The organism is Chloroherpetonaceae bacterium (assembly GCA_025056565.1).
GTDB lineage: Bacteria > Bacteroidota > Chlorobiia > Chlorobiales > Thermochlorobacteraceae > Thermochlorobacter.
Map to the genome: position 1 here is coordinate 1 of JANWWA010000013.1, position 90,285 is coordinate 90,285.

Annotated in this window: 77 protein-coding genes; 26 read left to right on the plus strand and 51 right to left on the minus strand. The window is 50.4% G+C overall.

The annotated features are described in order from the left end of the window. Positions 1–565: 565 nt before the first annotated feature. A complete protein-coding gene (trpC, locus tag NZM05_09985; protein ID MCS7013942.1) occupies positions 566–1,342 on the minus strand; it encodes an indole-3-glycerol phosphate synthase TrpC in 777 nt (258 codons plus the stop codon). A 180-nt stretch (positions 1,343–1,522) separates the two neighbouring features. On the opposite strand from trpC, the gene NZM05_09990 reads away from it, so the two are divergent. Further along, positions 1,523–1,810 (plus strand): hypothetical protein, encoded by a 288-nt coding sequence (locus NZM05_09990; protein MCS7013943.1) that lies wholly within the window; start codon positions 1,523–1,525, stop codon positions 1,808–1,810. Here NZM05_09990 and NZM05_09995 read toward each other — a convergent pair. After that, positions 1,800–3,011: a glycosyltransferase family 2 protein gene (locus tag NZM05_09995; GenBank protein ID MCS7013944.1), complete on the minus strand. Its 1,212-nt coding sequence runs from the start codon at positions 3,009–3,011 to the stop codon at positions 1,800–1,802. The two genes, NZM05_09990 and NZM05_09995, sit on opposite strands and share 11 nt — an antisense overlap. Positions 3,012–3,168: 157 nt before the next feature. On the opposite strand from NZM05_09995, the gene NZM05_10000 reads away from it, so the two are divergent. Continuing rightward, the gene (locus tag NZM05_10000; protein ID MCS7013945.1) at positions 3,169–5,001 is read left to right on the plus strand and encodes a cation:proton antiporter; all 1,833 of its coding nucleotides are present in this window, start codon (positions 3,169–3,171) and stop codon (positions 4,999–5,001) included. 45 nt (positions 5,002–5,046) lie between these two features. Here the strand turns inward: NZM05_10000 and NZM05_10005 are convergent, their stop codons facing one another. After that, complete coding sequence (locus NZM05_10005; GenBank protein ID MCS7013946.1) at positions 5,047–6,231, minus strand: anhydro-N-acetylmuramic acid kinase; 1,185 nt, start codon at positions 6,229–6,231, stop codon at positions 5,047–5,049. Then, entirely contained in the window at positions 6,228–7,931 is a 1,704-nt protein-coding gene (locus NZM05_10010) for an amidohydrolase (protein MCS7013947.1), read from the minus strand. Before NZM05_10010 ends, NZM05_10005 begins: the two co-directional genes overlap by 4 nt. 249 nt (positions 7,932–8,180) lie before the next feature. On the opposite strand from NZM05_10010, the gene atpA reads away from it, so the two are divergent. The 4 genes from atpA (at position 8,181) to NZM05_10030 (ending at position 11,766) form a co-directional block, all read left to right on the plus strand. Continuing rightward, positions 8,181–9,800 carry a F0F1 ATP synthase subunit alpha gene (atpA, locus tag NZM05_10015; GenBank protein ID MCS7013948.1) on the plus strand — a complete coding sequence of 540 codons (1,620 nt, stop codon included), beginning with the start codon at positions 8,181–8,183 and terminating at the stop codon, positions 9,798–9,800. A 6-nt stretch (positions 9,801–9,806) separates the two neighbouring features. Further along, positions 9,807–10,685 (plus strand): ATP synthase F1 subunit gamma, encoded by an 879-nt coding sequence (gene atpG / locus NZM05_10020; GenBank protein MCS7013949.1) that lies wholly within the window; start codon positions 9,807–9,809, stop codon positions 10,683–10,685. A gap of 130 nt (positions 10,686–10,815) precedes the next feature. Then, on the plus strand, positions 10,816–11,295 hold the full coding sequence (locus NZM05_10025; GenBank protein MCS7013950.1) for an SRPBCC family protein: 480 nt from the start codon (positions 10,816–10,818) through the stop codon (positions 11,293–11,295). A gap of 102 nt (positions 11,296–11,397) precedes the next feature. Further along, positions 11,398–11,766, plus strand: coding sequence for a hypothetical protein (locus NZM05_10030; protein MCS7013951.1), 369 nt, complete (start codon positions 11,398–11,400; stop codon positions 11,764–11,766). 6 nt (positions 11,767–11,772) lie between these two features. Here the strand turns inward: NZM05_10030 and NZM05_10035 are convergent, their stop codons facing one another. The 4 genes from NZM05_10035 to NZM05_10050 all read right to left on the minus strand — a co-directional run bounded on the left by NZM05_10035 (position 11,773) and on the right by NZM05_10050 (position 15,920). After that, on the minus strand, positions 11,773–13,044 hold the full coding sequence (locus NZM05_10035) for a heterodisulfide reductase-related iron-sulfur binding cluster (GenBank protein ID MCS7013952.1): 1,272 nt from the start codon (positions 13,042–13,044) through the stop codon (positions 11,773–11,775). A 50-nt stretch (positions 13,045–13,094) separates the two neighbouring features. Beyond that, positions 13,095–14,687, minus strand: coding sequence for an L-aspartate oxidase (gene nadB / locus NZM05_10040; protein ID MCS7013953.1), 1,593 nt, complete (start codon positions 14,685–14,687; stop codon positions 13,095–13,097). Positions 14,688–14,748: 61 nt separating this feature from the next. Beyond that, positions 14,749–15,390, minus strand: coding sequence for a VTT domain-containing protein (locus NZM05_10045; protein ID MCS7013954.1), 642 nt, complete (start codon positions 15,388–15,390; stop codon positions 14,749–14,751). A gap of 62 nt (positions 15,391–15,452) precedes the next feature. Further along, complete coding sequence (locus NZM05_10050) at positions 15,453–15,920, minus strand: DUF427 domain-containing protein (protein MCS7013955.1); 468 nt, start codon at positions 15,918–15,920, stop codon at positions 15,453–15,455. Positions 15,921–16,235: 315 nt separating this feature from the next. Here NZM05_10050 and NZM05_10055 point away from each other — a divergent pair, with 315 nt between their 5' ends. Beyond that, positions 16,236–17,474, plus strand: a complete 1,239-nt coding sequence (locus NZM05_10055; protein MCS7013956.1) for a hypothetical protein — start codon at positions 16,236–16,238, stop codon at positions 17,472–17,474. A 52-nt stretch (positions 17,475–17,526) separates the two neighbouring features. On the opposite strand, the gene NZM05_10060 is transcribed toward NZM05_10055, so the two are convergent. The 8 genes from NZM05_10060 to obgE all read right to left on the minus strand — a co-directional run bounded on the left by NZM05_10060 (position 17,527) and on the right by obgE (position 25,204). Continuing rightward, positions 17,527–18,237: a phosphatidate cytidylyltransferase gene (locus tag NZM05_10060; protein ID MCS7013957.1), complete on the minus strand. Its 711-nt coding sequence runs from the start codon at positions 18,235–18,237 to the stop codon at positions 17,527–17,529. Positions 18,238–18,318: 81 nt separating this feature from the next. Then, positions 18,319–19,329: a UbiA family prenyltransferase gene (locus NZM05_10065; GenBank protein MCS7013958.1), complete on the minus strand. Its 1,011-nt coding sequence runs from the start codon at positions 19,327–19,329 to the stop codon at positions 18,319–18,321. Positions 19,330–19,635: 306 nt separating this feature from the next. Then, positions 19,636–20,457 (minus strand): helix-turn-helix domain-containing protein, encoded by an 822-nt coding sequence (locus NZM05_10070; protein MCS7013959.1) that lies wholly within the window; start codon positions 20,455–20,457, stop codon positions 19,636–19,638. Positions 20,458–20,701: 244 nt separating this feature from the next. Beyond that, positions 20,702–22,093 (minus strand): hypothetical protein, encoded by a 1,392-nt coding sequence (locus tag NZM05_10075; GenBank protein ID MCS7013960.1) that lies wholly within the window; start codon positions 22,091–22,093, stop codon positions 20,702–20,704. Positions 22,094–22,248: 155 nt separating this feature from the next. Beyond that, positions 22,249–22,620, minus strand: a complete 372-nt coding sequence (locus NZM05_10080; GenBank protein ID MCS7013961.1) for a hypothetical protein — start codon at positions 22,618–22,620, stop codon at positions 22,249–22,251. Between the two features lie 150 nt (positions 22,621–22,770). Further along, entirely contained in the window at positions 22,771–23,952 is a 1,182-nt protein-coding gene (locus NZM05_10085; protein ID MCS7013962.1) for a glycosyltransferase, read from the minus strand. Beyond that, a complete protein-coding gene (locus NZM05_10090) occupies positions 23,949–24,215 on the minus strand; it encodes an HPr family phosphocarrier protein (GenBank protein ID MCS7013963.1) in 267 nt (88 codons plus the stop codon). The genes NZM05_10085 and NZM05_10090 overlap by 4 nt, the downstream gene beginning before the upstream one ends. Continuing rightward, positions 24,212–25,204 carry a GTPase ObgE gene (gene obgE / locus NZM05_10095; protein ID MCS7013964.1) on the minus strand — a complete coding sequence of 331 codons (993 nt, stop codon included), beginning with the start codon at positions 25,202–25,204 and terminating at the stop codon, positions 24,212–24,214. Before obgE ends, NZM05_10090 begins: the two co-directional genes overlap by 4 nt. A gap of 184 nt (positions 25,205–25,388) precedes the next feature. Between obgE and NZM05_10100 the strand changes: the two genes are divergently transcribed. Next, positions 25,389–25,748, plus strand: coding sequence for a hypothetical protein (locus NZM05_10100; protein MCS7013965.1), 360 nt, complete (start codon positions 25,389–25,391; stop codon positions 25,746–25,748). Positions 25,749–25,812: 64 nt separating this feature from the next. On the opposite strand, the gene NZM05_10105 is transcribed toward NZM05_10100, so the two are convergent. Then, positions 25,813–26,763, minus strand: a complete 951-nt coding sequence (locus NZM05_10105) for a hypothetical protein (protein MCS7013966.1) — start codon at positions 26,761–26,763, stop codon at positions 25,813–25,815. Between the two features lie 218 nt (positions 26,764–26,981). Between NZM05_10105 and NZM05_10110 the strand changes: the two genes are divergently transcribed. Further along, complete coding sequence (locus NZM05_10110) at positions 26,982–29,351, plus strand: endonuclease MutS2 (protein MCS7013967.1); 2,370 nt, start codon at positions 26,982–26,984, stop codon at positions 29,349–29,351. Positions 29,352–29,363: 12 nt separating this feature from the next. On the opposite strand, the gene NZM05_10115 is transcribed toward NZM05_10110, so the two are convergent. From NZM05_10115 to rpsF, 5 genes are all read right to left on the minus strand, one after another. Then, positions 29,364–29,798 (minus strand): hypothetical protein, encoded by a 435-nt coding sequence (locus NZM05_10115; GenBank protein ID MCS7013968.1) that lies wholly within the window; start codon positions 29,796–29,798, stop codon positions 29,364–29,366. Between the two features lie 132 nt (positions 29,799–29,930). After that, complete coding sequence (rplI, locus tag NZM05_10120; protein ID MCS7013969.1) at positions 29,931–30,383, minus strand: 50S ribosomal protein L9; 453 nt, start codon at positions 30,381–30,383, stop codon at positions 29,931–29,933. A gap of 12 nt (positions 30,384–30,395) precedes the next feature. After that, complete coding sequence (gene rpsR, locus NZM05_10125; protein MCS7013970.1) at positions 30,396–30,665, minus strand: 30S ribosomal protein S18; 270 nt, start codon at positions 30,663–30,665, stop codon at positions 30,396–30,398. A gap of 17 nt (positions 30,666–30,682) precedes the next feature. Beyond that, complete coding sequence (locus tag NZM05_10130; protein MCS7013971.1) at positions 30,683–31,156, minus strand: single-stranded DNA-binding protein; 474 nt, start codon at positions 31,154–31,156, stop codon at positions 30,683–30,685. Positions 31,157–31,222: 66 nt separating this feature from the next. Then, positions 31,223–31,606, minus strand: a complete 384-nt coding sequence (rpsF, locus tag NZM05_10135) for a 30S ribosomal protein S6 (protein MCS7013972.1) — start codon at positions 31,604–31,606, stop codon at positions 31,223–31,225. A gap of 263 nt (positions 31,607–31,869) precedes the next feature. Here rpsF and NZM05_10140 point away from each other — a divergent pair, with 263 nt between their 5' ends. Further along, a complete protein-coding gene (locus NZM05_10140) occupies positions 31,870–32,265 on the plus strand; it encodes a gamma-glutamylcyclotransferase (protein MCS7013973.1) in 396 nt (131 codons plus the stop codon). Here NZM05_10140 and ribE read toward each other — a convergent pair. The 4 genes from ribE to NZM05_10160 are packed head-to-tail and all read right to left on the minus strand — an operon-like array spanning position 32,256 to position 35,376. After that, positions 32,256–32,723, minus strand: a complete 468-nt coding sequence (gene ribE / locus NZM05_10145) for a 6,7-dimethyl-8-ribityllumazine synthase (protein ID MCS7013974.1) — start codon at positions 32,721–32,723, stop codon at positions 32,256–32,258. The genes NZM05_10140 and ribE overlap by 10 nt on opposite strands. Further along, positions 32,720–33,346 (minus strand): D-sedoheptulose 7-phosphate isomerase, encoded by a 627-nt coding sequence (gene gmhA, locus NZM05_10150; protein ID MCS7013975.1) that lies wholly within the window; start codon positions 33,344–33,346, stop codon positions 32,720–32,722. The genes ribE and gmhA overlap by 4 nt, the downstream gene beginning before the upstream one ends. A 29-nt stretch (positions 33,347–33,375) precedes the next feature. Then, a complete protein-coding gene (locus NZM05_10155; protein ID MCS7013976.1) occupies positions 33,376–34,572 on the minus strand; it encodes an aminotransferase class I/II-fold pyridoxal phosphate-dependent enzyme in 1,197 nt (398 codons plus the stop codon). 57 nt (positions 34,573–34,629) lie between these two features. Continuing rightward, on the minus strand, positions 34,630–35,376 hold the full coding sequence (locus NZM05_10160) for a polyprenol monophosphomannose synthase (protein ID MCS7013977.1): 747 nt from the start codon (positions 35,374–35,376) through the stop codon (positions 34,630–34,632). Between the two features lie 346 nt (positions 35,377–35,722). On the opposite strand from NZM05_10160, the gene NZM05_10165 reads away from it, so the two are divergent. The 3 genes from NZM05_10165 to NZM05_10175 are packed head-to-tail and all read left to right on the plus strand — an operon-like array spanning position 35,723 to position 38,718. Continuing rightward, positions 35,723–36,823, plus strand: a complete 1,101-nt coding sequence (locus NZM05_10165) for a TRAP transporter substrate-binding protein (GenBank protein ID MCS7013978.1) — start codon at positions 35,723–35,725, stop codon at positions 36,821–36,823. 51 nt (positions 36,824–36,874) lie between these two features. Then, complete coding sequence (locus NZM05_10170) at positions 36,875–37,387, plus strand: TRAP transporter small permease subunit (GenBank protein ID MCS7013979.1); 513 nt, start codon at positions 36,875–36,877, stop codon at positions 37,385–37,387. After that, positions 37,387–38,718, plus strand: a complete 1,332-nt coding sequence (locus NZM05_10175) for a TRAP transporter large permease subunit (protein ID MCS7013980.1) — start codon at positions 37,387–37,389, stop codon at positions 38,716–38,718. The genes NZM05_10170 and NZM05_10175 overlap by 1 nt, the downstream gene beginning before the upstream one ends. Positions 38,719–38,721: 3 nt before the next feature. Here NZM05_10175 and rnc read toward each other — a convergent pair whose 3' ends face one another. The 8 genes from rnc to NZM05_10215 all read right to left on the minus strand — a co-directional run bounded on the left by rnc (position 38,722) and on the right by NZM05_10215 (position 45,098). Further along, positions 38,722–39,534 (minus strand): ribonuclease III, encoded by an 813-nt coding sequence (rnc, locus tag NZM05_10180; GenBank protein ID MCS7013981.1) that lies wholly within the window; start codon positions 39,532–39,534, stop codon positions 38,722–38,724. Between the two features lie 98 nt (positions 39,535–39,632). Then, the gene (fabF, locus tag NZM05_10185) at positions 39,633–40,886 is read right to left on the minus strand and encodes a beta-ketoacyl-ACP synthase II (GenBank protein ID MCS7013982.1); all 1,254 of its coding nucleotides are present in this window, start codon (positions 40,884–40,886) and stop codon (positions 39,633–39,635) included. 101 nt (positions 40,887–40,987) lie between these two features. Then, positions 40,988–41,230, minus strand: coding sequence for an acyl carrier protein (locus NZM05_10190; GenBank protein MCS7013983.1), 243 nt, complete (start codon positions 41,228–41,230; stop codon positions 40,988–40,990). A gap of 115 nt (positions 41,231–41,345) precedes the next feature. After that, positions 41,346–42,095, minus strand: a complete 750-nt coding sequence (gene fabG / locus NZM05_10195; protein MCS7013984.1) for a 3-oxoacyl-[acyl-carrier-protein] reductase — start codon at positions 42,093–42,095, stop codon at positions 41,346–41,348. 11 nt (positions 42,096–42,106) lie between these two features. Then, entirely contained in the window at positions 42,107–43,042 is a 936-nt protein-coding gene (gene fabD / locus NZM05_10200; GenBank protein MCS7013985.1) for an ACP S-malonyltransferase, read from the minus strand. Between the two features lie 276 nt (positions 43,043–43,318). Next, complete coding sequence (locus tag NZM05_10205; GenBank protein MCS7013986.1) at positions 43,319–44,308, minus strand: ketoacyl-ACP synthase III; 990 nt, start codon at positions 44,306–44,308, stop codon at positions 43,319–43,321. A 24-nt stretch (positions 44,309–44,332) separates the two neighbouring features. Further along, on the minus strand, positions 44,333–44,530 hold the full coding sequence (gene rpmF, locus NZM05_10210) for a 50S ribosomal protein L32 (protein MCS7013987.1): 198 nt from the start codon (positions 44,528–44,530) through the stop codon (positions 44,333–44,335). 37 nt (positions 44,531–44,567) lie between these two features. Continuing rightward, on the minus strand, positions 44,568–45,098 hold the full coding sequence (locus NZM05_10215; GenBank protein ID MCS7013988.1) for a DUF177 domain-containing protein: 531 nt from the start codon (positions 45,096–45,098) through the stop codon (positions 44,568–44,570). 225 nt (positions 45,099–45,323) lie between these two features. On the opposite strand from NZM05_10215, the gene NZM05_10220 reads away from it, so the two are divergent. The 5 genes from NZM05_10220 (at position 45,324) to NZM05_10240 (ending at position 53,475) form a co-directional block, all read left to right on the plus strand. Next, complete coding sequence (locus tag NZM05_10220) at positions 45,324–46,973, plus strand: diguanylate cyclase (protein MCS7013989.1); 1,650 nt, start codon at positions 45,324–45,326, stop codon at positions 46,971–46,973. Between the two features lie 143 nt (positions 46,974–47,116). After that, a complete protein-coding gene (locus NZM05_10225) occupies positions 47,117–48,016 on the plus strand; it encodes a sigma-70 family RNA polymerase sigma factor (protein MCS7013990.1) in 900 nt (299 codons plus the stop codon). A 179-nt stretch (positions 48,017–48,195) separates the two neighbouring features. Then, positions 48,196–49,680, plus strand: a complete 1,485-nt coding sequence (gene gatA, locus NZM05_10230; GenBank protein MCS7013991.1) for an Asp-tRNA(Asn)/Glu-tRNA(Gln) amidotransferase subunit GatA — start codon at positions 48,196–48,198, stop codon at positions 49,678–49,680. Positions 49,681–49,721: 41 nt separating this feature from the next. Further along, on the plus strand, positions 49,722–50,636 hold the full coding sequence (gene sucD / locus NZM05_10235) for a succinate--CoA ligase subunit alpha (protein MCS7013992.1): 915 nt from the start codon (positions 49,722–49,724) through the stop codon (positions 50,634–50,636). Between the two features lie 262 nt (positions 50,637–50,898). Then, positions 50,899–53,475 carry an FtsX-like permease family protein gene (locus tag NZM05_10240; GenBank protein ID MCS7013993.1) on the plus strand — a complete coding sequence of 859 codons (2,577 nt, stop codon included), beginning with the start codon at positions 50,899–50,901 and terminating at the stop codon, positions 53,473–53,475. Here the strand turns inward: NZM05_10240 and NZM05_10245 are convergent. Beyond that, positions 53,430–54,038 (minus strand): Uma2 family endonuclease, encoded by a 609-nt coding sequence (locus tag NZM05_10245; GenBank protein ID MCS7013994.1) that lies wholly within the window; start codon positions 54,036–54,038, stop codon positions 53,430–53,432. The two genes, NZM05_10240 and NZM05_10245, sit on opposite strands and share 46 nt — an antisense overlap. A 78-nt stretch (positions 54,039–54,116) precedes the next feature. Between NZM05_10245 and bchZ the strand changes: the two genes are divergently transcribed. Beyond that, positions 54,117–55,526: a chlorophyllide a reductase subunit Z gene (gene bchZ, locus NZM05_10250; GenBank protein ID MCS7013995.1), complete on the plus strand. Its 1,410-nt coding sequence runs from the start codon at positions 54,117–54,119 to the stop codon at positions 55,524–55,526. A 153-nt stretch (positions 55,527–55,679) separates the two neighbouring features. Further along, complete coding sequence (locus tag NZM05_10255; GenBank protein MCS7013996.1) at positions 55,680–56,855, plus strand: RtcB family protein; 1,176 nt, start codon at positions 55,680–55,682, stop codon at positions 56,853–56,855. A 91-nt stretch (positions 56,856–56,946) separates the two neighbouring features. Here the strand turns inward: NZM05_10255 and NZM05_10260 are convergent, their stop codons facing one another. From NZM05_10260 to folB, 3 genes are all read right to left on the minus strand, one after another. Then, complete coding sequence (locus NZM05_10260; protein MCS7013997.1) at positions 56,947–57,960, minus strand: MoxR family ATPase; 1,014 nt, start codon at positions 57,958–57,960, stop codon at positions 56,947–56,949. Between the two features lie 163 nt (positions 57,961–58,123). Beyond that, the gene (locus NZM05_10265; protein MCS7013998.1) at positions 58,124–61,405 is read right to left on the minus strand and encodes a carboxypeptidase regulatory-like domain-containing protein; all 3,282 of its coding nucleotides are present in this window, start codon (positions 61,403–61,405) and stop codon (positions 58,124–58,126) included. 180 nt (positions 61,406–61,585) lie between these two features. Further along, complete coding sequence (gene folB / locus NZM05_10270) at positions 61,586–61,981, minus strand: dihydroneopterin aldolase (protein ID MCS7013999.1); 396 nt, start codon at positions 61,979–61,981, stop codon at positions 61,586–61,588. 208 nt (positions 61,982–62,189) lie between these two features. Between folB and NZM05_10275 the strand changes: the two genes are divergently transcribed. Together NZM05_10275 and sprA are read left to right on the plus strand one after the other, a co-directional pair. Beyond that, entirely contained in the window at positions 62,190–62,924 is a 735-nt protein-coding gene (locus NZM05_10275) for a tetratricopeptide repeat protein (GenBank protein ID MCS7014000.1), read from the plus strand. Positions 62,925–63,212: 288 nt separating this feature from the next. Next, on the plus strand, positions 63,213–70,451 hold the full coding sequence (gene sprA / locus NZM05_10280; protein MCS7014001.1) for a cell surface protein SprA: 7,239 nt from the start codon (positions 63,213–63,215) through the stop codon (positions 70,449–70,451). A 126-nt stretch (positions 70,452–70,577) separates the two neighbouring features. On the opposite strand, the gene NZM05_10285 is transcribed toward sprA, so the two are convergent. Then, positions 70,578–71,744, minus strand: a complete 1,167-nt coding sequence (locus NZM05_10285; GenBank protein MCS7014002.1) for a hypothetical protein — start codon at positions 71,742–71,744, stop codon at positions 70,578–70,580. A gap of 1 nt (position 71,745) precedes the next feature. Then, entirely contained in the window at positions 71,746–72,678 is a 933-nt protein-coding gene (gene xerD, locus NZM05_10290; protein ID MCS7014003.1) for a site-specific tyrosine recombinase XerD, read from the minus strand. A 126-nt stretch (positions 72,679–72,804) separates the two neighbouring features. Here xerD and NZM05_10295 point away from each other — a divergent pair, with 126 nt between their 5' ends. The 3 genes from NZM05_10295 to NZM05_10305 all read left to right on the plus strand — a co-directional run bounded on the left by NZM05_10295 (position 72,805) and on the right by NZM05_10305 (position 75,645). Next, positions 72,805–73,176 (plus strand): 2Fe-2S iron-sulfur cluster-binding protein, encoded by a 372-nt coding sequence (locus tag NZM05_10295; protein ID MCS7014004.1) that lies wholly within the window; start codon positions 72,805–72,807, stop codon positions 73,174–73,176. Positions 73,177–73,196: 20 nt separating this feature from the next. Next, positions 73,197–74,549, plus strand: a complete 1,353-nt coding sequence (locus tag NZM05_10300) for an MFS transporter (GenBank protein ID MCS7014005.1) — start codon at positions 73,197–73,199, stop codon at positions 74,547–74,549. A 133-nt stretch (positions 74,550–74,682) separates the two neighbouring features. Then, positions 74,683–75,645 (plus strand): 4-hydroxy-3-methylbut-2-enyl diphosphate reductase, encoded by a 963-nt coding sequence (locus NZM05_10305; GenBank protein ID MCS7014006.1) that lies wholly within the window; start codon positions 74,683–74,685, stop codon positions 75,643–75,645. Between the two features lie 204 nt (positions 75,646–75,849). Here the strand turns inward: NZM05_10305 and NZM05_10310 are convergent, their stop codons facing one another. From NZM05_10310 to NZM05_10360, 11 genes are all read right to left on the minus strand, one after another. Then, entirely contained in the window at positions 75,850–77,613 is a 1,764-nt protein-coding gene (locus NZM05_10310) for a 2Fe-2S iron-sulfur cluster-binding protein (GenBank protein MCS7014007.1), read from the minus strand. Positions 77,614–77,662: 49 nt separating this feature from the next. Next, complete coding sequence (locus tag NZM05_10315; protein MCS7014008.1) at positions 77,663–77,971, minus strand: hypothetical protein; 309 nt, start codon at positions 77,969–77,971, stop codon at positions 77,663–77,665. 8 nt (positions 77,972–77,979) lie between these two features. Beyond that, the gene (locus tag NZM05_10320; GenBank protein ID MCS7014009.1) at positions 77,980–78,297 is read right to left on the minus strand and encodes a hypothetical protein; all 318 of its coding nucleotides are present in this window, start codon (positions 78,295–78,297) and stop codon (positions 77,980–77,982) included. A 32-nt stretch (positions 78,298–78,329) separates the two neighbouring features. Next, the gene (locus NZM05_10325; GenBank protein MCS7014010.1) at positions 78,330–78,671 is read right to left on the minus strand and encodes a hypothetical protein; all 342 of its coding nucleotides are present in this window, start codon (positions 78,669–78,671) and stop codon (positions 78,330–78,332) included. Next, entirely contained in the window at positions 78,668–79,123 is a 456-nt protein-coding gene (locus tag NZM05_10330; GenBank protein MCS7014011.1) for a hypothetical protein, read from the minus strand. Before NZM05_10330 ends, NZM05_10325 begins: the two co-directional genes overlap by 4 nt. A gap of 12 nt (positions 79,124–79,135) precedes the next feature. Then, a complete protein-coding gene (gene nuoF / locus NZM05_10335; protein MCS7014012.1) occupies positions 79,136–80,449 on the minus strand; it encodes an NADH-quinone oxidoreductase subunit NuoF in 1,314 nt (437 codons plus the stop codon). A gap of 366 nt (positions 80,450–80,815) precedes the next feature. Then, a complete protein-coding gene (locus NZM05_10340; GenBank protein ID MCS7014013.1) occupies positions 80,816–81,253 on the minus strand; it encodes a DUF29 domain-containing protein in 438 nt (145 codons plus the stop codon). After that, on the minus strand, positions 81,250–81,705 hold the full coding sequence (locus tag NZM05_10345) for a DUF29 domain-containing protein (GenBank protein MCS7014014.1): 456 nt from the start codon (positions 81,703–81,705) through the stop codon (positions 81,250–81,252). Before NZM05_10345 ends, NZM05_10340 begins: the two co-directional genes overlap by 4 nt. Further along, positions 81,698–82,138, minus strand: a complete 441-nt coding sequence (locus NZM05_10350; protein ID MCS7014015.1) for a DUF29 domain-containing protein — start codon at positions 82,136–82,138, stop codon at positions 81,698–81,700. The genes NZM05_10345 and NZM05_10350 overlap by 8 nt, the downstream gene beginning before the upstream one ends. Positions 82,139–82,266: 128 nt before the next feature. Next, on the minus strand, positions 82,267–85,863 hold the full coding sequence (nifJ, locus tag NZM05_10355) for a pyruvate:ferredoxin (flavodoxin) oxidoreductase (protein ID MCS7014016.1): 3,597 nt from the start codon (positions 85,861–85,863) through the stop codon (positions 82,267–82,269). Positions 85,864–86,101: 238 nt separating this feature from the next. After that, a complete protein-coding gene (locus NZM05_10360) occupies positions 86,102–88,873 on the minus strand; it encodes a valine--tRNA ligase (GenBank protein ID MCS7014017.1) in 2,772 nt (923 codons plus the stop codon). 73 nt (positions 88,874–88,946) lie between these two features. Here NZM05_10360 and NZM05_10365 point away from each other — a divergent pair. Continuing rightward, on the plus strand, positions 88,947–90,285 hold a 1,339-nt coding region (locus NZM05_10365; protein ID MCS7014018.1), incomplete at its 3' end, for a type I restriction enzyme HsdR N-terminal domain-containing protein.

The window sequence follows — 90,285 nt, forward strand, 5'->3', positions numbered from 1 at the left end:
AACTTTCTTTTCAGTTCTTCGCCGAGCGCCGTGTAACCTTCAGGCTGCGCGTTAGCGCGCGCTCTGAGGTAGTCGTCAAGATTGCTGATTTCTCTAATGCCTACGATTGGGCTGCTTTGAGACGCAGCAGCGGCTGTTTGCGGTGAAGAGGGCGTAGTCAGGTCTGATGCGTCGGGCGTGGTAGGCGCGTTGTCGTTACACCCTGCCGCTGCCAGAAGCGCGGCAAAGAGCGCAACATAGATTATATTATAGACGATTTGCGATTTGCGTGTTCATAGTTGCAATAGTTTAAGTTAGCAAGACTAAAAAAAGAAACAGGGCAGCAGGAGCGAAAAGTCATCACAGCGGGCGATTCAGGCAAGCTAAGGAGACCTCTTGCGCCCAAAGATCCCCGATTTTGCAGGGATTAGTAAAAATTTAATAACGGCTTAACACTTACAGCACAGAAGGCAGCCCGGAGAACATTGCCGAGTAGAAACTGTGGAGAGAGCCTTTGCTCAATCTAAGCAAAGGCATTCATAGACACTTACCGCTCCCTGCTCATTCCTGCGTCTAAAGAATCAAACTACTGCCACTGGTAGTTAAAGTTTTCCTTTTGCAGCAAGCCTTCACCGATGAGCACTGCGTCGAAGCCTGCTTCTTCGATGCGCCGCAGGTCGTCGGTCGTGCGCATTCCGCTTTCTGACACGGTAACCACATTCGGCGGAATTGCTGGCCTCAGGCGTAGCGAAGTTTGAATATCTACCGTGAAGTCCGCTAAGTTGCGGTTGTTAATGCCAATGATTTTGGCACCGCAGTCAAGGGCAAGTTGCAGTTCCGCTTCGGTGTGCACTTCTACCAGTGTTTCCATTGAAAGCGAATGCGCCAGAAACATTAGCTCCTGCAAGCGCAGGCGAGAGAGCGCTGCGACAATCAGCAGAATCGCATCTGCCCCTATCAAGCGCGATTCATACACTTGCGCTTCATCAATAATGAAATCTTTGCGCAACACCGGTCGGTCAAAGGCCTGACGCACGCTACTTAGGTAATCTATGCTGCCTTGAAAAAATTGTTGGTCTGTCAGCACGGAAAAGGCTTTTGCACCCAAAGCATAATAGGTTTGCGCTAAATCCATTGGGTTGAAATTTTCAACCATTACACCACGCGAGGGCGAGGCTTTTTTCAGCTCCGCAATCAGCCGCAATGGCGAGGCAGGTGCACGACGCAGCGCCGCATAGAAACGACGCGTTGCAGGCAACTCTGATGATAGTGCCTTGTAGCGCGCTTCAATGTTTGCAGCTTTCAGCAGTGCGACCTCTGTGCGCTTAACTTCCAGGATTTTATGCAAAATGTTTTCGGCCATACTGGCTCTTTGCAGCACTGTGCGATAGCTCCTTTGGCTTGAAATCTTCCCCTTCTTTCAAGGGGTCGCTGTCCTTACTAGTGCATCTTTTGCGAAAATTCAAAGATTCATAAATTTTGCCACTCCGCCAAAAGACAGCCGTAAGTTTTGTGAGGCACAACCTGACAATCGTTAGGCACTATGAGTCATCACACTGTTCCCAAAGAGTACATTGAGAAAGTTTTTTTGCAATACTACGCAGACGGGCGGAAGGGCGAGTTTTTCCTTGCTGACAACTACAACAACCTCAAAGGCTTTCGCCCGATGATCGAGACTAACACAAAGAAAATCAAAGATGTAGCGGTCAGTTTGGTGCGTGCAGGTTTTCTAACTGGTAAAATCAACCGCGACGACCGCGAAATTACCGTTACCATCTCAGGCATCACGCCAGAGGGACTTAAATACCTCCGCTCGATTTCTAACTACTAACACGTTCCATCGTTTTCTTGGGTTGTGCTGCTTTCTGAAGCATCGCAACTGGGTAGAATGTGCCTCGCCACTCTACCCCACCTTGCAGTGTGATTTTGACAGCGGAGCGAATGAGTGCGTAAAGAAACAACAAGGCTGCAATTGGGTGCAGCAGCGTAATGCGTGCGGCTTTTTGCCAACTTCTGCCAAGCGTCCAGTAGATTAGAAAAATCATCAGCACGGAGCCTAGTGCGCAGGCTTTGATCCACCTGCTTTCTGAGAAAAAAAGCCAATACGGCGCCACAAGACCAAATAGCGTCCCGATAACGCCCAGTCCTACCCAAAGCCAAGAAAAGTTGATGCCCGGAAATGCACTGCGTTCTACGCCACGCAGATTATCCCAAAGCCCTTCGCGCCAGCGCACGCTAATTAAGCGATTCGCTCGCACCACATGCGTGCACTCGCCCAGCTGCTTGACCCAGTAGCCGAGTTTTACATCGTCATCAACCGTTGCTTTTAGCACATCGTGTGTGCCAATTTTTTCATACAGCGCACGCTCAATAAAGTTGAACGCACCTACCCCAATGTAGGCTTTGCGATTCTTCGGGTTGCGTGCACCGCTTGGACTGAATTTCCAAGTAAAGAGAAAGCCAAAGAGTGCTATGAAGGCTTCTTCCATTGCATGTTCCGTCTCCATTTTGGGATAGGCGACAATGTGCTTTGCCCCTGTGCTACGAGCATACTGCACCGTGCGCGCAATCATCTCAGGATGAAAGAAAATGTCGGCATCGGTGAACAGCAGATACTCGCCCGATGCTTGCTCATAGCCCAGCTTGTTAGCATAATTTTTGCCTAGCCAACCCTCAGGTAAGTGCGACACCTGAACGAACTTCAGGTGTGGATGCTGCGCCGCCAGCTCACGCAGAATATCGCCTGTTGCATCACTGGAGCGATCATCTATTGCAATGATTTCTAAGTGTGGATAGGTCTGCCTTAGCAAAGTTTGCATAGCTGCGCGCAGCCTTTTTGCTTCGTTGCGTGCTGGCACAATCACGCTTACCATCGGCAAGTCAGTGCGTGCTTCACAAGGCGGCAAGGCGTGGAGGTCGGGCATATCGCGGCGCATTTTTAGAGCACGAACCCAAAAGCCTACCCACGCAAGAAAAATAGTGAGCGAGAATACTTCCCAGAAGTGAAGCGGCAAAGCAGCGCTGAGGTTCATTTGTGCGTCGCTCTCAAAATTTACTTGCGCACCTACTAACGCCTATTCTGCCTACCAAATTTCCAGCGCAAGAATGACTTGAAAACGATTAGCCAAAGTCGTAGGTTTCCCTCAGTGAGCGCTTCCCAGAGGCTTTGAGAACGGAGCTAAGCACTCTATGCATGACTTTGAGTTTCTACGCGAGTTGGTCATTATCAGCGCCGCTGCCTTAGTGATTGTGCTCATTTTCCAGCGCCTCAAAATTCCTTCGGTTATTGGGCTGATTGTAACTGGTATTTTGTTAGGGCAGTCAGGTTTGAAGGTGATAGAAGATGTCTCGCTGATTAGCACGCTTGCAGAACTTGGCGTGATACTTCTGCTTTTTGCAATTGGCTTAGAATTTTCCATTGAAGAGCTGAGGCGACTCTCCCGCATTGTCGTCTTTGGCGGACTTTTCCAAGTGCTGCTTACAGGCGTCATTGTCGGTAGCTTGGCATATTGGCTCCTATCCACGATTGGCGTTCAGATGAGTTGGCAAGCCGCTGCGCTCATTGGTATGTCGCTGGCGGTGAGCAGCACGGCTATCTGTCTGAAGCTGCTTTCTGACCGCAATGAGCTTTTTCTGCCACACGGCAAAATTGCTTTGGGCATTCTCATCTTTCAGGATATTGCGATTGTGCCGATGATGATTGGCGTGAGCTTTCTTTCTCCTTACAGCGAGCAATCATTTGAGAAGATTTTGCGAGAGTTAGGCTTGCTTGTGCTTTTCTCGCTTGGCATTGTGGGGGCTTTTCGCTTAGTTATGCCACGCCTGACACGGCTACTGGCTTCTATCAATGCCAAAGAGGTTTTGGTGCTCGGTGCACTTTTGCTTTGCTTTGGCTCAGCCTACCTCACTTCGCTTGCTGGGCTATCGCTAGCGCTAGGCGCGTTTATCGCTGGCGTGATTATTTCCAGCACCGACGAAAGCCATGCGATTGCTGAAGCGATTGAACCTATGCGCGATGCGCTGACCAGTCTTTTTTTCGTCTCGGTTGGCTTGCTGCTCAATGTGGAACTAAGTGAGCTGCCGCTTTATCTGCTTTTAGCTGCAGCTGTTCTGATTGTCAATGCTACACTGGCGACGTTGGTTGGGCTGGCTCTAGGTTACTCGCTCCAAGTCAGTATGATGGCTGGCATGGTGCTTGCGCAGGTCGGCGAGTTTTCCTTCGTTCTTGCCAAAATCGGGAAAGTGGAAGGCATCATTAGCAATGAAGTCTATCAAGGAATGTTGGCGGTAATTGTTGTGACGATGATTGTCACGCCTGCCTTGATTGCTTTGGCGCCACGTGTGGCGGAGCGACTTGCACCGTCGCTGGAGTTTATTCCACTGCATGCCGACGGCACTCACCCTGAAGCCGACCGCTTGCTTCAAGCGCAACCTCAGAGCGAAACGGAGGTCTTGAATCCACATGTGGTCATCATTGGTTACGGTGAAAATGGTCGGAATATCGCCAGCGTGCTCCAAGCCACAAATGTGCGACACACCATTCTGGACAACGACAAAGACAATGTCGAGCGTGCAAAGCAAGCGGGTTTAAACAACATCTTCTACGGCGAGGCGACTTCACGGCAAGCGCTCACGCGTGCTGGCGTTCGTGTCGCACAAGCTGTCGTTATCGGCATCTCAGATTACAGCGATGTTGGAAAGGTTATCAAAACTGTGCGAGAGCTTAATCCCAAAGCTTTCGTTATTGTGCGCACCCGCAGCCTTGCTAATGTGCCTAAGCTCTACGCAGCTGGCGCTAGTGAGGTGGTAACGGAGAAATTTGAAACGTCCATTCAGATTTTCACGCTGCTTTTGCGTCAGTTCGACCTGCCGAGCGAGGTCATCATGGAGCAGCAAGAAATCATTCGTCGTGAGTGTTGCAAGATTTTCACAGAACAGCAGACTGCTGAGAGCCGAAAAAAGTCGCCCGAAACACCTGCTACGCTACAAACCGAGCTGCATACTTCTCGCCTTCAATCCTAAGTAAATGCGCCCTATGCAGTGTCCTAAATGCTTTGCTTCTCCTCTTTAGCTTAGAGGGAAGCCCGCTGGCAGCGTGAGCTTTCCCAAAATAGCGGGGGTCGTGAGCGCTGCACTTTGGCACGAAAGGAAGGCATCACCCAAGACAGCAAACAGTACGGCTTCCTTTGCTTTAGCTGGGATTGAACTTACCGCATTGCTTTTCTTCAGCGTAGCGATTTCAGGCAACGCTTCTCTGAGAAAGCGCATCAAAGTTGGATTTTCTGCTCCACCCCCCGACACCAGCATTTCATCTACTGCACAGCGTGACAAGACAAATGCTCGCACTTGCTTTGCAACGCTTTCAGCTGTTAGTGCGGTCAGCGTAGCCAAGATATCGTAGTTGCTTAAACCGTTACGCTGGCACAGTGATAGAATGCGTTCCAGATAGGCTTCGCTGAAGTATTCGCGTCCAGTTGATTTCGGTGGTGCTTTGCGGTAGTAAGGGTCTTGCAGAAGTTCGGTTAGCACTTTTCGAGCAGGGGTGCCTTGCGCGGCAAGGTTTCCTCCTTTATCGAAGGGCTTTCCAAAAAGCCGCTGCGAGGCAGCGTCCAGAAACACATTGCCTGGACCGCAGTCAAAGAAAATGAGGTCTTGTTTGTCGGCGAAGGGCTTGAGTGCAGTCAAGTTTGCGATACCGCCAATGTTTAGCAGCACACGGCCGATAGGCTGTTTGCCGTAGAGCAACCAGTCTAAGTATGGGGCAAGCGGCGCCCCTTCACCGCCCATTGCGACATCGGCGACACGAAAGTCGGAAATAACAGGCACGCCGACGCGATTGGCAATGACCGCCGCTTCGCCCAACTGCAAAGTTGAGCGCACCTTATGCTTCCCAATGCGCTGCTGCTCAGGTTGATGCCAGAAAGTTTGCCCATGCGATGCCACAAAATCCAGCTTCTCTACTTTGAAAGCCGTCTTGAACGTCAAAATTGCTTCTGCAAAAAGCTCACCGATGAGAAAATTTAACTGAGACAGTTCTGGCAAGCGTGCGGCGTCAGGTGAAAAGTTCTTTATGATGCGCTGGCGCAAGGCAGGTGCAATTGGATATGTCTCAAAGCTTAGCAACTCTATTTTCAGCGACCCTGAGCGGCGTACAAGGTGCACATAACCGACATCAATGCCATCCACTGATGTGCCTGATAAGACGCCTATCCCGAATCGCTCTTTTTGGCGAAGCAGCGACAAAAGGCTCATTGCAGCCCGTTCTCATAGACGACTTTGCCGCCCACGATAGTGCAAAGCACTTTTGTAGAGAGGATTTCCTCATCAGGAATCGTGAGCAGGTTTTTGGAGAGCACCACCACATCAGCCAGCTTGCCCACCTTCAGTGAGCCTTTTAAGTGCTCCTCAAAGGCGGCGTAAGCTGGAGCGAGGGTATAGGAGCGCAAGGCTTCCAAGCGCGTCATTGCTTGGTCGCCGAAGAACACGCTGCCATCTTTCAATTTGCGCGTTACAGCTGCGTAAAAGCATGCAATTGGGTTAATGTCCTCAACAGGTGCATCTGTGCCGTTGGAGACGACCGCACCTGTTTGCAGAAGCTTTTTCCAAACATATGCACCCGCTTGCGCCCGCAGTTCAGAGAGCCGCTTTAGCACAAACGGTGCATCGGAGGTTGCATGCACGGCTTGCATTGATGCAATCACGCCCAGCTTGGCAAAGCGTGGAATGTCGGCTTCATCGAGATGTTGTGCGTGTTCAATGCGCCAGCGTAAGTTCTGACCGTTTTGACCGAAGGTCTGCTCGTAGATGTTGAGTACCTCTCGATTTGCGCGATCTCCGATTGCATGCGTGCATAGCTGAAAGCCATTTTTCAAGGCAAGTGCTGCAGTTGCACGAATCTCCTCAATAGAACGCACTGCCTGACCTGTGCTGCTTGGCAAATCGCTGTAGGGCTGCAATAGCCATGCACCATGCGAGCCTAATGCTCCGTCCATATACTCTTTGATAGCGCGCACCGTCAAATGATGCTTGGCGTAGCCAATCAGGCGATACTGCGGCAAGCGTTCAGCCAGCTTCGTTTCACGAGCACTCACCATTACCCAAAGTCGAATTGGCAGCTCGCCCTTGTCAGCCATATCTTTCAGGCGGTCAATCGTCTCAAACGAAGAGCCTGCGTCTTGAAAGCTGGTTACACCTTTGGAGAGTGCTTCAGCAATTGCAAGGCGAATTGCTTGGCGCTCAGCAGAATCAATTTCTGCAGGGGTGCGGCGTGCAAGGTCGGCTTGATAGGCCTGCTCAATTAGACTCTGTGCAGTTTCCTGAAAAATGCCAATTGCGTTGCCGTTTCGGTCGCGCCAGATAGTTCCGCCTACGGGGCTTGGCGTCTCTTTGCTGATGCGTGCCAGCTCCATGGCTTTTTTATTCGCAAAGAGCAAATGACCACTGGCGTGGCGCAAGAGCACAGGGTGATTAGGCGAGACAGCACTAATTAGGTCATGCGTAGGGTAGCCATCCACATTTGGCTCTGGCATGCGTTCAAACTTTTCTTGATGCCAACCCCGCCCTATAATCCAAGTGCCTGCTGGCAGTTTCTCTGCTGCGGCTTTCACCATCTCTGCCACCTCTTGCCAATCTTTGACTCGACTTAGCTTCAGAATAGTCTGTGCTTGCCCCAGTCCCACCAGATGTGCATGCCCCTCGATGAAGCCGGGCATTGCAAACTTGCCTTGCAGGTCTATTACTCGAGTGCGCGCCCCGATAAACTTTCGAATCTCATCATTTTTTCCCAACGCCAGAATTGTGTCACCTGCGGCGGCTAAAGCCTCTACCTCTGGCTGAGTTTCTTCCAGCGTAATGATTTTGCCATTTAGCAAGACTAACTCTGCTGATGGTGGAGATGCGTGACAAGCAGCCAGCAGCAGCACTGTCATGTAAGCAAGCAGCGAAGGCTTCATTTGCTTCAAAAGGTTTGATAGGTTAAGAGTTGCCACACCAGTGACTATGCAGAGAACGCAAAAGTGCTCCTTTACCCTACTTTTAGTAGCGCTTTGCGTTAGCGACAAGATTTATTTAACTTTGTGCTTTGTTGCGCATAAAGAGACGCTCTCAGCCTCACGAACAGAGCTTTTAGAGCGACACAAAACGCGTAGGCGAAATTTGCATCATTTTTCAACTCAAATCAACGCCTTTAACTCTAAACGACAATGACCACTACAGCAGTCCGACCCGATGAGGTCTCCGCAATTCTTCGCCGGCAGCTCTCTGGCTTCGAATCCGAAGCCGATCTATACGAAGTCGGCACCGTCTTGCAAGTTGGCGACGGTATTGCGCGCATCTATGGGCTTTCTAAAGTGATGGCTGGCGAACTGGTAGAGTTTCCCAACAATGTGATGGGAATGGTGCTTAATCTCGAGGAAGACAATGTCGGTGCCGTTTTGTTTGGCGATTCGGAGCTGGTGCGAGAGGGAGACATTGTCAAGCGCACACGCATTTTGGCATCGATTCCGGTTGGCGAGGCAATGTTGGGTCGTGTGATTAACCCACTGGGTCAGCCTATTGATGGCAAAGGTCCGATTGAAACCAAACTGCGCCTTCCTTTGGAGCGTCGTGCGCCGGGCGTTATCTACCGCGAACCTGTAAAAGAGCCTTTGCAAACCGGCATTAAGGCGATCGACTCAATGATTCCAATTGGGCGTGGGCAGCGCGAGCTAATTATCGGCGACCGTCAAACTGGTAAAACTGCCGTTGCAATTGATACCATCATCAATCAAGCGCGCATCAATCGCAGCCTGCCCCCTGAACGCAAAAATGAAACTATGCACTGCATTTATGTAGCGGTCGGTCAGAAAGGTTCATCCGTCGCTCAAGTGGTTGGCACGCTCGAGAAGTATGGCGCAATGGAATACACGACGGTAATTTCAGCGACCGCCTCTGACCCTGCACCAATGCAGTTCATCGCTCCATTTGCTGGCGCAGCGCTAGGCGAGTATTTTCGAGATACTGGTCGGCACGCCTTAGTGATTTACGATGACCTCTCTAAACAAGCCGTTGCCTACCGTCAAGTTTCTTTGCTTCTGCGCCGTCCTCCAGGGCGCGAAGCCTATCCGGGTGATGTTTTCTACCTGCACTCGCGGCTCTTGGAACGCGCCGCTAAAATTCACCGTGATGACAAAATTGCTCAAGCGATGAACGACCTGCCTGAAGCGATTCGCCCCTTTGTCAAAGGTGGCGGTTCGCTCACAGCGTTGCCCATCATTGAAACTCAAGCAGGCGATGTCTCAGCATATATCCCGACAAATGTGATCTCTATCACCGATGGGCAAATCTATCTGGAATCCAATCTCTTCAACGCAGGCGTTCGTCCTGCTATCAACGTTGGCATCTCGGTCTCGCGCGTGGGTGGCAATGCGCAAATCAAAGCAATGAAAAAAGTCGCAGGCACTTTGCGCTTGGATTTGGCACAGTATCGCTCGCTGGAAGCTTTTGCAAAATTTGGTTCTGACCTCGATAAGGCGACGCAAGCGCAATTGACACGCGGCGCTCGTTTGGTTGAAATCTTAAAGCAGGGGCAGTATTCACCTGTGCCTGTTGAGGAGCAAGTCGTCTCCATTTTCGTTGGCACCAGTGGCTTTCTGGACAGCCTACCCCTCAATCTGGTGCGGCGCTTTGAGGCAGAGTTTCTGCAAAATGTGCGCGACACGCACCCTGAAATTTTGCAGACTATTGTGGAAAAGAAGGAACTAACCGATGATATTGCTAAGCAAATTAAGGACCTCGCAAAGAGTTACGTGGAAGTCTTCAAAACAAAGTATCAAGTCAAGTAGTCTGATATGGCCACGCTTAGAGAACTTCGCACGCGCATTAAGGGCATTCGCAACACGCAGCAGGTAACTAAGGCAATGCGAATGGTTGCCGCTGCTAAGCTCCGTCGCTCGCAAGACCGGGCGATTGCTGCCCGCCCATATGCCAACGCCCTAAAGAAAATGTTGGCTTCAATTGTCGCAAAAATCGATGTCTCCGAATTCTCGCTGCTCACCCCGCGTCCAGTTACCAAACGCATTCTGGCAGTTGTCGTCGCAGCCGATAGAGGGCTATGCGGCGCCTTTAATGCCAACTTGCTCAAAATGGCTCGGGAGACCTTTCAAGGTGAGTATCAAGAATGGGCGGCTAAGAACAACTTGCTGGTTATGCCCGTTGGACGCCGAAGTGTGGATTTCTTTGCCAAGCAACCGTATCCAGTCGTTGAGCGTTTTTCGGGTGTTTTCCAGAAGCTGGAGTTTGAGACAGCCAAAGCGATTGCTGACAAAGCAACTGCGCTCTACGCCAGTGGGGAGGTCGATCGCGTGGTGCTTTTCTACAATGAGTTCAAAACCGTGCTTGCACCACAGTTGCGAAAGGAGGTCTTTTTGCCGATTGAACCGCCTAAGACCCAGCCCACTTTATCGGGTGATTATATCTTTGAACCAGACCCAACAGAAATTATCGGACAACTTTTGCCGCTCTATCTTGCCAATCAAATTTGGCGGATGCTGCTTGAATCCAACGCTGCTGAACAAGCCGCACGGATGACTGCAATGGATGCTGCCTCTAACAATGCTAAAGAGCTACTGCGCATCTTAGGCATTACTTACAACCGCGTGCGTCAAGCCTCTATCACCAAAGAAATCATTGAAATCATCAGCGGCGCTGATGCCTTGCAGAACAAATAGCGACCTTGCCGCAAAGAAGGGCAGCGGTCTCTGCCCTTCTTCTCCCTCTCTCATTTGCACCAAGCCGAAACGGTTTAAGCAAGTCTAAGTGTTGCAGCGTTTAGACATTCATTAACCCAAGTGATAGGTTATGCACACATATCAACGCTCTATCGTTATTGATGCGCCGATTGAGGTGGTCTTTCACTTTCACGACGACCCAGCCAATCTTCTTAAAATCACGCCGAAAGATGTCAAGGTTGAGCTTTTAGGTGCAACACCTGCAGGTAAGGGACAGCGTGTGAGTATTATGGTAGTGCAGTTTGGGTTTTTCAAGAGTCGCTGGGATGTGGAAATTACGGAGTATGAACCACCCTATCGAATGGTAGATGTGGCTCACCACAGTCCTTTTCGAAAGTGGCGGCAAGAGCGGCGCTTTGAGAAACTAGGTGACCGCAAAACCAAAATGACCGACTACATTGAGTATGAGCTTCCCGTAGAAGCCCTTGCAAATATTTTTGCAGGCAAGCTAATTGAGCACGAAGTCGACAAAATGTTCCGATTCCGACAAGCCCGCACCAAAGCCCTCATCGAAGAAAGTATGCAAGCTCGCACCGCTATTGCGATTTAAGTGAAACGATTTCTTAACGCTCAGGACTTGAAAACTAATCAGGACTTGAAAACTAACCCCAAGAAGCGTTAAATTTTGGCACAACTTACCTCGCAAAGGACTATGTCTGACACACAGGAAAGAGGTGGCCTCACGCCACAAGAGTGGAAAGACTTGCAGATTCAAATTGCGGAACTCTTTGACATCACGCTTAAATACTCTGAAATTGTAGCCAAAGAAAGCGACAAAGTTTGGGACAAAGACCGACCCAAATTTGTCAAGCGAAAAGACGTCTCGGTCGACGAAGCACTGGCTGAATACCAGCGCAAGCTCAAGCAATTTGAAGATGAACGCCAGCAAGCCTACGCCAAAAACTATAGCCGCGTCAAAGCCGATAGCTTCGACCGTGTCGTGAAGATTGAAAAATATGTAGAGCGGCTGGCAGCAGCGGTTGGCGTAAATTTCTCCGTTGACCCCGAGCGCAAAAAGTAAGTTTCCTCAGAGCCGCAGTGCTGAGGCAAGGTGCATTGCTCTAACTTTGCTGCTGATTTGCCGTAGCCCGTATTGCAACTGTAGAAGGCAGCCTGGGTTTGCCGTTACCACAATTTCAGCACCTGTGCGTGCAATTGCTCGTAGCTTTTCTTCCAAAAGTTGCTCAGATAGTTTCGGCTGCAGCAGGTTGTAGATACCTGCACTACCACAGCATTGTGGCGAGTTCAGTTCAACAATGCGTCCAAATTTTCGCTGCAATAGCTCGCGCGGTTCACGGCGGATTTTCTGCCCATGCTCCAAGTGGCAAGCATCTTGATAGGTAATGCTCGCTCTAACCTGCTTTGGCTCAAAATTTCGCGCCAGCAACACTTCTGACATGTCGCGCACGCGGCGTGCGAGGGCAGTTGCCTTGGCATATTCTGGCTCATCTGGTGAAAAAAGCTGAGCATAATGCTTCATCATTGCGCCGCAGCCTGCAGAATTCACCACAATTAGTTCCTCGCCCGCAAATGCGTGCAGATTTGCTCTTGCCATCGCTTTTGCTTCCTCGAGAAAGCCATTGTGCGCATTTAGTGCTCCACAGCACACTTGCGACTTTGGTACAATCACGCTAAGCCCCACACTCTGCAGCAGCGCTACGGTGTCCCAATGCACATCGGCAAACGCTGTGTTCATAATGCAGCCCGAAAGAAAGAGCACGCGCTCGCCCTTCGCTGGCTCTGGATTTCGGTAGCTTTCATCGAAAAACTGCAGCGAGAAAGTGGGTGCAAGTCGGTAGAGCCGTCGCAAGTTTTTGGGCAGGAGTTTTTCTACTGGCCAGCGTTGTGTCAGCGCTATCAAACGCGAGATGCGCTTGAAGCGAGTAGGGTATGGGAAAAGCCACTTCATTGCCAGCGCAAGCAAGCGCACTTCGAGCATGGGTCGCTTCATTTGCGTCTTCAGCACCAGCGTCTTTGCGGACTCAAAAATTTTCTCATACTCTACGCCTGCTGGGCACGCTGTCTGACAAGCCAGACACCCTAAGCAGGTATTAATGGCTTCGGCAATATCGGCTATCGATTCACTTGGCAAAAGCTGACCCTCAAAGAGTGCACGCGTTAGCTGAATGCGACCACGTGGCGAATAACGCTCAAGTTCAGTCAGGCTGTATGTAGGACAGTGTGGCAGACAAAAGCCACATTGCATACAGTTTAAGAGCATTTCATCGGTAACCAGTGGCAAGGTAGGCAAGGCGATTCTTGCTCCGCTATCATTCGTGTCGTCATCTGTCTCTGGCATATTCATTGCGAAGCATTTAACAGAGTGATTTGATGCACTTTCGGTATACCCTAAAATGAGCGAAGCACCGTGTTGCGTAGGTAGTGCTTGTCGTCTCGGTAAGGATAGTCAGTGGTATAATGCAAGCCTCTTGATTCACGGCGTTTGATTGCGCTTTCAATGATGAGTTTTGCTACTTTGATAATGTTACGCAGTTCCAATAAGCCTTCAGAGACTTTGGTGCGCTTGTAGTAGGCTTCGGTTTCTTCTTTGAGAAATTCAATCCGTCGGCGTGCCCGCTCCAAGCGCAAGTCGCTGCGCACAATCCCTACATAATCATTCATTACTTGCTGCACTTCTTTTCGGTTATGTGAAATGAGCACCCATTCTTCAGGTGATTCTGTACCACTTTCGTCCCAGTCGGGAAAATCGCTACGAATTGAGACAGACTTGAAATTCTGGCATAAGTCTAAGTACGCACGATGTGAAAACACCAGTGCTTCCAGCAGCGAATTGCTTGCAAGCCGATTTGCGCCATGCACGCCTGTGCATGCTGCTTCTCCAGAGGCATAGAGGCGGTTGAGTGTGGTGCGAGCAAACAGGTCAGTTGCCACGCCACCGCACGAATAATGCATTGCCGGTACGACGGGAATAAGCTCCTGCGTGATGTCAATGCCATACATCAAGCAGCGCTCATAAATGTTTGGGAAGTGCTCCTTGATAGCGCTGGCGGGCTTGTGTGTGATGTCCAAATAGACGCATTCATCGCCCAGCTTTTTCATTTCGCTGTCAATTGCACGAGCAACGATATCGCGTGGTGCCAATTCCTTACGCGCATCATACCGCGCCATAAAGGCTTCGCCTTTGGAGTTGCGTAAAATGCCGCCAAATCCGCGCACGGCTTCGCTAATCAAAAATGACTTGGCTTTTGGGTGATAGAGCGAGGTAGGGTGAAATTGAATGAACTCCATATTGTGAATCTCTGCACCTGCTCGATACGCCATGGCGATGCCGTCGCCTGTTGCAATCTCTGGATTGGTCGTATGCTGATAGACTTGCCCGCACCCGCCTGTTGCCAGCATTGTAAAGCGCGAGAGAATTTTCTTGAACCGCCCTGTCTTAGTATCCAGCGCATATGCACCATAGCAAGTGATGTCGTTGGTTTTCCTGCGCAGGTGATGCTCTGTAATCAGCTCAATTGCGATATGGTGTTCCCAGAGTGTAATATTGGGGGTCTCAGCGACCTTCGCCAGTAGAGCACGCTCAATTTCACGTCCAGTTAAGTCGGCTGCATGCAGAATTCTATTCTTGGAATGCCCACCTTCCCGCACAAGGTGAGGCTCACCATCTTTCATTGTAAATTGCACGCCCATCGCAATCAGTTCTCTGACATGCTCCGGTCCTTCCTTGACGAGCACTTCCACGGCTTCACGATTGCACAGCCCCGCTCCTGCTTCAAGCGTATCTGCAATGTGCAGTTCATATCGATCATCTGGTGCTAGAACTGCTGCAATGCCTCCTTGCGCCCAATTCGTATTGGAATCGGATTGCTCTTTCTTGGTGATTATCAGCACGCTACCAAGCCTTGCAGCACGGAGTGCAAAGAATAGACCTGCAATGCCACTACCAATAACCAGCGTGTCAACCTTGACTTCTTCTGTCATTGCAAGCTATCAGAGAGTGGGTATTTGCAAGTGTGTGCGCCACCGTATTGTGCCTTTGCTCCTATTCTGCTGGTGTTTCAGCTGGAGCTGGCGCCATGTAGCGCTCTCTAATCAGGTGCCAGACTACAGGCAAGAGTGAGATAGCCACTACGACAATGATGACTTTGTCGATATCCTTTGCGATGGTTGGGAAACTCTTGCCTAAGAAGTAGCCCGTGAGTGTCATACTCATTACCCAGAAAATACCCCCGAAGATGTTGTAAGCCGCAAACTTTGGATAGTGCATCTTTGCCACACCTGCCATAGTGGGTGCAAAGGTGCGCACGATTGGCACAAAGCGCGCAAGGATAATTGTTTTGCCGCCGTGCTTGTCGTAAAAGGCTTGAGTTTGCTCCACATACTTGCGTTTGAAGAAGCGGGAGTCTGGTCGGTCAAATAGTGCTGCGCCCGCTCGCCGACCAATGAAATAGCCAGTTGCATCACCCACGATGGCACAGAGTGTCAGCAATCCATTCAGCCACAGGAGGTCAAGGTCGCCACGTGCTGCAAAAATGCCTGCTGTAACCAGAAGCGAGTCGCCGGGTAGAAAGAAACCTGCAAGTAAGCCAGTTTCGGCAAAAATCACGAGCGCCATAATTGCGTAGCCAGCGCTCACAATTGTCTCTGGGGCAATCCAGTGACGCAGCGTAGTTAGAACATCCATTGCTTGAAGCGTTGGTTTAGCGAAACGCAAGATACACAAAACTTTGGATTGCGTGGTGTCTGCTACCACCCCCATGTATCTCTGCCGCCTTTGAAAGGCCCGATGAGGTCACTTGTAATCCATCCACCGTAAAAATCACCAGCTTGAGGGATTACTCTTTCATCATCCACATAACATTCATCTACACGGCTAGCGTAGAATGCAATGTGATTTTTTAGGTCGGCGTAGCGCGGCGTCGGATTTGGATAACTCCACGCTGCATTAGGAGAACTTCTCTTGCCAACCTGCACTGTCCAGTATGCTGCCTCACCTTTAAACTCGCAAAATGACCAATGCGTCGAAGGCTGAAGGTATTGCATCTTAATATCTTCAACCGGAATGTAGTAAGTAGGCGGGTGGCTGGTCTCTAACACTCTAAGGGCACGAGTAGTATCAGCTATTTTCTCGCCTGCAAAGAAGACACGCAGTCTTCGTGCCGTTGGCTCTAAGCGTGGCGGGCGTGGATAGTTCCAAACGCTTTCTTTTTTCACAGTGTCCGTTAATTTTGTGCTCACGACGCATTAGAAAACCAGCAAAGTATGCGGAACGTTTTTTTGAGCTTGATGTGCCTGCTGCTATGCCTGAGCACCACCTCACGCACTTTCGCCCACTGCTGCTCCGCTTTTCCTTTAAGTCTAACATCCTGCCCTATAGCCGTCGCTGACTCACTTCGCAAAAGCAAATTAGCAAAAGATTTCGCCCCATTCTACGCCGAAATAGACCGCATCTACGCTGACGCCCTGACACGCTGGCAGCAGTTCGAGAAACCTTTGCTTGAAAGAACAGCATGCTTAACAGAGCCTGCAATGAAGCGATACATCTATCGCCGTACGGCTGAGGCGAAATCCACACTGGATTCGCTGGTGCGAGCTTTCAAGAAACAGCAACTGGCGCACTTGGATTCCTTGCTGCACACCCTCTCAATGCTGCCGCCACCTATTCAGGAAAAGCAGCTGATTATCCAGAAAGCAGCGGAATTCGAGCGCTTAGAACAATTCCGCGCTCAGTTAGACGCAGAACTGGACACGCTAACTCGCACACTGGCTAGCCATCTTGAAAACCTTATGGCAGTTGAGTTAGCGTTGCAGTCAGCAGCTTTTGGTGCTACTCCGAAGAGCAGTGCTGCCTTACGCACATCTGCGACCGCTGCTTCTGCTGAAGATTCACTTCTTAGCAGTGCCCCTTTGTCGCCACCTACCACTCCTTTGGGCTTCAATTTCAATGTTTCGTTTAGTAGCCAATCTGTATGGTATGGCATTCAGCAAAATGTCATCGCACAAGGTGAAGCAGATGCCATCAGTGGCAGCATCGCAAGCATTTCAGGCACATACACACATCCGACAGGGCTTTGGGGCAGCATAGAGGTAACAGGGCTGTTCGGACAATCTCCATTTGTAGACCAGCTGACGCTCTCAGTTGGTGCAGAACGCACTTTCTTTGAATTCCTCACCGTGGGAGTGCTTTACTCACGCTACTTTTACTCTGCAAACAGTGTGCAGTTTAGCGCTGCCATCTCGGATAATTTAGGGCTGTATTTGACGCTCACTAATCCCATTGTAACGCCCAGCGTGAACTTCAATTACGGCTTTGCACAAGGACCAGATATGACTTTTCTCACCCTAAGCGGTTCGCACACCTTCGTGCTGGAACAATTTTTCGGCGGCCTGCTCTTCATTTCGCCCAGCGCGTATGTTGATTTTGGCTCGCTAGCGCAATACACCATTCAACTGGAACGTCAGAATCGCCCCTTGCCACGCTCCACCTTGCGTAACCAACGGCTTCCTGAATTAACTGCACGGCACTCCGTGAGCTATGCTTTTATGCCACTTAGTGCAACCCTTTCCCTCTCGCTCAGCTATGCGCTCGGCAGTTTTAGCTTTACGCCTGCTATTTCCTATACGCTGCCACTTAATACACCAACCTATACGCTCGAGTTTGTCTTTCCTGCACCGTCTTTCCCGATACGCCCTCCTGCAATTGACTTTCTGAGCGAGCCGCGCACACCACTTTTCTACTTTTCACTTGCCGCTAGCGTCACGCTGTAAGCCACTGGCAGCGAAAGCGGGGTGTTTTCCCACGCGACCTTTAATCGCAGGCTCATACCGCATAGCTGAATCCGATAACTCCGATGGGAATAAGGAAGTTGTCTATTTCCTTCGGGCTAACTGCTTCGACCAGCGTCGCTATCGCACCCAGTGCCATTAAACGCGCAAAGTTCAATTCCTGTGGAATGACCACCCAGACAAAAAAAGCAGCGCCAATGATACCTGCCACAAGCATCGTCAGACTTCCTTCTATGCTCTTCTGACTGAGCAGATGATACTTCAGTTTCCCCATTCGCGTGCCAATTACTGGTGCCAGTCCATCGCCAAAAGTTAGGAAACCCATTGCCGCCACCCCCGCAAAGGTTTTGTAGAACACAGTAGCGCAGATGATTGAAACGATGACGAAGTAAAACGGTCCTTTTAGTAACTCAGTGCGGTCACCTGTGCGGGTCATAATCTTTACCGCTTCATCGTTTTCATCTGCAAAAAAGCCCTTCTGAATTAAGAGGAAGAACCAAATCACTAAAATTGTAATGTTGAGATACTTCGACCAATGTGAATCATCAAGCAGGGCTAAGAATAGCACAAGGCAACCTGCGCCAATGTGCGTGATTTTTCGGCTCAAATCAGGTGCCAGCCCCAGCCGCACTACGCAAAAATTTAACAGCGCAACTAAACTGAACACATACACAACCATTATGGCGGAAATGAGCACGTTGTTCCAAAATGGGGAGAGTCCGAAAAGCGCCAGAAGTGCTGTCATTCTCATTGTCTGTTTCGTTGCAGTTGATAGAAATGTTCTAAGCACGCCGTCAGAGGTGTGCCTACGTGCGTTTGCATCTTGCTATCCGACCGGCTTTTGTGCAATCAGCAGTGATGCAATTACCACATTCAAGACATAGAGACCGTTGTTCACAACGAGGTAACGCAGGTATGCACGGTGGGCTTTAGTGTCGCTTTGCCCCACTACGTTTTTCAAGCCAGTTTGTTGAATTGCCACATCTAAGGCATGCGCACCGTCCTCAGGGTCAAGGTAGAGCAAGACCTGCATCGCCATAATGATTAGGAGCGAGACCAGCGAGAAATAAAACATCACCTCGAAGCCCCAGCTATGCATCAGATACACAAACCATATTAGCGGCACATCAATGATAAGGAATGAAACAAGGTAGGTATTGCGCACGCCAATCATTACTGGCAAAGACTTCAGCCCCTTAGCTTTGTCACCCTCTATCGACTTGAAGTCGTTAAGAAAGATCAGCCCGATTGCTACGAGCGCATTGATAATACCCATTGCCAGCACCTCTGGGCGCAAGTCTGCATAGACGATATTGCCTGCAATCCATGTTACCAAGCTGTAGCTAATACCGACTGCCGGTGCAGAGAGCAGCACATTTGATTTAAGTTTAATAGGCGGCGCCGAATAGATGTAGCCTAAAATCAAGCCAAAGGCGGTCAGCCCTAACAGAATGAGTGCCCGCTCTTGCTCTAAAGTGCTGCTAAGCAAGACACTGACTCCGATAGCTAGCAGCCCTACCAAAATCCAGTTCCAACGTGCTTCTTGCGGACTGAGTCGTCCAGATGGAATCGGGCGTGTGGGTTCATTGATGCGGTCAAGTTCACGGTCGAAGTAATCGTTCACCGATTGTGAATAGCCTGTTCCTAAGGGGCCAAAGAGTAAGGTTAGCAATCCAAACTTGCCGAGGCTTTCTAGACTCCACGTCAATCCACCTGATGCAATCGCTCCGCACACAATCCCCTGCAACACACCCAGCCACGTAATTGGGTCAAGTAGCTCAATGTGTGCCTTGAGTTTCTCTAAGAGCGGAATGTTTGCTGGTCGAGCCTCGGTCATTGTTCGAGCAAGCGGAATAGTTTTCTTTCTTCTCCGCTTAATGTGCGGTTTTGCGCAAAGTTACGCAATCTGCTATGCAATCAAAATTGCTTTCTCGAGAAAGAAAACTTCCCGTTTGTCTCGATTGGGTCAGACCTACCTTCGCGTCAGTGCGGCGCCAGATTATGTTACATGTGATAACAACAGTGCACCAATGAACACTGCATGCCTGCTCGAGTCCCTCATCCTGACTCTGACACAGTCGAGCCACTCTTCTCTCTCTGCAAGGGAAGAAGCATCGGGGAGAGATAAAAATGCAGGTATCGCTCAATGCGATATCACATCACTCAAGGAAAAGCGCAGGTTTGAGACTACTCCTGAACGTTTCGGCAGCTCAATTGACTTTCCGTTCAGCCAGACCTCTGCTACCTCAGCCTTGCCTAACGTAAGTTTCACAAGGCTGTCAGCCTCAAACTGTGAGCTCTCGTTTGCACGCAGGTAAGCTTCTTGCATCTTACGCTCGTCCGCCACTACACCGACCCAACAATCGGATTTGGCGCGCACAACCAGCGTGAGCTTTCGCGGACTTGCAGTTGACAATCCCGACGCCTGCGTTGCAGGTAAAGAGACTGCATCTACTGTTGGGAGTGGCAGCGTCGGCTTAGACTTAGGTGAATTCGTTATCGCCTCAACCTTGCTGACAGATGATACCCACCCTTTGACTGTGCGTACCACTTTCGCTTCTTCTGGCGATGTACAAGTATAGATGCCTATTCCAAGACTCATCAATACCAGCGTGCCACTAGCTACCATCAGTCGCGAAGGTGACAGGAAGCGAGCAAGCCACTCAAGACGCGTCGTAGAGGGAGGCGCGGGCGTCTGCTCTGCCGCAGCTGCTTGCCTTGCCGCATAATGCGCTTCAAGCGCTGCCAAATAAAGATTCACTGTATCTACCGACAGCCCTAAACACTCTGCATACTTGCGAACAATTTGGCGCACATAGAACGAGGGCAGAAAGTCGTAGCAACCACTTTCCAGCTTTTGAAGATGCTCTACCTGAATTTTGGTGCGCTGGCTAATGTCGTGGAGGGAGAGTTGTTGTTCAGTGCGTGCGTCTGCCAGTTCTCTGGCAAGGTTAAGGTGCTCCATATCTTGACTTTATCCCCCTTCCGCGGTGTTGTGTTGTTGCTTGGTGATTTGGCATGAAGATGCTTCACGGCGTTGCCGAAGGTAAGCAGAAAAAAGGTATCAGTCAAGAGTTTAATAAAAATTTAACATTAGGAAAATCTTAGTCGCATTTTCAAGATACAACTCGTTGCGCGGTTTGCACCATAGATTGTAGCGACGCTATGCAAAGTAAGAATCATTTCTGCATAACTATCCTGTAATAGACTCAGAATTGCAGACGGAGTAATACACGTGGCTCAATGCGCTGTACAGGCTCATATCGCACAATAGCATTGTTACTACTGCGCACTGGAAGAAACGTCCATTGATAGACGAGCGACAGCAAGAGATAGGGATAGGGCGAGTAGCCGAACTCTACTTGCGCTAGACTGCGTTCATCGAGCGTAAAGAGGTCAGTTTCTGCACCAATGTCGCGCTTAAAGTAGTCTGCACGCAGCACAATAGCAGGAATGAGGTCTTCCAACCGTGCTGAAAGTTGCAGAATACCACCACGAGGCGTGCGATACAGGCGTTGATAAGATCCAAAGAACTGGAACTTACCTAAAATTGCTCCTCCTAACTCACCATAGATGCCTGCACCTCCCGACACCGTATTTCGCAGTTGATTCGCTCGCGAGATAATACGCTCTCCTTGCTCACGGTAACGCTCTTGTTCGTAGAGTGCATCAAAGTAGGCAAATTGAAAGCGGTCAGTCAGAAAACGCTGCTCCAGCTTGGCTGAGAGCACTACTAACCCCAGCAAATTTTTGAGTGAGCCTGATACCCCTAATGCCAGTCCGGCTCCGTAGCCAATAATCCCCGCTGCATCAAGATACGCATCGGCATTGAGCAGAGGAAGGCGCGCCAGTGGTAGACTTGCATCTATGCCCAACGCAATGAGTGCACCACCTCGTGCTGCAATGCGTTCAGTCCTTCCACTCAAATGGGTCGTGTCTTCCAGCTGGACATTTGCATTTTCGTTCACATCACCAACTACTGTTGCTCCAAGTTCTAAGCCTGAAAGTAGCGGCAGCCCTAATTCACGCAGCGGTCTCCAAAAAGGTCTCACGCCTATCACATTGAAGGTGCTCACGTCGCTGACCATTGACTCAAACCCATAATTGCCAAAGTCCATATCCCACTCCACGCCAATACGACGAGCATCATAGCTGGCATTATTTCGGTATAGAAAGAGGATTGTTCCGTGCCCCAGACGCGCTGCATCCAGTTGACCTATTCGGAAGTATAGGCTGTCACGCTTAACACCATACCGAACATACCGTACTAGTCGCAAGTAGCTTGACACCCCATCTTCCCAATCCTCTCGGCGGAGCTGCCCTTGCTGTGAGATGCGCAGGTTGACATCTAAGCCGACTCCCCAATTTCCCAGCGCCAACTCGGGAGCAAGGCTAATTGTGTAGAACACTTGGTTACCAAATACGCTAATGCCAATTCCACCTCCAAAGAAACTGCCAGACTCGCGATGGAAAAAGATTGAATACGCATCGTAGCTACTTGGCGGCAGGATAGGTTGTGTAGAAGCTTGCGCAAACACTGCGGAGGCAGAAGCCAGTTGAAAGCAAAGAGCAAAAACAGTCTGCCGCAACCACTTCATCATTTTCTGATTTGGTGATGCGCAAAGTTACGGAATTTCTGCTGCCTCAATGACAGACCATCACCCCGGCTTGCTGCATAATATGCTTCTCTGGGCTGATGTAGACTGGTAGGTATTTACTCCGTCCTCACTTGATATGTCTGCAGCGCACTTTTCACTCACTTTACAAATCGCTTGAAGTATTCCACTTCATATGCTGCAATCAGTGCCTCCAGCTCCGCCCGCCGCTCTGGTGTCTGTTGCGCTAAGAATGCCTGCCACTCTTCTTCGAGGTGAATGGGACAGTCGTTAATAAAGTCGCAGATGCGGCAGTAACGGCGGTTATACATCTGCTCCATCCAGCAACCTGTCTCACTCTTTTTTACTTCATCCACATAATTGGGGTTCTCTTCAATGAGACGGTCACCAGTTTCAATTAAATCTTTGAGATAGCCATGCTGCTTTTCCTCCTCTATCATTTTCATCAGCTCGTTGTGCTCTTCGGAGTAACGGTCCAGCAGGCTTTGAATCATCTGGCGCAGGATAGACATAGTTATTCTCCTTTCAAATGTTTTATGCCCATTATGGAGACTCTCCACTTGGCAATATTTCTGTCTGAAAGTTACACAATTGCGTTGGCAAATGCCAACCAGCACGCCTGAGCGGTCTAGACTTATCATACCGCTAAGCAGCAAGAGAGCCTAAGGCACTTTTGTCTGCAACTTTTCCACAAGCTGCTCGAGGCTCTTTGCGAAGTGCTCCCAAGAGTATCGCATTTTCTCGTAGCGAATGTAGTGCGCAAAGTCTGTCTGTTTCTGGAAAAAGGCACGAATGCCCTCGGCAATTGCTTGTGATGTGGCGGCTGTCAGCACGATGCCAGTTTGACCATCTTTTACTGCTTCAGCTAGCCCACCTACGTTTGTAACCACTACAGGGCGTTCAAAGTGGTAGGCAATCGGCACTATGCCCGATTGCGTCGCTGAGCGATACGGCAATACAACACAATCTGCTGCGCAGAAATACTTTGCCACTTGGTCAATAGGAATATAGTGGGTGGCAAGCAAAAGGTGCTTGCGAATTCCTAACGACTCAATGCGCGCTTGATACTCTGACTCCTCACCATAGAACTCGCCCGCAATAATTAGCACTATGTCTGGGAAAGTTTTGATTAGTTCAGGCATTGCATTGAGCAGCAGGTCAAGTCCTTTGTATCGGCGAATGTAACCGAAGAACAGCATCACCTTTTGCGTCTCTGATAGTCCTAACAACGCACGGGCTTGTGCTTTCGGTATGGCTGCCCCGAACAAGTCATACACAGGGTGTGGCACCACCTCAGCAAGCGCACGAGGCTGGAGCTGCAGCAAATCTGCCTTCACTTTTTCAGATAGTGCAAGGTAGCCATCTGGATGACGTGTCAGCAGCCGTAGCAGCCACCCATCACCAGCGTGCGCTTCGTGCGGCAAAAAGTTATGCAGCAGTGCCACTATTTTTGCCGATGAATGGCGCTTGAGCCAGCCCATCATCGCGGCGTAACATGGCACAAAAAAAGTTAGCCAATGCGTAAAAATGACTGCATCAGGCTGCCACCGATGGATGCGCTGCGCTGCCTTGTACCACGAGAGTGGGTTTAGCGAATCTATTAGCGGCTCAGCATAGATAGCATATGCGGTGGTATCTGCTGCACTCTCTTCTTGCGATTTTCCCGGAAAAAACAGCTTGGGATAGAGGCGCGAGAACGAAACCGCATAAACATTATGACCACGTGCTTGCAATGCACGTGCTAGCGAAGCGCCAAAATGAGCAATTCCTCCACGCAGAGGGTAAAACGGACCAACGATTGCGATATTCACAGAATTGGAAAATCGAGTAGACAGCGACTTCACACTTCGCCAAACCCATCCTCAAAGAGCTTCACCAACGCTGCCGCTGCATCTTGTTCATCTATACCTCTGAATTTCAGCTTCAGCTTTGCACCTTTCGGTGCAGCCAGCGTCATCACGCTAATGATCGATTTGGCGTTAATTTCAATACCGTCTTTTTCAATGAAGAAATCGGATTTGAACTTTGCGGCAGTCTTGACAATTGCTGCAGCAGGGCGCGTGTGAATCCCTGCTTTGTTTTTGACAACAACCTCTTTTTCAATCATTTTGCGTCGTAGTGGGCATTGATTGGGTGAATTGCGTTCCAAAGCTCATCTTTTAGGCCTTCAAGGTTCTGCCTTGCAACGGCTGAAACCTTCACTGTTTTCACGCCACGAAATACAGGCGCTCTAAACCCTTCAGGCGCTAAATCCATCTTTGAAATCACCACCACTTTTGGTTTTTGCGCTAGCTCAGGACTAAACTTTTTTAGCTCATGCATCAAGATTTCATACTCCTTTTTCATATCAGGCGAGGTGCACGGAATTAAAATTGCTAGCACCTTGGTGCGTTCAATGTGTTTCAGGAAGCGTATACCTAAGCCTTTCCCCTCGGATGCTCCTTCAATAATGCCCGGAATATCGGCCATCACAAATGATTGATAATCTCGATAGGGAACGATGCCCAAGTTTGGCTCTAGCGTTGTAAAGGGATAGTCTGCAATCTTCGGTCTTGCCGCGCTCAGTGCAGCAATAAGGGTGGACTTGCCTGCATTTGGGAAACCGACTAAGCCCACATCTGCAAGAAGTTTTAGTTCCAGCAGCAGCGTGCGTGCTTCCCCTTTCTGCCCTGGCTCAGCGTATCTGGGTGCGCGGTGTGTAGGTGTCGCAAAGTGCTGATTGCCTCGCCCACCATGCCCGCCCTTTGCCACTACGATGCGCTCCCCGTGTTCAGTTAAATCTGCCAGTAGCTCACCTGTGTCTGCATCTTTGACCAGCGTACCGCACGGCACACGAATCACTACATCTTTACCTGACCGCCCCGTTTTGTTTGCCCCTTGACCGTGCTGACCACGCTCTGCTTGGTAGTGTGCTCGATATCGGAAATCCAGTAGCGTTGCCAGATTGCGGTCAGCTTCCAGCACAATGTCACCACCTTTGCCGCCATCGCCGCCATCTGGACCGCCTTTCGGCACAAATTTTTCTCGGCGAAAGCTTACAGCCCCATCGCCGCCATCACCTGCCTTAACGAAAATTCTGGCGCTATCAATAAACATATCCAAGCAAAATTTAAATATACACAATTCCAGTTTGAGCAGCCCTTGCGCTACAACTTGCTTCTGCTGCTCCCTATTATTCCTCTTTTTGAATGAAATTTCCTAAATTAGATTAAGTCTAAACAGGGATTCAAGCCCTGACGCTAGTGTCAGGTTCTTGATATCATCAAAACAATTTAGGGCTATGCGGAATCAGCAGCATACAAAGACGACTATTCACAAGACTGCACACGGCTGCATTCTCAGCGATGCAGGTTGCAATGTTATTCAATTGGAGTTTGGGAATCTTTTCTTACGCTTTGATCTCAAAGGTCTTGAGGGCTTCAAGGGCTGTATTGATCAACTTGACCTCGACCGATACGAGGCTGCAAACCACGCCAAGCCATACCACCGAAAGGTCTTTGTCGCCTTGCAGCCAGCCGGCATAACGATGGCATTCACACGCGAAGAGGTGCTCGAGCTTCGTCAACTTCTCAGCGCTGCTGAAGCAATTCTGACGCAGAAGCGTCTCTCGCACGAAGCACTTCACTATCCGCAGAATTGACACAAAAAACGCCGCTCTGCTCAAACAGCAGAGCGGCACCCTTACAGTTCGTTAGGACAGCTTCTTAGCGCATAAAGAGGCCTGGCACCCACTCAAAGAAACCCCTGAATTCACCACGTCGCCCCCGCAGCGATAGTGGCAGACGACCATTGCGCTCCTGCGAGAGGTCAATCGTAAACTCGCGGTTGACTTGGCTCTCTTCATACTGCTCGCCGCGCACGAATGTGATGTTTGCCGTGTATGTGCCGCTAATCGTTCCCGATGTGGCACGGGCATAAATGTTCTGGAAGCGGCGTGCACGACTTAGTGGCACAACTACATCACGCAGTGTTGCGGTCACAGTGTGGTTGCTCACGCGCAGTGCTTCACCGATTTTCAGTGAGTCAATTGCAGCTCGACGATAGGGCGCTGTAGAGTTAATTGTCATAATTGGATTCGCCGTATCGGCAACGGAAATTGTGCCACGCACAGCCCCTTCAAGACGCGTTAAGCGATGCGAAATGCGTGGGCTCTTGAAACTGCCCGAGCAAGAGTCAGGCACAATCTCAAATGTCACAAGGTCGGCATATTGATTGTTGGTGCGGAAAAATTGCTGCCCAACTCCATTGCGAGAAAAGCGCAAGCGATACTGGCGCATCCAACTGCCTTGCACCACTGGTGAATTCATCGTGCGTTGCACTGTAATTGTCCAAGTCTGGGTGTTCGGGTCATATTCACGGCGACGGACTACTCCGCCACGGCTGAGCATTGGTCCTGGACGATTGTCCATCAAATTTGGTTCATCTGGCACAGCTACCAGCCCCAGCACGCCGTCGAGCGAAAGTTCGACAATATCAGTCAGTTGGTCGTGCAAGCCGCCATTGTCAGAGCCTATAGCTCCTGCAATGACCTCAGCAGCATCTATTGTTGCCAGTAGGCTGTCGTCTTGAACAGGCCCTGTTGCATTCTGGCAACCTGCAGCAGCAAAGGCAATAAAGCCAGCTAAAAGCAGCGGAAAGAATGATAGGCGTTTCATAGTTTGTTATGGCTGTTTTGCGTTAATGGTTTCCGTTTAATTTGTGCCCATACAGGCACTTTCCGCTATAAAAGACAGATAGGTGCTGCGAAAGGTTTAAGGCTCGCCTGTGGCTCGAGTTAAAAACGATTGCACAAGCCGACTTGTTCTGCAGTATCTTTGCAAGTGACAGTTGCAGCAACGCAAATCACAAGCACGCTATTCATCGTAGTTTTGCAATGACGCTATCAGAAAAACTCGATTTTGACAAGATTCTTCGCTATGCTGAGCGGCTTTGTCTCTCGGATATGGGGCGAGCGCGTCTCTCCGAGGCAATGCCCATTCTTTCACTTGCGGCACTGGAGTTAGAACTCCGCAAGGCTCTGGAGCTGAAGCGTCTTTTGGAATCAGGTGAAGAGCTACCGATTCCGTCGCTACCTGATACACGCGAGCTGTATCGCAAACTTGCAATTGAAGAAAATTTCTTGCAGCCGAAAGAGCTTCTGCAAGTTGCCATTTCACTGCGGATTGCGTCGCAACTCAAAAAGTTCATCTTTGCGCGCCGTGAGACATATCCGAACCTCAACTTACTTACGGAAAATCTCTGGATGGAAAAATCCCTGCAGTATGAAATTAGCCGTGTAGTTGATGAGTTCGGTGAAGTGCGCACTTCCGCCAGCGATGCTTTGACCTTCATTCGCCACTCTCTTGAGCAGAAACGCAGTGCACTTAGGCGGAAAATGGAGTCGCTCTTGCGTCGCTACGCTGAAGCAGGTATGCTCATGGAAGAGACCATCACAATTCGCAATGGGCGAATGGTCTTAGGGTTTCGTGTGGAGCACAAGTATCAAGTGCCGGGCTTTATTCACGATTTTTCGCAGTCTGGGCAAACTGTGTTCATTGAGCCGGCTGAAACTCTGATGCTCTCGAATGAAATCCGCGACTTAGAAATTCAAGAGCAGCGAGAAATTGAACGCATCTTGCGTGAGACGGCTCGCCTTCTGCGTCATGAGCTTGAGCACTTGCTCAGCAATCAAGAAATTCTCTCTGAGTTTGATGCGCTCTACGCCAAAGCGCGCTTTGCAATTGAGATCGGCGGAGTGATGCCTGAACTTTCCGAAGAAAAATCACTTCGTCTCATTGAGGCATACAACCCTTGGCTTTTGCTGACGCATAGGAAACTGGGTAAGCCTGTCGTGCCGCTGTCGCTTACTTTGGACGCTAATACGCGCACGCTTGTTATCACTGGTCCAAATGCAGGCGGCAAATCCGTTGCCATGAAAACTGTCGGGCTGCTTGCTTACATGCTACAGTTTGGTTTTCTCCTGCCGTGCAAAGAAGGTTCGCGTCTTACGCTCTTCGACCGCATCTTTGTGGAAATCGGCGATGAGCAGTCGATTGAAAATGACCTCTCTACATTCAGCTCACATCTAAAAAATTTGAAAGAGATTTTGGAGAACGCCACAAGTGACAGCCTTGTCTTAATTGACGAAATCTGCTCGGGCACTGACCCTGAAGAAGGCGCCGCAATTGCCACAGCTGTGTTGGAGAGCCTCATTACGCGCAAGGCGCTCACAATCGTTACCACACATCAAGGTATGCTAAAAGCATATGCGCATCGTCGTGAAGGGGCTGTAAATGGCTCCATGCAATTCGATGCGGCTGAGCTTCGCCCCACCTATCAGTTTCAGATGGGCGTGCCGGGCAGCAGCTTTGCTTTGGAAATGGCTCGGCGAATGGGCTTTGCACCGCACATCTTGGACAATGCAGAGCGCTTTATGGGCGAAAACAAACATGCGCTTGAAGACCTTATTGCCAAATTGAGCTTCGAGCTGCAAGCTGTGCAAGCCGAGCGCACTGCTTTACTGCGCGAGCAAACCGAGCTAAAACGCCTAACTGAATCATACCAGCAAAAACTTCGTGCACTTGAGCAGGAGAGAAAAGAGCTGCGTCGTCAAAGTTTGCAAGAAGCCAAGCGCTTACTAGCGCAAGCCAACAGCATTATTGAGAAAGCTGTCAAGGATATCAGACAAACTCAAGCTGATAGCGATACGGTCAAACAAGCCCGCAAAGAGCTCGAGAAGTTCCGCAAAGAGCTGGCAGCCGAAGAAGCTGTGACCCTTCCTAATCAGCCCTCGAGTGATACGCCAGATGCTACCTTGCGTGTGGGCGATAAGGTGAAGTTGCTCGACACCAATGCAGTAGGTGAGGTACTAGAACTTGACGGTGAAGACGCTGTCGTTGGCTTCGGCAACTTTCGAATGAAAACACAAGTGCGCAACCTGCAAAAGCTCTCAAACAAGGAAGCTCGTGAAGCTGAGCGGAAGGAGCAAAAAGTCAACTCTGCGCCACATCTGGATATCAAAGAGGTGCCCACACGCTTGGATTTGCGCGGCTTGATGGGCGATGAAGCGATTCTCCGTGTTGAAAAATTTCTCGATGAATCTATCTCGCACGGTTTGCACAAGGTTGATCTTATTCACGGCAAAGGCACAGGTGCACTTCGCAAACGTATTATGGAATACTTGAAGAACGATAAGCGCGTAAAGTCGTTTCGTTTAGGCAATTGGGACGAAGGCGGGGCTGGCGTTACAATTGTGGAAATGTAGATTCGTACTGCTTCACCGAAACAGTGCTTTGATGCTGCCCCATGTGCGCCGCGTGGTCGAGGTCTGATAGACTAGTGAAGTTTGCATTTCGTCAGTGCGTGTAGTGCCTACAATGCGCAAGATGTAGGTGTAGCGCGTTGAAGCCAGCACAGCCGGCACAGGCGCTGTCGACGCCGCTGGAGCTACGCGAGCTACATTTACATCTGCTACTTCGTAGCTGCTACCCGGCCCTGTTGGCTGCACCGTTGCAATCAGCAGCAGCGAAGGATCGTTGTCAGTGCGGCGATAGACCTCGTAGCGCAGCAGATTGACTTCTACCGATGCTGACCAGCGCACATAGATGCGGTCAATGGCTGGTACTGCTACAAACCGTGTAATAGCTGTATTGGCTAAGGCAATCCCTGAGACAAGCAGCAGGACAGAGTAGAGCGCAGTAATTTTTTTCATAGACATCGCGCATGGAGCGCTAAGTTACGAAGCAGGCAAGCAGTAAGCAAGCACCTTTGATGGCAGTCTCACTTGCTCCTTTTGCCTCTGCTTGTGGGAATGGCGTCCTCTTTTGCCTATATGTGCGCCAGGCTATTCTGCAGCTTCGGGTTCAACTTCCAGCTGCAATTTTGCAATCACGTCAGAGTAGAGCTTCAGAGATGCTTCGTGCTTACCGATTTGCTTAATAGGTGGGTCAATAGTGATCTGTTTGCGGTCAATCTCAAAGCCTTTCGCCTTCAGGGCATCTGCAACCATTTGTGTCGTTACTGTGCCATACAGCCGCCCCCCTTCGCCTGCTTTGGCTTTGATATGCAATGTAAGGCGCTCGAGTGTTGCTGCAAGGTCACGTGCAGCTTTACGCTCACGTTCAATCTTAAACGCCTTTTGCTTTTTTTCTTCTTCCAGTGCTCTCAGCATTCCTTCGGTGGCACGCACGGCAAGCCCACGCGGGATAAGAAAGTTCCGAGCGTAGCCATCCTTGACCTTGACGACTTGACCAGCTTCACCCAGCTTCTCTACATCTTTCCTCAGAATAACCTGCATTGCCACGCTCCTTTACTTAATTTGGTCTGAGACAAATGGAATGATAGCTAAGTGGCGCGCCCACTTGATAGACTTGGTCAGTAGGCGCTGCTCTTTTGCAGAAAGTCCTGTAATGCGGCGAGGAATGATTTTACCCTGCTCGTTGATAAAGCGCCGCAGTTTGCGCTCATCACGGTAGTCGAAGAAAACAACCTGATTTTTAGCTGCGGCTGCAGCATTGCGGCTGCGCAGCGCTGAGATGCGCTGCGCAGGACGCACAACACTGGAACTCTTGGCTGCCATTGTTTTTTCTTCCAGTCTTAGCGGTTGTTATCGACGGTCACTTCACCGTCTCCATTGAGATACTTGTATTCGTAGAGATCTTTGCTACTGACCTGTGAGTCGTCGCTATACTCCTCGACAACGCCAGAATCCTCATCGTTGCGGCGACGCTTGTTGAGGAATTGAATTCGCCGTGCCTTGATTTCAACGACAGTGCGGGTGGTGTTGTCCTGCAGTTTCCAAGTGCGGCTTTGAAGCTCTCCATCGACGAGCACAGCACTGCTCTTGTGCAAGTTATCACGGCACGATTCAGCTAGCTTATTCCAAGCAACCACACCGACGTAGCATACATCTTCTTGCCACTGGTTATTGCTGTCGCGAAATCTACGATTGCATGCAATCGTAAAGTTTACTACAGGCGTACCCGTTGTCGTTTGCCTAAAAATCGGGTCTTTGGTGAGGTTGCCTGCAATAACCACGCTATTGATTTCTGGCATTTTCAGGTCTGCCATTGCTCTCCTCCAATGAGTTGGTTTTATTACAAGACAAATACAAACATAGAAGTAAAAAAGAACCCTTCATGCCTGCGCGGTTTCAGGCTTCGGCTCTGCGGCAGGTTGTGCCGTGCCGTATTTGCTGACGCGCTCGCGAATCTCTAAGAGCGGCTTGTCGAGAGTAATTGTGAGGAAACGAATTATCTGCTCATTGAGCCGATACTGACGGTCAAGTTCCGCAAGCGCAGTTGGGGGAGCTTGGAACTCAATATGCACATAATATCCAACTGTATGCTTCTGAATCTTGTATGCTAACTTCTTGCGTCCGTTGTCCAACACATTTTTTATCTCTCCACCTAATGAGACAATCAGATGCTTGACTTTCTCTATTGCTGCCTGAATGGTTTCATCATCTAAGTTTCCATCAAAAACGACCGATGTCTCGTAGAGCTTTACCTTTCCTGCCATACTTGTTTTTTCTGATAAGACAACCTTTCTAAATCAGTTGTGTTAAGAAATCGTTGATTGTAAAAGTTGGACTGCAAAAATAATTGTTGCTCACAATTTTCCAAAGATTTTCTGCAGATTTTTTGCCGTCAAGTGCTGAGCTGAGATGCCGCTTTGCCTTAACCAGTGGTCTTACCTTTGATGCTTCGTCGGTTGCTGCTTATACTTACTTGCGCTTAGTGCGTCTATGCTTCACCAATTACATAGCACATCAGCCCAGTGCAATGAAACTCTTTGTGTATGGCACGCTGCGCCGTGGCTTAGAACGACACTGGCTATTGCAGAACAGTTCTTACTTAGGTGATGGCACTATTCGAGCCAGACTCTATGATTTGGGCGACTATCCAGGTATCAAAAAGGGGAATGGTACGGTCTATGGTGAACTTTACGAGGTCGATGCGCCTACGCTTGCCCGCCTTGATGAGGAAGAAGACTATATGCCAAGCTGCGAGTCACAGTCGCTTTACCTTCGGCGGTGGGTTACTGTGCGAGATAGAAACGGCAAACGCCAGCGTGCCTTTGCTTATTTCTACAACGGCACAGTCTGCGAGTCCCGCCGTATTGTGCACGGCGATTACTGCCGCTACCGACACGAGAAGATGCTTTCCAGTCAATCTTGAAGATGCCGATACAGGTTTGCCATCTCGATTGCTGCGGCTGCTGCTTCCCAACCTTTGTTACCTGCTTTAGTGCCAGCGCGCTCAATAGCCTGCTCAATTGTGTCCGTTGTAAGTACTCCAAATGTAACTGGTATGCCCGCATCAATCGCTGCTTGTGCAATGCCTTTAGTGGTTTCGGCAGCAATGAGTTCGAAATGCGGTGTTGCGCCGCGAATTAGCACACCGATTGCAATCACCGCATCATATTGCTTGGCGAGTGCGACCTTCCTTACCACCATCGGCAGTTCAAAAGATCCTGGGCAGCGATACAGTGAAATGTGGTTAGGGTCTCCTCCGTGTCGCACAATGCAATCCACTGCGCCTTCCACTAAGCGCGAGCCAATAAAGTCATTCCAGCGCGACGCAACAATTGCAAATCGAAGCCCTTGCGCAGAAAGGTGCCCTTCAATCGTGTTCATCTGGCTGTGTCGGTGTAGCCAAAGTTTTCTTCTACAAGCTGAATGATAATGTGCGCAATGGCGATGTGGCTTTCTTGGATTCTGTCTGCGGCGCCCTGATGCGGCACGACGACTTCAATATCTGCTAACCCCTTCATCTTGCCACCCGTATTGCCGAGCAGAGCCAGTGTGCTTAGGCTGTGCTCTTTGGCATATTTGATTGCACGAATGACGCTCTCTGAGTTGCCGCTTGTCGAAATGCCCAAGAGCACATCGCCGGGTTTGCCCCATGCTTCCACAAGGCGTGCAAAGACATTATCGTAGCCAAGGTCATTGGCCCCACCAGTCAGCGCCGAGCTATCGGTGGTAAGCGCAATTGCTGGCATAGCTGGACGATTAACGGTGCTGCGGTAGCGAATGGTAAATTCTGTTGCGATGTGTTGTGCGTCAGCGGCACTGCCACCGTTGCCACATATCAAAAGCTTGTTGCCTCGCTTGAAGGCTTCAGTAATACACTCTGCCATTCGGAAAATCTCTTCGGCATTTTCTCGTGCCAAGCGGCGCTTTAGCTCCGCACTGTATTCAAGCGTTTCGCGAATGTAGGCAAGCTGCAAAGTTTTGCGGTCTAAGACTGTATCCAGCATAGTCATCACGCAATTGAGGTGAATTGAGCCTAAACTTGTTCTAAGGCCTGTGCAAAGTCACGCAGAAGGTCGTCGGCGTGCTCCAGACCTACTGAGACGCGAACCAGTCCTGAGGGAATGCCTGCAGCGACCAGCTGTTCGGGCGTATACTGTGCGCTCCACATACTTGCTGGGTGCACCACTAACGACTCTACGCCTCCCAAACTTACAGCATTCGTTGCAAGTTTCATCGCTCCAATTACCGCTTGTGCCTTTCGAAACCTTTCCTGTTCTGAGCGACCTCTCAGCTCAAAGCTGAGCATCGCCGTAAAGCCCTGCATTTGCTTGCACGCCAGAGCATGCTGCGGATGTGAGGGCAATGATGGATGATAGACGCATGCAACTTTCGGGTGCGAATGCAGATACGCAGCGAGCTTGGCAGCGGTCTCGTTAGCTTGGCGAACACGTAGCGAGAGGGTGCGCAAGCCTCGCAGCAACAGCCACGCATCAAATGCAGAGAGTGCACAGCCCAGTATGACAGTCTTCTTCCAGACTGCTTCTATGAAGGCTTTACTGCCACATACCACCCCTGCTGTCAGGTCGGAGTGTCCGCCTAAAAATTTTGTAGCGCTATGCACCACTGCATCAATGCCCCATTGCAAAGGCTGCTGCACCAGCGGCGTTGCAAATGTATTGTCGCACAGCGTAAAAATGCCTTTTGATTTTGCGATCGTAGCTACTGCCTGCAAATCCGTTAGTTTCATTAGCGGATTCGCAGGTGTTTCTACATAGAGAAGTTGCGTATTTGGACGAATAGCTTGTTCAAATGCTTGTGCATCTGTCTGTTCCACAAAGGTGGTCTCAATACCCAGTGCTGGCAATACATCACGAAAAAGCGTCAGGGTGCCTGCGTAGAGAGAGGTTTGCGAGACAATATGCCCACCTGCTTTGACAACCGCCAGAACTGCGGAGGAGATTGCTCCCATTCCAGATGCTGTCAGCACAGCTGCTTCTGCCCCTTCCAGTTGGGCTAAAATTTCTTGCACCTGTGCGCTGGTCGGGTTACCGTAGCGTGAGTAAAATTCTTTTGGGTTCGGCGAGCGTGCCAGTTCTGCAAAAGCATCGGCATCGTCAGGCGCTTTGTAAGTCGAAGTCTGCCAAATTGGTGGCACGACTGCACGGGTCGTATTGTGCCACTCGCCACCGTGAATGAGCAGCGTTTCAATGTGCCAATTGCGTACGTTCATAGAGTGGAATGAATCAGGTGGCGCACTGCACTCCTGTTAGCTTTTTATGCACTTGTTTTACAGCTTGCCAAAGAGCTGACGCATCTTTAGCACCCAAACCATATAGATAGCCTCAAAGATAATTTTGCGCGACATTTTGGACTTACCGACGGTGCGGTCTGTAAAGACAATCGGAATTTCTTTAATCCTGAAGCCTTTTGCCCATGCCTTAAAGTTCATCTCTATCTGGAAGGAATACCCACCTGAGTGAATTTCATCAAGGTTCAGCGACTCCAGCACGCAGCGTCGAAAACACTTAAAGCCGCCTGTCGGGTCCTGCACTGGCATTCCTGTAATAATGCGAGTGTAGAGGCTTGCGCCTTTTGAGAGAATCAGTCGAGAGAGCGGCCAGTTGACCACATTGGCCACATCGCCCAAATAGCGTGAGCCAATGACGAGGTCTGCATCTTTAATAGCCACCAAAAAGTGCGGGATCATAAAGGGGTCGTGTGAAAGGTCTGCGTCCATTTCCATGATGAAGTCATAGCCACGCTCGAGAGCAAACTTGAAACCCCGCACATATGCTGTGCCCAGACCGAGCTTACCTTCGCGCTGAATAAGATGCAAACGCTTATAGCTCTTTTGAAGTGAGCGCACCACCTCTGCGGTGCCATCAGGCGAATTGTCGTCGACAACCAGCATTTCTAAGTCAGGCACTTCCAAACCCATCACACGGCGAACCAAGAGCGAAATGTTTTCAGCTTCATTGTAGGTCGGCACAATTACTAAGGTTCGTCCGACAGCAAGGTCTTGCACAGGTGGCAATGTCAGCGGCAGACCAGCTAATTGCTCTACAGCGGCGTTTGTTACTTTTATCATCTCCTTGTCATAGATGTTTTGTGGCGACGAAGGCGCAATCAAAAAGAAATGTTTGAATATAGTGTGAAAGTTGTAATGTAACCAAGTCGCTTGCTCACTGATTCTGCCATTTTTCTCCTTCGTGGGTCGACGCTCTTTTCTTAGAGAGTAAAAAGTATCCTCCCCAATTCGTCTTTTCCTGACAGAGAACGGCGTGAGTGTCGTTTCCACATCGTTCTTACTGTTTTGCTCTGGTTTATGTATCTTAGGCGCACTTCTTTCAACAAAGCAACTAAAACAACCAGTTGGAGCTATGAGACTTGCGCTTCCTATCGGTATCATTTGCATTTTTCTCTTTGCATCATGCGGTGGCAACCCCCAATCAGGTAGCTCAGGCGGTGCAGCAGCGACGGCTACGCAAGTCTACAGGTGGAAACTGGTCACATCGTGGGCGCCTAAGTTTCCCGTGCTGGGTGAAGGCGCAGAACGACTGGCTCAGTATATCGATAGCGCCTCTAACGGTCGCCTTAAAATTCAAGTCTATGGTGCAGGAGAGTTGGTGCCCGGCTTAGAAGTCTTCAATGCAGTCAGTCAAGGCACAGCCGAGATGGGACACAGTGCGGCATATTATTGGGTTGGCAAAGTGCCAGCTGCACCACTCTTTGCGTCTATCCCCTTCGGTCTCAATGCACAGCAGTTTAATGCATGGTACTACTGGGGCGGCGGCAAAGAACTCTGGGAGGAAGCATATGCGCCGCACGGGGTCATACCGTTTCTCTGTGGCAATACAGGGGTGCAAATGGCTGGCTGGTTCAATAAAGAAATTAAGTCTGTAGCTGACCTCAAGGGGCTTAAAATGCGCATTCCCGGTTGGGGTGGCAAAGTTATTGCCAAAGCTGGCGGCTCATCAGTTACTTTGGCAGCGAATGAAATCTACACCAGCTTAGAACGTGGCGTAGTTGATGCTGCAGAGTGGATCGGCCCCTATCACGATTACAAGCTGGGGCTTCACAAAGCCGCAAAGTATTACTATTATCCCGGCTGGCATGAACCTGGCACAGCCTTCGAGCTAATTGTCAACAAAAAAGCGTTTGATGCCTTGCCCGCCGACCTTAAGCAAATTATTCGTGATGCTGCAGCTCACAGCAACATCAGCATTCTCTCTGAATTTGAAGCGAAGAATAATCTTTACCTGCAAAAACTTATCAGTGAAGAAAAGGTGCAACTGAGAGAGTTGCCAAAAGAGGTGTTGCAGGAGCTTAAGCGCTTAGCCAAAGAAGTTGCCGAAGAAGAGACTGCCAAAGATCCGCTGGCAAAGCGCGCCTACGAAAGTATGATGGCATTCAAGAAAAACATCTTGGAGTGGAACAAAAAATCTGAAGATGCTATTCGTCCATACTTAGACTTGCCATAACGGTTCTTCCACTGCATACTTTACAGCCAACGCGTTTTCACCAAAACAGTGATGAAGGCTTACATCCGATTCGTTAGCGCAATCAATGACGCAATTGGCAAAGCCGCAGCACTTCTCAACCTTGCTATCGTGGCACTGGTCTCCATTGATGTAGTGGTGCGGTATTTCTTCAAGCAAACCAGTGCCTTTTTCTATGAAATGGAGTGGCATCTTTTCTCCTTGCTTTTTCTTCTCTCGGCAGGTTGGACGCTGCGCCACGATCGACATGTGCGGGTTGATATTTTCTACGCAAAACTTTCAGACCAGCGAAAGGCACTTGTTAATCTTCTTGGCACACTCATTTTCCTTTTGCCTTTCTGCATCGTGATTATTGCGACTGGCGTGCCCTACACCCTCAATGCCTTCGTCTCGAATGAAGCGTCTCCTGACTCAGGGGGCCTGCCATTTCGCTGGATTATTAAATCGTCTATCGTCGTTGGAACGGGTTTGCTTTTATTGCAAGGCATTGGGCTGCTCTTGGAAAGCCTCTCTATGCTGAGACAAACAAAGGAGAATTCTAACTAATGTCAAGCGAGCTACTCACACTGCTACTGTTTCTCCTGCTTTTTGCGGGTCTGCTTTTGGGTTTTCCTGTTGCTTTTACGCTGGGCGGGCTATCGGTGATATTCGGGCTGTTTGCATTTGGCTTTGACTTTTTCAACCTCCTGCCGCTGCGGATTTACGGGATTATGAACAACTATGTGCTCATTGCCGTGCCACTTTTCGTCTTTATGGGCAGTATGCTGGAAAAATCTGGCATTGCAGAGCGACTGCTCGACACGATGGCGCTTATAATGGGTCGACTACGCGGCGGCTTGGCGCTGTCGGTGGTGATTGTTGGCGCAATGTTGGGCGCAACCACAGGGGTTGTCGGCGCAACGGTTACGACAATGGGGCTACTTAGTCTGCCAACCATGCTCAGGCGAGGATTCAGCAAGAGCTTGGCTACTGGCACAATTGCTGCAGCTGGCACACTGGGACAGTTGGTGCCACCCAGCGTGGTCATGGTCTTGCTTGGGAGCGTGATGAATGTCTCTGTTGGCGACCTTTTTGCAGCTGCCTTGATTCCAAGCGGGTTGCTGGTCGGCGGGTATCTGCTGTACATTATCTTTCTTGCCTATCTCAGGCCCCAAGAAGCACCCTCGGTTGATGCCGCAGAACTTAAAGAGTTTTGGAGTGAGGGTATTGTGCGGCGCATTGTGCGTGCGCTTGTGCTGCCTTTTCTTTTGGTATTAGCGGTGCTTGGCTCAATCTATGCAGGGATTGCGACCCCGACTGAAGCAGCAGCCGTTGGCGCAGCCGTCTCTATGGTGCTTACCGCAATTGAAGGCAAACTCAATTGGCAAGTCGTGTTGGAAACTTGCAAGCAGACCACTTTTTTGACCTCAATGGTCTTCATCATCTTGGTCGGTGCCACTGCATTTGGGCTTGTGTTTCGCGGCATCGGAGGTGATTCAGTGATGGTCAGCCTCATTGAAAGGTCAAACCTTAGCCCAATGCTCTTCCTTGCCCTTGTGTTAGCGGGAATCTTTCTGGCTGGCTGCTTCATTGACTTTATTGAAATCATCTTCATTTTCGTGCCTGTCATCACACCGCTGCTGGTCAAGTATGAAATGAACCTTGTTTGGGTTGCCATTCTCATCACGGTGATGCTGCAGACATCGTTCCTGACACCCCCGTTTGGCTTTACGCTCTTCTACCTTAAAGGCGTAGCGCCAGCCAGTGTGCAAACTGCCGATATCTATCGCGGCGTTGTGCCTTTCATCATTATTCAAATCATCGTAGTCGCTGTGATTCTTGCTGTGCCAGAGCTGGGCTCATTTGTGCCCAAATCTACGCGGGCTGCTCTGCCTTGATACCTACCGCTCCAGAGAAACTGAGTGGGTTTCTGCTTGCAAATTGAGCTTACAGGCTGCCTCCTTTGCTGCACGCTGTTCTGCTTCTTTCTTGCTTTTACCTGTGCCTTGTCCCAAAATCTCCTCACCGAGTTTAACTGCTACGGTGAAAGTCTTGTTGTGTGAAGGACCATCTTCACTCATCACGACATAGACTGGCAACGGCAGCCGCTGTGCTTGCGCATACTCCAAAAGCACGCTTTTGTAGTTCTGCTCTTTGCGAAGCAGTTCGTCAAAGTTGGTTTTGTCAAGAATGTGAGTGCGCAAGAAGGCTTGTGCCCGCTCATAGCCTCCGTCAAGGTATATTGCTCCAATCAGGGCTTCAAAGGCATCGGATAGTGCCGTGTCGCTCTCCCGAACCTTCATCATTTCAGCCGATTCGCTGATAATTAGCAGAGCACCTAAAGAGAGGGCACGCGCATAGCTTGCCAGCGTTTTGGCATTTACGACCAGCGAGCGCAGCTTGGTGAGCTTCCCCTCGTCGAGGTCTGGGTAAGCATTGTAGAGGTATTCTGCTGCCACTAAATCGAGCACCGCATCACCCAAAAACTCCAGCCGCTCATTAGACACAAAGGTTGTGCGGTCTGAAAAGTCAATTGCGGAGCGGTGTGTCAGTGCTACCTTAAACAAATTGAGATTTTTAATCGGATACTGCGTGAGGGCTTCAAGGCGAGGGCGCAGTGCAGCTAATTCTGGGTCATCGGTTGGAGTGGAAGCAGCGGGTGGAGCAGGTGGCTTATGCGCAAAAAGCTTTTCGAGAAATTTCCATCGCCACATCGTGCACCAGAGCGGTTTTTTGGTTCACATCAATTTTCTCTCCTTTGCTGACAAAAGGCGGCGTGTAAGCCAAACTGATAGAAAACTGCAGGAAAATACTACTTTCCTGTGAATTTCTTAAAGATGACCGTGCAGTTATGACCACCGAATCCAAAGCCGTTGTTGAGCACGTAGTTAATCTCACGTGGTTTCGGTTTGTTTGGCGTTACATCGACATCGACAGCTGGGTCTAAGTTGAAAATATTGATGGTAGGTGGCACGCACTGGTGCTGCAGTGCCAAGATGCATGCCACTGACTCTACGGCGCCAGCTGCACCCAAGAGATGGCCAATCATTGATTTGGTAGAGCTAATGCTCACACCACGGATATCCTCGCCGAAGAGTTTTTTTATAGCTAAAAGTTCAGCTACATCACCCAGTGGCGTGGAAGTGCCGTGCGTGTTGATGTATTCAATCTGCGCTGGTTGGATACCCGCATCTTCCAGTGCACGCTGCATTGAGAGCATTGCGCCTGTGCCCTCAGGATGTGGTGCGGTAAGATGATACGCATCGGCACTCATTCCAACACCTGCCAGCTCGGCGTAGATGTGTGCTCCACGCTTCTCTGCCAGCTCCCAAGCCTCCAAGACTAATGCCGCTGCCCCCTCACCCATTACAAATCCATCACGATCTCGGTCATATGGACGCGACGCATGTTCAGGGTCGTCGTTGCGGGTCGAGAGTGCTCGTGCTGCGTTAAAGCCTGCAACAGCTAATGGTGTGATGACGGCTTCAGCACCACCACAAATCATCATATCCGCATAGCCCATTTGAATGAGCATATAGGCATCTATGATGGCATTGAGCGAGGTTGCGCATGCCGAGACCGTCGCATAGTTTGGGCCTTGTAGCTTATGCCGAATGGAGATATGCCCTGCCGCAATGTCGGGAATCATCATCGGGATGAAGAATGGACTAATGCGGCTGGCCCCCCCTTGAAGAAAGGTGCGAAACTGCTGGTCGTAGGTAATCATACCGCCGATACCAGTGCCGAATACTACCCCTACGCGTGTGCGGTCAATGTTTAAGCTCTCGAATCGGATGTCAGCCAGCGCCATCTCTGCTGCAGAGACCCCCATTTGGCAATAGCGATCCATTCTTAGCACGGTCTTGCGGTCAAGGTATGTGTGTGGGTCAAAACCCTTGACTTCGCAAGCAAATTTGGTCTCAGTCTGAGACGCATCATACTGCGTGATAGGGCCGGCGCCACTTTTACCAGCCATCATTGCGTCCCAGAATTCCTGCAGGCCGATTCCAATAGGCGTAATGACACCGATACCCGTAACTGCAATTCGTCGGCGGTTGGGTTTCATACTGAGTTAAAGTTTAGCCCAACTTTGCACTGAGTGAGAAGATTGCTCTGCCAAAGTTGGGCTGGTATGACGTGAATTTTTTTGATGTGTCAGCCGTTCCGCTACTTTTTCTTCTGCATAATGTAGTCAATCGCATTCTTGACAGTCGAGATATTCTGGGCATCTTCGTCTGGAATCTGAATGCCGAATTGGTTTTCAAACTCCATAACCAGCTCGACATTATCCAGCGAGTCGGCGCCCAGGTCGTCTGTAAACTTAGCATCGTCTCGAATCTGGTCACGGCTGACGCCCATTTTTGACACGATGATGTTATAGACTTTCTCTCTTACTTCATCGACGGTCATTTGTGCCTCCGAAAAAAGGGTTGATTGAGAAAATTGATGAACAGTTTTTGAAAAACGCTCTTTTGTCGCAAAATAAACGGGGCGAATATACAACTCGACCGCGCCTCTGACAAACTCACATTGCCAGTCCTCCATCGACACGCAGCGTCTCCCCAGTAATGTAACTTGCTAGTGGGCTGCAGAGAAACAGCACCACATCGGCTACTTCTTTTGCAGACCCTGTGCGCTTCATTGGAATTGCCGCCTCCATGCTTTTGCGCTGCTCTTCAGAGAGTGCACCTGTCATTTCAGTGTCAATGAATCCGGGCGCTACGGCATTTACCAACACATTACGCGATGCAATTTCCTTAGCGACCGCTTTCGTAAAGCCGATAATTCCTGCCTTCGATGCAGCATAATTGGCTTGTCCTGCATTGCCCGTTAGCCCCACAACCGATGTGATGCTCACAATGCGCCCACTGCGTTGCGCTAGCATGGGTCTGAGAGCAGCCTTTGTGTAGTTAAAGACGCTTTTAAGGTTACTTGCAATCACCTCGTCCCATTGTGTCTCGCTCATTCGCATCAGGAGCGTATCTCGTGTGATACCTGCATTATTGACCAGAATATGCAAGCCGCCTAAGGTTTGCTGGGTTTGCAAGACTGCCTCCTCTGCCGCTTGATAACTTTCTGCACTGGCTTGAATTGCAAGGGCTGGGCGCCCCATCTCCATCAGTTCAGCCTTGAGCGATTCGGCTTTATCGACCGACGACTTGTAGGTAAAAGCGATAGCTGCGCCTGCCTCAGCAAGGCGCAGGCAAATTGCCCTGCCGATACCGCGTGTGCCGCCCGTAACCAGTGCAACTTGCCCGCTTAGTGAAATTTCCATTGCCCGAAGTGTTATGCCGCTCGCTCCACACCAGAGAGCTCGCAGAGCTTTTCAACATCTTGCAGCGTGTCAATACCATAGACACTCACTGCGGGTTCAATGCGTTTAATTAGACCTTGCAAGACACGCTGCGGTCCGACCTCAATAAACTCGGTTACGCCGTGTGCAATCATCTCCTTGATTGATTGCTCCCAGAGCACAGAGTTGGTCAGCTGTCGAATGAGCTTTTCGCGAATTTCGTCAGCATTTGTGGTTAGCGTGGCATCGACATTCATACAAACCGGAATGCGTGCATCACGAATTTCTACCTCGTTCAGGGCGCGCGCCAATTCCTCTTTGGCTGGCTTCATTAGCGGCGAGTGAAATGCACCTGACACGCTTAGTTCTTTGGCTAATTTCGCACCGCTGGCTTTGGCAATTTGGATAGCCGCTTTGATCGCTGGCACCTCACCCGAAAGCACAACCTGACCGGGCGAATTAAAATTGGCTGCTTGAATGATACCGTGTGCCGAGGCTTGTTCTAGCACCGTCAGTAACTTCTTTTCTGGAAGCCCGATGACTGCTGCCATTGTCCCGGGTATGCGTTCCCCTGCTTGTTGCATCAGTTCACCGCGCTTTGCCACCAAGCGTAGCGCATCTTCAAATGACAGGGCTCCGGCATAGCAAAGTGCCGTGTATTCCCCGAGGCTATGTCCAGCTGTCATTGCAACATCGTAGCCTTCAAGAAACCGAAAGAGCAGATAGCTGTGGAGAAAGATGGCGGGTTGCGTGTGGCGGGTTTGGCGGAGCAAACTTTCATCGCCATCGAACATAATGTCTGTGAGGGAATAGCCGAGTATCTGATTGGCTTCTTCAGCCAGCTCGGCGCACTCTGGATAGCGCTCACAGAGTGACTTTGCCATGCCCACATACTGTGAGCCTTGTCCTGGAAAAACAAGAGCAGTCATCTTCATAATTTTATTTGTTTTTAGCTAGCAGCGCAAGAGAGGTTTTGTGTTTGTTTTGGTTTGAAAAACGCTGCCAGCAGTTAAACAAAATAAAATTCATAGTGCAGTGCTCCTGCGGCGCTAAGGTTAGCGGGCAATTGCCCCACGCCTGGTCATCGTTGAGCTTCCTAACCATTCGGGACAGTTTCATTCCGTCATCCAAAGAACAGCGGGGATTTTCAAAGAACACTCTGGGAAAAGACTTATAGCAGCAAGTTTAGCAAATTGTGCGCTAAATCACAACTGCCACCTGACATACACGCCTCCCCAAGTGTAACCCGCACCGTAGCTCACCAAAATGAGGTTCGCACCGTCTCTTAGCTTTTTCTGCTCGTCCAGCTCCGCAAGGCAGATGGGCAGTGTGCCTGCGGTTGTATTGCCGTATCGGTCAATGTTGACCATGACTTTTTCCATTCCGATTCCCATCCGCTCCGCCGTCGCTGTGATGATGCGTAAATTGGCTTGATGCGGCACAAGATAGTCCACGTCCTCGCTACCCAAGCGGTTACGCTGCATCATCTCGACGGCAACCTCTGCCATTCCAATTACTGCCGACTTGAAGACCGTTCTGCCATCCTGCACGACGTAGTGCATTTTCTTTGCCACTGTCTCGTGGGTTGGCGGGTTAAGGCTGCCGCCGCCAGGCATATAGAGGTGATCTTTGCCAGCGGTGCCATCGGCATAAAGCCTCGCATCCAAAATGCCGTAGCCATCTCTGGCTGGCTCAAGCAACACCCCCCCTGCACCATCGCCAAATAGAACGGCAGTGTTACGGTCGGTGTAATCCACGATTGATGACATTTTATCGCCGCCCAAGACCAAGACCTTTTTGTGCATACCCGTTTCAATAAACTGTGCACCCACCACAAGGGCATACAGGAAGCCTGAGCATGCAGCAGAGAGGTCGAACCCCCACGCTCGTTTTGCGCCAATCATATCCTGTACAAGGCAGGCAGTAGAAGGGAAGAACATATCAGGCGAAATTGTGGCCACTACAATCAAGTCTATTTCGGCTGCATCGAGCTGGCGCTTTCTCAAAATCTCCTTTGCGGTTTCGGCGCACATAAAGGCAGTTGCTTTGGTCTTGTCCCTTAGAATGCGCCGCTCACAAATACCCGTCCGTGTGCGAATCCACTCGTCGCTGGTGTCGAGCATTTTCTCGAAATCGTGGTTTGTGAGCACATCGGGCGGCAAATACTTTGCCGTTGCAGTGATTGCAGCTTTCATAACCTCTGGCTGCCAGTGTGCGTCTTACTGAGCGGCTTGTTCGTTCTTTTTGAAGAGAATGCGCCCGCGATAGTAACCGCAGTTGTAACAAGCGCGATGCATAATGGTAGTTGCACCGCAGTTTGGGCAAGTTATCATCGTCGCAGGTTTGGTGCGTGCATTAAACTGCGCTCGGCGCTTTGCCGTGCGCGAGCTTGACATTCTGCGTTTCGGGTTTGGCATAATTAGGTGGTTTTGCTCATTTCAACTTCAAAAGTTTCTACGAGTTAGAGCGTCTTAGCTTCTGACTTAGCTGGCTTAGTGCGCGCTGCCACTCGGTTTCCTCTGGCTCTGTCTTGGTGGTCGAATCACGAAACCATAGATGCTGGCAAGTTGGCTCGCAGACGTTTTTCATTGGCACGGCAAGCACCAGCGTGTCGCGCACATCATCAGTCAGGTCAATCTCAAAATCGTTCTTACCCAGCCAGCGCACTTCATCTTGCTCCAGCTCTTCTGCTACACGAGTTCCACTTTGGGTGTAGAAAATGCGATACATGCCAGTGATGCGCTTCTCAATCGCTGCAAGGCAACGGTCGCACTCAAACGTCGCAACTGTCTCCAGCTCAATTGCCACCGCCATCTCCGACAGCCCCTTTCGGAGCGTAACCCTCACCTCCACAGGGCGCGGAAACATCGTCTCACTTACCGCCACGCTTTGAAAATCTTTCGCCTGCAAGTGAAATCGATATTGATGCACCCCTTGCGTGAGATGAGACACTTTTATTTTCACCAGCGACTCGCCTTTGTGCATAGCCTTATGTGCGTGGCTTATCCAACAAAAAGAGCGGCAAATATAAGCGATGAAAGAGAGAAACGAAAATTGCACTCACCTCTGCATCGGCGAAAGCGGTTAGCACGCAGTAATTATAGAGCGCTTCACACTGGCTAGTCAGCTGAGGCTATCTTTAGCAAGCCTAATTTTTGGTGTATCTTTGAAAAATTTACCTTTTAATCTTTTCAAACACAGGCGAAAAAGTTGAATCCACAAGACACTCCAAGTTCATCTTTTGATGCGGGCGCAGGGGTTATTAATGTTCGAAAGTATAAACCCGAATTAGCAAGCAAGACCGTCAAAGTAGAACTGGAGAGCTTTCCTGACCACATTTTGCCGTCCCAACCCCCTCCGCATCGCTCACTAAACGAAGAAATTGGTGCAGCCATTGCAGAAATTTTAGCCATCGTCAAGGAGTCTGTTCAAGCGCGCACGGTCGCATTTTGTTGGGCTAACAAAGCAAAAAGGAAATTTGTCATCTCAGCGGTGCAGACAGACTCGGCAGATTTTACGCAAGAAAAGTCTCTGCCCTTTCGCAGCGATGCCGTCACGCAAGTTTTCATTGCACAAAAAGCGCAGCTTTACACCGAAATTAGTGCCGCTGATGAGCCAAACCTTATTACCTACTACATTGCCCCCAATGGCATCAAGGCGTTTATGGGCGTGCCGATTTTCTACCGCGATGAAATTCTTGCCGTGCTTTTTGCGGATAGCCTCGCCAAAGGAGCATTTGGACACGACGATGTGTGGCTGCTGAGTCGATTCGGCAAACTCTGTTCTGCCTTCATTGAGAAGTATGACCTGAAGTCTCTCTACATTGACACGATGCGTTTCGCCGAGGGTGCACAGGCTTTGATACATCGTCTATACAAAACGCTGGAGCTTGACGACATTATTCAGCATTTTTGCGACAGCCTTTCTCAAGCGATAGAGTTCGACCATCTAGTGCTGGCACTACTGAACCGGAAGGCAGAATTGGTCGTGCGAAAGGTTATCAGCAAAGGCGCCTACATTAGCGAAGGTAGCGTGATTGATCTTGAGCGTTCTGCCGTTGGACATGCGGTGATGAAAGGAGAATATGGTGCGATAGATGACCTTGCTCAGCTTGGGGACACACCCTGCTTTTTTGTTGGCGAAAACAAAAACCCTGCTACTTCGGGCAGTGCTTCAGCACCGCCCAGCGGCTCTATGCTCATTTTGCCGATTCGCTTGGGCGAGCTCACGGCTGGCGTTCTGACCATTGGGCATGAGCAACCTCGCTTTTTTGACACGGAAAGTTTCAAGAAGGCGCGCTTCTTCGTAGAGTCGCTAGCATTAGCCTTACACCGTCTTCTACTTGACGACCAGCGCCGCTCCACCATGCCACTTGACGAGGAGACAGGCACCCTTTCGCTCCGCACCTTTTACGCCCGGCTCAGCGCAGACATCAACCGCTGTTTGCGCCAGCAGCAGGAGCTTGTGTTGATTCTCATTGCATTCGATCAGCCCGAAGTGCTCCGACAGCGGCACGGTTCAACTGCGCTTTCAATGATGATGCGTCAGGCAGCACGGCTTATTGCCGCTAACACGCGCAGTTACGACCTTGTCGCACGCTTCGGGGAGTTAGGTTTTGCCGTTTGCTTAACTGGCATCTCTGAAATTCATGCACGTGGTTGGGCTGAGAAAATTCGAGAACAGGTTCTGAACTTTCCGTTTGAGACGGATAACAAATTGCGAACCATTCTTGCCACAGTTAGCATCGGTATTGCTCGTCTGCGCGAAAGCCAACCTGACTTAGAATCACTTGTTGAGAATGCAAAGAAAGCCTTAGAGCATGCCCAAGCATCGGGTGGTAATGTCGTGAAAATTTTTTAGCGTGGGGAATGAATTGACAGCAAATTGCGTTTTCAAGCGATGCTTTGCCAGAGTAAACCCCAGTTCAGCTTCTTTCGCTATAAGAAGCCAAAAAGAGGAGCGTCACTGAACTTTAACGCAACATAAAGACAGCGTAAAGCGATATGCGACAACTCAAAATTAGCCGACAGATTACAAATCGCGAGAGCGCCTCGCTAGACCGATATCTCCAAGAAATTGGAAAGTTCGAGCTTCTCACGGCACAAGATGAGATTGAGCTAACACGGAAAATCAAGCGTGGCGAGGGGAAGCCTGTGGACTCCAAGGAGTATAAGGAAGCTCGGCGCGCCTTAGAAAAGCTTATCAAGGCGAACTTGCGCTTTGTGGTGTCGGTTGCAAAGCAGTATCAAAATCAAGGTCTGTCGCTGGGCGACCTTATCAATGAAGGTAACCTCGGTCTCATCAAGGCTGCAAAGCGCTTCGATGAAACTCGTGGGTTCAAATTCATCTCATATGCGGTGTGGTGGATTCGTCAATCTATCCTGCAAGCCTTAGCCGAGCAGTCACGCATTGTACGCCTACCGCTGAACCGCGTAGGCACTCTCAACAAAATCGGCAAGGCATTTAGCCAGCTGGAGCAAGAATTTGAACGTGACCCCAGCACCGAAGAACTGGCGCAGATTCTGGATATGAATGCGGGCGAAATTACCGACACGCTGAAGATTGCTGGGCGACATATCTCGGTCGATGCACCGTTTGCACAGGGCGACGACAATCGCCTGCTCGACGTGCTGCAAAATGACTCGCATCGCCCTGACCACGCACTCATTCGGGAATCACTTTCTATTGAAGTGGAGCGCTCGCTTTCGGCACTCTCGCCTCGTGAAGCCGATGTTATTCGCTCCTACTTCGGTATCGGAATGGAGAACCCCCTGACGCTGGAAGAAATCGGCGAAAAGTTCAAGCTGACACGTGAGCGCGTGCGTCAAATCAAGGAAAAAGCCATTCGCCGTCTGCGCCATTCACCCTATGCAAATGTGCTGAAAGAGTATATCGGCGAGTAGCCTTGTCTCAATACATCAGAGGAGCCAGCAGCCCGCTGGCTCCTTTTTTACCTACTCTGCGCAAAAATAGGCTGCAAAAAATTTCCCGCTTCCGTATTTTTGAGAAAACCACCTTGTTTTTCGGCGCACAAAGAGGCTGAGTCAATTTCGGCTTTGCGCTGCCTAATTAAACACTTTGCGTGGTGTCCAAGCTCTATTCATCTTATCGCACGCTCCGTGAAAAGCTGCTGGCTGGAGCAACAAGCTGCAAGCAGGTTGTGCAGCAATATCTTGCGCAGATTGAACAGCAAGCGCATCTCAATGCTTTTATCTCGGTCTTCAAGGACCAAGCGCTTGAGCGAGCCAGAGCGCTGGATGAAAAACTCAGCTCTGGTGCCAGCGTCGGTAAGCTATTTGGTCTGCCTATTGCCATTAAGGACAACATCGCAGTTGCCAATGAACGGCTCACTTGCGCCTCCAAAATTCTCTCTAACTTTGTCAGCATTTACCATGCCACTGCCGTCGAGCGACTGCTTTCTGAGGATGCCATCATCTTAGGCAAGACCAACTTGGACGAGTTTGCGATGGGCAGCTCGAATGAAAACTCCTACTTTGGCGCCGCAAAAAACCCCATCAACCCTGAATATGTAACTGGCGGCAGTTCAGGTGGCTCTGCCGCAGCAGTTGCTGCAGAGTGCGCACTGGTTGCATTAGGTTCTGACACTGGCGGCTCTGTGCGTCAGCCCGCTTCGTTCTGCAACGTGGTGGGCATTAAGCCGACATATGGCAGGGTTTCGCGCTATGGCTTGGTTGCATTTGCTTCATCATTCGACCAGATTGGCGTTTTTTCAAGGACGGTGGAAGATGCCGCACTGGTCTTAGAGGTCATTGCAGGCGAAGACCCTAAAGATGCGACTTCTTCTAATCAGCCCGTGCCGCACTATGCTGGCGAGATGAAATTTGGTGATACCATTTCCCGAATTGCGGAATTGGCGCCTCGTGTGAAAGGCTTAGAGCTTAGGGGCTTAAAAATTGGTGTCCCTAAGGAGTTCTTTACAGATGCCTTAGACAAAGAAGTTGCGGGGATAATTAGAGCTGCCTTAGACAAACTGGTTGAGAAGGGTGCGACCTTAGTTGATATTTCATTGCCTTACTCGGAGTATGCGCTTGCAGCTTACTACATTCTTGCCACGGCTGAGGCTTCGTCGAATTTAGCGCGCTATGATGGCGCACGCTACGGATACCGCAGCGAAAATGCTAGTGATGTCAGCGAGATGTATGTGCGCTCCCGTAGTGAGGGCTTTGGCGTGGAAGTCAAGCGGCGTATTATGCTCGGCACATATGTGCTCTCTGCTGGATACTACGACGCTTACTACAAGAAAGCCCAGAAGGTGCGTCGCCTTATCCGAGAGGACTACCGCAACGCCTTCAAGGAAGTCGATGTGATTGTCTCGCCTACTTCGCCTTTTCCACCGTTCAAGCTGGGCGAAAAATTGAGCGACCCCTTGCAGATGTATTTAGCTGACATCTACACTGTGCCGATGAACTTAGCGGGCGTGCCCGCTATCAGTGTGCCTGCTGGTTTTACGGCACAGGGCTTGCCAGTCGGCATACAGTTTGTCGCAGATCTTTTTGCCGAAACCACCTTGTTTCAAGTGGCGCACGCATTGGAGACGCTTGCCTGAGCCTTCGGTGCCGTGCCCAATCAATTAAAAAACACCCAACCATGAGCATCTTAGTCAGCAGAGAAACCCGACTTGTGGTGCAAGGCATCACTGGTAATGAAGGCACTTTTCATGCCTCGCAAATGCTGGAGTATGGCAGACAGTTTGGGGTGGATTACCTCGTGGCTGGCGTTACGCCGGGCAAAGGTGGAATGATGTATGCGGGCAATGAAAAAGATCGATTCATTCGTGAAGTGCCTGTCTACAACACGGTGCGCGAGGCTGTTGCAGCGCAGAAGGTCAACACTTCTATCATCTATGTGCCTGCACCCTTTGCAGCTGATGCGATTATGGAAGCTGCTGAAGCGGGCATTGAGCTGATTGTGTGTATCACCGAAGGCATTCCCACTGCCGATATGATGAAAGCATATTGGTTTGTCAAGGAAAAAGGCGCCGTGTTAGTCGGCCCCAATTGCCCGGGCGTGATTACCCCAGAGGAAGCAAAGGTAGGTATTATGCCCGGTTTTATTTTCAAGAAAGGTCACATTGGCGTGATTTCTCGCAGCGGCACCCTTACTTACGAATCTGTCTCGCAACTGACGAAACTTGGTTTAGGGCAGTCGACTTGCATCGGCATTGGCGGCGACCCAATTATCGGGACGCGCTTTATTGATGCGGTTAAGATGTTTGCCAAAGATAGGGACACTGAAGCACTGGTCATTATTGGTGAAATTGGCGGCAATGCCGAAGAAGAAGCGGCTGCTTACATCAAGCGTCATTACAAAAAGCCTGTTGTCGGCTTCATTGCAGGACGCACTGCACCGCCCGGCAGACGAATGGGACACGCAGGCGCAATTGTCTCAGGTGGGAAAGGCACAGCTGCCGAAAAATTCGAGGCAATGAGAAAAGCTGGTATCCACATTGTGGAAAACCCTGCGGACATCGGTGAGACAATGCGCCATGTCTTGGGTCGCTAATTCCCACTCTCGAACAAGAAAAGGAGGCATCGCCCCCTTGTTCGTGCAAGTGCCTCTGGGGGTAAGGCACGTTGCGAACCAATGCCCCCTTTTCTTGGCTGCGAAGATAGAAACGCACCCTTAGCCTAGACCTAAGAAAAACCTAAGACAAAGCTAAGCAAGTGAGCGCGCTCTCTCGTTGCTGTGAAACTTCCTTACTCGGAACATCTTTTCAGAGCTTGGCGTTAGGGCAGCGTCCTGCGGGAAAAGGTCGTTGCATAATATGATGCTTCTTAAAATTTTCTGGCAAGTCAGTTTGCGCCACGCTCGGAACGAGTGGGGCAAGTTTCTGCTCTCTGTTTTTGGCATTGCTGTTGGCGTTGCAGTGTTTCTCTCCATTCGCCTCTCGAATCATTCCGCATATAAGTCATTTGAAAGCACAATCGATCAAGTCAATGGCAAAGCCAATGCGCAGGTGCAGTCCAAAAGTGGCACGGAATTTTCCCAGAGCGTTTTTCGGCAGATTATTGCGCTAAAAGACCGCCTGCCAGCTCTAAAAGCGGCTACGCCTGTTACGGAACAGACGACGCGCCCTAAGGGCATTAGCGAAACGCTCATTGTGCTGGGCATAGATATCTTCTCCGACCGTGCCTTCCGCACCTACGAAGACCTTGACGGCGCTGATAGCGATACCTTTCTTCGCTTTTTGCTCGAGCCGAATACGCTCATCGTCTCGCAGCAATTTGCTGCACGCAACCACCTAAAAAAGGGCGATACTCTTGAGCTTTTGGCAAATGGCGTGCTGAAGCCCGTGAAGATTATCGGCGTGTTCAAAACTGATAGACCCACGAGTGAAGTCGCAAACTCCTTCGCCGTGATGGATATTGAACAAGCGCAGCGTCTCTTTGGCAAGGAAGGCAAACTTGACAAGATTGACTTAATCATCAGCGAGGCTGAAAGCGCACGCCTCAAAGCCTACCTCTCAGAAGTCTTGCCGCCTGATGTGGAAGTAGTTTCAGCGAAAAATCGTGGTGAGCAAGTTGCCAAAATGCTGGCGGCTTTTGAAATGAACTTAGCTGCATTGGCATTCATCAGCCTGCTGGTGGCAATGTTTCTCATCTACAACACGATTACAACCAACGCAATTCGCCGCCGCCGTGAAATCGGTATTTTGCGTGCTTTGGGGCTTAGCGCATGGGAGGTCTTTTCGCTCTTCCTGCTGGAAGCAGCACTCATCGGCATTCTTGGCAGCGCAGTTGGGCTTGCACTTGGGATTGCGCTGGCTCACTATACCCTGCAAAGCATTGCTGAGACCATTTCGGCCCTTTACATCTATGTCGCCGCAACGGCTGTGCGCGTCGAACCGTCGCTGCTTCTTGCGGCATTCAGCGTCGGGGTGATGGCCTCTATTGTCTCTGCACTTTTTCCTGCGTGGGAAGTCTTCAAAGTGCACCCACGAGAGACCTTTCACATTCAAGCTTTTGAGCAGCGCACGACACTTAATCTCAAGCGCATTTTAGCCATCAGCCTCGTGCTTCTGATGATGGGCATTGTGCTTGCTCAGTTGCCGAGCGTAGGTGGCAAACCCATTTTTGGCTATGCATCGGCTATTTGTGCTATTCTCGGCTTTGCGCTGCTTTCACCAGAGTTTATTGCACTATCGCGCCCGTTCTTTGAGCGCATAGCGTATCGCATTTTCGGCATTGAAGGCAAGCTGGCTGCCAGTAACCTTGCCGACTCATTGAACCGTGCGGCTACTGCAGTGAGCGCATTGATGGTTGCAGTGGCGATGCTTATCGGGATTAGCGTGATGGTCGGCAGTTTTCGCCAAACAGTGATTTACTGGGTGGAGCAAACACTGAAAGCCGATGTGTTCATTGCGCCTGCTGAGCGATTTGGCGTTGGGGCTCAGGCTCCGATTTCACGGGAGGTTTTAGAATATGTGGCAGCGCTTCCTGAAACCAAAGCAGTTGACGCTTTCTCTTCCCGAGCGATTCGACTCAATGGCGAACCCACTGTGCTTTGTGCGCCAAACTTTGAGACCGTCCTGAAGTGCACGCAACTGCTTTTTCGCAAGGGCGACGGCAAAGCAATTTTGAAGGAAGTGGTTGAAAACGAGCATTCGCTTGTGGTTACAGAGGTCTTCTCCAACCGATTTGGATACAAGGAAGGCGACTCGCTTACGCTGGTTTCACCTACGGGAGTGCATAAGTTTCGCATCGCTGGTGTCTATTACGACTATGCGTCTGATAGGGGGCTAATTGCCTTGCATCGCCCGCATTTTGAAAAATTCTGGCGCGATGAAAAAATCAATAGCATCGGCGTCTACCTGCATAACCCCTCGCAGGCTGAGCGTATTGTGCAGCGCATTCGTGAAGCGTTTGCAGAGCGTGCGCCAATTTTGGTCTACTCCAACTCGGGTCTGCGCGCCCGTGTGCTAAATGTCTTTGACCAAACTTTCGCTATCACCTACGCCCTGCAATTTGTGGCCATGGCTGTAGCCGCAATGGGGGTGATTAGTGCGCTAACCGCTATCATTTTTGAGCGGCGGCGAGAAATCGGGGTTTTGCGTTCCATTGGTGCCAGCGCTGAGCAAGTGCGCAACATCACCTTGATAGAAGCCTTCCTGATGGGAATTTTGGCATCGGCGTTGGGAATTGCTTGTGGGTTTGTGCTGGCGCTGATTTTGATTTACGTCATCAACTTGCAATCGTTTGGCTGGACGATTCAAGTGCATTTGCCTACCAATACAATTCTTGCCGCTACGGCACTGGTTATATGCACCGCGCTGCTTTCGGGCTGGATTCCTGCGCGCTATGCTATGCGTCTTGCGATTGCTGAACAAGTGCGCTTCGAGTGAGACATTAGGAAGCCAAACAAGGCTTTAAGCTCTACGAAGAAGCCTTGCAAGAGGGCGGAAGCGACGGTGCCTTCTACAGCTGCTGCTGAGTAAAGCTCATAGCCTTTTGCTGTGAGCTGATAGACTTCTACTGTTGTGTTCTGCGCATCAGTTAGCCAGTATTCGGCAATGCCTGCGCGCTCATAAAGTTTGAGCTTGCTGGTGCGGTCGCGCACGGCGGTGGTCGGCAAGAGAATCTCTGCCACAAGGTCTGGCGCACCGACAATGCCATCATTGGTAATTAGCGAGCGCTTGGCATCGGAGAGAAAAAGCACATCGGGCTGCACCAAGTTGTAGTCATCAAGAAAGACATCAACGGGAGCGTAGAGCACGACTCCCAAGCCCTTCTCTCGCACAAACTGGTTAAGCGCACTAAAGAAGTTTGCAGAGACAATCTGGTGTTTTGGTGCTGGAGCTGCTTTTTTCACAATTTCTCCGTCAATCAGTTCGTAGTAAGTGGGGTCTTCGGGGAAGTCCATTTCCAGAAATTCTCGCCATGTAATGCGTTGCGTCAGTGTATCCATCGCTGTGAAAAGTTTTCTTCTCTGGCGTATCTTTTCATTGAAGATAGTGCTTTCAACAACATTTCCAACTTTTGCAGTATGCCGAAAATTATTCGTGATGAATCGACCACCAGCTCTTACTGGGCGGCTGTCAATACGCTGGGGGCTTTGCCTGATGTGCACATTATTGCGGACGCACCGATTGGCTGCTACAATCTTGTCGGCGTTGCCGTTATTGACTACACCGATGCGATTCCATATCTGCGGAATTTTACGCCCACCGACCTTACTGAAAAGGCTATCTCTACCAGCGGCACTGCCAGCATCACTAAAGAGACGATTGAAAAATTGCGTGGCACAGGCAAAACGCTGATTGTCATGTCCACTGCAGAAAGTGAAATGGTAGGCGCTGACCATACACAGATGCTCGCTGCACATTACCCTGACATCAAGTTTTTTCCCTCAAACTCTTTGCTCGAGGACGAGTGGCAAGGGCGAGACCGTGTGTTAGCGTGGTGCTTTGACAACTACGATGATGGCAAACCTGCCAGTGTAGAAAAAGGCACAGTTAGCATTATCGGTCCCACCTACGGGTGCTTCAACTCTCCGTCAGATTTAGCTGAAGTGAAGCGTCTGATTCAAGGCGCAGGCGGCACAGTAAAGAAAGTCTTCCCAATGGAATCGCGCCTTGCAGACATTTCTGAACTGAAGCATAGTGATGTGATTGTGGTCATGTATGAGGAATTTGGTAAAAGCCTTGCAGAGAAATTAAATCGCCCCATTCTTTACGCACCGTTTGGGCTGTATGCCACTGAGCAATTTATCCGTGATTTAGGCAAACTCTTGGGCACCTCTGACCAAGCTGAGCGCTTCATTAAGCAAGAAAAGCACACCACACTGAAACTGATTTGGGACTTGTGGCGCGGCCCACAGTCGGAGTGGTTTCCAACTGTGAATTTTGCTGTGTGTGCTGCTCGCACTTACGCCAAAGGCTTAAAGACTTTGCTGGCTGATGAATTAGGAATGACATGTGTCTTTGCCGAAGAGTCTGCCAAGGCGGATAACACTGAAATTCGAAGACGCCTGCACGAAGCACCACCGCAAATTATGTTCGGCAGAATTGTCGATAAGATGTATCTCGCCGAAGTGAATGCGAAGACATACTTCATTCAGTCAGCGTATCCGGGACCGTTCGTGCGGCGCGCATTAGGCACACCGTATATGGGCTTTTCAGGTGCTACCTATCTTGTGCAAGAAATTGTCAATATCCTTTACGATGTGCTCTTCCAGTTCTTGCCTTCGCACAAGCAAGGTGCGGAGTTTGTGCAGCCTGACAAGAAATTCATCTGGACAAAGGAAGCCAGTGAGATGCTGGCAGAACGCACTCGACGGGCTCCCTTCATTTCGCAGATTTCTTTTAGCCGTGAGCTAAAAACGAAAGCGGAGCTTTACGCACAAAAGCACGGATTGGACACTATCACGCCTGAGATTCTTGCCCAGATTAGCTAAGCGATTTCGGCTTAGGCATTCTCGCCTACTGTCTCTCTTATGAGGGCTTACTTAGCGCATTCTGCCCGTCTACTCTCTGGGCTAAACCTGTGTTTGCTAATGCTCGTAATTTTCTTTTGCTGTCTTCTGCTGAAAACAAACGGATGGTACAGTATGCCTTACCAAAAGTTAGCGCTTGGCACCAAAAGTCCTATCCTGTCGTGGGTGAACCACGCGTTGGATTCAGATGAACAAAAGATGCTAAAAAATATGGCTTCGCTGCCCTGTGTGTTTCGGCATATTGCCTTAATGCCTGACGCACACTTAGGCAAAGGCGCCATGGTTGGCTCTGTGATTGCCACAAAAGATGCCGTGATTCCTGCTGCCGTAGGCGTGGACATCGGTTGCGGTATGATAGCTGTTCAAACACCTTTCAAGGCAGGGCAATTAGACGGCAAGCTACGCCATATTCGTCTGGAAATTGAACGTGCAATTCCTGTTGGGTTTGACCAGCATAAAAGCATCTTAGATGAAGCAGCTCGCTGGAGCGGCTGGAAATCGTTTGACCGCTTGCACCCCAAGGTGCAAGATTTACGCAAAAAGGCAGCTCTTCAACTTGGCACGCTCGGCGGGGGCAACCATTTCATTGAGGTTTGTCTCGACACGGATGAAAATGTGTGGCTGATGTTGCACTCTGGCTCTCGCAACATTGGCAATGAACTTGCCACGCGCCACATCGAAACCGCTAAACATCTTCATCGCCTCTCAGAACTGCCTGATAAAGACCTTGCTTACTTTGTCGCAGGCACGCCAGAGTTCGAGTCCTACTGGCATGATTTGCAGTGGGCACAAGCCTACGCAATGAAAAACCGTGAGCTGATGATGAAGACGCTAACGCATATCCTTGCGAAGGTCTTAAACGACGGTGAGCCCTTTGAACCAACCCTTTCGGTCAACTGTCATCACAATTACGCTGCGGTTGAGACGCATTACGGTGAAGAAGTTATCGTTACGCGCAAAGGTGCAGTACGCGCTCGCAAAGATGATTACGGCATCATTCCGGGTTCTATGGGTGCAAAGTCGTATATCGTGAGGGGTAAAGGGGTAGCGGAAAGCTATATGTCCTGTTCGCACGGTGCAGGCCGCCGACTCTCGCGCAACCAAGCTAAAAAACATTTTACTGTTGCAGATTTGGCACGCGAAACTGCAGGCGTAGAGTGTCGCAAAGATGCAGGTGTCTTAGATGAGATTCCCAGCGCATACAAAAACATTGACGAGGTGATGGCTGCACAAAGCGATTTAGTTGAAGTTGTTGCAGAACTGAAACAAGTCGTGTGCGTCAAAGGATAAGCTCTGCAGCCGCCCAGTACTTGTGCTTTTTTTCACTTGCTGGGCTTCGGTGTTGCGTCCGTCTATAATGCGGGCTTACATCGCTTAGAGATTATGCCAGTGGACTTTTCGGCTCTGGCACTTTTGCCAGTAGCTCTTTTGTTACAAGGTCTGCAGTAATTTGTTCAGCTTCAGCTTTGAAATTCACAATGATGCGGTGCCGCAGCACGGGTAATGCCAACGCCCGCAGGTCATCCAGCGTCACTGCAAAGCGCCCGTGAAGCAACGCTCGGGCTTTTGCCGTTAGAATCATTGCTTGACCAGCTCGCGGTCCAGCGCCCCAGCTTACCCACTCTTTGACAAAGGTTACTTCTGAACTTGTCGGACGTGAAGCACGAATCAACTTAGCCACATATTGCACCAATGCGTCACTGATTGCGACTTCGCGCACAAGACGCTGTAAATCAAGGATTTCTTGCGCCGTTATGACAGGCGAGACAGGAACTTTATGGCTACCTGTAGTGCGCGTTAGCACTTCTACTTCCTCTGTTTCAGTCGGGTAACCCATTTTGACATACAGCAGAAAGCGGTCCAGTTGAGCCTCAGGCAAAGGATATGTGCCTGCCTGCTCAATCGGGTTTTGTGTTGCCAGCACAAAGAAAGGGCGATCGAGTTGGTAAGTAATGCCGCCTTGCGTGACGGCAAATTCTTGCATCGCTTCGAGGAGTGCGGCTTGAGTTTTGGGCGGCGTGCGGTTAATTTCATCGGCGAGCACAATGTTTGCAAAAATCGGTCCCCTATTGAACTTGAAAAAGCGCTTGCCAGTGGTGTGGTCTTCTTCCAGAATTTCAGTGCCGATAATGTCTGTGGGCATCAAATCAGGCGTGAATTGAATGCGGCGAAATTGCAGGGTAACCGCTTCGGCTAAGGTGCGAATCATTAGGGTCTTGGCAAGCCCTGGAACACCTTCCAAAAGGCAATGACCACCAGCCAGAAATGCAGTGAGCAACTGTTCTATTGCCTCGTATTGTCCGACAATTACCTTTTGAATCTCCTGCCGCAGTGCCGATAGCTTGCCCAAAAGCTGCTCCACATCGGCTTCAGCCAGCGTAGATGGTATGCTCATTGATTGAGTGTTTCTAAATTAGTTTCTGCCTCAAAATACATTTTTTAGCGCTCTGACCACGCAGTACGGAAATAAGTGCAATGGCAAATAAAAAGGCGTCCTGATGGGGAGGACGCCTTCCTTTATGGTTTCTGCGGCTTGCTCTTACTCTCTTTCAGGCTTTTTAGTTGAAAGTGTAGCGAATGCTAAACTGTGCTGACCAGAGGTCACTGATGCTGGCTGTGCGGGTGAAAGACTCGCGCAGCAGTTCAGGACCAGTGGGCGTATTCACGAACCGCATTCTATACACTGGCACGCCATCTGGATCTACTCTCACGAAGTTAAGTGGGAAAGGCTCCACACGCTGCCAGCCGACCCCCCATTCGCTGTTGAGCAAGTTACCCACATTGAAGATGTCTAGACGCAGCTGCAGATTGTTGCGCTTACCTGCAACTTCAAGATAGAAGTCCTGAATGATGTTGAGGTCTGCGCGGAAGACCCATGGGAAAAGTGCACCATTGCGTTCCGCGTACTGGCCGCGGCGGGTCCTTAGGTACTCGTCTTGGTCGATAAAGGCATCAAACGCGCGCTGCTGCTCTTCTACCGTGAAGGTGCGTCCTGCTTGTGTGAATTGCTCAAAGCGCAAGTCACTTGCACGGTTTGGCACGAAGATAAGGTCGTTGCCGACAACCCCATCTTGGTTCATATCACCGCTGTAGACATAGCTGAAGCGACCTTGTGGTGCCCCTGACCAGAAGAGTGAGATCGTTGTTGCTCCAAAACCGTAGTCAAAGCGGTAGCTGCCGCTTGCAATGACGCGGTGTGGCACCGCAGCCGATGAAAAGCCCAGCTCAGGCTTATTCGGATTGTCTGCCACAGGATTGCCTGTCCAAGAGCCTAACGCAATAGAACCCGGATTGTTGTTGTTGCGTGCATCGGTGTAGGTATAGGCAAGAAGGGCGAACCAGTTATCGCCAAATGCCTTTTGCAACTGTGCTGTGAGCGACAGAGCATAGTCCTCGCCCGAGTTTTGCAGCACCACATTGCTGGTTACATTCGCATTCAAGCGGTTGGCATTTCCAGCCGTGCCATCATAGCGCAAGCGTTGGTCAGGACCAGAGAAGCGGCGCGTTGCAGGACGCAGGTTAGCATTGATGTAAGAAATGCCCGCAAGTGTCTTGGTGTAAATGCCATCAAAGGTTGCCACAATACCCAGCGGCAGTTGGTAGTCAATCCCGAGATTGGTGCGCCACACTTGCGGGAAGCGGAAATTCGGGTCAGTGGTTGCCAGCTCAATTGAAGTCGGCAGTTGTGGGTTTGCTGGGCGATACGCATTTGGGTCGGGGTTAAATGGGCGATTGCGCGTGTTGTTCAGTTCTTCAAAACCTGTTAGCACGCCGTTGTTACCCACTTGGTTGGAAATCCACACGAAGGCTGGCTGCCCAGTAAAGATGCCCGTTCCACCACGTACTTGCAAGCTGTTGTCTTCCAATACATTCCAGTTGAAGCCCAAGCGTGGCGAAAAGAGCGGTGTTGCACGTGGCAAGCGTTCTGTGCGCGATTCAATGCGGTTTCCATCGCCATCACGGAACTCCAGCGTGGGCACGAGTGGATTCTCGTATGCGGTATTTTCAAAGAAGGGGATATCGACCCGCACACCTGCCGTGATGCGCAGATTGTTCAGCACCTGCCACTCATCTTGCACATAAATGCCCGGATTCCAAGCACGCGTGGGTTGCACAGGTTCAGCGCCGCCGGGCAGTGCCGAATAGCGATATTGGAAGCGACGCAGCGTAACAGGTGAGGTCGTGCGGTTCGGGTTACGCAGGTAATCATTTGCGTCGGTGTACCAATCCGCCAGCGAGTTATACACATACACGCTCTGCGAGCCAGGGAAGAACACATTGCGGAAGCTGTAATAGACTAAGTTCAAACCTGCCGTAATCGTATGCGCGCCAGCGTAGTAGCTGAAGTTATCTTGAAATTGCCAAGTGGTATAGCTTAGCTGGTTGTTGGGCGTAAATGGTTCAAAGCCGAATGAGATAAGCGTCGTCCCACCCTCCTGAATTTCTACAAGCGGGAAGAGCGTACCGCGAGAGCCGCGGTCTTCATTCTGGTACGTAAAGCCCGCGATGATTTGGTTGGAAAACTTACCGCCAAAAGTGGAGTTCAGCTCTGCAATAACGGACTGGATGCGGTCAAATTGAATGTAGTTGGAGTTCTGGTAACTTAGCGCATTGGTGCCTACGCGGTTACCAAAGCCCAGCGATGCGCTATTGCTGATATTCACATCTTGACGAGCGTCCAGCGCATTGTATCGAAGGCTGAGCTTATTGTTTTCATCAATGTTGTAGTTGAGCTTCAGCAGCCAATTGAGCGAGCTGGGCCGTTGCTGTGTGTAGTCTTGGAACGGTCCTGTTTCATAGCGGAAATTTTCGCGCAGGAATCGGCTAAGCGAGTCCATCTGCCCGAAGGTTGGGCGCGAGATATTGCCGCCTTGCACTTCACCGGGCTGCCTTGGACGCAGCGTAAAGGGCGTCGAGTTTTGTTCGGTTTCTACAGCTGCAAAGAAGAAGAGCTTGTCTTGAATGATGGGCCCGCTGAAGCGAAATCCGCCCTGCAGGTTGCTAAAATCGTTGGTTGCGCCCGAGACATCGACGCCTGCAGCTTTTCTGCCTAGCAGGGTTTGGTTACGCAGGTTGAAAAAGGCTGAGCCTTGAAATTCATTGTTGCCGCTGCGCGTAACAAGGTTAATACCTGCTCCGACAAACAGTCCTTGCCGCACATCGTAAGGTGCAAGCGACACTGCAACTTCTTCAACCGCCTCTAAGCTAATTGGCGCTACATTTGCGCGGCCGCCTGGCAGATCTGCCAAACCAAAACTATTGTTTAGGTAGGAGCCATCAACGGTGATGTTATTCAGGCGTCCGTCTTGACCCGCAAACGAGTTTCCGTTGGCTTGGGGCGTCAGACGCGTAAAGTCCGTAAAGTTGCGACGAATGGTCGGTAGCGTGGTAATCGCTTCCTTCGGCACACTGGTTACTGCACCTGTGCGGTCTGGGCTAATTGCCGCACTGCGTGCCGCAGTTACGGTTACTTCTTGTGTGGTCGCGGCTTCTTCAGCCAGCTTCACGCTTATATTGCCTGCAGAGCCCAAGCTCAGGTAGACATCTTCTACGGTCTGCGACTTATAGCCGACATAGCTCACTACGATTCGGTATGGACCGCCTACTCGCATACCCGGAATCGTGTAGCGCCCATCGGCTTGCGTAATTGCGCCGTAGCGTGTGCCCGATGGCAAGTGAGTCGCCACCACTGTTGCTCCTACCAGCGGTTCGCCTTTCGTATCCGTAACAAGCCCGATAATCGACGAGGTCGTTACACCTTGTGCCCATACACTACTCTGGAGCAACATGAATATTATGAGCGTCGCTAATGAAAGCGCAGTCAGGTATCTTGGCTTCATTATTACAAAGAATTTGGTTGCGAAGAAGTTAAGACGAGATAAAGTCGGCGCAAATTTAGTTCAGCAAACGCAAAATTTGCATTAAAGAAGTGTTGCGCTTGTGTTAAATTTCTGTTAAGTCTGTGCAGTGCAGCAAACAAAACAGTGGCAGTCGCCCTGAAAGTGATGAAAATCACCCAACTATGTGCTGTCTGGCTTTGCGCGTGCAGTAAAGTAATCCGCTTCGGCAAAATCGCAGACGCCCCCTACAGGCGGGTTGCGTTTTCGCACTCTGATATGCACGGCTTCCAAAATAGGGAAATCCTCCATCAGCTCATCGGCAATTTTTTTAGCGACTGCTTCAATAAGGTAGAATTTTCGTGAGGTAATGACGCGAGAGATTTTTGCATAGACTTGCTCGTAGTCTACTGTTTTTTTCAGGGAGTCTGTTTGCCCTGCGGCTGAAAAATCAAAGTATAGCTCTGCGTCCACTTCGTATCGCGCACCAACTTTATGTTCTGCTTTGCCGACCCCGTGATAGGCATAAAAAATTGCATTGGAGAGCCGGACGCAACTGCGTGCGTAGTTTGAACCCATACTTTGCAAGCGGCATTGTGTGTTTAGCACAAATATAGGGAGACCTATTCGGCTGCAGCGATGCTTTGCATAAGCAGGCGGTTACACAAAACTCATACAATTTCACTTATTTTGCTTGACAAAGATGCACCGCATTTTGCTATGCAAGAAGTGTGTGTTTTAGGCAGCCGTAGTGAGCACATTATCTTTGACCATTAAACTCTGCACTATGAGCCTTTTGGCTTCACTTATTTTGCACACTACGCTCCTGCAGTCCATTGCAGCTGGCGACGCCGCATTTCTTAAAATTGATTACCCCAGCGCTATCTCGATTTATGAATCGCTCTTAGAAAAATCGCCTGATAATGCGGAACTGCTTTGGCGGCTGGCACGTGTTTATGTATGCCAAGGTGATGTGGTCTCTTTTTCCGAGAAGGAAAACTTTTACCGTAAGGCAGAGCATTATGCACGGCGTGCGATTCGTGCCGACCCCAACAAGGGCGAGGCTTATACATGGCTGGCGGCTGCCTTAGGCAACCTTGCGATGTATTACGGCGGCGGTGCAAAGGTGCAACTTGCCACCGAAATCAAGCAAGCCTTAGATAAGGCGATTGCACTGAATCCCAGAGACGATGTGGCTTACTCAATCCTTGGTTCATTTTATCGCTCACTTGCCAGCGTAGGTTGGTTTGAGCGGCAAGTTGCCAACGTTTTTCTTGGCGGTTTGCCTGAGGGAGGTTTCGCCGAAGCGGAAAAGGCTTTAAAAAAGGCGATTGAGCTATCTCCCAAAACAATGCGCCACTACTTTGAATTGGGCTTGCTATATTTGGACCACAACCGCTTAAAAGAAGCACAAGCGGCGCTCGAGCAAGCACAGCAGCAACCTATCTTGGTTGCCAGCGACCGCCAGCGCCTTATACAAATCAAAAAGATGCTGGAACACATCAATGCGCAACTGCGCTAATGTTCACATACCCACAACCAAATGGCATTAGCATGCAACACTGAGACCGCATTTTGACCAACACTGGTGCAAGTGCTTCACCAAGCTGTCTTAAGAGGAGACTCTACGCTTTTCTGTCGGGTGGCTGAACTGCCTGATAAGCCTGAGTGCACAAGGCTCGCAGGAGCGCTCAGCAGCTGTTCAGTTTGCTCCACTGCTCCTTCATTGAAGGAGGATGGGCGGGTCGTTTTGGCTTTTCGGTGCAAGCACGATGCACATAACTAAAACTTTTGGCGAACATACGCACCAATGAAGCAATACCTTGTCAGAGATATTGCTTACTGGGTTGTTTGTGCAGTGCGCCGGCTAGTTGGGCGCATACTGCAGGGTGGGTTAGCCGTGCTTGCGTGTGCTTTGCCACTCACCAATGCACTTGCCTTTCACAGCTGTGCAGCGGCGCTGTTGGTGCTTTGGCTACCCAGCCTTTTTGCTTCATCGGAGCGCCACTCTGCGGCGAGCGCCCCAGCTATGCCTCCCAAGACGGCGACCGCGCTACCCATCGATGCTGTCTCTTTGCCCGATACGAATGCGGAGCGGTTGGTGCTTGACACGACTGCTCTGCCCGCCAGCTTGCGCATGCACGTGCCTGATAGCCTTCAGCAAAGTCCGACTTTTGCTTCATCCACCGATTCGCTCTTTGCTCTGCCCTTTGACTCGACGGCGCGCCTTGAGCAATTTCGCTATCAGCGCCGCGACTTGCCCTCACCTTCGCTTTCAGAGCCGTTTGTTTCTCCACTTTTTTTGCCGCAAAGTGCTATCAAGCGCGAGGTTAGTTTGGATTCGTTAGGAGAGACCATCACCATTTCTGAGACGGTCGGGGGCTATCCCGTGAAGCCTGTGCTGCGTGTGCCGTTTGAGCTTTACAAGAAACTGCGCTTTGAAGCAGCGCTCAAACAAAACTTTCGAGAAATTTCGGGACGGCAGTTTAAGCTACAATCTCAAGATGCATTCTCCGAAGTCATTGGCAAAATCACCAAGCTGCAGATTTTAGTGCCTGGTGGCGAAAGTTCCTTTTTTGCCACGCTCTTCGGTCCTCCGACGGTGAGTTTGCAGGTTGCAGGCAATATCGACATTCGTGCTGGCGTAGAGCTTGAAGATAGCAAAGACCCTCAGCGCCTGGCGATTGGCGCAGGACGACGCGCCGACCCACGCTTTGACCAGCAAGTGCAGATGAACCTCTCTGGAATGATTGGCGACAAGCTTAACATCGCCGCCGACTGGAATACGCAGCGTCCGTTTGAGTTTGAAAACCAGCTAAAGTTAGGCTATCGTGGTTACGAAGATGACATTGTGCAATCCATTGAAGCAGGGAACGTCGCCCTTACACTTCCAACTTCGCTAATTGGCAGCAGCCAGGCCCTGTTTGGCATTAAAGCTAAGGCACAACTGGCAGGGCTTGGGCTAACGGCTGTCGCATCACAGCAACGTGGGCGCTCCGATGCCCTCAGCATCACTGGTGGCGCACAAGAAACCACTATTAATTTGCAAGCGTGGGAGTATGACGCCTTGCGACACTTTTTCATCAGTAACTTCTATGCCACAAATTGGGACCGTGCATTCTCGACGCAACTTCCACAAATCAATGTGCCACAAGATGCTGAGGGTCGCCAGCTGGGTCGCGTAGAGGTTTGGCGACTTCCCGAGCAAGGTGCACAGCAATTTCCAGAACGGCGCACAGCTGTTGCCCTCTTTAACTACGGCGACGAACCCTACGACCCACGCAAACTTGACGATGGCGTCGGTTTTGCCTTTCCACGACCACGCTTTTACGACGTGCCTGAATCGCAAAGCAATGCGGTGCTCGAGCGCTTCCGCAACGCCGATACGCTGGAGACCATTCCGCTTTCGCAAGGTGTGGTCGGCGATTTTGTCTTGCTTAAAGAAAATGAAGACTACACAATTGACCGCCGACTGGGATACATTACGTTTCGCAGTCCTGTCAATGATGGTGATGCAATTGCAGTAGCATATCAATTTACGCGTCAAGGGGCACCGCCCATTCAAATAGGCGATTTTTCTAACGACCCGCCTCGTCGCCGACTGATCTTAAAGCTCATCAAGCCCGCTCAGCTTACCAGCAGCAATCCCGGCGCATGGCTACTGATGCTTAAAAACATTTACAGCCTTCGTGCACAAAACCTTTCGCCTGAAAATTTTAGCCTGAAAATTCTTTACTCTGTGCCTGGCAATATCCCACCTGAGCAAGAAAATTTGCCTGTGCCGGGCAGCGGTTTTCTTATCTCGCTTCTGGGACTGGACCGCTTTAACCCTAACAATTTACCACAATCTGACCAACTTTTTGACTTTATTCCGGGTCTTACAATTGACCCGCAGCGCGGGCTGATTATTTTCCCGTATTTGCGTCCGTTCGAGAAGCAAATTCGCGAGGAACTTCGTCGGCTTGGGCGCATTGATGCAGCAGGGAATTTCATCAATCCTGCCGACAGCAACTTCATTTACCGTGAAATTTACTTTGAGCAGCAGCGCCCCACAGCAAGTGATGCAGGCACAAAGAACCGCTACATTATTCGTGCAAAGTTTAGCGGCGGCATTCAAAATCCTTTGCAGATTGGCTTCAATGTAGCGCAGGGCAGCGTGCGTGTCTCAAGTAACGGTCGTCCGCTCACTGAAGGCGCAGACTACACAGTTGACTACCAACTGGGGCAAGTGCAAATCCTGCGTCCTGAATTGCTTTCGCCAGGCGCTAACCTGCGCATTGACTATGAGCGCAACGATATCATCTTGCTGGCTGCGCGTACTATTTTGGGCACGCGAGCCGAGTATGTCCTTAGCGACAACTTCAAGCTGGGCGGCACGTTTTTGCAGTATGCGGAGCGTCCACTTGCCGACAAAGTTCGCGTGGGCGATGAGCCGATTTTCAATCGCATCTACGGCTTTGATGTGCAGCTCAAGTCCGAGATGCCTTGGCTGACGAAACTTATTGACGATTTGCCACTCCTTAGCACGCGTGAGCCATCGGAACTTACGCTCAATGCAGAGTTTGCGCAGGTCTTGCCCGGCACACCGTCCGAACTGCAAACCCCGCTTGACCCTGATGGCGTGAGCTTCATTGACGATTTTGAAGGTTCACGGCAAAACTTAACATTAGGCCTAGAGAGCAATCTCTGGACGCTGGCTTCGCCACCTGCTGAAGTGGAGAATCCCTCACTGCTCCAAGATTCGCTTCGGAACGGTCAGCGTGCATATCTCTCGTGGTATCGCTTGCCGCAAGGCGATCCGCGCAATGTGCCTACAGCGGTCATTTTCCCCAACCGACGCGCCGCACGTGAGGAAATTCAACAGCGACCATTTTACTTGGAGTATTTTCCACGCCAGCGTGGGCAGTATAACTTTTCGCTTGATTTTCTGCGTCAAGCCCAAACCCGCCGTCCCGATGGGGCTTGGGCTGGCATTATGCGTGCCTTTCCGCAATTTGTGCGCAATGTTCAAGACGCAAATGTTGAGTTCATTGAGTTTTGGTTCAACTATGAACCTCTGGTTACAGGTGCTGGCAATGATGTCGGCACCCTGCACTTGGACTTAGGCGTCATCAGCGAAGATGTTATTCCCAACGCTCGCCTCAACACTGAAGACGGTATGCCCATCTCTTCTGACCCCAACGGTCAGAACAACAATCCGAATGATATTGGCACAGATAGCTATGGGCGGTTTCTTATCAACACAAGCCCTGCACGTGTCAATGGCGTCATCAACACCGGCGACTTGGGCACCGAAGATGTTGGCTTAGATGGCATTCCAGATGAATTGGAGCGGCAATTTCACCGCGCCTTTATCGAGGGCGCCAGAGACATCTTAGGCGCAAACAGTCCAGCTTTTCAACGTTTGCAAGCCGACCCTGCTTCTGACAACTTTTTCGGCGCCGACATTCGTGTGCTTGACCGTGTCGCAAACCCCGAAGGCAACAGCAGTGGACAGGGTGCGCTGGTTGGCGCAAAAATTTTGCCTGACACTGAAGACCTCAACGGCAATCAAACTACTGACCGACAGAATAGTTTTTATCGCTACAGCATTCCGATTAACCCCGCAGAATTGCGTCAAGGGCGCGGTCAATTCATTGTCGGTGGTGGTGAGCGCAATGGCGGTTGGGTGCAATTTCGCATTCCGCTGAATGGCTTTACCAAAAAGGTCGGAGCGATTGCAGACTTTCGCAACATTGCGTTTGCACGCGTGTGGGTTGACGGGTTCAGTCAGCCTGCGCGTCTGGGCTTTGCCACCTTTGATTTTGTCGGTTCGCAGTGGCGCCGATTAGACTCGCTTTCTGCGGTTGCTTCAATTAATGTGGAAGAGAACAGCACGGTCTATGCTATTCCGCCCGGCGCACAGCGCGCCCGTAATCTCCAGCGCCCTGACCAAAACATCTTAGCCAATGAGCAGTCACTGGTCATTATCGGGCGCAACATTCGTCGCAATGAGCTACGTGGCGCATTTCGCAATTTTGCCTTAGGCGGACAAGGCAGCGGCTTTAACTTGAACCCATACCGCCGGCTGCGTGCGTTTTTGCATGCTGACGCGCGCGGCATTCAATACAACCCTAATGACCCGCTCGACCCCAACAACACTCAGGCGGTCATTCGCTTCGGTGATGACGTGGAGCAGAACTACTACGAGTATCGAATTCCAATAAAGCCTTCACCGCCTGTACTGGTGCCCGAGCTTAACTCACCCGACTATGAGCGCGTGGCGCGCCTTGTCTGGCCTCAGGAAAATGAACTGGATATTGACCTGCAAGCTTTGGCTGCGCTCAAGCTGCGGCAGCGCGATACGCTTCGGCAGATCACAGAGCGCTTGCCAAATGGTCATGAAATTGTCATTCAAGGCAATCCAACGTTGGGGAATGTGCGCTTTTTCCTCGTTGGCATTCGGAATCCTTCGTCACACACGATTGACTCTGCTACTATTTGGATTAATGAGCTGCGCGTTTCAGGCTACAACCAAGATGCAGGCTGGGCTATCCGAGCCAATGCAACGTTGAAACTTGCCGACGTGGCTTCGCTGAGTGCTGCTTTCTCACGCCGCACAGCCGATTTTCACCCGATTGATGTGCGGCTCAATCAACTGGCTGCGCAAAACAGTACATTTGATTGGGCATTGAGTGGCACGCTGAATTTGCACAAAGCGCTTCCTGCCGAAGCAGGGTGGTCGTTGCCTGTGTCATTTTCTCGCTCAGAACAATTTTCTGAGCCAAAGTTTCAGCCCGGACAGTTTGATATTCAGCTTCAAGCTGCAATTGACCGTGCGGTGGCAGATACGCTTGCAAAAGGCGCTACGCAAGAGCAAGCTGCAGCGTTTGGCGAAGAGCTGCGTCGGCGCGCTCAAGCCTTCACTACCAGTGCACAGTTTAGCCTTCCACGCATTCAGAAAAGTCGGCCTTCTGACTTTTGGCTCGCACGCCTCACCATTGACCGCCTTGCCTTTGGCTATAACTCTACCTACACGAACTCCCGCTCGCCAGTGCAAGACTTCAACACCACTTGGTCGTGGTCTGCCAACTTGGAGTATAGTTTGCCAATTTCTGCTGAGGGCAATTTCTACATTGAGCCGTTGCGCTTTCTGGAAAAAGTGCCGCTTCTGGATACTTACAAGGACTGGCGGTTTTACTACTTACCGCAAAGCATCACAATGTCGCTATCGCTGCAGCGCTCGCGCTCACAATTTCAAAATCGTGGGCAATTGCCTTCTATTCCCAACACCATTTTCATTGCTACGCGCACACTTGGCATTGACTACAGCAAAATCACAGAAACGTTTGGTATGCGATACGCTTCCAGTATAGGCTCTAACCTCTTTAGCACCGTCTTCAACCTTGCGGATACCACAGAGCGCAGCGAGTCAGAAATCTGGCAACGCATCGGACAAGATCTGGCTCGCTTCACGCTGGGGCGCGACCAGAGTTACACACAGAACATTTCCTTCGATTGGCGACCAAAACTGCCTGCTTGGTTTGACTGGCTCAATCTTTCTTTTAACTACACGGCGCAATACCTCTGGCAAAATCCGCAGCCCGATGCGATTCAATCGCTGGGCAACACCACGTCCGCAACGGGCAACCTCAATATCAATGCCGCCTTGAACCTACGCAGCCTTCTTTCAAAGTTTGGCAGCTTGCGGCGCACAGGAGGGTTTTATCACGCTTCACCCTTGCCCGATGTGTCAGCAGATTCTTTGGCGCAAGATTCGGCAGGAATTTCGCTGAGCAACTTGATAGCAGGCTTAGGTAGCGCACTGAGTCTTTTTACCAACTTCGACCAAATTTCAATTCGCTACTCACACACCAGCAATGTGCGCAACACAGGTGTAGCGGGCGGCGCTGGCTTTTTCAATTTCTTTCCATTCAATCTTTTGCAGCGTGCCGATGTCCCTCCCCCTTCATTAGCCTACCAGCTCGGGCTAAGCACAGACCCCGGCAGGCGCCTGCAGCTTCAACCGATTGGCAACGCCGTGCTCACGTTCCCTGATGCCCTTACGAATGCCACCACTATCTCTGTTCAAACGACGTGGAGTCCACTTGAAAATGTCCGCGTGGATTTGTCGTTCCAAACTAACTGGACGGATAACCAGAACCGCATTACGAACAGTGCAACGCTTGCGCTCACGCAGGATGATTTTTCTGGCTCGCAAACCCTTTCGTTCGTCTCGCTTTTTCGTGACCTTAACAGCTTCGTCAGTCAAATTCCTCGCGATTCTTTGGGTGGGTTCACTGGCGAGAATGCGGCTCTATCCAGAGCCTTCCAAAGTGGCTTTGAAACCTTCTCTCTCGGACGCAGCATAGGCAGCATTTTTGGGCTCAATGAGCTTGCCATCTCTCGCTTTCCTTTGCCAAACTGGCGCGTGAGCTGGACAGGGCTTGAAAACTTCTTTCTCTTCAGAGACCTCTTTTCAGCCGTTGCGTTGGAGCATAGCTACAACTCAGTGCTCAACACCAACTTTAATCAACCGACTGGCAACCCGCGTCAGGTGCTCAATGCTACGATTAATGAGCAACTTTCGCCTTTGATTGGGCTAAGTGTGCAGTGGAAGTTTGGAATGTCAACTGCGATTTCCTACGGGTTTTCGCGCACGCTGAGCTTGCTTTTGGCTAACAACACGCTCGACCAAACCACCAGTGCCTCACTCTCTATCACGATGAGTTTTCAGCGTCAGGGTCTAAAAATTCCGCTGGAATTCTGGCCTTTTAATGGCGCAGTGCTGGAAAATACACTTGACCTTAGTTTTAATCTCACGCTCGCCGATGAAGAGCGTCAGCAAATTACATTCCCTGCTGGCGCACGTGAGCCAAGGCTTAACCAAGGTGTGGGCACAGTGCGCTTTAACTTTGAGCCACGCATTGGCTACGCCCTTAGCTCGCGTGTCAATGCCAGCTTTTTCTGGCGATATTCTCGCATCACACCCAAAGCCAGCGGCGGACAAATTTTTGAATCTGTCCGACAAGATATTGGCTTTAACTTCCGCATTGGCATTGGTAATTAAGGCATGCTTTCCAGTAGGCTGTGCCGACCTTCGGGCATTGCGTTCCAGCTAAGGGCGCAATGGCACGCTCTCTCTTCTTCAAAAGCCAAGAGTTCGGAGTGAGATACTTGACGACAGTTCTGCACTTTATCGATTTACCTCTCGCACCAGCTTGCCGTTCTTGTCGTAGAAGCGCTGCTGCGAAAGTCGACCACGGTCAAAGATGCGTTCCTCTTTTAGGACTTCACGATTGCGCTCATCAACTGCCAGCGTCGTTTCCTTAATGCGATTACCCAACCTGTCGTATTCGGTGCGAATGATTGTGGTGGTCTGTCCTTTTTCGTTGATGAGGCGCCGTTCAACTGGACGACCGTATTCATTGTATCGCTCATCAATGATAGGGCGCTCGAGTGCATCGTAGCGCACTTCACGAATGCGCGCGCCTGCAGCGTTGTATTCTGTTTTCGTAACTGCTACGCCATAGGAGTCTTCACTCAGCTCATTTCTTGCATTGAAGAAGCGTTGCTCGATTAAGTTACCTTGAGCATCGTATTTGTAGCGGCGGGTATATCGAAGCTGGTCATATTCATCATAGTCTGCGGTTTCTACCACGCGCCCATTTGCGTCGTATTTGAATGTTTGCTTTTCGAGCAACTTTCCATCGTTGCCATAAACAGCGTGCTGCACACGGCGCCCGTTTTCATAGACAAATTCATTGCGTCGTAGCAGTTTCATTGCAGCGTCGTAGTAGGCGTGAGATGTCAAGTTTCCCACTTCATCATAAGTAAATCGCTGTAGGGCAAAATCGGCTGAGTTGTTTTGCAAGTTGCCTTTAGCATCGCGCTCTGCGCGTTCAATTAGGCGACCTTTGTCGTCATACTTTAAGGTCACTTTTGCGCGCAGCTTGCCATCGCTGCCGATACTTTGTTCCTCTACGAGTTGATTGCGCTTGTCATAGAGATACCTCACGAGCGCTGTGCGCGTGCGACTTGCGTTAAAGGTATGTCTTTCCAGCAGGCGATGTTGCGCGTCGTAGCGAAATTGAATTTCGGCTGCGCCCAATGTGCTAAAGCCATCGGACAGCTTGCCACGCTCGAGATACGCCACACTAAGCAGGCGCTTGCCCTCTGCATCATAAACAAAGCGATAGCATTCATCTAACTCCAGTGCCTCTTTTTCGGATACGGCAAAACGTCCCACGAACAGTTTTTCATCGTCGCGCATTGCAGAGCGGTAGTAGTGTGTAGATTGCGCTATTGCATCGCTCAGCGCAAAGCTTAGTGCTAGCACGGCAAGTCCTATGCAGCGTATCATCTTAGCCTCTTGGGTGAAAGGTCTTGTGAACTTCTTTCAAAAATGCACGATCAAGATGTGTGTAAATTTGTGTGGCTTTAATGCTTTTATGCCCAAGCATTTCTTGCACGGCGCGTAAATCTGCCCCGCCCTCGAGCAGGTGTGTTGCAAAGCTGTGGCGCAAGGTATGCGGTGAAATCGGTTTTGTAATCCCTGCGACGGCTGCATTTTCCCGCACAATATTGTAAATCGTCATCCGTGTCAGTGCTCGCCCACGATGATTGAGAAACAGTGCGTCCTGAGACAACCTATTTACCAACTTAATGCGGCACGTGGTGCGATACTTTTCTACCCACTCTATTGCTGAGCGACCGACAGGCACAAGCCGCTCTTTTGCCCCTTTGCCGAAGACGCGAATAAAGCCCATCTCGAAGTAGAGATGCTGCTGCCTCAGTGCAGCGGTTTCACTGACGCGCAATCCACATGCATACATTAGCTCCAAGATAGCTTTGTCGCGCACAGGATATTTTGGCATAGGGTGCACCGCAGGATTACGCTGCAGGGGCGCTTCCAGCAAGCGAAACACTTCTTCTTGCGTGAGAACCGTTGGCAAGTAACGCGTTGCTTTGGGCGGCGTAAGCTCTTCAGCCACATTTTCCGACAACACTTTCTCAGATACCAAAAATCGATGCAGGCTACGAATCGCTGAAATGTTGCGTGCAATTGAAGTGGTCTCCAAGCCCAATTCACTTAGCAGCGCCACAAAATCGCGCAGGTCTTTTAGTGACACGTCTTGCAATGAGGCGCAGCGCTCTGCCACGAAAGTAAGATAGCGTGAAAGGTCGTGCTGATAAGCGGCCTTCGTGTTCGGTGAAAGATTTCGCTCCAACCTGAGGTAGTGCAAAAAATCTCGCAAGTGTTCAGCAAACGGCGATGGCAGCGGTAGACTAGCCATTGCAAACAGTGCAAAATGCAATATACACCAAATTCTGCACTTACTTGCAGAGCGTAAAAAATCGGTTGTATCGACCACAGACTTGCTCTAACTTAGAGTGGTTCAACCAAATGAGGAGACCACAAAATGCTCAGACTATTTGCAGGCTCGCAGTCGCGTAATGCGACGCACGAGTCCGATACCGTAGAGGTCGTCGTTGATGGTCGCTCAGGGAAAGTGCTCTATGGCACCTCACTTTTGTTTGGCGCTTGGTCTGCTGGTGTGATGCTTACTTCTGCTTGCTATGGGCATGCGCTTTGTGCAGGGTGCCTGGTTGCAGTCGAGAGCGGCAACGAAAATCTCTCATCAATGAAAAAGACAGAGCGAGAGGCTATTCGAGCACATGGCTATCCTGAACGCGATGAGCATGGGCATATTCTGCGGCTGGCTTGCCAGACACGTGTATTTGGCAAGGTGGTCGTGCATTCGTATCCGCCCAGAGGCAATAGCGTAGTGTAGTCACAACTCGTGCATCGTGCATGGCTCTCACTCAAGCCGATACCTTACACTCGTCAGCCGATGACCCACGAGAGGTCTTTGGCTGGGCAATGTATGACTGGGCAAATAGCGCATTTAGCGCAACAGTCGTTACCGTTTTTCTTGGACCGTATCTGACCAGTGTCGCCAAAGCTGCTGCGGACTCGGATGGTTTCCTCTACCTACTTGGCATTCCACTTAAATACGATTCCTTTTTTGCATACTGCACAGCGGTTTCTGTTATCTTGCAAGTGCTTGTGCTCCCTGTGTTAGGTGCAATTGCTGATTACTCGCACCGGCGGAAGTTTTTTTTGCAGCTCTTCTGTGCAGTTGGTGCTATTGCGACGATGCTGCTTTTTTTCCTCCGCACAGGGCTTCACTGGCTTGGCGCAGGACTTTACATCGTGGCCAATTTTGCTTTTGGCGCAAGCATTGTGTTTTACAACGCTTACCTGCCTGACATTGCCAGTCCTGCTCAGCGCGACCAAGTCTCTGCCTACGGATGGGGTCTTGGTTATTTGGGCGGTGGTGTGCTTTTGCTGCTCAACTTGCTGCTTTTCACATTCCGAGATGCACTGGGACTTTCTACGGATTGGGCAGTTCGCTTATCACTTGCTTCTGCTGGTCTCTGGTGGCTAGCATTTGCGCAACTTTCATTTGTGCGTCTCCGCTCTCGCTACGCTCAGGTTGCTTTGCCCAGCGGCGAGACCTACCTAAGTATTGCACTGCGGCAACTTCGCCAGATGCTGCGCAAAGTGCGCTCCTTGCCCGACACGCTCACCTTTCTCATGGCCTATCTTTTCTACAACGATGGCGTGCAAACCGTCATTGCGCTGGCATCGGTATTCGGTGCAGAGGAACTGAAGCTCGACACATCTACCCTCATACAGGTAATCTTGATGGTGCAATTTGTGGCGTTCTTAGGCGCTTTGGCATTTGGTCGCTTGGCACGCTGGATTGGCGCAAAGGCTGCAATTGTCCTCACACTCATCGTGTGGAGTTTGGTTACTGTGTATGCATACCAATTTTTACATACCGCCACGCAGTTCTGGCTGATGGCCGTTGTCGTCGCACTGGTGATGGGGGGCTCACAAGCCCTCAGTCGTAGCCTTTTTTCGCAGATGATTCCAAAAGGACAGGAGGCGGAGTTTTTCGCCTTCTACGAAATTTCAGAGCGCGGCACCTCTTGGATTGGCTTTGTGCTTTTTGGGCTTGCTAACCAGCTTGCAGGCAGCTTGCGTGTCGGTATTCTTTCGCTCATTGCACTGTTCAGCATCGGCCTTTTGATACTGCTGTTCGTAAATGTGTCGCGTGGCGCTCAGCGTGCCAACCCTGCACCCATCCAAGTTGGCTGAATTCTTATCGATTCTTACTGGCTCTATGCCAGCGCAGCAGGATTCTATGATGCGTTTCGTGTAGCAAATTCCCTTTTTCTTTTCGTAAATTGAATTAACTGTTACCTAAAGTTTGGATAAACACATTTCCACTATGCGCGTTACGGTTGATTCCCAATCAGGATTTTGTTTTGGTGTGCAGTTCGCTATTGAGATGGCGGAGAGCGAATTGCAAGAGACAGGTCATCTTTACTCGCTTGGGGATATTGTTCACAACGCAGCAGAGGTCAAGCGATTAAATGAGATGGGTTTAGAGACCATTACCAGAGAAGAGTTCTTCAAACTCCGCAATACGCGAGTGCTGATTCGTGCGCATGGTGAGCCACCCGAAACCTATCGATTCGCTCTCGAGAATAACATTGAGCTGATTGATGCGTCTTGTCCTGTGGTGCTAAAGTTGCAGCGGCGGGCGCGTGAGTTCTACGAAAAGGGCTACCAGATTATCATCTACGGTAAGAAAGACCACGCTGAGGTGATTGGTGTTAATGGTCAGTGCAATAACGAAGCAATTGTTATTAAGCACGCTGACCTGAGCGATGAATCTGAACTCTCACAGATTGACTTTAGCCGGAAAACTGTGCTCCTTTCGCAAACCACGCAAGACACCAAAGGTTTTTACCAGCTCCGTGACAACTTGCTTCAGCGCTTTGCAGCTAAAGGACAAGCCGAAAATTTTGATGTAGATTCCACTAATGCAGAGGCAGCTGAGTTTCTTGCAAAGGATACCATTTGTCGCCAAGTCTCCAATCGTGATGAGAAACTTAGCAAATTTGCTAAGCAGCATGAGGTGATTATCTTCGTTGCAGGTCGCAAAAGCTCAAATGGGAAGGTGCTCTTCGGTGTCTGCAAGGAAGCTAATCCTCGCACTTACTTTGTAGAGTATGAAAGCGAGCTGCAACCCGAGTGGTTCCGCCGTGAGGATGGTTCCCTTGTCGAAAGCGTTGGTGTTTGCGGTGCCACCTCTACGCCGATGTGGCAAATGGAACTGGTTGCCGATGTCATTCGCAAGAAATTTGCACCAGAGTCTGCAGCAGTCGGGAGCTGCAAGGCATGTTGAGCGTCAAATGCGCTGGTTATGAATTGCTTCACCTCTGACCTTCGTCCTTTGAACGCAGAAAGGGGCCGTTACCTACATTGGAGTTAGCCGCGTAACTGAAAAAATTAGGGCTGCGTGTCCTACTACAAAGCCGCTTCGCTCAAGCGGCATTTGTTCTTGGCTGCTAATCTTGCCCGAGCACTGCGCGGCCACTTGGCTGCACTCTCACCCTACGACAGCTGCACCACCTGACACTTTCTCCAACTTCACGCCCCATTTACCCAGCTTCTTGTAATCTAGTCCACTAAAGGCAGGCACTACAGAGGCAATTTCTGCAAAGATTTCTCGGGCGCTTTGATAAGGCCACTTTGTCCCCCAGTGTGCAGCCAGTTCTACCAAAATCTCCCAGCTTGGTCTGGCGTCAATTTTGTTTTCGTCCGTGTGCCAGCGGTCGAACTGCGTGCCGTGTTTATCGAGGCGGGACAGCGCCATCTCTTTCATCAATTCACGGTTCTGATGCTTCAGGGCTTTAGCAGGGCGTGCCAGTTGCACCACCCCTTCAAAATTCACATAGCTGCCAATGATTTCTGCAAAGGTTGCCGCTGGCAACACTACATCGGCTTCCTGCACCATTTGGCTCTGGTTGTATGGCATCACAATGAGCGTATCGAGCTTGAGCACGGTATCAAGCGAGAGGTGCGACTCAACTTCATCTTCAATCACAATCAGGCACTTTACCTTACCCACCTTGATAGCTTCGCTCAGCTCATCGGCGGAGAGTCCTTTGGTTTCGATTCCGAGAAGTTGGCAGCCCAATCGGTTTGGCGTCTTGTCGGCACGGATTAGCAAGTGGTCATCTTCGCCTTGAAAGTGCTCAAGGAAGTCCAAGTGTGGTGTGCCAATTATCTCAAAAGCCAGTTTCTTCGCAAGGTAATTCGTTTCCAGTGAGGCTCTGGCAGAGGCTAAGACAAATACTTCTTCTGGCTTGCATTGCTTGATGCGTTCAGCTGCTTTGGCAATAGCTGTTTTCCAATCTGTTTTGATTTGCTGCCCATTTTCCTTGACGCATGCACCGTTAGCACGGTTGTCGTTAATCCAGCGATAATTGAGGCGCGTTTCGTCCGAGATGAAGTATCCATTTACCTGTGGGTTGTAGCGAGGCGTAATGCGCATCACGCGATTGTTGCGCACCCAAAGCTGAATGTTTGAGCATCGTGCGTCATTGACGGCAATCGTGTCGGTAGCAGACATCTCCCACACGCGCGCTTTGAAACGGTGGTCAGTTGAAGTTAGGGCGCCTACAGGACAGAGGTCAATGATGTTCATTGCGTAGGGGTTTGCATCCAGCGTTGCGGGGTCGGCGGGGTTAGGGTAGTTGTTCCAGCCACGCTGTACAATTTCCAAGTCGAAGGTCTTGGTGTACTCATCGAAGAAGCGCACGCAGCGAGTGCAATTGATGCAGCGCTCGGCATCGAAAGTGATTTTCTTGCCCCATTCTACGCGCTTGGGTTTGTGGACTTTTTCAAACTCGTAGCGTGAGCCTTCAGGACCATACTTGTAGGTAATTTGCTGCAATGGGCACTCGCCTGCTTGGTCGCACGTTGGACAATCGAGCGGATGGTTGATGAGAATAAACTCCAAGACACCTCTTTGCGCATCGCGCACCATCTGCGAAGTATGGTGCGTCCGAACATGCATTCCATCGGAAATTTCCGTCGAGCACGCTGTGAGTGGTTTAGGGCTCCACACAATAACAGGCTTTCCAGTCTCATCAAGCACAGGTTGTTTGGTTGCGGGGTCTATTTTGGGCGTGCCCACCTCGACTAAGCACATTCTGCAGTTACCTGCTACAGAGAGCGCTGGATGATAGCAAAAGCGGGGAATATCGACTTGCTGCACTCCACCACAATTGATGCCGTCTGCAATTTGAATAATTGTTTGCTTTGGCTTGGCTTCATACTCTTTGCCATCAATGAAAATCTTGGGCATAACTTCGAGACTTCTTTGTTTCAAAAAATTTGGACTCTTCCCTTACGCCTCACAATGGTTCTACTGTGTAAAGCTCTATAGCACGTCCCCAGTCATAAATTGTAAGAATAGTGCTGTGGTAGACACCTGTAAACTTGATGCGCAAGCTATCGCTTTGAAATGCAGTTGGCAGATTTGTAGGCTCATAGCGACTGCGGTCGAGGTCATCTGCAACGATGCCAAAAAAGGTTGTCGAGTTAGGCAACTTCACACGCACAACCGTGCCCGTGTTCAGGGGTAGGTCTGATGCCTCATCGAATCCAAATGGGTTAGCGCAACCGCTGGCAAGGAGTAGGCACGCTGCCATGATTGCACGCATTGCTCTCATCATTGTCGCCGCTCAATGCTCGTAATTTCGCACGGAATTCCCCAGCCTGTCGGGCTTTCACGGTTGAGAATGTTGGCGGAGAATCGAACGCGCAAACTATCCTGCTTAAATTCCTGTGCAAGGTTAATTGGCTCATATCGCACGAGGTTGGAGCCGACAATGCCAAAGAAACTGCGTGGGTCAGTTGGTGGAAATACGCGCACCACGATGGCATTGTTGTCTCTCACGGTCTCTCGAATCTCTGTGCCTGTCACGCAACCCGATAGCAGCAAGAGGGTTAGACCTACGATTGCATACCTTCGCATATTTTTTGCCATATTGAAACCAAAATTTACAGAATCTATGCGGCTCAATCAATTGCCACACTGATTTTGGTATTCGGATACAGTGCAAGTGCTCGTGTAAGATAGCGCAAGAGCCGCTCTGAGAGCTTGGAAAGGCTGCTGGTCTCCAAAAAGCCGTGTTTTTCTTCGGTGTCTTCTAACTGCCGCTTGAAGTCGGCTTTAAGCCGCTCTTCAAAGACGTCTATCACCGCTTGTTCCAGCGATTCTCGCTCGTCTGCATGCAACTTTTCGCTTGGCACAATCCACGCTTTGGCTGTGTAGACGCTGGGCAAATACTTCACCTCAACATAGAAGGCTGCATCAGACCAATAGGCTTTTATGCGGGTGTAGACTTGAACTTCCTTCATTGAGGCGAACTTGGAACACTGAGCGCTGCAGCTTTTTTCTCTGGAAAGGACAAATCGGATGATTGGTCTTCCCCTTGAGGGCGTGGCGCTGCATTGGCTTCGGCTATAGCAGCCCTCTCCTCCTCACTTGGTTCATAAATCTCAAAGAGCTGGAAATCATCTATCCAGAGCATCAAGAACCCCACCACAAACTTTGTTAGGTAGCGCCAGTCTTCAGGATTCGGAAAATTTGCCCAGATGTCAGTGCTTGGAAAAAGATACCACTCGCTTCCTTCCCAGATTGCGCTGCAGAGCAGCACATAACCCGTGATGACATAAATTGCATAAAGCTGGTGATACTTCGTCTTGAAGGTGTGAAAAAATCGCTTCCGCCACGATGTATGTGCTTTTGATGAGGACAGGTCTTTGCTGGACAATGACGCAATGGACTTTTTTCGGTGCGCAAGTTTCATAGTCTTTCAGGTTTAGACACCGCTCACGGCTTTGTTCACATACTTCCACTCGTGTGGCAAGGAATCAGGCGTTTTGCAGTGCTTTTCGTATTCCTCGCGGAATCGCTGAATGCTGTATCGCACAGGCCACATGGCGCCATCTGCCAGCGCGCAAATCGTTCTGCCTTCGACTTGCGAGCAGATGGAAAGCAAGAGGTCAATGTCGCGCTTTTCCGCTTCGTTGCGCAAGAACTTGCCGTAGATGTGCTCGACCCAACCCGTGCCCTCGCGGCAAGGCGTGCACTGTCCGCATGATTCGTGATGATAAAAATGCGCCAGTCTTGCAATGACTTCTACGATGTCGGTATCCTCGTCCATCACGATGATGCCTGCCGTGCCAATCAGCGTGCCTGCTTTCTTCAGGCTTTCGGCATTCATGCCGATGCCTTCCGCCGCTTCGCCACGAATGATGGGCATGGACGCGCCGCCCGGAATAATCGCTTTGATTTTCTTGCCGCCACGCACGCCGCCCGCATACTTGTAAATCAAATCCAAAATGAGCGTGCCGCTTGGGGCTTCATAGACGCCGGGCTTATTGACATGTCCCGAAATGCCGAAGAGCATGGGGCCGGGGTGATCGGGCGCGCCGATTTTCGCGTAGGCTTCCGCGCCAATGTCAATGATGATGGGAATGTTTGTGATAGTCTCCACATTGTTGATGATAGTCGGGCAGCCCCATGCGCCCACGACGGCAGGGAACGGCGGCTTCAGACGCGGATACGCTCGCTTGCCTTCAATCGAGGAAATAAGTCCTGTTTCTTCGCCGCAGATGTAGGCGCCTGCGCCTTTGTGGATTACGAATTTCAGACTAAACCCTGAACCCAAGATATTTTCGCCAAGATACCCTTTTGCGTAGGCTTCTGCGACGGCTTTTTCCATCATTTCAATCCACTTGGTGTATTCGCCGCGAATGTAGAGGTAGCATGCATGGATGCCGTTGGCGTAGCAGGTGATAATTGCGCCTTCGATGAGTTGATGCGGATTTTGCTCGAAGATTTGTCGGTCTTTGAAAGTGCCGGGCTCAGATTCGTCGCCGTTGATGAGCAGGTAACGCGGTTTGCCTTCGGGCTTAGCAAGGAAACTCCATTTGAGTCCTGTGGGGAAGCCTGCGCCGCCGCGTCCTTTGAGACCTGACTTTTTGACTTCATTGACGATGTCGTCAGGCTTCATTGCGAAGGCTTTTTTGAGCGTTTGGTAACCGCCTTGCGCTTCGTAGTCGGCGATGTCGCGCAGGTGTCCTTTGGGCGAAAGATAGCCCTTCAAAATCATCGGTTTGTAGTCGGTCATACTGCTTTACTCCAAGTTTAGTAGCGCGTGGTTGTCTAAACGCTTAAACGCTTCGTCGCGCGAAAGCGATTCAATATCGCACTTTTTTGGCATTTTTGAAGCGCGCCCATGGCGAGCAAACAGGATAGAGCCTTTCAGTCCTTTCTCTTTTTACTTTTGAGCCAGTCAAACCAAACGGGAGGCGGAAACATGGAAGACGAAAAGCTAATGACGGAAGAAGAGCGAAAGCGTCTTGTCGCGGGAGTAATTGAGTAGGGGACTTTCGCTGGAGGAGAAAAAGAAGTTGCCTTAGGAGAATTTCAATGTGCTATCGGGATTGTCTTGCCGTTTGGTGATTTCAAATTGCGCGGGTGGCGGAAGTTCGCTTTATGCGCGCGATGTCAAGTTGTATTCGTCTTGAAAAACTTCCTGCCACGAGAGCGACTCGAGGTTGCACTTCTTTTGCATTTCCAGTTCGGCTTCTTCTTTTGCGTCTTGGAAGCATTCGTTCCAGATGGATTCAAGATATGCGCGGTTCAAACTTGGCGCATCTTCTTGAATGCGCTTGATTTCTCGCCGCGCGCTAAGGATTGTCTTCGCCCAACTGACAGAACGTTTCTCTGGCTGCGCTTTCCACTTAATCACGTGCGCCATTAGGAGCGTGAGAAAACTTTTCATTGCGCGCTTTTCTGAGCGGCTCATTGCGTCAATGAGGGCTTGAAGACCCAGCTTTGCTTGCTCTACATCGCCGCTCTCTAACGCTTCCCGAATAGCCTCGGCATGCAAGAGATGCGACTCCGTTGCGAGTTCCGTCCAATTTTTCATCGCTCTAACTCGTATTTCTCTTCAAAGACTTCGTTCCACGAAAGCGATTGAAGGTCGCACTGCCGTTGCATTTCGTCTTCGGCGTTTCGTTTGGCGCGCGCAAAGCATTTCTCCCACATCGCCTTGATGACTTCATCGGTGAGGCTGGGATTGGCTTCTTGGTAATCACGAATTTCCTCGCGCGCGTTGCGAATCGTAGCGACCCAACTTGCCGAGCGTTTTTCAGGTTGCGACTTCCACTTGATGATGTGCGTCATCAAGCGAATCAGATGACTGCGGACGGCATGCTTATCGGCTCTGGATAAGGCATTGATGAGTTCACTCACTCCAAATTCAGCTTCGGCGTAATTGCCTTCTTCGAGCGCGCGCTTTACGGCAACGGCTGTTAGGTAGTGCGATGTTGCGGCAAGGTCTTGCCAGTAATCCATCGTTACGATTCTGTCTTTATCCATTGTCGGTCAAGTCGTATTCGTCCTGAAAAACTTCCTGCCACGAGAGCGACTCGAGGTTGCACTTCTTTTGCATTTCCAGTTCAGCTTCTTTTTTGGCTTGCTGGAACGCCTTCTCCCACATCGCCCGAATCACATCGTCCGTGATGCTGGGTTCATACTCCTGCGTTGTGGCAATTTCGTCGCGCGCACTGGCGATTGAGACCGCCCAACTGACCGAGCGTTTTTCAGGTTGCGCTTTCCACTTGATGATATGTTTCATCAACCGAATGAGCTGGCTACGCACTGCGCGCCGTTCCGCTCGGCTCATTGCGTCCACGAGTTCGCTGAGACCTTCTTGGGCTTCGTCAAGGTTGCCCGCCGCCAATTCGCGCTGGATGGCTCTCGCGGTTTCAAGGTGCGAGGTTGTCACCAATTCTTTCCAATCCGTTTTCATCGCTGCAAGAAAAAGTGCCCTTGATGCAATATTGGACTTTTTTTCGTTCTCCATAAACTCTGACACGAAAAGACAGGTCTCTTAGACCTGTCCTTGTTGCATTTCGTAATATGTGCCTACTTTTGCTCCTAATGTTCATTCCCTTGCAACTTGCGTGATGCCAAAAATTCGTAGAGGTGGTAGCGCGTGAGCGCATCGTGCTCTGCTTCGGCAAAGAGTCTTTCGGCTTCCTCAGGGTGAGTCTTCTCTAGTATCTTGAAGCGGTTTTCCAGTCGCATAAATTCACGCACTGGTATCTTGGGCGCTTTGCTATCAAGTTTAAGCGGATTTTCACCTTTAGCAATCAGTTCAGGGTTGTAACGATATAACAGCCACTCACCAGACTCCACCATTGCCTTTTGATGCGCAAGGGCTTCAGACATTTCAATACCATGTGCAATGCAATGTGAGTAAGCAATAATCAGCGACACGCCTTCATAGGCTTCAGCTTCCAGGAACGCACGCAGCGTGTGCTCATCGCGCGCCCCCATTGCTATGCTGGCAACATAGACATTTCCATATGTCATTGCAATCAATCCCAAGTCTTTCTTGCGCGTAGGCTTGCCGCTGGCCGCAAACTTGGCCGTTGCGGCGCGTGGCGTCGCTTTTGAGGCTTGTCCACCTGTGTTAGAGTAGACTTCCGTATCTAGCACCAAGATATTGACATCTCGACCGCTGGCAAGCACGTGGTCTAAGCCGCCGTAGCCAATGTCATATGCCCAGCCATCGCCACCCACAATCCAGACTGATTTTTTTACAAGCATATCGGCTACAGCCAGTAGCTCGCGTGCTTCTTGGCGGTCAATGGTGTGTAGTTTGGCTTTGAGAAGCTCTACGCGCTCCCGCTGTTCGTGAATGTCGGCTTCAGTTTTTTGTTTAGCATAAATAAGCTGACCGACAAGGTCATCACCAATTTCAGATGAAAGACGCTTTAAGAGTTCCACTGCATACTCACGCTGCTTGTCAATAGAGATGCGGAATCCGAATCCAAATTCTGCGTTGTCTTCAAAGAGCGAGTTTGACCAAGCGGGCCCGTAGCCCTCACGATTCTTTGACCAAGGTGTGGTTGGCAAGTTGCCACCAAAGATAGATGAACAGCCTGTTGCATTGGCTACGATTGCTCGGTCGCCAAACAGCTGGGAGAGCAGTTTGATGTAGGGCGTCTCACCGCAGCCTGCACACGCACCTGAAAATTCAAAGAGCGGTTGCTGCAGCTGCTGCTGTTTGATAGCGGTTAGGTTGATTTTCAAGCGGTCGTATTCGGGAATCTCGAGAAAGAACTTCCAATTCTCACGCTCTTGCTCGCGTAGGGGCGCTTGGGGCGCCATCGTGAGCGCTTTGCGAGTGGGGTCGCTCTTGCTGCGCCCAGGACAGACTTCGACGCAAAGCGTGCAGCCTGTGCAGTCCTCTGGCGCAACCTGAATTGTATAGTTAAGATGCTCCCACGCACGGTCTTTGCCCGCAGTTGATTTGAACGTAGCTGGTGCCTTCGCCAGCACACTTGGTTCATAGACCTTGATGCGAATAGCTGCATGCGGACAGATCATCGCGCACTTGCCGCACTGAATGCAGAGGTCAAAATCCCAAACAGGGATTTCTTGTGCCAAGTTGCGCTTTTCGTATTGTGCAGTGCCACTTGGGTAAGTGCCATCGGCAGGCAGCTTACTTACGGGAATTGTATCGCCCTCACCTGCAATCATTTTGCCCAGCACCTCTGCAACGAAAGGTGGGGCATCGTCGCTAACAGGCGAACGCATTTCCTTTGTGCTGGTTACTTTTCTTGGGTAGTGCACTTCATAGAGATGCGCCAGCGTGTTGTCGACCGCAGCAAGGTTCTTGGCAATTACCCCTTCACCTTTTTTGCGATAGGCACTGCGAATGGATTCTTTAATTTGCTCAATTGCTTCCTCATGCGGCAAGACATCAGAAATTGCAAAGAAACAGGTCTGCATCACCGTGTTGATGCGCCCTGCCATTCCATTCTCGCGAGCCACTTTGTATGCATCAATTACATACAGCTTGATGTCTTTTTCCAAAATTTCTTCTTGCACCTTGCGTGGCAACTGGTCCCAGACTTCGTCGGGCCCATAGGGTGAATTCAGCAGAAACTTGCCGCCCTTTACAAGGCGCTTTAGCATATCGTATCGCTCCAGAAATATCCATTGGTGGCACGCTAAGAAATTCGCTTTGTGAATGAGGTATGCAGAGCGAATTGGCTCAAGACCGAAGCGTAGGTGCGAAATGGTCAGTGACCCAGACTTCTTGGAATCATACACGAAGTAGCCCTGCGCATAGTGATGTGGAATGTCGCCGATGATTTTAATTGTGTTCTTGTTTGCGCTCACTGTGCCGTCAGAGCCTAACCCATAGAAAATTGCACGCACGACGGAATCTGGCTCAATATCAAAGTCTTCATCATACTCCAAACTTGTGTGCGAGACATCATCGGTGATGCCGACCGTAAAATGATTTTTCGGAGGCTTTGCACTCAGGTTATCAAAAATGGCTTTTACCATTGCAGGTGTAAACTCCTTCGAAGAAAGCCCGTAGCGACCACCAACTACAAGCGGCATTGTGCGCAGCCAACTTTCAGATTGATGCAATCCTTCGTAAAGTGCGCTAACCACATCAAGGTAAAGTGGCTCTCCTGCACTGCCGGGTTCTTTGGTGCGATCGAGCACTGCAATTGCCTCGACGGTGGTGGGCAACGCTGCAATGAAGTCACGCACGCTGAACGGTCGAAAGAGATGCACCGTAATGACGCCTACAGCTTCGCCGTGTGCATTGAGATAATCAACGGTTTCTTTAATCGTCTCTGCGCTGGAGCCCATCGTAACAATCAGCCGTGTGGCATTCGGCGCACCGTAGTATTCAAAGGGTTGGTAGCGCCGCCCCGTGAGCGCTGCAAAGCGCTGCATCACTTGCCGAAGCACCTCAGGGAAGGCTTGGTAGTAAGGATTGACGGTCTCACGGGCTTGGAAGTAGACATCAGGATTTTGTGCCGTGCCACGAATGAACGGATGTTCAGGCGACAGCCGACGCTGACGATGCGCTAAGACATCTTCTTCGTCGATCATTGCGCGCATTTCGGCTTCACTCAGCACCTGAATTTTCTGAATCTCGTGTGAAGTGCGAAAGCCATCAAAGAAATGCACAATTGGCACGCGCGATTTAAGCGTAGCCGCTTGCGCTATTAGCGCAAAGTCGTGTGCTTCCTGCACCGATGTGGAGCATAGCATCGCAAAGCCAGTCGCGCGTGCCGCCATCACATCAGAGTGGTCGCCGAAGATAGATAAGGCTTGCGCAGCGAGCGAGCGAGAAGCGACGTGCATCACAAAGGGCGTTAGCTCACCAGCAATCTTATACATATTTGGAATCATCAAAAGCAATCCTTGGGAGGCTGTAAAAGTTGTTGCGAGCGCTCCCGTCTGCAGTGCGCCGTGCACGGCGCCTGCTGCACCACCTTCGGATTGCATTTCCACAATTGTAGGCACGCTGCCCCAGATGTTAGGAATATGCTGGCTTGCCCATTCATCGGATAATTCGCCCATTGGCGAGGCAGGAGTAATCGGGTAGATGGCAATAACCTCATTTGTGCGATACGCCACCATCGCCACGGCTTCATTGCCATCGACGGTTTTAACTTGGGTGGTCGCTTTTACCGAAGGCTCAATAAAGGCGGACATTACTGCATCTCCTTCCTACTTTACTTAACGAAACTCCCTAAATGCGAAGGAGCATCTTGAATAGGGAAAGGTATGGAAAAGAGCGTGAGTGTATCCCTGCGAAGAACGGGGCACACGGTCGATGTGGTCGATTTCTTGCGTAGGGTGTTGCGGCATAGCGTCGTTGCTGCAGCGCCCTGTGCGATGCAAGGTCGTGCTCAGACTCCTCTTGGCTTATGCTACGTCAATTCTTGTTCGCTCAGCTTAGACTTGCTAAGTTCTCTTGCAGCTTTGCCAGTGTGGCTTTTGCATTGGAGAGTTTTTCTCGCTCAGCGTCAATTATCTCCTTTGGCGCACGCGATACAAACCCTTCATTTGAGAGCTTTGCCTCCAGCTGCTTTACATAGTTCTCCGTTTTTTGAATTTCCTTCGAGAGGCGTGCTTTTTCTTTCTCAAAGTCAATCAAGCCATCCAGCAGAAGAAAAAGCTCACTGCCTTCTACCACTGCCGATGCACATCGCTTTGGTTTTGCCAAGCCCGTACCGACCGTTAGTTTCACGCGCGCCAGCTTTTCAATTAGGGCAAGGTTGGTGCTGAGCATCGTGGCTTCACTGGGCGACTTGGCATTTAGCACAGCATCTGTAATGATAGCTGGCGCCACATTCAGCACACTGCGCATACTGCGCACTTCACTGACCACCTTTTTCAAAAGCTCAAACTCTGCCTCTACACTTGGTTGAATATGCTCCGCTACAGGCATTGGAACTTTCTCTACTACAATGCTTTCGCTATCCTTGCGCACTGCCAAACTCTGCCAAATTGCCTCCGTAATATGTGGCATTAGCGGGTGCAGCATCTTCAGCGCTGCTTCAAAAACCCACATAGCTCGGCAGAGTGCTTCTTCACGTTCATTTGGTTGATTTGCACTTTGAAGTTTTACTTTCAGCATTTCCAAATACCAGTCGCAATAGTCGCCCCAAATAAAGTCGTAAGGAATTTTCGCTAAGTCATTGATACGCAGTTGCGCCACAGCAGCGTGATAGGCTTCCAATGCTGACGAGAGACGTGAGAAAATCCACTGCTCCATCAGCTCCAGCTCTCGCACCTCTACGCCTGCCAGCGACATTGCTCGATAGGCGGCGCTGAAGCGCTCAAGGTCGGAGAACATCTCGCTGCGATGCATGAGCAGAAACCGTGCGGCATTCCAGATTTTCGTGGCGAAGTTGCGTCCTTGTTCAACCTGCGGCGTGTCTTGGTCTTTCGTTACCTCCATCCGCACATCTTGACCAATCGGCGCAAGGTAGATGACCGTAAAGCGCAAGGCATCGGCACCGTATTTTTCAATCACATCCAGTGGATTGGGGGAATTGCCAAGTGACTTGGACATTTTCCGCCCTTGCCCATCGCGAATGATGCTAGTGAAATACACATTGCGAAATGGCACATCGCCCTTGAAATACAACCCTGCCATAATCATTCGCGCAACCCAGAAGAAAATGATATCAGGCCCTGTAACGAGTGTGGTTGTAGGATAGAAGGCTTTGAAGTCGTCGGTCTCCATTGAACTGGTGCCGTCCCAGCCGAGTGTGGTGAGCGGCCAGAGCCACGACGAAAACCACGTGTCCAGCACATCTTCATCTTGCCGAATCTCCTCAAGCGTCAGTGTGGGCTGCTGGGTGCGGAGTTTTTCGAGTGCTTCTTCTTTGGTGGCTGCCACTGCAAAGGTGCCATCGGGAGCGTAATAGGCTGGAATGCGATGCCCCCACCACAATTGGCGTGAAATGCACCAGTCTTGAATGTTCGTCATCCAGTGCCGATAGGTGTTTATCCAGCGCTCAGGATAGAACTTGATTCTGCCTTCCTCGACTGCGCGCAGTGCAGGCTCAGCCAGCGGTTTCATTTTCACAAACCACTGCTCCGAGAGATATGGCTCTACAACCACATCTGCACGCTCCGAGTAACCTACATTGTGCGTGTAGTCTTCAATTTTTTCCAGATTGCCTTGGTTGCGCAGAACTTCTTCTGCCTTTTTGCGAGCGACAAATCGATCTAAGCCTGAGAAAATGCCAAAGCCTGCTTCAATTTTGCCTGTCTTGTCAATCGCACAAATGAAGGGCAAGCGATGTCGCTCGCCGATTTGATAGTCGTTGGCATCATGCGCGGGTGTAATTTTCAGTGCACCCGTGCCAAACTCCATTTCCACATATTCATCGGCGATGATTGGAATTTCTCGCTTCGTGAGTGGCTCAATTACGATTTTGCCAATAAAGGACTTATACCGCTCATCATTCGGATTGACGGCAACTGCCACATCTGCCAGCATGGTTTCGGGGCGGACGGTCGCAATGGTGATAAATTTCTCTGGCTCATCTTTGAAGAAGTAGCGCACATAGTAGAGCTTATCGGTCTGGGTTTTCATTATGACTTCTTCATCGGAGAGCGCTGTCTGCGAGACAGGACACCAGTTGATGATTCGCTTGCCGCGATAGATGAGTCCATCGTTATAGAGTTTGATGAAGGCGTGCATTACAGCCTTGGAGGCGCTTTCATCCATTGTAAAGAGGGTGCGTCGCCAGTCAGCCGAGACGCCTAATCGGCGGAGCTGTTTTAAGATGAGGTCGCCGTATTCATTGCGCCATTGCCAGACGCGCTCCAAGAATTTTTCTCGCCCCAAGTCGTAGCGCGTGAGTTTTTCCTTGCGCAGCTCTCGCTCCACGCGCGTTTGTGTGGCAATGCCAGCATGGTCTGTCCCCGGCAGCCAGAGTGATTCATAGCCCATCATTCGGTGGTAGCGAATCAGGAGGTCTTGAATCGTGTTGTTGAGCACATGTCCCATCGTAAGGCTGCCTGTAATGTTGGGTGGCGGCATAAGAATCACAAAGGGCTTTTTTTCGCCCCGCAACACAGGTGCGCTTTCGGCGTGGTAGAGTCCTAACGCTTCATAGTAATCTGAGTTGTATTTTGCCTCAATAGTCTGGGGCGCGTAGGTTTTATCAAGGTAATCACGTTTTGCCGTCTCGCTTGCTGACATAGTTTAATTTGCTTGTGAAATTGGCTTAAAAAGATATGAAAGTTAGCTAAAACGCCGCTTGAACAGAGCACAAATGAGCGCATCGTTTCAAGACGCATTTGAGCAGGTTCGGCAGCTTGTTCAAGTCTTCAAGGCAAATGAAGACGCCTACCTTGACCCCGCTTACTCCGAAGCGCAAGCGCGACAAGATTTCATCGATGCCTTTTTCATCGCGCTGGGTTGGGACGTGCGGCACGAGCGTCAAAAAAATCCTTATGAACAAGAAGTCAAGATTGAAAACCGCGTAGCGACGCAAGGCGCGCAACGCCGCGCCGACTATGCGTTTTTCATCGCGCCTAATTTCCGAGACGAAGACGTGAAGTTTTTCGTCGAAGCCAAAAAGCCATCGCTTGCGCTTAGCGCCGCCGACCACTACTACCAAACGATGCGCTACGGCTGGAATCGCAAAACGCCCCTCGCCGCGCTCACCAACTTCAGAGAGTTTCACATCATTGATTGCCGCTACAAGCCCAACATCGCTTATGCGCTCGATGGCGGCATCAAAGTTTTCAGTTGCGACGATTACCTCGACGAAGAAAAGTTCGCTGAACTCTACTACCTTTTCAGCCGCGAAGCCGTCGCAAACGGCGCGCTTGAAAAATTTGCCGAGTCTCTTCCCAAGCCCAAAGGCAAAGCCGCTCAAAAAGGCTTGTTCAAAGGCGGCTTGAAAAAGGTCGACGATGCGTTCCTTGAAAGCCTCGACGGCTACCGCGAAACGCTCGCCAAAAACTTCAAAGCCAAAAATCCGCATCTCGACGGCGAAACGCTCACCGAAGCCGTCCAGCGCACGCTCGATCGGCTCGTTTTCATCCGCTTTTTGGAAGACAAGCAAATCGAAGAGCCGCTCGTCAAACGGTTTGGCGACAAAGGCGATTCGTGGAAAGCCTTTCGTTCCTACTGCCGCTCGCTCGAACCCAAATACAACGGACTGGTTTTCAATCCGCACACCGTCATTGATAGCGACGACTTCAATCCGCCTGACGAAGCCGTATTCGGGAAAATTTGCCGAGAACTTTCCGACGACCATTCGCCCTACGACTTTGGACAAATTCCGATTGCGATTTTGGGAAGCATCTATGAACGCTTCTTGGGGAAGGTGGTGAGCGTTACGGATTCGCGCGCCAAAGTGATTGAAAAGCCCCAAGTTCGCAAAGCGGGCGGCATTTACTACACGCCCGAATACATCGTGCGCTACATCGTCGCTGAAACCGTTGGCAAGCTCATTGAAGGCAAAACGCCCGATGAAATTTCCAAAATGGCGTTTGCCGACATCGCTTGCGGCAGCGGCTCGTTTTTGATTGAAGTCTATGCGACGCTCTTGGATTATCACGAGCGTTATTACGCCGCCAATCCTGACAAAGCAAGGCAAGGCG

Excerpts from the sequence above, each read along its gene's own strand:
- trpC (MCS7013942.1), bottom strand. The coding sequence starts at position 1,342 with ATGGCCGAAAACATTTTGCATAAAATCCTGGAAGTTAAGCGCACAGAG.
- NZM05_09990 (MCS7013943.1), top strand. The coding sequence starts at position 1,523 with ATGAGTCATCACACTGTTCCCAAAGAGTACATTGAGAAAGTTTTTTTG.
- NZM05_09995 (MCS7013944.1), bottom strand. The coding sequence starts at position 3,011 with ATGAACCTCAGCGCTGCTTTGCCGCTTCACTTCTGGGAAGTATTCTCG.
- NZM05_10000 (MCS7013945.1), top strand. The coding sequence starts at position 3,169 with ATGCATGACTTTGAGTTTCTACGCGAGTTGGTCATTATCAGCGCCGCT.
- NZM05_10005 (MCS7013946.1), bottom strand. The coding sequence starts at position 6,231 with ATGAGCCTTTTGTCGCTGCTTCGCCAAAAAGAGCGATTCGGGATAGGC.
- NZM05_10010 (MCS7013947.1), bottom strand. The coding sequence starts at position 7,931 with ATGAAGCCTTCGCTGCTTGCTTACATGACAGTGCTGCTGCTGGCTGCT.
- atpA (MCS7013948.1), top strand. The coding sequence starts at position 8,181 with ATGACCACTACAGCAGTCCGACCCGATGAGGTCTCCGCAATTCTTCGC.
- atpG (MCS7013949.1), top strand. The coding sequence starts at position 9,807 with ATGGCCACGCTTAGAGAACTTCGCACGCGCATTAAGGGCATTCGCAAC.
- NZM05_10025 (MCS7013950.1), top strand. The coding sequence starts at position 10,816 with ATGCACACATATCAACGCTCTATCGTTATTGATGCGCCGATTGAGGTG.
- NZM05_10030 (MCS7013951.1), top strand. The coding sequence starts at position 11,398 with ATGTCTGACACACAGGAAAGAGGTGGCCTCACGCCACAAGAGTGGAAA.
- NZM05_10035 (MCS7013952.1), bottom strand. The coding sequence starts at position 13,044 with ATGCCAGAGACAGATGACGACACGAATGATAGCGGAGCAAGAATCGCC.
- nadB (MCS7013953.1), bottom strand. The coding sequence starts at position 14,687 with ATGACAGAAGAAGTCAAGGTTGACACGCTGGTTATTGGTAGTGGCATT.
- NZM05_10045 (MCS7013954.1), bottom strand. The coding sequence starts at position 15,390 with ATGGATGTTCTAACTACGCTGCGTCACTGGATTGCCCCAGAGACAATT.
- NZM05_10055 (MCS7013956.1), top strand. The coding sequence starts at position 16,236 with ATGAAGCGATACATCTATCGCCGTACGGCTGAGGCGAAATCCACACTG.
- NZM05_10060 (MCS7013957.1), bottom strand. The coding sequence starts at position 18,237 with ATGACAGCACTTCTGGCGCTTTTCGGACTCTCCCCATTTTGGAACAAC.
- NZM05_10065 (MCS7013958.1), bottom strand. The coding sequence starts at position 19,329 with ATGACCGAGGCTCGACCAGCAAACATTCCGCTCTTAGAGAAACTCAAG.
- NZM05_10070 (MCS7013959.1), bottom strand. The coding sequence starts at position 20,457 with ATGGAGCACCTTAACCTTGCCAGAGAACTGGCAGACGCACGCACTGAA.
- NZM05_10075 (MCS7013960.1), bottom strand. The coding sequence starts at position 22,093 with ATGATGAAGTGGTTGCGGCAGACTGTTTTTGCTCTTTGCTTTCAACTG.
- NZM05_10080 (MCS7013961.1), bottom strand. The coding sequence starts at position 22,620 with ATGTCTATCCTGCGCCAGATGATTCAAAGCCTGCTGGACCGTTACTCC.
- NZM05_10090 (MCS7013963.1), bottom strand. The coding sequence starts at position 24,215 with ATGATTGAAAAAGAGGTTGTTGTCAAAAACAAAGCAGGGATTCACACG.
- obgE (MCS7013964.1), bottom strand. The coding sequence starts at position 25,204 with ATGTTTATTGATAGCGCCAGAATTTTCGTTAAGGCAGGTGATGGCGGC.
- NZM05_10100 (MCS7013965.1), top strand. The coding sequence starts at position 25,389 with ATGCGGAATCAGCAGCATACAAAGACGACTATTCACAAGACTGCACAC.
- NZM05_10105 (MCS7013966.1), bottom strand. The coding sequence starts at position 26,763 with ATGAAACGCCTATCATTCTTTCCGCTGCTTTTAGCTGGCTTTATTGCC.
- NZM05_10110 (MCS7013967.1), top strand. The coding sequence starts at position 26,982 with ATGACGCTATCAGAAAAACTCGATTTTGACAAGATTCTTCGCTATGCT.
- NZM05_10115 (MCS7013968.1), bottom strand. The coding sequence starts at position 29,798 with ATGAAAAAAATTACTGCGCTCTACTCTGTCCTGCTGCTTGTCTCAGGG.
- rplI (MCS7013969.1), bottom strand. The coding sequence starts at position 30,383 with ATGCAGGTTATTCTGAGGAAAGATGTAGAGAAGCTGGGTGAAGCTGGT.
- rpsR (MCS7013970.1), bottom strand. The coding sequence starts at position 30,665 with ATGGCAGCCAAGAGTTCCAGTGTTGTGCGTCCTGCGCAGCGCATCTCA.
- NZM05_10130 (MCS7013971.1), bottom strand. The coding sequence starts at position 31,156 with ATGGCAGACCTGAAAATGCCAGAAATCAATAGCGTGGTTATTGCAGGC.
- rpsF (MCS7013972.1), bottom strand. The coding sequence starts at position 31,606 with ATGGCAGGAAAGGTAAAGCTCTACGAGACATCGGTCGTTTTTGATGGA.
- NZM05_10140 (MCS7013973.1), top strand. The coding sequence starts at position 31,870 with ATGAAACTCTTTGTGTATGGCACGCTGCGCCGTGGCTTAGAACGACAC.
- ribE (MCS7013974.1), bottom strand. The coding sequence starts at position 32,723 with ATGAACACGATTGAAGGGCACCTTTCTGCGCAAGGGCTTCGATTTGCA.
- gmhA (MCS7013975.1), bottom strand. The coding sequence starts at position 33,346 with ATGCTGGATACAGTCTTAGACCGCAAAACTTTGCAGCTTGCCTACATT.
- NZM05_10155 (MCS7013976.1), bottom strand. The coding sequence starts at position 34,572 with ATGAACGTACGCAATTGGCACATTGAAACGCTGCTCATTCACGGTGGC.
- NZM05_10165 (MCS7013978.1), top strand. The coding sequence starts at position 35,723 with ATGAGACTTGCGCTTCCTATCGGTATCATTTGCATTTTTCTCTTTGCA.
- NZM05_10170 (MCS7013979.1), top strand. The coding sequence starts at position 36,875 with ATGAAGGCTTACATCCGATTCGTTAGCGCAATCAATGACGCAATTGGC.
- NZM05_10175 (MCS7013980.1), top strand. The coding sequence starts at position 37,387 with ATGTCAAGCGAGCTACTCACACTGCTACTGTTTCTCCTGCTTTTTGCG.
- rnc (MCS7013981.1), bottom strand. The coding sequence starts at position 39,534 with ATGTGGCGATGGAAATTTCTCGAAAAGCTTTTTGCGCATAAGCCACCT.
- fabF (MCS7013982.1), bottom strand. The coding sequence starts at position 40,886 with ATGAAACCCAACCGCCGACGAATTGCAGTTACGGGTATCGGTGTCATT.
- NZM05_10190 (MCS7013983.1), bottom strand. The coding sequence starts at position 41,230 with ATGACCGTCGATGAAGTAAGAGAGAAAGTCTATAACATCATCGTGTCA.
- fabG (MCS7013984.1), bottom strand. The coding sequence starts at position 42,095 with ATGGAAATTTCACTAAGCGGGCAAGTTGCACTGGTTACGGGCGGCACA.
- fabD (MCS7013985.1), bottom strand. The coding sequence starts at position 43,042 with ATGACTGCTCTTGTTTTTCCAGGACAAGGCTCACAGTATGTGGGCATG.
- NZM05_10205 (MCS7013986.1), bottom strand. The coding sequence starts at position 44,308 with ATGAAAGCTGCAATCACTGCAACGGCAAAGTATTTGCCGCCCGATGTG.
- rpmF (MCS7013987.1), bottom strand. The coding sequence starts at position 44,530 with ATGCCAAACCCGAAACGCAGAATGTCAAGCTCGCGCACGGCAAAGCGC.
- NZM05_10215 (MCS7013988.1), bottom strand. The coding sequence starts at position 45,098 with ATGCACAAAGGCGAGTCGCTGGTGAAAATAAAAGTGTCTCATCTCACG.
- NZM05_10225 (MCS7013990.1), top strand. The coding sequence starts at position 47,117 with ATGCGACAACTCAAAATTAGCCGACAGATTACAAATCGCGAGAGCGCC.
- sucD (MCS7013992.1), top strand. The coding sequence starts at position 49,722 with ATGAGCATCTTAGTCAGCAGAGAAACCCGACTTGTGGTGCAAGGCATC.
- NZM05_10240 (MCS7013993.1), top strand. The coding sequence starts at position 50,899 with ATGATGCTTCTTAAAATTTTCTGGCAAGTCAGTTTGCGCCACGCTCGG.
- NZM05_10245 (MCS7013994.1), bottom strand. The coding sequence starts at position 54,038 with ATGGATACACTGACGCAACGCATTACATGGCGAGAATTTCTGGAAATG.
- bchZ (MCS7013995.1), top strand. The coding sequence starts at position 54,117 with ATGCCGAAAATTATTCGTGATGAATCGACCACCAGCTCTTACTGGGCG.
- NZM05_10255 (MCS7013996.1), top strand. The coding sequence starts at position 55,680 with ATGCCTTACCAAAAGTTAGCGCTTGGCACCAAAAGTCCTATCCTGTCG.
- NZM05_10260 (MCS7013997.1), bottom strand. The coding sequence starts at position 57,960 with ATGAGCATACCATCTACGCTGGCTGAAGCCGATGTGGAGCAGCTTTTG.
- NZM05_10265 (MCS7013998.1), bottom strand. The coding sequence starts at position 61,405 with ATGAAGCCAAGATACCTGACTGCGCTTTCATTAGCGACGCTCATAATA.
- folB (MCS7013999.1), bottom strand. The coding sequence starts at position 61,981 with ATGGGTTCAAACTACGCACGCAGTTGCGTCCGGCTCTCCAATGCAATT.
- NZM05_10275 (MCS7014000.1), top strand. The coding sequence starts at position 62,190 with ATGAGCCTTTTGGCTTCACTTATTTTGCACACTACGCTCCTGCAGTCC.
- sprA (MCS7014001.1), top strand. The coding sequence starts at position 63,213 with ATGAAGCAATACCTTGTCAGAGATATTGCTTACTGGGTTGTTTGTGCA.
- NZM05_10285 (MCS7014002.1), bottom strand. The coding sequence starts at position 71,744 with ATGATACGCTGCATAGGACTTGCCGTGCTAGCACTAAGCTTTGCGCTG.
- xerD (MCS7014003.1), bottom strand. The coding sequence starts at position 72,678 with ATGGCTAGTCTACCGCTGCCATCGCCGTTTGCTGAACACTTGCGAGAT.
- NZM05_10295 (MCS7014004.1), top strand. The coding sequence starts at position 72,805 with ATGCTCAGACTATTTGCAGGCTCGCAGTCGCGTAATGCGACGCACGAG.
- NZM05_10300 (MCS7014005.1), top strand. The coding sequence starts at position 73,197 with ATGGCTCTCACTCAAGCCGATACCTTACACTCGTCAGCCGATGACCCA.
- NZM05_10305 (MCS7014006.1), top strand. The coding sequence starts at position 74,683 with ATGCGCGTTACGGTTGATTCCCAATCAGGATTTTGTTTTGGTGTGCAG.
- NZM05_10310 (MCS7014007.1), bottom strand. The coding sequence starts at position 77,613 with ATGCCCAAGATTTTCATTGATGGCAAAGAGTATGAAGCCAAGCCAAAG.
- NZM05_10315 (MCS7014008.1), bottom strand. The coding sequence starts at position 77,971 with ATGCGTGCAATCATGGCAGCGTGCCTACTCCTTGCCAGCGGTTGCGCT.
- NZM05_10320 (MCS7014009.1), bottom strand. The coding sequence starts at position 78,297 with ATGGCAAAAAATATGCGAAGGTATGCAATCGTAGGTCTAACCCTCTTG.
- NZM05_10325 (MCS7014010.1), bottom strand. The coding sequence starts at position 78,671 with ATGAAGGAAGTTCAAGTCTACACCCGCATAAAAGCCTATTGGTCTGAT.
- NZM05_10330 (MCS7014011.1), bottom strand. The coding sequence starts at position 79,123 with ATGAAACTTGCGCACCGAAAAAAGTCCATTGCGTCATTGTCCAGCAAA.
- nuoF (MCS7014012.1), bottom strand. The coding sequence starts at position 80,449 with ATGACCGACTACAAACCGATGATTTTGAAGGGCTATCTTTCGCCCAAA.
- NZM05_10340 (MCS7014013.1), bottom strand. The coding sequence starts at position 81,253 with ATGAAAAATTGGACGGAACTCGCAACGGAGTCGCATCTCTTGCATGCC.
- NZM05_10345 (MCS7014014.1), bottom strand. The coding sequence starts at position 81,705 with ATGGATAAAGACAGAATCGTAACGATGGATTACTGGCAAGACCTTGCC.
- NZM05_10350 (MCS7014015.1), bottom strand. The coding sequence starts at position 82,138 with ATGAAAACGGATTGGAAAGAATTGGTGACAACCTCGCACCTTGAAACC.
- nifJ (MCS7014016.1), bottom strand. The coding sequence starts at position 85,863 with ATGTCCGCCTTTATTGAGCCTTCGGTAAAAGCGACCACCCAAGTTAAA.
- NZM05_10360 (MCS7014017.1), bottom strand. The coding sequence starts at position 88,873 with ATGTCAGCAAGCGAGACGGCAAAACGTGATTACCTTGATAAAACCTAC.